Source organism: Achromobacter sp. GW823-FHT04E03 (assembly GCF_058796095.1).
The window spans coordinates 1,637,702-1,747,876 of the sequence record NZ_JBXAIJ010000002.1 but is presented as its reverse complement, the minus strand read 5'-3'; the positions used below and the strand labels follow the sequence as shown (position 1 = coordinate 1,747,876).

111 protein-coding genes (1 of these 111 running past the window's edge) are annotated in these 110,175 nt (G+C 67.8%); 76 read left to right on the top strand and 35 right to left on the bottom strand.

Annotation, left to right across the window (positions count from 1 at the left end):
• Positions 1-94: 94 nt before the first annotated feature.
• From AC1RHV_RS19330 to AC1RHV_RS19305, 6 genes are all read left to right on the top strand, one after another.
• Positions 95-406, top strand: a complete 312-nt coding sequence (locus AC1RHV_RS19330; RefSeq protein ID WP_119449242.1) for a PepSY domain-containing protein — start codon at positions 95-97, stop codon at positions 404-406.
• A gap of 73 nt (positions 407-479) precedes the next feature.
• Positions 480-1,823 carry a ferredoxin reductase family protein gene (locus AC1RHV_RS19325; protein WP_492301719.1) on the top strand — a complete coding sequence of 448 codons (1,344 nt, stop codon included), beginning with the start codon at positions 480-482 and terminating at the stop codon, positions 1,821-1,823.
• A 62-nt stretch (positions 1,824-1,885) separates the two neighbouring features.
• Entirely contained in the window at positions 1,886-3,220 is a 1,335-nt protein-coding gene (locus tag AC1RHV_RS19320) for a PQQ-dependent sugar dehydrogenase (RefSeq protein ID WP_492301717.1), read from the top strand.
• Between the two features lie 19 nt (positions 3,221-3,239).
• Entirely contained in the window at positions 3,240-3,944 is a 705-nt protein-coding gene (locus AC1RHV_RS19315; protein ID WP_119449239.1) for an SDR family oxidoreductase, read from the top strand.
• Between the two features lie 99 nt (positions 3,945-4,043).
• The gene (locus tag AC1RHV_RS19310; protein WP_175163728.1) at positions 4,044-5,609 is read left to right on the top strand and encodes a DUF1800 domain-containing protein; all 1,566 of its coding nucleotides are present in this window, start codon (positions 4,044-4,046) and stop codon (positions 5,607-5,609) included.
• On the top strand, positions 5,606-6,997 hold the full coding sequence (locus AC1RHV_RS19305) for a DUF1501 domain-containing protein (protein ID WP_192492446.1): 1,392 nt from the start codon (positions 5,606-5,608) through the stop codon (positions 6,995-6,997). Before AC1RHV_RS19310 ends, AC1RHV_RS19305 begins: the two co-directional genes overlap by 4 nt.
• A gap of 22 nt (positions 6,998-7,019) precedes the next feature.
• On the opposite strand, the gene AC1RHV_RS19300 is transcribed toward AC1RHV_RS19305, so the two are convergent.
• On the bottom strand, positions 7,020-8,657 hold the full coding sequence (locus AC1RHV_RS19300) for an acyl-CoA synthetase (protein ID WP_119449237.1): 1,638 nt from the start codon (positions 8,655-8,657) through the stop codon (positions 7,020-7,022).
• Between the two features lie 36 nt (positions 8,658-8,693).
• Positions 8,694-9,983 (bottom strand): hypothetical protein, encoded by a 1,290-nt coding sequence (locus tag AC1RHV_RS19295; RefSeq protein WP_192352655.1) that lies wholly within the window; start codon positions 9,981-9,983, stop codon positions 8,694-8,696.
• A gap of 101 nt (positions 9,984-10,084) precedes the next feature.
• Between AC1RHV_RS19295 and AC1RHV_RS19290 the strand changes: the two genes are divergently transcribed.
• The 17 genes from AC1RHV_RS19290 to AC1RHV_RS19210 all read left to right on the top strand — a co-directional run bounded on the left by AC1RHV_RS19290 (position 10,085) and on the right by AC1RHV_RS19210 (position 24,306).
• The gene (locus AC1RHV_RS19290; protein WP_054451601.1) at positions 10,085-10,930 is read left to right on the top strand and encodes a GntR family transcriptional regulator; all 846 of its coding nucleotides are present in this window, start codon (positions 10,085-10,087) and stop codon (positions 10,928-10,930) included.
• A 73-nt stretch (positions 10,931-11,003) separates the two neighbouring features.
• Positions 11,004-12,185 (top strand): ABC transporter substrate-binding protein, encoded by a 1,182-nt coding sequence (locus AC1RHV_RS19285; RefSeq protein ID WP_054451602.1) that lies wholly within the window; start codon positions 11,004-11,006, stop codon positions 12,183-12,185.
• 66 nt (positions 12,186-12,251) lie between these two features.
• Positions 12,252-13,181, top strand: a complete 930-nt coding sequence (locus tag AC1RHV_RS19280; protein WP_119449233.1) for a ferritin-like domain-containing protein — start codon at positions 12,252-12,254, stop codon at positions 13,179-13,181.
• 17 nt (positions 13,182-13,198) lie between these two features.
• Complete coding sequence (locus AC1RHV_RS19275) at positions 13,199-14,104, top strand: hypothetical protein (protein ID WP_054451604.1); 906 nt, start codon at positions 13,199-13,201, stop codon at positions 14,102-14,104.
• A gap of 26 nt (positions 14,105-14,130) precedes the next feature.
• Positions 14,131-15,009, top strand: coding sequence for a branched-chain amino acid ABC transporter permease (locus AC1RHV_RS19270; protein ID WP_225588902.1), 879 nt, complete (start codon positions 14,131-14,133; stop codon positions 15,007-15,009).
• An 11-nt stretch (positions 15,010-15,020) separates the two neighbouring features.
• Positions 15,021-16,037 (top strand): branched-chain amino acid ABC transporter permease, encoded by a 1,017-nt coding sequence (locus AC1RHV_RS19265; protein ID WP_054451606.1) that lies wholly within the window; start codon positions 15,021-15,023, stop codon positions 16,035-16,037.
• The gene (locus tag AC1RHV_RS19260) at positions 16,030-16,809 is read left to right on the top strand and encodes an ABC transporter ATP-binding protein (RefSeq protein WP_054451607.1); all 780 of its coding nucleotides are present in this window, start codon (positions 16,030-16,032) and stop codon (positions 16,807-16,809) included. The genes AC1RHV_RS19265 and AC1RHV_RS19260 overlap by 8 nt, the downstream gene beginning before the upstream one ends.
• Entirely contained in the window at positions 16,802-17,515 is a 714-nt protein-coding gene (locus tag AC1RHV_RS19255; protein WP_054451608.1) for an ABC transporter ATP-binding protein, read from the top strand. The genes AC1RHV_RS19260 and AC1RHV_RS19255 overlap by 8 nt, the downstream gene beginning before the upstream one ends.
• Before the next feature lie 18 nt (positions 17,516-17,533).
• Positions 17,534-18,406 (top strand): alpha/beta hydrolase, encoded by an 873-nt coding sequence (locus AC1RHV_RS19250; protein WP_492301711.1) that lies wholly within the window; start codon positions 17,534-17,536, stop codon positions 18,404-18,406.
• Between the two features lie 19 nt (positions 18,407-18,425).
• The gene (locus AC1RHV_RS19245) at positions 18,426-18,818 is read left to right on the top strand and encodes a RidA family protein (protein ID WP_119449231.1); all 393 of its coding nucleotides are present in this window, start codon (positions 18,426-18,428) and stop codon (positions 18,816-18,818) included.
• Positions 18,819-18,852: 34 nt separating this feature from the next.
• Positions 18,853-19,614 (top strand): SDR family NAD(P)-dependent oxidoreductase, encoded by a 762-nt coding sequence (locus tag AC1RHV_RS19240; RefSeq protein ID WP_054452248.1) that lies wholly within the window; start codon positions 18,853-18,855, stop codon positions 19,612-19,614.
• A gap of 14 nt (positions 19,615-19,628) precedes the next feature.
• Positions 19,629-20,852 (top strand): acyl-CoA dehydrogenase family protein, encoded by a 1,224-nt coding sequence (locus AC1RHV_RS19235; RefSeq protein WP_054451611.1) that lies wholly within the window; start codon positions 19,629-19,631, stop codon positions 20,850-20,852.
• Entirely contained in the window at positions 20,849-21,892 is a 1,044-nt protein-coding gene (locus AC1RHV_RS19230) for a phosphotransferase (protein ID WP_175212483.1), read from the top strand. Before AC1RHV_RS19235 ends, AC1RHV_RS19230 begins: the two co-directional genes overlap by 4 nt.
• 124 nt (positions 21,893-22,016) lie before the next feature.
• Positions 22,017-22,511 (top strand): GNAT family N-acetyltransferase, encoded by a 495-nt coding sequence (locus AC1RHV_RS19225; protein WP_492301707.1) that lies wholly within the window; start codon positions 22,017-22,019, stop codon positions 22,509-22,511.
• 66 nt (positions 22,512-22,577) lie between these two features.
• Complete coding sequence (locus AC1RHV_RS19220) at positions 22,578-22,946, top strand: COG4315 family predicted lipoprotein (RefSeq protein WP_054451613.1); 369 nt, start codon at positions 22,578-22,580, stop codon at positions 22,944-22,946.
• A 30-nt stretch (positions 22,947-22,976) separates the two neighbouring features.
• The gene (locus tag AC1RHV_RS19215; protein ID WP_054451614.1) at positions 22,977-23,489 is read left to right on the top strand and encodes an RNA polymerase sigma factor; all 513 of its coding nucleotides are present in this window, start codon (positions 22,977-22,979) and stop codon (positions 23,487-23,489) included.
• Between the two features lies 1 nt (position 23,490).
• Positions 23,491-24,306, top strand: a complete 816-nt coding sequence (locus AC1RHV_RS19210; RefSeq protein WP_346546806.1) for an anti-sigma factor family protein — start codon at positions 23,491-23,493, stop codon at positions 24,304-24,306.
• Here AC1RHV_RS19210 and AC1RHV_RS19205 read toward each other — a convergent pair.
• The 3 genes from AC1RHV_RS19205 to atzF are packed head-to-tail and all read right to left on the bottom strand — an operon-like array spanning position 24,303 to position 30,550.
• Positions 24,303-25,052, bottom strand: coding sequence for a GntR family transcriptional regulator (locus tag AC1RHV_RS19205; RefSeq protein ID WP_492301704.1), 750 nt, complete (start codon positions 25,050-25,052; stop codon positions 24,303-24,305). The two genes, AC1RHV_RS19210 and AC1RHV_RS19205, sit on opposite strands and share 4 nt — an antisense overlap.
• A gap of 2 nt (positions 25,053-25,054) precedes the next feature.
• Positions 25,055-28,687: an urea carboxylase gene (gene uca, locus AC1RHV_RS19200; protein WP_492301702.1), complete on the bottom strand. Its 3,633-nt coding sequence runs from the start codon at positions 28,685-28,687 to the stop codon at positions 25,055-25,057.
• Positions 28,688-28,729: 42 nt separating this feature from the next.
• Positions 28,730-30,550 (bottom strand): allophanate hydrolase, encoded by a 1,821-nt coding sequence (gene atzF / locus AC1RHV_RS19195; protein ID WP_492301700.1) that lies wholly within the window; start codon positions 30,548-30,550, stop codon positions 28,730-28,732.
• 368 nt (positions 30,551-30,918) lie between these two features.
• Here atzF and urtA point away from each other — a divergent pair, with 368 nt between their 5' ends.
• The 10 genes from urtA (at position 30,919) to AC1RHV_RS19145 (ending at position 42,104) form a co-directional block, all read left to right on the top strand.
• Positions 30,919-32,172, top strand: a complete 1,254-nt coding sequence (gene urtA, locus AC1RHV_RS19190) for an urea ABC transporter substrate-binding protein (RefSeq protein WP_054451619.1) — start codon at positions 30,919-30,921, stop codon at positions 32,170-32,172.
• 20 nt (positions 32,173-32,192) lie between these two features.
• A complete protein-coding gene (gene urtB, locus AC1RHV_RS19185) occupies positions 32,193-33,824 on the top strand; it encodes an urea ABC transporter permease subunit UrtB (protein ID WP_054451620.1) in 1,632 nt (543 codons plus the stop codon).
• A complete protein-coding gene (gene urtC, locus AC1RHV_RS19180) occupies positions 33,821-34,948 on the top strand; it encodes an urea ABC transporter permease subunit UrtC (protein ID WP_175164444.1) in 1,128 nt (375 codons plus the stop codon). Before urtB ends, urtC begins: the two co-directional genes overlap by 4 nt.
• Positions 34,945-35,784, top strand: coding sequence for an urea ABC transporter ATP-binding protein UrtD (gene urtD / locus AC1RHV_RS19175; protein ID WP_054451622.1), 840 nt, complete (start codon positions 34,945-34,947; stop codon positions 35,782-35,784). The genes urtC and urtD overlap by 4 nt, the downstream gene beginning before the upstream one ends.
• Position 35,785: 1 nt before the next feature.
• Positions 35,786-36,484, top strand: coding sequence for an urea ABC transporter ATP-binding subunit UrtE (gene urtE / locus AC1RHV_RS19170; RefSeq protein WP_175212488.1), 699 nt, complete (start codon positions 35,786-35,788; stop codon positions 36,482-36,484).
• A 75-nt stretch (positions 36,485-36,559) separates the two neighbouring features.
• Entirely contained in the window at positions 36,560-36,973 is a 414-nt protein-coding gene (locus AC1RHV_RS19165) for a DUF2946 domain-containing protein (protein WP_119449222.1), read from the top strand.
• Between the two features lie 185 nt (positions 36,974-37,158).
• Entirely contained in the window at positions 37,159-39,360 is a 2,202-nt protein-coding gene (locus tag AC1RHV_RS19160; protein ID WP_492301696.1) for a TonB-dependent receptor, read from the top strand.
• Between the two features lie 23 nt (positions 39,361-39,383).
• Positions 39,384-40,913 (top strand): PepSY domain-containing protein, encoded by a 1,530-nt coding sequence (locus AC1RHV_RS19155; RefSeq protein ID WP_492301694.1) that lies wholly within the window; start codon positions 39,384-39,386, stop codon positions 40,911-40,913.
• Positions 40,914-40,978: 65 nt separating this feature from the next.
• Complete coding sequence (gene arsC, locus AC1RHV_RS19150) at positions 40,979-41,407, top strand: arsenate reductase (glutaredoxin) (protein ID WP_054451627.1); 429 nt, start codon at positions 40,979-40,981, stop codon at positions 41,405-41,407.
• Between the two features lie 91 nt (positions 41,408-41,498).
• Entirely contained in the window at positions 41,499-42,104 is a 606-nt protein-coding gene (locus tag AC1RHV_RS19145; protein WP_492301692.1) for a phosphatase PAP2 family protein, read from the top strand.
• A gap of 13 nt (positions 42,105-42,117) precedes the next feature.
• Here the strand turns inward: AC1RHV_RS19145 and AC1RHV_RS19140 are convergent, their stop codons facing one another.
• The 4 genes from AC1RHV_RS19140 to ogt form a co-directional block, all read right to left on the bottom strand.
• A complete protein-coding gene (locus tag AC1RHV_RS19140) occupies positions 42,118-43,098 on the bottom strand; it encodes a Bug family tripartite tricarboxylate transporter substrate binding protein (protein WP_119451784.1) in 981 nt (326 codons plus the stop codon).
• Between the two features lie 97 nt (positions 43,099-43,195).
• A complete protein-coding gene (locus AC1RHV_RS19135) occupies positions 43,196-44,281 on the bottom strand; it encodes a tartrate dehydrogenase (RefSeq protein ID WP_054451630.1) in 1,086 nt (361 codons plus the stop codon).
• A gap of 201 nt (positions 44,282-44,482) precedes the next feature.
• Entirely contained in the window at positions 44,483-45,448 is a 966-nt protein-coding gene (locus AC1RHV_RS19130) for a DUF3829 domain-containing protein (protein WP_054451631.1), read from the bottom strand.
• Positions 45,449-45,521: 73 nt separating this feature from the next.
• Complete coding sequence (gene ogt / locus AC1RHV_RS19125) at positions 45,522-46,070, bottom strand: methylated-DNA--[protein]-cysteine S-methyltransferase (RefSeq protein ID WP_492301689.1); 549 nt, start codon at positions 46,068-46,070, stop codon at positions 45,522-45,524.
• A 146-nt stretch (positions 46,071-46,216) separates the two neighbouring features.
• On the opposite strand from ogt, the gene AC1RHV_RS19120 reads away from it, so the two are divergent.
• A complete protein-coding gene (locus AC1RHV_RS19120) occupies positions 46,217-47,662 on the top strand; it encodes an AlkA N-terminal domain-containing protein (RefSeq protein ID WP_492301687.1) in 1,446 nt (481 codons plus the stop codon).
• A 13-nt stretch (positions 47,663-47,675) separates the two neighbouring features.
• Here the strand turns inward: AC1RHV_RS19120 and AC1RHV_RS19115 are convergent, their stop codons facing one another.
• The 9 genes from AC1RHV_RS19115 to AC1RHV_RS19075 form a co-directional block, all read right to left on the bottom strand.
• Complete coding sequence (locus AC1RHV_RS19115) at positions 47,676-48,581, bottom strand: LysR family transcriptional regulator (RefSeq protein WP_054451633.1); 906 nt, start codon at positions 48,579-48,581, stop codon at positions 47,676-47,678.
• Positions 48,582-48,628: 47 nt separating this feature from the next.
• A complete protein-coding gene (locus tag AC1RHV_RS19110; RefSeq protein ID WP_054451634.1) occupies positions 48,629-49,111 on the bottom strand; it encodes a YajQ family cyclic di-GMP-binding protein in 483 nt (160 codons plus the stop codon).
• 79 nt (positions 49,112-49,190) lie between these two features.
• Positions 49,191-49,979 (bottom strand): heme ABC transporter ATP-binding protein, encoded by a 789-nt coding sequence (locus tag AC1RHV_RS19105; RefSeq protein WP_119451781.1) that lies wholly within the window; start codon positions 49,977-49,979, stop codon positions 49,191-49,193.
• Entirely contained in the window at positions 49,976-50,920 is a 945-nt protein-coding gene (locus tag AC1RHV_RS19100; RefSeq protein ID WP_492301783.1) for a FecCD family ABC transporter permease, read from the bottom strand. The genes AC1RHV_RS19105 and AC1RHV_RS19100 overlap by 4 nt, the downstream gene beginning before the upstream one ends.
• 37 nt (positions 50,921-50,957) lie before the next feature.
• Entirely contained in the window at positions 50,958-51,791 is an 834-nt protein-coding gene (locus tag AC1RHV_RS19095; RefSeq protein WP_119451780.1) for a heme/hemin ABC transporter substrate-binding protein, read from the bottom strand.
• 18 nt (positions 51,792-51,809) lie between these two features.
• Positions 51,810-52,856 carry a hemin-degrading factor gene (locus tag AC1RHV_RS19090; RefSeq protein ID WP_125471911.1) on the bottom strand — a complete coding sequence of 349 codons (1,047 nt, stop codon included), beginning with the start codon at positions 52,854-52,856 and terminating at the stop codon, positions 51,810-51,812.
• 79 nt (positions 52,857-52,935) lie between these two features.
• A complete protein-coding gene (locus AC1RHV_RS19085; protein WP_492301684.1) occupies positions 52,936-55,491 on the bottom strand; it encodes a TonB-dependent receptor in 2,556 nt (851 codons plus the stop codon).
• Between the two features lie 175 nt (positions 55,492-55,666).
• Positions 55,667-56,680: a FecR domain-containing protein gene (locus tag AC1RHV_RS19080; RefSeq protein ID WP_192353999.1), complete on the bottom strand. Its 1,014-nt coding sequence runs from the start codon at positions 56,678-56,680 to the stop codon at positions 55,667-55,669.
• Positions 56,659-57,168 carry a sigma-70 family RNA polymerase sigma factor gene (locus AC1RHV_RS19075; protein ID WP_054451641.1) on the bottom strand — a complete coding sequence of 170 codons (510 nt, stop codon included), beginning with the start codon at positions 57,166-57,168 and terminating at the stop codon, positions 56,659-56,661. The genes AC1RHV_RS19080 and AC1RHV_RS19075 overlap by 22 nt, the downstream gene beginning before the upstream one ends.
• 136 nt (positions 57,169-57,304) lie before the next feature.
• On the opposite strand from AC1RHV_RS19075, the gene AC1RHV_RS19070 reads away from it, so the two are divergent.
• Together AC1RHV_RS19070 and AC1RHV_RS19065 are read left to right on the top strand one after the other, a co-directional pair.
• On the top strand, positions 57,305-57,772 hold the full coding sequence (locus AC1RHV_RS19070; RefSeq protein ID WP_492301682.1) for a CopD family protein: 468 nt from the start codon (positions 57,305-57,307) through the stop codon (positions 57,770-57,772).
• A gap of 143 nt (positions 57,773-57,915) precedes the next feature.
• Positions 57,916-58,776 carry a hypothetical protein gene (locus AC1RHV_RS19065; protein WP_119451777.1) on the top strand — a complete coding sequence of 287 codons (861 nt, stop codon included), beginning with the start codon at positions 57,916-57,918 and terminating at the stop codon, positions 58,774-58,776.
• Here AC1RHV_RS19065 and AC1RHV_RS19060 read toward each other — a convergent pair.
• On the bottom strand, positions 58,773-59,729 hold the full coding sequence (locus AC1RHV_RS19060) for a LysR family transcriptional regulator (protein ID WP_492301679.1): 957 nt from the start codon (positions 59,727-59,729) through the stop codon (positions 58,773-58,775). The genes AC1RHV_RS19065 and AC1RHV_RS19060 overlap by 4 nt on opposite strands.
• A 162-nt stretch (positions 59,730-59,891) precedes the next feature.
• Here AC1RHV_RS19060 and AC1RHV_RS19055 point away from each other — a divergent pair, with 162 nt between their 5' ends.
• The 4 genes from AC1RHV_RS19055 to AC1RHV_RS19040 all read left to right on the top strand — a co-directional run bounded on the left by AC1RHV_RS19055 (position 59,892) and on the right by AC1RHV_RS19040 (position 63,134).
• A complete protein-coding gene (locus AC1RHV_RS19055) occupies positions 59,892-60,905 on the top strand; it encodes a tripartite tricarboxylate transporter substrate binding protein (RefSeq protein ID WP_119451776.1) in 1,014 nt (337 codons plus the stop codon).
• Complete coding sequence (locus AC1RHV_RS19050) at positions 60,902-61,873, top strand: alpha/beta hydrolase (protein WP_156337326.1); 972 nt, start codon at positions 60,902-60,904, stop codon at positions 61,871-61,873. The genes AC1RHV_RS19055 and AC1RHV_RS19050 overlap by 4 nt, the downstream gene beginning before the upstream one ends.
• A gap of 76 nt (positions 61,874-61,949) precedes the next feature.
• The gene (locus AC1RHV_RS19045) at positions 61,950-62,642 is read left to right on the top strand and encodes a helix-turn-helix transcriptional regulator (RefSeq protein ID WP_054451644.1); all 693 of its coding nucleotides are present in this window, start codon (positions 61,950-61,952) and stop codon (positions 62,640-62,642) included.
• A gap of 78 nt (positions 62,643-62,720) precedes the next feature.
• Entirely contained in the window at positions 62,721-63,134 is a 414-nt protein-coding gene (locus tag AC1RHV_RS19040; protein ID WP_054451645.1) for a VOC family protein, read from the top strand.
• A gap of 68 nt (positions 63,135-63,202) precedes the next feature.
• Here the strand turns inward: AC1RHV_RS19040 and AC1RHV_RS19035 are convergent, their stop codons facing one another.
• Both AC1RHV_RS19035 and kynU read right to left on the bottom strand, forming a co-directional pair.
• The gene (locus AC1RHV_RS19035; protein ID WP_492301676.1) at positions 63,203-64,609 is read right to left on the bottom strand and encodes an amino acid permease; all 1,407 of its coding nucleotides are present in this window, start codon (positions 64,607-64,609) and stop codon (positions 63,203-63,205) included.
• Between the two features lie 77 nt (positions 64,610-64,686).
• Complete coding sequence (gene kynU, locus AC1RHV_RS19030) at positions 64,687-65,937, bottom strand: kynureninase (protein ID WP_054451647.1); 1,251 nt, start codon at positions 65,935-65,937, stop codon at positions 64,687-64,689.
• A gap of 138 nt (positions 65,938-66,075) precedes the next feature.
• On the opposite strand from kynU, the gene AC1RHV_RS19025 reads away from it, so the two are divergent.
• Positions 66,076-66,549: an Lrp/AsnC family transcriptional regulator gene (locus AC1RHV_RS19025; RefSeq protein WP_054452258.1), complete on the top strand. Its 474-nt coding sequence runs from the start codon at positions 66,076-66,078 to the stop codon at positions 66,547-66,549.
• A gap of 19 nt (positions 66,550-66,568) precedes the next feature.
• On the opposite strand, the gene trhA is transcribed toward AC1RHV_RS19025, so the two are convergent.
• Complete coding sequence (gene trhA, locus AC1RHV_RS19020) at positions 66,569-67,198, bottom strand: PAQR family membrane homeostasis protein TrhA (RefSeq protein WP_054451648.1); 630 nt, start codon at positions 67,196-67,198, stop codon at positions 66,569-66,571.
• Between the two features lie 85 nt (positions 67,199-67,283).
• A complete protein-coding gene (locus tag AC1RHV_RS19015) occupies positions 67,284-68,369 on the bottom strand; it encodes a P1 family peptidase (RefSeq protein WP_217472147.1) in 1,086 nt (361 codons plus the stop codon).
• A 194-nt stretch (positions 68,370-68,563) separates the two neighbouring features.
• Here AC1RHV_RS19015 and AC1RHV_RS19010 point away from each other — a divergent pair, with 194 nt between their 5' ends.
• The 3 genes from AC1RHV_RS19010 (at position 68,564) to AC1RHV_RS19000 (ending at position 70,863) form a co-directional block, all read left to right on the top strand.
• On the top strand, positions 68,564-69,346 hold the full coding sequence (locus AC1RHV_RS19010; protein WP_013395870.1) for an amino acid ABC transporter substrate-binding protein: 783 nt from the start codon (positions 68,564-68,566) through the stop codon (positions 69,344-69,346).
• 84 nt (positions 69,347-69,430) lie between these two features.
• Positions 69,431-70,111, top strand: a complete 681-nt coding sequence (locus AC1RHV_RS19005) for an ABC transporter permease subunit (protein WP_346546823.1) — start codon at positions 69,431-69,433, stop codon at positions 70,109-70,111.
• The gene (locus AC1RHV_RS19000) at positions 70,108-70,863 is read left to right on the top strand and encodes an amino acid ABC transporter ATP-binding protein (RefSeq protein WP_054451650.1); all 756 of its coding nucleotides are present in this window, start codon (positions 70,108-70,110) and stop codon (positions 70,861-70,863) included. Before AC1RHV_RS19005 ends, AC1RHV_RS19000 begins: the two co-directional genes overlap by 4 nt.
• Before the next feature lie 6 nt (positions 70,864-70,869).
• On the opposite strand, the gene AC1RHV_RS18995 is transcribed toward AC1RHV_RS19000, so the two are convergent.
• Positions 70,870-71,553: a murein hydrolase activator EnvC family protein gene (locus tag AC1RHV_RS18995; protein WP_054451651.1), complete on the bottom strand. Its 684-nt coding sequence runs from the start codon at positions 71,551-71,553 to the stop codon at positions 70,870-70,872.
• 207 nt (positions 71,554-71,760) lie between these two features.
• On the opposite strand from AC1RHV_RS18995, the gene AC1RHV_RS18990 reads away from it, so the two are divergent.
• From AC1RHV_RS18990 to AC1RHV_RS18940, 11 genes are all read left to right on the top strand, one after another.
• Positions 71,761-72,186, top strand: a complete 426-nt coding sequence (locus AC1RHV_RS18990) for a DUF2946 family protein (RefSeq protein WP_192353997.1) — start codon at positions 71,761-71,763, stop codon at positions 72,184-72,186.
• 61 nt (positions 72,187-72,247) lie between these two features.
• On the top strand, positions 72,248-72,871 hold the full coding sequence (locus AC1RHV_RS18985; protein WP_192329186.1) for an SCO family protein: 624 nt from the start codon (positions 72,248-72,250) through the stop codon (positions 72,869-72,871).
• A gap of 30 nt (positions 72,872-72,901) precedes the next feature.
• Positions 72,902-73,396 carry a copper chaperone PCu(A)C gene (locus AC1RHV_RS18980; protein ID WP_054451654.1) on the top strand — a complete coding sequence of 165 codons (495 nt, stop codon included), beginning with the start codon at positions 72,902-72,904 and terminating at the stop codon, positions 73,394-73,396.
• 245 nt (positions 73,397-73,641) lie between these two features.
• Positions 73,642-74,001, top strand: coding sequence for a DUF4148 domain-containing protein (locus AC1RHV_RS18975; protein WP_054451655.1), 360 nt, complete (start codon positions 73,642-73,644; stop codon positions 73,999-74,001).
• Between the two features lie 237 nt (positions 74,002-74,238).
• Positions 74,239-75,441, top strand: a complete 1,203-nt coding sequence (locus tag AC1RHV_RS18970; RefSeq protein ID WP_054451656.1) for an ATP-binding protein — start codon at positions 74,239-74,241, stop codon at positions 75,439-75,441.
• A gap of 5 nt (positions 75,442-75,446) precedes the next feature.
• Positions 75,447-75,998, top strand: coding sequence for a response regulator transcription factor (locus tag AC1RHV_RS18965; RefSeq protein ID WP_042794894.1), 552 nt, complete (start codon positions 75,447-75,449; stop codon positions 75,996-75,998).
• Between the two features lie 258 nt (positions 75,999-76,256).
• Positions 76,257-77,165, top strand: a complete 909-nt coding sequence (cyoA, locus tag AC1RHV_RS18960) for a ubiquinol oxidase subunit II (RefSeq protein ID WP_054451657.1) — start codon at positions 76,257-76,259, stop codon at positions 77,163-77,165.
• A 2-nt stretch (positions 77,166-77,167) separates the two neighbouring features.
• The gene (gene cyoB / locus AC1RHV_RS18955) at positions 77,168-79,144 is read left to right on the top strand and encodes a cytochrome o ubiquinol oxidase subunit I (RefSeq protein ID WP_054451658.1); all 1,977 of its coding nucleotides are present in this window, start codon (positions 77,168-77,170) and stop codon (positions 79,142-79,144) included.
• A 3-nt stretch (positions 79,145-79,147) separates the two neighbouring features.
• On the top strand, positions 79,148-79,762 hold the full coding sequence (cyoC, locus tag AC1RHV_RS18950) for a cytochrome o ubiquinol oxidase subunit III (RefSeq protein ID WP_042794897.1): 615 nt from the start codon (positions 79,148-79,150) through the stop codon (positions 79,760-79,762).
• Positions 79,762-80,112, top strand: a complete 351-nt coding sequence (gene cyoD, locus AC1RHV_RS18945; RefSeq protein ID WP_054451659.1) for a cytochrome o ubiquinol oxidase subunit IV — start codon at positions 79,762-79,764, stop codon at positions 80,110-80,112. Before cyoC ends, cyoD begins: the two co-directional genes overlap by 1 nt.
• Before the next feature lie 169 nt (positions 80,113-80,281).
• Entirely contained in the window at positions 80,282-80,914 is a 633-nt protein-coding gene (locus AC1RHV_RS18940) for a nitrogen fixation protein NifQ (RefSeq protein ID WP_492301669.1), read from the top strand.
• 9 nt (positions 80,915-80,923) lie between these two features.
• Here the strand turns inward: AC1RHV_RS18940 and AC1RHV_RS18935 are convergent, their stop codons facing one another.
• Positions 80,924-83,008: a TonB-dependent receptor domain-containing protein gene (locus tag AC1RHV_RS18935; protein WP_492301781.1), complete on the bottom strand. Its 2,085-nt coding sequence runs from the start codon at positions 83,006-83,008 to the stop codon at positions 80,924-80,926.
• Positions 83,009-83,086: 78 nt separating this feature from the next.
• On the opposite strand from AC1RHV_RS18935, the gene AC1RHV_RS18930 reads away from it, so the two are divergent.
• The 3 genes from AC1RHV_RS18930 (at position 83,087) to AC1RHV_RS18920 (ending at position 84,574) form a co-directional block, all read left to right on the top strand.
• A complete protein-coding gene (locus AC1RHV_RS18930; protein ID WP_059377677.1) occupies positions 83,087-83,302 on the top strand; it encodes a SlyX family protein in 216 nt (71 codons plus the stop codon).
• Positions 83,303-83,599: 297 nt separating this feature from the next.
• Positions 83,600-83,956, top strand: coding sequence for a DUF4148 domain-containing protein (locus AC1RHV_RS18925; RefSeq protein WP_054451663.1), 357 nt, complete (start codon positions 83,600-83,602; stop codon positions 83,954-83,956).
• A 237-nt stretch (positions 83,957-84,193) separates the two neighbouring features.
• Positions 84,194-84,574 (top strand): hypothetical protein, encoded by a 381-nt coding sequence (locus tag AC1RHV_RS18920; protein WP_054451664.1) that lies wholly within the window; start codon positions 84,194-84,196, stop codon positions 84,572-84,574.
• Positions 84,575-84,686: 112 nt separating this feature from the next.
• Here AC1RHV_RS18920 and AC1RHV_RS18915 read toward each other — a convergent pair whose 3' ends face one another.
• Positions 84,687-86,987, bottom strand: coding sequence for an NADP-dependent malic enzyme (locus AC1RHV_RS18915; protein ID WP_492301667.1), 2,301 nt, complete (start codon positions 86,985-86,987; stop codon positions 84,687-84,689).
• 107 nt (positions 86,988-87,094) lie between these two features.
• Here AC1RHV_RS18915 and AC1RHV_RS18910 point away from each other — a divergent pair, with 107 nt between their 5' ends.
• The 5 genes from AC1RHV_RS18910 to AC1RHV_RS18890 all read left to right on the top strand — a co-directional run bounded on the left by AC1RHV_RS18910 (position 87,095) and on the right by AC1RHV_RS18890 (position 91,129).
• Positions 87,095-88,063 carry a LysR substrate-binding domain-containing protein gene (locus tag AC1RHV_RS18910; RefSeq protein ID WP_054451666.1) on the top strand — a complete coding sequence of 323 codons (969 nt, stop codon included), beginning with the start codon at positions 87,095-87,097 and terminating at the stop codon, positions 88,061-88,063.
• A gap of 104 nt (positions 88,064-88,167) precedes the next feature.
• Positions 88,168-88,716 (top strand): hypothetical protein, encoded by a 549-nt coding sequence (locus tag AC1RHV_RS18905; protein ID WP_054451667.1) that lies wholly within the window; start codon positions 88,168-88,170, stop codon positions 88,714-88,716.
• The gene (locus AC1RHV_RS18900; RefSeq protein ID WP_119451074.1) at positions 88,713-89,207 is read left to right on the top strand and encodes a hypothetical protein; all 495 of its coding nucleotides are present in this window, start codon (positions 88,713-88,715) and stop codon (positions 89,205-89,207) included. The genes AC1RHV_RS18905 and AC1RHV_RS18900 overlap by 4 nt, the downstream gene beginning before the upstream one ends.
• A gap of 83 nt (positions 89,208-89,290) precedes the next feature.
• Positions 89,291-90,097 carry an AraC family transcriptional regulator gene (locus AC1RHV_RS18895; RefSeq protein WP_192353994.1) on the top strand — a complete coding sequence of 269 codons (807 nt, stop codon included), beginning with the start codon at positions 89,291-89,293 and terminating at the stop codon, positions 90,095-90,097.
• Positions 90,098-90,178: 81 nt separating this feature from the next.
• Positions 90,179-91,129 (top strand): DMT family transporter, encoded by a 951-nt coding sequence (locus AC1RHV_RS18890; protein ID WP_175160167.1) that lies wholly within the window; start codon positions 90,179-90,181, stop codon positions 91,127-91,129.
• Here AC1RHV_RS18890 and AC1RHV_RS18885 read toward each other — a convergent pair.
• On the bottom strand, positions 91,116-91,598 hold the full coding sequence (locus AC1RHV_RS18885) for a MarR family winged helix-turn-helix transcriptional regulator (protein ID WP_054451670.1): 483 nt from the start codon (positions 91,596-91,598) through the stop codon (positions 91,116-91,118). The two genes, AC1RHV_RS18890 and AC1RHV_RS18885, sit on opposite strands and share 14 nt — an antisense overlap.
• A gap of 130 nt (positions 91,599-91,728) precedes the next feature.
• On the opposite strand from AC1RHV_RS18885, the gene AC1RHV_RS18880 reads away from it, so the two are divergent.
• Entirely contained in the window at positions 91,729-93,132 is a 1,404-nt protein-coding gene (locus AC1RHV_RS18880) for an MATE family efflux transporter (protein WP_125473813.1), read from the top strand.
• Here AC1RHV_RS18880 and AC1RHV_RS18875 read toward each other — a convergent pair.
• Entirely contained in the window at positions 93,129-94,028 is a 900-nt protein-coding gene (locus AC1RHV_RS18875) for a LysR family transcriptional regulator (protein ID WP_492301662.1), read from the bottom strand. The two genes, AC1RHV_RS18880 and AC1RHV_RS18875, sit on opposite strands and share 4 nt — an antisense overlap.
• A gap of 123 nt (positions 94,029-94,151) precedes the next feature.
• Here AC1RHV_RS18875 and AC1RHV_RS18870 point away from each other — a divergent pair, with 123 nt between their 5' ends.
• Positions 94,152-94,565: an SEL1-like repeat protein gene (locus AC1RHV_RS18870; RefSeq protein ID WP_054451673.1), complete on the top strand. Its 414-nt coding sequence runs from the start codon at positions 94,152-94,154 to the stop codon at positions 94,563-94,565.
• Positions 94,562-95,332, top strand: coding sequence for a sulfite exporter TauE/SafE family protein (locus AC1RHV_RS18865; RefSeq protein ID WP_492301660.1), 771 nt, complete (start codon positions 94,562-94,564; stop codon positions 95,330-95,332). Before AC1RHV_RS18870 ends, AC1RHV_RS18865 begins: the two co-directional genes overlap by 4 nt.
• A 21-nt stretch (positions 95,333-95,353) precedes the next feature.
• On the opposite strand, the gene AC1RHV_RS18860 is transcribed toward AC1RHV_RS18865, so the two are convergent.
• The gene (locus AC1RHV_RS18860; RefSeq protein ID WP_492301658.1) at positions 95,354-96,169 is read right to left on the bottom strand and encodes an SDR family NAD(P)-dependent oxidoreductase; all 816 of its coding nucleotides are present in this window, start codon (positions 96,167-96,169) and stop codon (positions 95,354-95,356) included.
• Positions 96,170-96,351: 182 nt separating this feature from the next.
• Complete coding sequence (locus AC1RHV_RS18855) at positions 96,352-96,501, bottom strand: hypothetical protein (RefSeq protein WP_165867857.1); 150 nt, start codon at positions 96,499-96,501, stop codon at positions 96,352-96,354.
• Positions 96,502-96,747: 246 nt separating this feature from the next.
• Between AC1RHV_RS18855 and AC1RHV_RS18850 the strand changes: the two genes are divergently transcribed.
• A complete protein-coding gene (locus AC1RHV_RS18850) occupies positions 96,748-97,080 on the top strand; it encodes a hypothetical protein (protein WP_054451676.1) in 333 nt (110 codons plus the stop codon).
• 35 nt (positions 97,081-97,115) lie between these two features.
• On the opposite strand, the gene AC1RHV_RS18845 is transcribed toward AC1RHV_RS18850, so the two are convergent.
• Positions 97,116-97,652 carry a GNAT family N-acetyltransferase gene (locus AC1RHV_RS18845; RefSeq protein ID WP_054451677.1) on the bottom strand — a complete coding sequence of 179 codons (537 nt, stop codon included), beginning with the start codon at positions 97,650-97,652 and terminating at the stop codon, positions 97,116-97,118.
• Positions 97,653-97,659: 7 nt separating this feature from the next.
• A complete protein-coding gene (locus AC1RHV_RS18840) occupies positions 97,660-98,232 on the bottom strand; it encodes a helix-turn-helix domain-containing protein (protein WP_054451678.1) in 573 nt (190 codons plus the stop codon).
• A gap of 99 nt (positions 98,233-98,331) precedes the next feature.
• Here AC1RHV_RS18840 and AC1RHV_RS18835 point away from each other — a divergent pair, with 99 nt between their 5' ends.
• From AC1RHV_RS18835 to AC1RHV_RS18810, 6 genes are all read left to right on the top strand, one after another.
• The gene (locus AC1RHV_RS18835) at positions 98,332-99,876 is read left to right on the top strand and encodes a phospholipase D family protein (RefSeq protein WP_119451081.1); all 1,545 of its coding nucleotides are present in this window, start codon (positions 98,332-98,334) and stop codon (positions 99,874-99,876) included.
• 6 nt (positions 99,877-99,882) lie between these two features.
• Positions 99,883-100,551 carry a DNA oxidative demethylase AlkB gene (alkB, locus tag AC1RHV_RS18830; RefSeq protein WP_054451679.1) on the top strand — a complete coding sequence of 223 codons (669 nt, stop codon included), beginning with the start codon at positions 99,883-99,885 and terminating at the stop codon, positions 100,549-100,551.
• Positions 100,552-100,639: 88 nt separating this feature from the next.
• Positions 100,640-101,632 carry a formylglycine-generating enzyme family protein gene (locus AC1RHV_RS18825; protein ID WP_175160178.1) on the top strand — a complete coding sequence of 331 codons (993 nt, stop codon included), beginning with the start codon at positions 100,640-100,642 and terminating at the stop codon, positions 101,630-101,632.
• On the top strand, positions 101,629-102,423 hold the full coding sequence (locus tag AC1RHV_RS18820) for an AraC family transcriptional regulator (RefSeq protein WP_119451084.1): 795 nt from the start codon (positions 101,629-101,631) through the stop codon (positions 102,421-102,423). Before AC1RHV_RS18825 ends, AC1RHV_RS18820 begins: the two co-directional genes overlap by 4 nt.
• 95 nt (positions 102,424-102,518) lie before the next feature.
• Entirely contained in the window at positions 102,519-102,887 is a 369-nt protein-coding gene (locus AC1RHV_RS18815; RefSeq protein ID WP_054451681.1) for a cupin domain-containing protein, read from the top strand.
• Positions 102,888-102,931: 44 nt separating this feature from the next.
• Positions 102,932-103,678 carry an SDR family oxidoreductase gene (locus AC1RHV_RS18810; RefSeq protein WP_175212508.1) on the top strand — a complete coding sequence of 249 codons (747 nt, stop codon included), beginning with the start codon at positions 102,932-102,934 and terminating at the stop codon, positions 103,676-103,678.
• Positions 103,679-103,684: 6 nt separating this feature from the next.
• Here the strand turns inward: AC1RHV_RS18810 and AC1RHV_RS18805 are convergent, their stop codons facing one another.
• Positions 103,685-104,206 (bottom strand): MgtC/SapB family protein, encoded by a 522-nt coding sequence (locus tag AC1RHV_RS18805; RefSeq protein WP_054451683.1) that lies wholly within the window; start codon positions 104,204-104,206, stop codon positions 103,685-103,687.
• 152 nt (positions 104,207-104,358) lie between these two features.
• Between AC1RHV_RS18805 and AC1RHV_RS18800 the strand changes: the two genes are divergently transcribed.
• A complete protein-coding gene (locus AC1RHV_RS18800) occupies positions 104,359-105,132 on the top strand; it encodes an SDR family oxidoreductase (RefSeq protein ID WP_054451684.1) in 774 nt (257 codons plus the stop codon).
• 22 nt (positions 105,133-105,154) lie between these two features.
• Here the strand turns inward: AC1RHV_RS18800 and AC1RHV_RS18795 are convergent, their stop codons facing one another.
• Entirely contained in the window at positions 105,155-105,844 is a 690-nt protein-coding gene (locus tag AC1RHV_RS18795; protein WP_175212509.1) for an HAD family hydrolase, read from the bottom strand.
• Between the two features lie 264 nt (positions 105,845-106,108).
• On the opposite strand from AC1RHV_RS18795, the gene acnA reads away from it, so the two are divergent.
• Positions 106,109-108,742: an aconitate hydratase AcnA gene (gene acnA, locus AC1RHV_RS18790; RefSeq protein ID WP_310534836.1), complete on the top strand. Its 2,634-nt coding sequence runs from the start codon at positions 106,109-106,111 to the stop codon at positions 108,740-108,742.
• On the top strand, positions 108,739-109,635 hold the full coding sequence (locus AC1RHV_RS18785) for a GntR family transcriptional regulator (protein WP_492301653.1): 897 nt from the start codon (positions 108,739-108,741) through the stop codon (positions 109,633-109,635). The genes acnA and AC1RHV_RS18785 overlap by 4 nt, the downstream gene beginning before the upstream one ends.
• Before the next feature lie 6 nt (positions 109,636-109,641).
• On the opposite strand, the gene AC1RHV_RS18780 is transcribed toward AC1RHV_RS18785, so the two are convergent.
• Positions 109,642-110,175: the final stretch of a TonB-dependent siderophore receptor gene (locus tag AC1RHV_RS18780; RefSeq protein WP_492301652.1), read on the bottom strand. The gene runs 1,932 nt beyond the window's last position; only the last 534 of its 2,466 coding nucleotides appear in the window; the start codon falls outside the window, past its right edge; the stop codon is at positions 109,642-109,644.

The following is a 110,175-nucleotide window of genomic DNA, read 5'->3' as shown; positions in this document are numbered from 1 at the left end:
TGAACGGCAGCTTCAGAATTGGTTCATCCGCACACCCGAATAATGCGGTCATGGTCGCCATTCCGGCAACCCGCAACAACCTAGGAGCCATTCCATGACCGCAATCCGCAACACCCTGGCCGCCCTGGCGCTTGGCGCCGCAACCCTGACCGGCGCCGCCGCCGTGCACGCCCAGACGACCGCCCCGGCGCCGGCCCAGCCCGCCGCCACTGCCCCCGCCAACGCGACGCTGACCGTGCGCCAGATCTACGACACGCTGACCGCCGCGGGCTATCGCAACATCACCGAGATCGAGCTCGAGCACGGCCGCTACGACGTCAAGGCCGACAACGCGCAAGGCCAGCGCGTGAAGCTGCGGGTCGACGCCCAGAGCGGCGCCGTCCTGCGCAGCCGCATCAAGGACTGAAGCGCCGGCGCCTACGCGCCTACCCCGCTCCGCCCGCATCCGGCGGGCCGAGCGTCCCGACATGGACACCATCATGAAACCGATAGGAACCGGCGCCGCCATAGGCGGCTTTTTGCTAGTCCTGACCCTGGCCTGGGGCCTGGACGCGTTCATCCTGCAGCCGCCGGCCACCGGCGCCTGGTACTGGGTGGCGCGCCAGCAAGGCCTCTACCTCACCGGCGTCTGGTCCATCGGACTGATGGCATTGATCATGCTGCTGGCGCTGCGGCCCTCGTGGCTGGAACGCCCGCTGGGCGGCATGGACAAGATATACCGGTTGCACAAATGGGCCGGAATCCTCGCAGTATCAGCCGGCGCCGCCCATTGGTTGCTGAAGCTGGCCAGCGGCCCCTTGAAGAGCCTGGCGGACGCGGGCAACCGCCCCGCCCGCGACGTCGTGCTGACGCTGTTCGAAAGCTCGCGCGGCCTGGCCAAGGACCTGGGCGAGTGGTCGATCTACCTGCTGCTGGCGATGCTCGCAATCACCTTGTGGCGGCGCTTTCCCTACCGGGGCTGGCGTCTCCTGCACCGCGCGATGCCTGTGCTGTTCCTGGCGCTGGCGTTCCACACGGCAGCGCTGGCTCCCGCGCGCTACTGGAGCGGTCCGGTCGGCCTGCTGCTGATTCCGCTGCTGGCCGCCGGTTCTTATGCCGCCCTGGTGGCGCTGCTGGGACGCGTGGGCAGCGGCCGCCGCGCGCAAGGCAGGATCGTGTCGCTGGCGCACCAGCCAGGCGATATCCTGGAGGTCAGCTGCGAACTCGACGCCAATTGGCGGGAGCATCAGGCGGGACAGTTCGCCTTCGTCACGTTCGACCGCAAGGAAGGCGCCCATCCCTACACCATCGCCAGCGCCCCCGTGGCGGGCGAACCTCGCGTCACGTTCCAGATCAAGGCGCTGGGCGACTACACCCGCGGCCTGGCGCGCACGCTGCGCATCGGCCAACCGGTCGCCGTCGAAGGCCCCTATGGGCGCTTTCAACTGGAGCCGGACGCTGCCGCAACATCGCAGGTCTGGGTGGCGGGCGGCATAGGCGTCACCCCTTTCCTCGCATGGCTGGAAGCCCTGCAGGAAGGACAAGCGCCAACGCCGCGCGTGTGGCTGCACTATTGCGTGCGCGATGCCTCGGCAGATCCTTTCGTGCCGCTGCTCAAGGAACGCTGCGCCGCGCTGGACGGCGTGACGCTCGCCATCCATAGCGCGCACGATGGCGATACGCTGACGGCTGGAGCACTGGCGCAGGGCGAGGTGGCCGCGGGCCGCGTCGCCGACGTCTGGTTCTGCGGCCCCGCCGGCCTGGCCGACGCGCTCAGGCGCGGCCTGCACAAGCTGGGCGCCAAGCCCGTGCGCTGGCATCAGGAGGCGTTCCAGATGCGTTGAGCGCGCCGGGGCTACGGAGGTCCAAGCGTATGATGGACCTCACCGCCCACGGAGCATGCGTCATGCCCACCCCCCGCATTCTGCTGGCCGCCGCGATGGCCGCCGCCACTCTCAACGCCTGCGGCGAAATGGCCACCTTGCCGGTCGAAGCCGGCATGGGCCCGTCGCCCCAACTGCCCGCCCCCAATCCCACCACCATACCCACCGTGAAGACGGCCAAGGCCGTGGGCTGGCCCGCGGGCGCACAGCCCGTCGCAGCCAACGGGCTGTCGGTAACGGCGTACGCCAGCGGCCTGGATCATCCGCGCTGGCTGTACGTGCTGCCCAACGGCGACGTGCTGGTGGCCGAGACCAACGCGCCGCCCAAGCCCGAGTCGGCTTCCGGCGGCTTCAAGGCCTGGGTCGCCGGCCTGGTGATGAAACGCGCCGGCGCCAGGACCCCCAGCGCAAACCGCATCACCCTGCTGCGCGATGCCGACCACGACGGCATCGCCGAAACGCGCAGCGTATTGCTCGACGGCCTGAACTCGCCCTTCGGCATGGCCTTGATCGGCAATCAGTTATACGTCGCCAACGCCGACGCCGTGCTGCGCTTTCCCTACGAAACCGGCCAGGAGCGGATCACCGCGCCCGGCGTGAAGGTCACCGACCTGCCTGCGGGCCTGAACCACCACTGGACCAAGAACCTGCTGGCCAGCCCCGACGGCAGCAAGCTGTACGCCTCTGTCGGCTCCAACAGCAATGTCGGCGAAAACGGCATGGACATCGAAGAGGGCCGCGCCGCCATCTGGGAAATCGACGTGGCCAGCGGCAACAAACGCCTGTACGCGACCGGCCTGCGCAACCCCGTGGGCATGGCCTGGGCGCCCGACGGCAAAACGCTGTGGACGGCCGTCAACGAGCGCGACGAACTGGGCAGCGACCTGGTGCCCGACTACATGACCTCGGTGCGGGATGGCGGTTTTTACGGCTGGCCCTACAGCTACTTCGGCCAGCACGTCGACAGCCGGGTCCAGCCGCCGCGTCCGGACCTGGTAGCGCGCGCCATCGTGCCCGACTACGCGCTGGGCCCGCACACCGCCTCGCTGGGGCTGGCCTGGTCGGGCGGGTCGCGCCTGCCCGCGCCCTACACGGACGGCATGTTCGTGGGCCAGCATGGTTCGTGGAACCGCGATCCGCGCAGCGGCTACAAGGTCATCTTCGTGCCGTTTCGCGACGGCAAGCCCGACGGGCCGGCGCGCGACGTGCTGACGGGCTTTCTGAACGAAAGCGGCGAAGCCCAGGGACGGCCGGTAGGGGTGGCGATAGACCGCCAGGGCGGCTTGCTGACGGCCGACGACGTCGGCAATGTGGTGTGGCGGGTCGCTCCCGCTTCTACAATGGCCGCTCCCAAATAATTCAAGACCAGGAGTGAGCATGAGCACGGAAAAAGTGGCAATCGTCACCGCCGGCGGCAGCGGCATGGGCGCGGCGGCGGCGCGCAAACTGGCGGCTGACGGCTGGCGCGTAGCCATCCTGTCCTCCTCCGGCAAGGGCGAGGCGCTGGCGCAGGAACTGGGCGGCCTGGGCGTCACGGGATCCAACCGCTCGCCCGAAGACCTGGCGAGGCTGGTGGACGCCACGCAGCAAAAATGGGGCAGGATAGATGCCGTGGTCAACAGCGCCGGCCACGGCCCCAAGGGCCCGCTGCTGGAGATCAGCGACGAGGACTGGCACCTGGGCATGGAGTTCTACCTGCTGAACGTGGTGCGCATCGCGCGCCTGGTCGCGCCGGTGATGAAGCAGCAGAAGTCCGGCGCCATCGTCAATATCTCGACCTACGCCACCTTCGAACCCGAAGCGCTGTTCCCGACCTCGGGCGTGTTCCGCGCCGGGCTGGCCGCCTTCACCAAGGTGTTCGCCGACGAGTACGCCGAACACAACGTACGGATGAACAACGTGCTGCCGGGCTTCATCGACAGCCTGCCTGAAAAGGAAGACCGCCGCACGCGCATTCCGATGGGCCGCTACGGCACCGCCGAAGAAGTCGCCGACCTGATCGCATTCCTCGCATCCGACGCTTCTTCCTACATCACCGGCCAGAACATCCGCATCGACGGCGGCATCACGCGTTCGGTCTGAAGCTCATGCTTTAGGACTAGTCTCTCGTCCGAATGACGGTATTGAAGCCTGCCCGGGGCTTCAGTACCGTAGGTTTTCGCATTCGACGAGGTGCCGCGCATGTCCGCTACGCCGTCAGCGGCTGCGCCGCAGTCCGCCGATACTTCCCACGCAAAACCGACCCCGGGCCAGGCCTCGCGTTTCCTGGCGCAGGCCACGTTCGGCCCCACGCCCGCCGAGATCGACGCCGTGGTGCGCGACGGCTACGCGGCCTGGCTGGACGCGCAGCTGGCCATGCCGCCGTCGCAGACCCATTTCGACTGGCTGCTGCAGCAGCGCAAGAACACCGAGGAGTTCAAGGGCAACGGCATCAACGCGCCCCTGGAATCCACACTGTGGCGCAAGTTCATCTCGGCCCCGGATCAGGTCCGCACGCGGGTCGCGTTTGCCCTGTCGGAGATCTTCGTGGTGGGCGTATCGTCCATCACCGCGTCCTGGCCATTGTTCGGCGCCGCGGGTTTCATGGACCTGCTGGCCGAGCATGCCCTGGGCAACTACCAGCAACTGCTGACGGCCGTCACGCGCAACCTGTCCATGGGCTGCATGCTGACCTATCGCGGCAACCGCAAGGAAGATCCCAAGACCGGCCGCCATCCCGACGAGAACTATGCCCGCGAAGTCATGCAATTGTTCAGCATCGGACTGTTGGAGCTGGAACCGGACGGCGCCAAAAGAATGGTCAACGGCGCGCCCGTGGAAACGTATACCAACGCGGACGTGCAGGGGCTGGCCAAGGTCTTCACCGGCTGGGACATCAACGGCCCCGAAACCGACGTCGAATTCCACCGCCGCCCCATGGCCTTGAACAATGCGCTGCACTCGCTGGCCGAGAAGCGCTTTCTGGGCGCGGTGGTGCCGGCAGGCACCGACGGTCATTTGTCGCTCAAGCGCGCCATGGAAGTGATCTGCGCCCATCCCAACGTGGGCCCCTTCATCGGCACGCAGCTGATCCAGCGGCTGGTCACCAGCAATCCCAGCCGCGCCTATGTCGCGCGCGTGTCGGCCGCCTTCAACGACGACGGCAGCGGCAAGCGCGGCAACCTGAAGGCCGTGGTGCGCGCCGTCCTGCTGGACCCGGAGGCGCGCAACCCCGACCTGGCCGCGCCCGGCTGGGGCAAGGTGCGCGAACCCATCGTGCGCTTCGCGGCCTGGGCGCGGGCTTTCGGGGCGACCTCCAACAACGGCGCCTGGGCCATGCCGGACACCACTGACAACACGATCCGGCTGGCCCAGAGCCCGATGCGATCCGCCAGCGTCTTCAATTTCTTCCGTCCGCGCTACGTGCCGCCGGTGACCGAGCTGGCGCGCAGGAACCTGGTGGCGCCGGAACTGCAGATCACCGATGAGACCAGCATTGCCGGCTACCTGAACTTCCTGGCCATCTATGTGGACCGGGGGTGGGAGGATCTGCAGACGCCCTACGCCGCCGAGATCGCGCTGGCGCAGGATCCGTCCGCGCTGGTGGCGCGGGTGGCGCTGCTGCTGGCGGGCGATGCCTATTCCGCCGAGACCGCCGGCAGCATCGCGCGCGCCGTGGCCACGATACCGGCGGGCCGGCCGCGCGACCGCGTGCGCGCCGCCATCATGCTGGTGGCCGCCAGCCCCGAATACCTGGTGCAGAAATGAAGAATTCCCGCCACGCCGCGCAAACCAGCCGCCGCGAATTCCTGCTGCGCGCCTGCGCGTTGGGCGCCACGGGCGCCGCCGCGCCACTGGCGCTGAACCTGGCGGCCCTGGGCGCGGCTGCGGCGCAATCAGCGCCAGCCTCCTCGTACAAGGCGCTGGTCTGCGTGTTCCTGTACGGCGGCAACGACCCCTACAACTCGCTGGTTCCCTACGACACGGCCGCCTACAAGGCCTATGCCCAGGCGCGCACCGACATCGCCCTGCCACGCAACGCCCTGCAGGCCACGGCGCTGCGCGGCAAGGAACCCGCCTCCGGCGGCGCCCAGTTTGCGCTGGCCCCATCGCTGGCTCCGCTCAAGCCCTTGTATGAAAGCGGCGACATGGCAGTGCTGCTGAACATCGGTCCGCTGGTTGCGCCCACCTCCAAGCAGGAATACATAGGCGCGCGCGTGCCACTGCCGCCCAAGCTGTTTTCCCACAACGACCAGCAGTCGTACTGGCAGGCGCTGGCGCCGGAAGGCGCGGCGTCGGGCTGGGCCGGGAGGCTGACGGACCTGTTCGCGGACGCCAACGCGCAGCGCACCTTCACGGGCATCACCGCGGGCGGCAGCAGCGTGCTGCTGGCCGGACGCAAGATCGCCGGATACCGCGTGGGCATCAACGGCTCCACGCAGATAGACCTGCTGGGCCGCGACATGTATGGCTCCAGCGCCTGCACGGCCTTGCTGCGCCAGCTCATCACGCAGCCGCGCGAGCACCTGATGGAACGCGAGATGTCGCGCATCGCCGCGCAGTCCATCGACGCCGACGGGCGCCTGCGTGCAGCCCTCGCGGACGTGGCCGTGCCGGGCGAGTTCTCGTCCCCCCTGGCGCAGCAGCTGAAAATCGTCGCCCGCATCATCGCGGCGCGCCAGGCGCTGGGCGCACGCCGCCAGGTTTTCTTCGTCTCGCAGAACGGCTATGACAACCACGCCGGACTGAACGACACCCACCCCGCGCTGCTCAAGGAACTGGGCCAGGCGCTGGCCGCGTTCCAGCAGGCGCTTTCCGCGATAGGCGTGGCGGACCAGGTGACCACGTTCACGGCATCCGAATTCGGCCGCACCCTGGGCTCCAACGGCAACGGCTCCGACCACGGCTGGGGCTCGCATCACTTTGTACTGGGCGGCGCGGTCAAGGGCGGCCGCTACTACGGCAGCCATCCGGAAATCGCCCTGGACGGCCCCGGCTTCGTCGACAACGGCCGCCTCTTGCCGACCCTGGCCGTGGATCAGTTGGGCGCGTCCCTGGGCGGCTGGTTCGGCGCCAACCGCGAGGATCTGGGGCTGGTGTTCCCCAATCTGCGGCGCTTTGATGCGCAGGCGCTGGACCTGCTGCCGCGCGCTTAAGGCCGCGCCGGCGGCGGCGAACTCACAGCTGCCGCGCCTGTTCGCGCAGCAGATACTTCTGGATCTTGCCCGTGGCGGTTTTGGGCAACGGGCCGAACACGAAAGTGCGCGGCACCTTGAAACCGGCCAGGCGGCCCCGGCAGAAGCTGGTCAGTTCTTCCGCCGTCGCGGCGCTGCCATCCTTCAGCGTGACGAAGGCGCAAGGCGTCTCGCCCCACTTGGCGTCCGGCCGCGCCACCACGGCGGCTTCCAATACGGCGGGATGCCCGTACAACGCATCCTCGACCTCGACGGTCGAGATGTTCTCTCCGCCTGATATCACGATGTCCTTGGCGCGGTCCTTGACCTGCAGATAGCCGTCGGGATGCACCACGGCCAGATCGCCGGTATGGAACCAGCCTCCGGCGAAGGCTTCCGCCGTGGCCTGCGGGTTCTTCAGATAGCCCTTCATGAGCGTGTTGCCGCGCATCATGATTTCGCCCACGGTGACGCCGTCCGGCGGCACGGGCGCCAGCGTGGCGGGATCCAGCACGCGGACCTGTTCCATCGTGTGCTTGCGCACGCCGATGCGGGCCTTCAGCGCAGCCTGCTCATCCAGCGGCAGATCGCTCCAGGCCTCGTGCCAGGCACAGCTGATCGACGGACCGTAGCTCTCCGTCAGGCCGTACAGATGCGTGACGTCTATGCCCAGTTCGTCCATCGCCGCGATGACGGCGGCCGGAGGCGGAGAGCCGCCGGTGAGCGCCTGCACCGGCCGGATCGCGCGCCGCTTGATTTCGGGCGGGCTGTTGATGAGCATGCCCAGCACCACCGGCGCGGCGCAGAAATAATCGACCCCATTCGCCTGGATGGCGTCGAAAATGGCGCCGGCCTCGACCCGCCGCAGGCAGACATTGGTTCCCGCCAGCAGCGCGATGGTCCAGGGAAAGCTCCAGCCATTGCAGTGGAACATCGGCAAGGTCCAGAGATACACCGCATGCTGGCGCATATCGCAGGCCAGGGCGTTGCCCATCGCATTCAGATAGGCGCCGCGATGGTGGTACAGCACGCCCTTGGGGCTGCCGGTGGTGCCGGAGGTGTAGTTCAGGCACAGCGACTGCCATTCGTCCGCCGGCCAGGGGAACCCGGCCGCCGCGTCGCCCGTCTCCAGCAGGGCTTCGTAGTTCATTTCCCCGAGCAGTTCGCCCGGTCCGCCGTATTCGGGATCGTCGATGTCCACCACGCGGATGCGCCTGCGGGTCTTGGCCAAGGCCTGCGCCATGACGGGCGCGTACTCCCGGTCCGTCAGCAGCACCACCGCGGCGCCATGATCCAGGATGAAGGACAGTGTTTCGGCGTCCAGCCGGGTGTTCAGGGCATTGAGCACCGCGCCCGCCATGGCGACCCCGAAATGGGCCTCGTACAGCGCCGGGATATTGGGCGCCATCACGGCCACCGTATCGCCGGGCCGCACCCCCAGGCGCGCCAGCCCGCTGGCCAGCCGGCGGCAGCGTGCATAGGTTTCGCGCCAGCTCTGGCGCAGTGCGCCATGGACGATGGCAGTGCGTTCCGGGTAGACCTTCGCCGCGCGCTCGATGAAGGTCAGCGGCGAAAGCGCCAGATGGTTGGCGCTGTTGCGTTCGATATCCAGGACTTGCAGGTCGGGGGTGTCGGCGGGCATCGGAGTCTCACAGTAGCGAAACGCTCACCACGCCCTTCAGGCGTCGGCTGGCGGGGTCAGGCCGCGCAGCGTCGCGCGCAGCAGGGAATCGCTCAGGTCCGCATCCGCCTGCATCAAACGCTGCAGCAGGCGGTCAGGGCTGTCGCCGGGAGTCTCCAGATGCCAGCCATACAGGTGCAGCCCGTTCAGCACATAGGCATCGTCCAGGCCTTCCAGCACGGCATGCTGGCGCGGCGCGCGCGCGGACGGCGGCAAGGCATTGTCGGCGCAGTCCGCGACGAGGATGGAAGTCGGCCTGGAAAAGTAATCCGCCACCCGCACGCGGGCCTCTTCCAGCCGGCGTAGCGCCGCGGCATCCAGAGGTTCATCCGCCAGCCGCACTTTGAGCAGCAGGTTGCGTTGATCGAGTTCAACGATGTGCAGGTCTTTCTCGACCCAGTCCGCATGCACTGGCGCGCTCTTGCGGCGGAAGACTTCCGCGGCCGCCAGCCCCGCTCCCAGGCCTTCGCCAGCTAGCAGCTGCTTGAAAAAGTCGCGCTCGGCCATGGCGCGGTCCAGTTCCTGCAATTCCAGGTCGAGCGCATGGCGCTCGCGCAGGCATTGCGCGCGACGGGCGTGCAATTGCTCGTCTGCCGGGCCGCGCTGCAGATCCAGCCACCCCGCCAGGCGCACGCCGCTGCGCTGGCCCAGGCGTTCGATGCAGCGGCGCAGCTCCTGCAGAAACAGCGCCGCGCCCGCTTCGTCCTGCGCCAGATCCGGCGCCAGCGCCGGAAGCAGCAGCAGGCGGCCCGGCGGCTCACTGGCGTAGCTTGCCAGCGTCATGCCCTGGCCGTCCTCGAGTATGCCCGCGCCCGGCGCCTCGGCCAGAGTCGCGCAGGGCTGGAAACAGCGCGCGGCTTCGGTGAAGAGCGTGCGGAAAGGCTCGCCCGCCTGGCGCGGCAGCGCAGCGCCGTCGATCGGCTGGCTGCGCACCCGCCGCGGCCAGAGCGGATCGGACCAGTCGTAAGGAAGAATGTCCTGCAAGGTATGCACGCCCACCGTGCGCGGCGCGGGCACCAACGCCACCAGGGTGCCGCCCGCGGCCAGCAGGCGCTTGAATTGTTCGCGCCAATGGCGGCTGGTGGCCAGCAGCCATTCCGACGCGCCCACCCCCAGCACCGGCGGATCGGCGCGTTCGCAGGCCGCCTCCAGCGCGGGGTACAGGCCGGCGGGATTCCATATGAGCACGTCCGCCCGGTCCAGCGAGGCGGGCTGATCAAAGGACAGAACGGCATCCAGGCTGTGGGGCGGGAGCGCCAGCGCAAGGTCGAGCGTAGAAATATTCATATCGCTAATCCGTACTTGACTTTCGAAATCAATATATCATAAAGTCTAGTTAACTAGACAAATATACAAATCCTATATACATATTCCGGAAACCAGCTGTCATGTCCACTCTTACGAACGTCCGCAGCGAGTCCCCCGTCTCCAGCAGCCCCGTGGCGCTGGACCGCGACTCCCCTCTGCCGCTCTATGTGCAGATCAAGCGGCGCGTGCTGATGATGATCCTGAACTGGCAGCAGGAAAGCGACCGCTTCCACACCGACCACGAGCTGAGCGAACAATTCAACGTCAGCCGCATGACGGTGCGCCAGGCCATCCAGGAACTGGTGGACGAAGGCTATCTGCGGCGGGTCCGCGGTTCCGGCACCTTCGTCTGCGCCCCCAAGATCGACGAACAGTTCAGCCCGGCCATGGACTTCATCGACCAGTGGTCCGCACACGGCCGTCCCCTCAGCCTGCGGGTGCTGCACTGCGCGCAGGAACCGGCCTCGGCCGTCGTGGCGCGCGAACTGGACGTGGCGCCCGGCACCCCGGTCTGGAGCATCCTGCGCCTGCGCACGGTCCAGCAGGTGCCGATCTCGATCGACTACCGCTATGTGCGCACCGACCGCATCCCGCACATCGACGCCCGCCAGGCCGAGGCGGGCTCCCTGCTGGAGCTGATCGGCCGCCAGGTCGAGCTGGCCTACGGCAACCTCAAGATCGAGGGCGGCGCGGTGCAGGCCGAACATGCCGATTACCTCAGCCTCCTGCCCGGCGATCCCGTCCTGACGCGGCACCTGGTGTATTTCGACAAGCAGGACCGGCCGGTCATGTCCGGCCTGTCGCATTACCGCGCGGACCAGGTCCGGTACTCGGTGCGCGTACCGCTGCAGAACGGCGCAGGCAAGACGGACCAGGTGTCGGACTCGCTCGAGTTCCGCAACCCACCCGGCGTGGCGGAGGCCTAGCCGACTACGTTTTCGCTGTTCGTGGAAGTTGCTGCACCCCCTTAAATCCCGCATCAGGCACAGGAGTAGCACCATGACTTGCTTAAAGACGTTTCTGGAGTTCTCGCGCCGCGCGGCCATCGCGCTGCCGGCCGCCGCGCTGATGCTGGGCATGCACGCCGCCAGCGCGCAGGATACGGTGCGGATAGGATCCATCCTGTCCGTGACCGGTCCCGCCGCCTTCCTCGGCGAAGACATGAAGGCCGGCATGGAAATGGCCATCGACGACATCAATGCCGCCGGCGGCATCGGCGGCAAGAAAGTCGAATGGGTGTTCTACGACGCCGAAAGCCAGACCGCCAAGGCCATCAACGCCACCAAGCGGCTGCTGTCCCAGGACAAGGTGGACATCATCGTCGGCGGCGGCAACATGAGCGGCATCGCCATGGCCATGGTGCCGATGGTAGACAAGGCCGCCACGCCCTTCATTTCCACCGAAGGTTCGATGCAGATCGTGATGCCGGTGGCCGAACGCAAGTACGTGTTCAAGAGCACCGTGGACGACGACCAGGTGATCGACCGGGTGCTGGACTACTTCGACAAGAAAGGCATCAAGCGCGCCGCCCTGCTGGCCGACAACAGCGGCTTCGGCCAGAGCGCCGTCGAACAGATGAAGCGGCTTGCCGCCAAGCGCGGCATCGACATCACGTATGAATCCTTCAACCCCGCCGACACCGACCTGACTCCGCAGCTCACGCGCATCAAGAATGCGTCGGTGCAGGCCATCATCTGCTGGACCGTCACCCCGGCTGGCGTGGTGTTCATCAAGCAGGCGCAGCAGCTGGGCCTGGACAAGCTCACCCTGGTGCACAGCTACGGTTTCGTCGACCAGCGCTACATGAAGCTGGCCGGCGACTCGGTCAAGGACCTGCTGCTGGTCAGCGTCAAGTTCCCGGTGGGCCAGGACCTGCCCGACGCCGACCCGATCAAGACGCGCATCGTGGACCTCAGCAAGCGCTTCGAGGCCCGCTACAAGCGCAAGCCCAACCAGTTCGTGGCCCAGACCTACGACGCCATCATGTTGGCACGCGCCGCCCTGGACAAGAGCGGCGGCGACAAGGAAAAGACCCGTGAACAGCTGACCGCCATCACCGGCTACCAGGGCGTGGGCGGGGTCTTCAATTTCTCGCCCCAGCGCCACTCGGGCCTGGATAAGGACGACATCGTCATGCTGGGCTACCGCGACGGGCAGTTCCGGCTGGCCGACTACAAGTAAAGCAGTTCCATCTCCGCAACCTCCACTCACGCGCGCCGCGGGCGCTGCAAACCAGGGAGTGCAGTCATGAACGTAGCAAGCGCCGAGCCGCGTACGATCCTGGACGATCCGGAAAGCATCTTTCCGCTGGACCTGGACACCCGGATCCCCAAGATCCGCGACCTCTACCACCTGGCAACGGTCAAGCAGTGGGACCCGCGCACCGACATCGACTGGCATCTGTTCGACGCCTCGCAGTACACGCCCGAGCAGCGCTACGCGGCCCGCCAGTACTGGAGCCGCCGGGCCTGGAGCGAATACGGCGCCATCTCGGAAAGCCCTGCCCTGCAGATCCGCTTCTGCCACGACAAGTGCGAACCCGACCTGCGGCTGTTCTTCACCATCCGCTCACAAGAGGAAAGCCGCCACGCCGAAGCCTGCTACCGCATGGCCGAAGCGCTGGGCGGCTACATGGAGCAGCCGGCCCAGGCCGCCTACCAGGGCTCCGTCGCCACCCATGGCGTGCGCAAGATGGCGTTGGATCCCGAGGTGTCGGTCGAGGCCATTCTCGCGGCGCTGGTCTGCGCCGCCGAGGAAATCGCATTCGACGTCTTCCGCCACCTGGTCGAAATCACCCGCGATCCCGTCGCCAAGCAGATCTGCGCCCGCATCATGCGCGACGAGGTGCGGCACTGCGCGTTCGGCTGGCGCTTTCTCGACCACCGCATTCCGCAGATGTCCGCCGCCGAAATCAAGGTGGTGGAAAACGCCGTGATCAACATGATGGAAAAGGTCGAGCTCAACGGCTATCACAGCGCATGGCTGGCGCCCGACAATCCGGCTTCTCGCGCCGAAATGGAAGTGGACCGGCTCACCTGGGAAGCCGGCCTGGGTTCCACGGTCGAAGAACTGGAGAAGCCCCTGTTCGTTGAAACCGTGCAGCGCGTGCGCCGCCAGATGGAGCCTTGGGGCGTGCATCTGCCCCTGCTGCACCACCCGAAGATCGGCGAATTCTGAACGCGAGGAAACCCGACATGAACGCAGCCACGACCAGAATTCCCGTTGAGCGCCGCTTCCCGCTGACGCTCAAGCAGTCCATCACCTCGATCCGCGAACTTTACGAAACCGGCAAGCAGCAGCGCTGGGCGCCGGAGACCGATATTCCCTGGGCCAGCCTGGATCCAGGCGCCCTCGACGCGCAAGTCCGCGATGCGGCGCGCCTGACCTGGAGCCGCCGCGCCTGGGTGGAATACGCCGGCTTGAGCGAAACGCCGGCGCTGCTGGTGCGCCTGTGCCTGGAGAGCGGCCGCGAGTCCGACCCCAAGTACTTTCTCACCGTGCGCAACACCGAGGAAGCCTGGCAGATCGAGTGCTTCCACCGCTACGCCACCTTGCTGGGCGGCTACCTGAACCGCCCGCCCAGCCCGCAGCAGGAAGCCATCTTCAACCAATGCCGGCACCGCCAGGTACTGGATGCCGCCTGCCATGCCGACGCCTTCTTCACCACGCACGCCGCGGTGGAAGACGGCCTGGAGCTGGAACTGTTCCGGGCCTACCTGGAGAACGCCCGGGAACCCGTTGCGCGCCGCATCCTGGAACAGTGCGTGCAGGCCAAGGAGCGTCACGCCACCTTCGGCTGGCTCTATGTGGCCGAACGCGCCGCGGCCTGGTCCGACGCCGACCGCGCCGCCGTGGCGCAGGCCGTGTCGGGCTATCTGAACGAGGTCGAACTGCGCGGCTACCACTGCCCCTGGCTGGCAGAGCCCGACGGCGCCGAAAGCCGTGCCAACGCGCTGACGGCCGAAGCGGGCCTGGGCGCTGCGTCCGCAGACCGGGAGTATGAGGTCCTGTGGTCGTACCTGGAGACGGTGACGCGGCGCCTGGCCGAGTTCGGCGTCGAACTGCCCGGCATCGCGCTCACCTCGCGCCGTCCCAACTGAGCCGGCGCCGGGGCTTCGCCATGGACATGTCCGCGCAAATCATCCAACTGCTGGTCGCCGGCATCACCACCGGCAGCATCTACGCCATCGTGGCGGTGGGATTCAACGTCATATTCAAGAGCACCGACGCCATCAACTTCGCCCAGGGCGAATGGGTCATGATGGGCGGCATGGTGGCGGCCGCCTGTTATGCGGTCGCCGAACTGCCGCTCTGGCTGTCCTGTCTGGCGGCGGTGGCCCTGGTGGCCTTGGCGGGCGGCCTGTCCGAACGCCTGGTGATCCATCCGCTGAAAAAGCCCGCGCCCCTGCTGGTGACGCTGCTCAGCATCGGCCTGGCCATCTGTACCAAAAGCCTGGTGATGCTGGGGCTGGGCAAAACGCCGATGGGCTATCCCGCATTCTCGGGCGACACGCCGGTGCCGCTGGCGGGCGCGCAGATTCCGCCGCAGAGCTTCTGGGTGATGGGGGTGGCGCTGCTCTTCATGCTGGGCACGCATTTCTTCTTCGAACGCACCCTGCTGGGCAAGACCCTGCGCGCGACCGCCATCGACCGAGACGCCGCCGCGTTGGTCGGCATCAACGTGCGGCGCTCGGTGACGGTGGCCTTCGTGCTCGCGGCTCTGGCCGGCGGCATCGCGGGCGTGATCATCGCGCCGCTGACCTTCACCTCCTATGACCACGGCACCATGCTCGGCTTCAAGGGCTTCAGCGCGGCCATGCTGGGCGGGCTGGGCAGCCTGCAGGGCGCCTTGCTTGGCGGCGTGCTGCTGGGCGTGATCGAGGCGCTGGGAGGCGGCCTGATTTCCTCGCAATACAAGGACGCGCTGTCCTTCATCGTGCTGTTGCTGGTGCTGTTCTACCGTCCCCAGGGCTTGCTGGGCAAAGCCGAAATCAACAAGGTCTGAAGGGGGTGACGATGAAATCCGAAATCCATCCGCCCGGGGACGGCGCGCGCCACGACCTGCGCATCCTGCTGGCGCTGTGGGGCCTGTTCCTCCTGTTTCCGCTGGTGGCGCCGAACAGCTATGCCGTAGGCCTGGCGGTGACGTTCAGCATCAACCTGATGCTGATCGCCAGTCTCAACCTTCTGATGGGCTACTGCGGGCAGATATCCATGTGCCAGGCCGGCTTCTTCGGCCTGGGCGCCTATGTCAGCGGCGCCTTGTCGGCCAAGTACGGCCTCCCCGCACTCGCCTCCATCCCGGCCGCGCTGGCGGTCGCAAGCACGGCGGCGCTATTGATCGCCCTGCCCGTGCTGCGGCTGCGCGGTCACTACCTGGCGATGGCAACGCTGGGATTCAACGCCATCCTGTCGGTGCTGTTCGTCGAACTGGTGGACTACACCGGCGGCCCCAACGGCCTGTCGGGAGTCGAGCCCATCACCATCGCGGGCTATGCCTTCGATACCGACCGGCGCTTCTTCTACCTGGCCTGGGCCGCGGGCCTCCTGCTGATGTGGGGCTTCCTCAACCTGACCCGCTCGCGCATCGGTCGCGCCATGATCAGCGTGGCCGGCAGCGAGGTCGGCGCGGCCAGCCTGGGCATCAACACCTATGCGCTCAAGGTGGCGGTGTTCGTGCTTTGCGCCGCGGTGGCGGCCCTGGCGGGTACGTTCTATGTCCATTTCAACCAGTTTGCATCGCCGGAAACCTTCAGCTTCTCCGCATCGGTGCTGCTGCTGGTCATGGTCGCGGTCGGAGGCTGGGGCAAGTACTGGGGGCCCTTGTTCGGCGCGCTGGTCTACACCGCCGCGCCCGAACTGCTGCGCGCCTTCCACGACGTGGAGCTGCTGCTGTTCGGGCTGGGCATGATCCTGGTCCTGATGTTCTTCCCGGGCGGGCTGGCGGGACTGGCGCAGCGGCTGTGCCGGCGTTCCGCAAGCCTGCCCGCATCCCCGGTGGCGGCAACGAAGGGAAAGGTGCGCCATGGCTGATCACGATTTCCTGTCGGTGCGGGACCTGGGCATCAATTTCGGCGGACTGGCCGCGCTTGCCGACCTGTCCTTCGATCTGAAGCAAGGGCAGATCAAGGGGCTCATCGGTCCCAATGGCGCGGGCAAGAGCACCTTGTTCAACATCGTCGCGGGGCTGCTGCAGCCCGGCAACGGCGACGTTTGCTTTCGCGGCCGCTCGGTGCGGGGCCTGCCGCCGCACCAGCGCGTCAGGCTGGGCATCGCCCGGACCTTCCAGAACCTGCAGATCTTCAAGGACCTGACGGTGCTGGAGAACGTCATGGTGGGCTGCCATGCGCGCTTCGGCTCCGGCCTGTGGGCCTGCATGCTGCGCACGCCCCGCCAGCGCCGCGACGAGCGGCAGATGCGCGACATCGCGATGCAACGGCTGGAGCAGCTGCATCTGGCCCGCCAGGCTGATGTGCTGGCTGCGGACCTGAGCTTCGGCCAGGCCAAGATCCTGGAAATCGCCCGCGCCCTGGCCGCCGATCCCACCTTGCTGCTGCTGGACGAACCCGTCGCGGGCGTGCCGCATGCCGAAGTGGCGCAGGTGGCCCAGGTCATACGCGAAGTGAACGCCAGCGGGGTAACCGTGCTGCTGGTCGAGCACAACATGAGCTTCGTCATGCAGCTGTGCGACGACATCCTGGTCCTGAACTACGGCCGCAAGATCGCCGAAGGCCAGGCCGACGCGGTGCGCGTCGATCCCCTGGTCCTGAAGGCCTATCTCGGGGAGGACATGCCCGATGCTTGAAATCACCAATCTGTGCGCCTCTTATGGGGCCGGCGACGTCCTGCGGGAAACCAGCCTGGAGATTCCCGCCGGGCAGATAGGCTGCCTGCTAGGCGCCAACGGCGCCGGCAAGACCACGGTCATGCGCAGCCTGAGCGGCCTGCTGCGCCCCCTGCGCGGCAGCGTGCGCTTCGAGGGCGAAGCGATAGAGGCGCTACCCGCCGACCGCATCGTCGACCGCGGCATCGTGCTGGTGCCCGAAGGCCGGCGCGTCTTCGCACCGCTGTCGGTCAGCGAAAACCTGGAAATGGGCGGCTACAAACTGCTCAAGCAACGCCGCCAATCCGAGTTCCGCCGCAACCTCGACTTCGTCCTGGACCTGTTCCCGCGGCTGTCCGAGCGCGCCCGCCAGGCTGCGGGAACGCTGTCCGGCGGCGAACAGCAGATGGTCGCGATCGGCCGGGCCCTGATGAGCAGCCCGCGCCTGCTGATGCTGGACGAACCGTCCATGGGCCTCGCGCCCCTGGTCGTGAAGGACATCTTCCTGTCGCTGCGGCGGCTCAAGCAGGAAGGACTGACGCTGTTCATCGCCGAACAGAACGCCAGGCTGACCTTGAGCGCCGCGGACTACGGCTACGTGCTGCAGGAAGGCCGGGTGGCGTATTCGGGCAGCGCCCAGGCGCTGCGCGACGATACACGGGTACAGGCCGCCTATCTGGGCGCCTGACAGGAGACAGGTGAAGCGATGACGTGTTCTTCCCAGGAGCAGGCGATCGATCCGGAGCAGGAAGCGCAGTACAACCTGCGCGCCCGGCACCCCGAACGCGAGGAAATCTACTTTACCTATGCGCGCCGCAGCGCCGACACGCGCAGCCGGCGCGAGGCGCGCCTGGACCTGCGCTTCGGCGAGCGGCCCTCGAGCGTGCTGGACCTGTTCGTTCCCGACCACGTGCCGGCGCCACCGCTGCTGGTCTTCATCCATGGCGGCTATTGGCGCGCCCTGGACAAGCACGGCTTTTCGTTCATCGCCGACGAGTACCTGGCGCGCGGCGTCGCGGTGGCGCTGCCCAACTACACGCTGGCGCCGCACGCGAGCGTCTCCGAGATCGTCGACGAAGCCTGTATGGCCGTCTCCTGGCTGACCGCGCAGGGAGAGCGCCACGGCTACGACGCCAGCCGCATCGTGCTGTCCGGCCATTCCGCCGGCGGGCACATGGCCGCCCGCGCGCTGTGCCGGGACCTCGTGCCCGCCCTGGCGGGCAGGATACGCGGCTACGTGGGCTTGAGCGGACTGTTCGATCTGGAGCCGCTGCTGCGCACTTCCATCAACCGCGATCTCCACATGAGCGCGGCCGAAGCCCGCAGCCTGGGGCTGTACCAACGCGTCGCGTTGTACGAAGTGCCCATGGTGTTCGCCGCCGGCGCGCTGGAAACCGAGGGCTTTCGCGGCCAGAGCCGGGATTTCTCGCAGCATTGCGCCAGCCATGGCCACGAGGTGGAGAACCTGGTGGTGCCGCAGCGCAACCATTTCGATCTGCTGACCGATTTCGCGGGCGGAAGCTATCCGCTGTTCAACAAGACGCTCGATCTGCTGCTGCCCGGCGCGGGCCGGGCCTGATCTTTCACGAGGAGTCCCTATGGCAGGCCAACCACTCAATCCCGCGGGCGTCTGCGCTCCGCTGGGCCCCTACAGCCAGGGCGTGCTGACCGAAGGCCCCGGACGCTGGCTGCACATTGCCGGCCAGGTGGGAGTATCGTCGGAGGGCGCGCTCGCCCAAGGCTTCGAAGCCCAGGCCCATGCCGCCTGGCGCAACATCCAGGCCATGCTGGAGGCTGCGGGGATGAATGCGGGCGATCTGGTCAAGGTCGTGACCTACATCACGGATGAAAGCCAGTTGCCGCTGCTCGGCCCCGTCAGGCTGGCCTATCTGGGCGAGGCCCGTCCCGCCGCGACGCTGGTCGTGGTGCGCGCCCTGGCGCGGCCCGAGTGGCTGATCGAAGTGGAAGCGTCGGCGTACAAGCCTGCATGACCCGCGCGGCGGCATCGCCGGAAGGAGGATGAGCATGTTCGAGGACCTACGCAACAAGCGGGCCCTGGTGACCGGCGCCTTTGGCGGACTGGGCGCGGAGTTCGCGCGCACCCTGTCCGCCGCGGGCGCGCACGTGGCGCTGGCCGGGCGCAGGCTGCAGGCCGGCGAGCAGCTGGCCGCGGAACTGGCCGCCGCCGACCGGCAGGCCTGCGCCATCGCGCTGGACGTGACCCAGCCCGACAGCGTCGCGGGTCTGTTCGATGCCGCATCCGAGCGCCTGGGCGGCGCCATCGACATCCTGGTCAACAACGCCGGCATTACCACCGCGCGCCCTGCGCTGGAACACAGCGAAGCCGACTGGATGGACGTGATCGACGTCAACCTCAACGGCACCTGGCGGGTGGCGCAGGCAGCCGGACGCCACATGCAGGCGCACGGCGGCGGCAGCATCATCAACATCGCTTCCATCCTGGGGCTGCGGGTGGCCCAGCAGGTTCCCGCCTACGCCGCCTCCAAGGCCGCGCTGATCCAGCTGACGCAGGCCCTGGCGCTGGAATGGGCGCGCCACGGCATCCGCGTCAATGCGCTGGCGCCAGGCTACATAGAAACCGACCTGAACCGCGAATTCTTCGCCAGCGACGCGGGGCAGGCGCTGATCCGGCGCGTGCCGCAGCGCCGGCTCGGGCAGGCGCGGGAGCTGTCGGCTCCCCTGCTGCTGCTGGCTTCCGACGCCTCTTCCTTCATGACCGGATCGGTCCTGGTGGTGGACGGCGGACACCTCATTTCCACGCTTTGACTCCGGGACGCAATATGGACTTCAGCCTCACGCCAGAAATCGAAAGCTACCGCCTGCGCATCAAGGACTTTGTCGAGACGCACATCCTGCCGGTGGAGGCGGATCCGTCCTCCTACGACGAACACGAGAACATCCGCGAGGAAGTCCTGCAGCCGCTGCGCCGCCGCGCGCGCGAAGCCGGTCTGTGGGCCCTGCAGATGCCGCGCGAGCGCGGCGGCCAGGGCCTGTCGCGCGTCGGCATGGCGGCCTGCTACGAGGAAATGAACGTGTCGATCTTCGGACCCGTGGTGTTCAACAGCGCGGCGCCCGACGACGGCAACATGATGGTGCTGGAAAAGGTCGCCACCGAGGCGCAGAAGGCGCGCTGGCTGCAACCCATCGTGGACGGCAAGGTGCGCTCCTCGTTCGCCATGACCGAACCGCATCCCGGCAGCGGCTCCGACCCTTCCATGATGCGCACCACCGCCACTCTGCAGGACGGCAAGTGGCGGGTGCATGGCAAGAAATGGTTCATCACCGGCGCCGGCGTGGCGCAGCACTTCATCCTGATGGCCAAGACCTCGGACGATCCGCGCAAGGGCCTGACGGCCTTTCTGTTCGACGCGGACCAGCCCGGCTGGCGCATCGAGCGGCGCATTCCCATCATGGGCCCGGAGGAACACGGCGGCCATTGCGAACTGGTATTCGACGGACTGGAGATTCCTGACGAAAACCGCCTGCTCGGCGTGGGCGACGGTCTGAAGGTCACGCAGATCCGCCTGGGGCCCGCGCGGCTGACGCATTGCATGCGCTGGCTGGGGCTGGCCCGCCGCTCGCTGGCGATCGCGCGCGAGTACGTGGCGACCCGGCAGAGCTTCGGCACCGCGCTGGCCGAACGCGAAGGCGTGCAATGGATGCTGGGCGAATGCGCCATGGCGATCGAAATCGGCCGCCTGCTGACGATGCGCGCCGCGGTCGCCCTGGACCAGGGCAGCTACGCGCGCAAGGAAGTCTCGATGGCGAAGATCGTCGTCTCCGAAACGCTGCACAAGGCGGTAGACACCGCCATCCAGCTGACCGGCGCGCGCGGCTATTCACGCGATACGGCGCTGGCCTGGATCTACCGCTACGCGCGTCAGGCCCGGCTGGTCGACGGTGCCTCGGAAGTGCACAAGATGGTGCTGGCTCGGTTCCTGATGGACGAAGGCGACGACTTCTGGCGTTGGCAGGCGCAGGACGCGGCCGGGGCGCAATCGTGACGGGCGCGGCGGCGGACGCCATCGACGGCCAGGACGCGCTGGCCGCCTACCTGGTGCGCGCAGGGTATGCGGGACGGGCGGAGGAAGTGGCGCTGCGCCGCCTGGCCGGCGGCCAATCGAATCCGACCTACGTCGTGACCACGGACAAAGGCCAGTACGTGCTGCGCAAGCAGCCCGCGGGCAAGCTGCTGCCCTCGGCGCACGCCATCGACCGGGAATTCCAGGTGATGCGGGCGCTGCAGCGCAGCGACGTGCCCGTGCCGCGCATGCTGGACTATTGCGCCGATGACAGCCTGCTCGGCACGCCCTTTTATCTGATGGACTACGTGCAGGGACGCAGCTTCGTCGACCCCGCCCTGCCGGGCCTCGCGCCGGCCGAGCGCGCCGCCATCTACGCGGAAACCAGCCGCGTGCTCGCGGCCCTGCATCAACTGGATTACGCGGCCCTGGGCCTGGAAAGCTATGGCCGTCCAGGCAACTACTACGCGCGCCAGATATCACGCTGGACGCGGCAATACCGCGAAAGCCGGCCGGCGGCCGACCTGCCCGCCATGGAAGCGCTGATCGACTGGCTGCCGCGCAACATTCCCGCCAGCGACGAAACGCGCCTGGTGCATGGCGATTTCAGGCTGGACAACCTGATCTTCCATCCCACCGAACCCCGCGCGCTGGCCCTGCTGGACTGGGAGCTTTCGACACTGGGCCACCCGCTGGCGGACCTGGCCTACTACAGCATGTGCTGGCGCGTATCGCCGCAGCTGTGGCGCGGCGTGGCCGGCTCCGACCTCGCCGCGCTGGGCATCCCCGGCGAGGACGAAGTCGTGGCCGCGTATTGCCGGGCGCGCGGGCTTGCGGGGGTGTCCGATTGGGGCTTTTATCTCGCCTACAGCTTCTTCCGCATGGCCGCCATCCTGCAAGGGGTTGCCGCGCGCGCCTCGGGCGGCAATGCCGCAGCCGACGACGCCCGGACCATGGGCGCCAAGGTGGAACCGCTGGCCGAGCTGGGATGGGAGTGCGCGCGCAACGGCAGCGCGGGTTGACGCAACGGCGTCAAGGAGCGGGCTGAAAGCGCCAGGCGGCGGACTGGCGTCCGCGGCGCAACCGCTCTATAACCTGATAATCGCGCCGGCGCGTCAGCCGGCCGCCCCCACTTCCCCCGCATCCATGACCCAGACCTGCTCCCTGGCGCTGCAACCCGCCACCGAAGACGACCTGCCCTTCCTGCTCACCCTGCGCAAGACCACCATGCAGGAACACCTGCAGCGCGCGGGCGCGCCCCTGGATGACGACCACCATCTGGCCCGCATCCGTTACCGTTTCGAGGACGCCCGCATCGTCTGGCTGGACGGCCGGCCCGCCGGCCTGTTCAAGCACGGCCGGGACCCGGCAGGCTGGCGCATCGTGCAGATCCAGATCGATCCCGCCTTCCAGGGCCGCGGGCTGGGCCGCCGCCTGCTGGAGGGCGTGCTGGACGAGGCCGACGCCGAGGGCGTCCCCGTCACCCTGAGCGTGCTCAAGGGCAACCCTGCCCGGCGCCTCTATGAAGCGCTGGGCTTCATCCCCGTGGAGGAAACCGACCTGGAATATGAAATGCGTCACGAACCCGGCGCGGTCCGGCCGGCTGACCCTTTGCAACTTCTTTCAGCCCGGCTGGAATAAAGCCGGGACCGGCAGCGTCTGTAGGGGGCAGTCTCCCACTTTCCCTATCTACGTACGAGGCACACCATGCGCAAACACATCGCCGCAGCCCTGGCCATCTCCGCCGCCGCCCTGTTTTCGGCCGGCGCCCAGGCCCAGGCCGTCAAGACCCAGGACGGCATGCTGGTCAACAGCGCCGGCATGACGCTTTACACCTTCGACAAGGATGCCGGCGGCAAGAGCGCCTGCAACGACCAGTGCGCCAAGATCTGGCCGCCCGTCATGGCCAGCGCCGACGCCAAGCCCATGGGCGACCTGACCGTCATCACCCGCGACGACGGCAGCAAGCAATGGGCCAGCAAGGGCAAGCCGCTGTACACCTATGCCAAGGACGCCAAGGCGGGCGACAAGACCGGCGACAACTTCAAGGAAGTCTGGCACGTTGCCAAGCCCTGATACGGTGTCCGCCATCACACGCAGCAACCCATGCGCGCCGAAGACGAAGCCCTGATCCTGGCCTGCATCCCCAGCCTGCGGCGCTATGCCCGCGGGCTGACGGGCGACCCCCACCGGGCCGACGACCTGGTCCAGGACACGCTGGAGCGCGCATGGAGCCGCTATTCGCGCTGGCAGCGGCGCGGCGAGCTGCGCGCCTGGATGTTCGGCATCATGCATAACCATTTCATCGACGGCGTGCGCGCCAGCAACCGGCGGGCCGAACAGACCGCCCCGGGCGAACTGCCCGACGCCCCGGTGCGCGCCACGCAGACAGACCACCTGGAGGTGCGCGACCTGGACCGCTGCCTGCAAGCCCTGCCCGCCGAACAGCGGGAAGTGCTGTTGCTGATATGCGTGGAAGACCTGTCCTATCAGGACACCGCCCGGATACTGGACGTGCCGATGGGCACGGTCATGTCGCGCCTGTCGCGCGCCCGCGAAAAACTGGGCGCGCTGATGCAGGCGCGCGACACCGTCAGCAAGCTCCATCGCGTGAAATGACATGAACGAGAAACGCCTCCATGCGGTGCCCGGCGCGGGCACCCCGATTACCGAAGCCGACCTGCATGCCTATGCGGACGGCCAGTTGCCGCCCACGCGCCGCGCCGAGGTCGAAGCATTCCTGGCCTCCCATCCGCAAGACCAGGCCCGCGTCGACGAATGGCGCGAGCAACGGCGCCTGCTGCACGCCATGCTGGACCCGGTGCTGGACGAGCCGCTGCCGCTGCGCCTGCCCCTGGCGCGGCCCTCGAACCCCTGGCCCTGGCGGGCCCTGGCCGCCGGCGTGGCGATCGCCGCCATCAGCGCCAGCGCCGCCTGGATCACGCGCGGCGCCATGGACGCCCGCCAGCTGCAGGCCGCGCTGGCGACCGCCGCGCCCGAACGCATTGCGGGCGGCTATGCCCAGCGCGCCGCCATCGCCCACGCGGTCTACGCGCCCGACATGGGCCGGCCTGTGGAGGTCGGCGCCGACAATGAAAAAGGCCTGGTGACCTGGCTGACCAAGCGCATGGGCGCGACCATGCGCCCGCCGTCGCTATCGCAGGCCGGCTACGAACTGGTGGGCGGCCGCCTGCTGCCGGGTGGTGCGGGGCCGGTCGCGCTGTTCATGTACGGCGCGGCCGACGGCCAGCGCCTGACGCTGTACGTCACCCGCGAAGCCGCGGGCGGGCAGACCGCGTTCCAATTCACCCAGGAAGGCCCGGTGCGGGTGTTCTACTGGGTCGAAGGACAGTTCGGCTACGCGCTGTCAGGCGCGGTCAGCCGCGAGGAACTGCTGCGCGTGTCGCAAGAGGTCTACCAGCAGCTGCAGGGCTAGTCCGGGGACGCGAGGCCCAGCCCGCCAGCATGCTCGCGCGCCTGGTGCAGCATGTGCAGCGTGATCTTGCGGACCTCCGCTCGGCTCATGCCGATATGCGAACGCAACATCCGCGCCGCCTCCTCGGCTCGCCGCGCCAGCACGGCCCGCAGGATGGCCGCGTGCTCGTCGTAGGTCGCATCCACGCGGAAGTCCTTGGTGAAATCCAGCCGCCGCACGATGCGTATCTTCTCGGTCACGTCGCGATGGATCTGCGCCAGCTCCGGGTTGCCCGCGGCTGCCACCAACGAACAATGAAAGGCCTCGTCCAGCTGCGCCACCAGCCGGCCGTCCAGGATGCGTTGCCGCGGCGGCGCCAGCCACACGTCCTTCAGCGCGCCCAGCATGCCTGCCTCGTCCATGTGCTCGCGCGCGCACAGCCGTTCCACCGCGGCCTGCTCCAGCACCACGCGCACGTCATACAGCGCCTCGAAGCGTTCGAAGTCGAAAGGCCGCACCTGCCAGCCGCTGCGCGGACGGGGCAGCACGTAGCCTTCGCGCTCCAGCCGCGCCAGTCCCAGCCGCACCGGCGTGCGGCTGACGCCCAGCCGCGCCGCCACCTCGGCCTCGGTGAAGCGCTCGCCCGGCAGCACACGGAAGTCGAACAGGTCGGCTTTCAGCCGCTGATAGACCTGGTCGGCCAGCGAACCGGCCAAGGCCGGCGTCTGGCGGATGGCGGGAGCGGCCAGCGCGGATTCCAGGCGCATGGTCAGGCCACGGGGCAGGTCGCGTCTTCGGCCAGAACGATGAGCGGGTCGCCCGCGTTCACCGGTTTGCCCGGCACGCAGCGGATCGCGACCACGGTCCCCGACGCCGGCGCGATGACGGACAGCTCCATCTTCATGGCCTCGACCACCACCAGCGTGTCCCCCGCCGATACGCTCTGACCCACCTGCACCGGGATCTTCCAGACGTTGCCGCACATGTCGGCGCTGACCAGGCTTTCGCCTTCGCGCAAGGCCGCTTCGGCTTCGGGCTCGGGTCCGGCCGCCGCTTGCTCCACCGCGGCATCTTCTGTTTTCCACAAGGCCACCTCGGCGTCGAAGGCGCTCTTCTGGCGTGTCTGGAACGCGGCGATGCTGTCGGCTTCTTCCTCCAGGAAGCGCTGGTGCGCCGCGAAATCGAACACCTCTTCCTCGATGCGGACCGTGGCCCGGCCTTCGCGGAAGTCTTCGCGCAACGCATCGAGTTCGGCTTCCGTCACCGGATAGAAGCGCACCTGGTCGAAAAAGCGCAGCAACCAAGGCTTGCCGTCCTGGAACACAGGGTTCTTCAGGAATTTGTTCCAGATGGGCAAGGTGCGTCCGACCAGCTGATAGCCGCCGGGCGAATCCATGCCGTAGATGCACATGTAGACCCCCCCTATGCCTACCGTGCCTTCGGCGGTGTAGGTGCGGGCCGGGTTGTACTTGGAAGTCAGCAGGCGGTGGCGCGGATCTATCGGCACCGCGCAGGGCGCGCCCAGGTACACGTCGCCCAGGCCCATGATCAGATAGCTGGCGTCGAACACGATATCGCGGACCTGCTTGCGGCTGGCCAGGCCGTTGATGCGCCGGATGAAGTCCACATTGTTCGGCAGCCACGGCGCACTGGCGCGCACGGTTTCCAGGTAGCGCTGCACTGCGCCCAGCGTGGCCGAATCCTCGAACGCCATGGGCAGGTAGACCACGCGGGTAGGCACCTTGAGCGTGGCCACGTCGGCCAGGCCGCTCTCGATCCGCAGCAGGCGCTCGATCAACGCGCCTTGCAGGATGACACGGCTGTCGTAGCGGATCTGCAGCGAACGCACGCCAGGCGACAACTCCATCACGCCGGCGACGGGCTCGGCATTGAGCGCCTCCATCAGCAGATGGATGCGCATGCGCAGCGCCAGGTCCAGCACGTTGTCGCCGTATTCCAGCAGCAGGTAGCCGTCGCCCGCCTGGCGGTAAGAAACCGCAGGCCGCGCGCCCTGCGCCGGCAGCGCCGCCACGATGGGTTCCGGCACGGCGGCGGGCGCCAAGGCTTGCGCGGGCTGCGCGGGCGCCGCCAGTTCGGCCACGCAACGGTCCTGCGCCGCCTCCAGCGCCACCGCCTGCTGATAGTCGATGCGCACGAAGCGGATCCGGTCGCCCGGTTTGACCTGCCCGACCTTCCACAGTTCGGCGCGGGCGATGGTGACGGGGCAGACGAAGCCGCCCAGGCTGGGGCCGTCGCGCGTCAGGATCACGGGGCTGTCGCCGGTGAAGTTGATGCTGCCGATGGCGTATTCGCAATCGTGGATATTGGACGGATGCAGGCCCGCCTCGCCGCCGTCCTCGCGCGCCCAAGTTGGCTTGGGGCCGATCAGGCGCACGCCCAGCCGGTTGGAGTTGTAGTGCACTTCCCAGTCCGCGGCGAAGAAGGCCTCGATGGCTTCGGGCCGGAAGAAATCCGGCGCGCCGTGCGGGCCGTAGAGCACGCCGATTTGCCAGGTATTGCCATAGGCCGGAACCAAGCCGGCGGGCGCGGCCTGCGGTTCGGACACAGGTGCGGTGGCACCGCAGTCCCGCTCAGGACGGATCCGCGGCAGCATGTCGCCCACGCGCAAGGTGCGGCCGGCATGCCCTCCAAACTGGCCCAACACGAAGGTGGAGCGGCTGCCCAGGTAGACCGGCACGTCCAGGCCGCCGCGCACCGCCAGATAGCTGCGGCAGCCCGACAGCGCGCGGCCGGTCGCCAGCACCTGGCCGGAACGCACGGCCACCGGCGTCCACATGGGCACGGGCTCGCCATCCAGGGTGGCGGCGCAGGCCGCTCCCGTCAGCGCCACGATGGCATCGCCGTGAAAGCGCAAGGTCGGGCCGACCAGCGTGGCCTCGATGCCCGCTGCGTCGGACGCGTTGCCGACGATGCGGTTGGCCATGCGGAAGGCATAGTCGTCCATCGGGCCCGAGGGCGGCACGCCGATGTCCCAGTAGCCCACCCGCCCAGGGTAGTCCTGTACGCTGGTGTAGGTGCCTGCCGCCAGCACCTCGATCGCCGCGGGCCGGTAGGCAAAGGTTTCAAGAAAGCGCGTGGACAGCTCGCCTGCGCGAAAACGCGCGTCATCCACGATCTGCCGCAGATAGTCCAGGTTGGTGGCGATGCCGTGCAGGCGCGTGCGGGCCAGCGCGTGCGCCAGCTTGTCCAGCGCGGCCTCGCGCGTGCCGGCATGCACGATCAGCTTGGCCAGCATGGGGTCGTAGAACGCCGGCACCTCGGTGCCGGTCGCGACCCAGCCGTCCACCCGCAGGCCTTCTGGAAAGAACACGTCGGTCAACACGCCAGGCGACGGCTGGAACTGGCGCAGCGGATCCTCGGCATACAGGCGCACCTCGATGGATGCGCCTTGCGGCGCGCGCGACATGGCGGCGTAATCCAGCGCTTCGCCCGCGGCCACGCGCAGCATGCATTCCACCAGGTCCAGCCCGGTGACGGCTTCCGTCACGGGATGCTCTACCTGCAAGCGGGTATTGACCTCCAGGAAATAGAAGCTGTCGCGCGCCGGGTCGTAGATGAATTCCACGGTGCCGGCGGAACGGTAGTTGACCGACTCGCCCAGCCGCACGGCGGCAGCGTGCAGCGCCTGGCGCGTGGCGGCGGGCAAAAGCGGCGCGGGCGTCTCTTCGATGACCTTCTGGTTGCGGCGCTGCACCGAGCAATCGCGCTCGCCCAGGGCCAGCACACGGCCGGCGCCGTCGCCGAAGATCTGCACCTCGACATGGCGCGCATTGTCGACGTAGCGCTCGATGAAGGCGCCGCCGTCGCTGAAGAAGTGCTCGCCCATGCGCTGTACGCTATCGAAGGCCGCAGTCAGCTCGGCCTCGTTGTCGCAGCGCGAAAGGCCGATGCCGCCGCCTCCCGCCGTGCTCTTTAGCATCACCGGATAGCCGATGCGCTCGGCCTGCGACAGCGCGGCGCCCAGACTGTCCAGCAGGCCCGTTCCCGGCGTCATCGGCACGCCGGCCTCCGCCGCCAGTTCGCGGGAACGGTGCTTCAGGCCGAACTCGCGGATCTGCAAGGGCGTAGGGCCGACGAACGCAATGCCCGCGTCTTCGCAGGCTTGCGCGAACTCGGCGCTTTCGGACAGGAAGCCGTAGCCGGGATAGATGGCTTGCGCGCCATGCTCGCGCGCGGCGGCCAGCAGCAGGTCCATGCGCAGGTAGCTGTCGGCGGCCTTTTCGCCGCCCAGAGCCACGGCCACGTCGGCCGCGCGCACGTGCGCGGCATTGCGGTCCGGGTCGGAGTAAACGGCCACGCTGCGGATGCCCAGCCGCTTGAGGGTGCGGATGGCGCGGACGGCGATCTCGCCGCGGTTGGCAATCAGAACGGTATCGAACACGGTGCGACTCCCTGGTGTCTTGCGGGTTATCGAAAGCGGAGATCAGGCCAGGCTGGCCAGGTAGGCGCGCCAGCCGCCGAACTCCGTGATGTCGCGCGCGCCCTCCAGGCCGCGCGGCTCGCAGATGAATCCCTTGACCTGGCGGCCGTCCGCCAGCTCCAGCGTGCCGATGCCCAGCGGCGCGGGGATCTCGGCCACGAAGGCGCCGAAGGCGGCCAGCGGTACGTCCCAGAGTTCGACCTCGATGGGCGCGCCGCTCGCGGACTTCACCAGTCCGGGCTTGGGCGGCGTGGTGTTGGCCAGGGCGTACAGGCGGTAATCGCCGGCCGTGCGCGCCGCTTCGACGAACACGGCGCGGCGCGAGGTCAGTTGGTGGTTCAGCGGCATGCCGCGCAGGTGCGCCCCCACGACCGACACGCGCACCGTGTCACGCGCGGGGAGGACCGCATGCTCGGCTGCGGGCAGCGGCGCACCGGTGGCGCCCAGCGGCAGCGCCAGACGCGCCTGCCACTGGCGTCCGAACTGCGCCAGCGCATGGTCCTGCCAAGCCATGCCGATCAGCGTGATGCCCGCGGGCAGGCCGTCGCCGCGCATGCCCGCCGGCAGCGCCAGCGCCGACAGGTCGGCCAGGTTCGTGAAGTTGGTGTAGATCCCCAATCTCGAGTTCAGCGTCACCGGATCGGCTTCGAGCTGGGCGATGGTGTAGATCGTGGGCGTAGTCGGCACCACCAGCGCATCAAAGCCCGCCAACGTCTGATGGATGTCGCCCGTCAGCTCGGCGCGCCGGTACTCGGCTTTGAACGCGTCCAGCGCGCTGTAGTTGGCGGCCTGTTCGACGATGCCGCGCACCACCGGATGGATGGCCTCGGGGTTCTGCTTCCACAACGCTTCCACGGCGGCAAAGCGCTCGGCCACCCAGGGCCCTTGGTACAGCAGCGCCGCCAGCTCGCTGAATGGCGTGAAGTCGATGGGTTCGACCGTTGCGCCGCTGGCCTTCAGGTCGCTCACGGCCTGATCGAACGCCGCCGCGGCCTGCGCATCGCCGAAAAATTCCAGCTGCGCGGGAATCGCCAGCCTGGGTTGCGCCGGCCAGGGATTTCCGCTCCCTACAGGCTGAGCGCGCGAATAGGGGTCGCGCGCGTCCCAACCCGCTGCAATGTCGGCTACCAGTTCGGCGTCGTCCACCGTCAGCGCGAACACCGACACGCAGTCCTGCGTGCGGCATGCCGGCACCACGCCTGCCGCGCTGAGCCGCCCCTTGGTGGGCTTGAGGCCCACGATGTTGTTGAACCCCGCCGGCACGCGGCCCGAGCCCGCAGTGTCGGTGCCCAACGAGAAAGCGGCCAGGCCGCGCGCCACCACGGAAGCCGAACCCGAACTGGAGCCGCCGCTGACGTAGTCCGGATTGAACGTATTGGGCACCGCGCCCAGCGGCGAACGCGTGCCCACCAGTCCGGTGGCGAACTGGTCCAGGTTGGTCTTGCCCACCAGGATGGCGCCGGCCGCGCGCAGGCGGGCGACCACGGTCGCATCTTCCTCGGGCGTGTATGCGAATTCCGGGCAGGCCGCCGAGGTGGGCCAGCCGGCGGCGTCGATATTGTCCTTGATGGCAAACGGCACGCCGTAAAGCGGCAGCCGCGTCAGGTCGCCGTTGGCCGCTTCCAGCAGCCCTTGCAGAGCGTCGAGCTGCCGCGCCAGCATGGCGCCGTCCACGCGCTTGATCCAGGCATTGTCTGGCGCGTTGCCGCGTTCGGCCCAGGCGGCCAACAAGGTCTCGGGCGTGGCGCCCTCATTGCGATAGGCGGCCTGCCACTGCGCGATCGTCCAGGCGACGGGGCCTTTGTGCGTTGCTACGGCGTTCATGCTGGAATCCTTTCTTGTATACAAGTACGGATTCCCAAGCAATCGGCGTGCCATGTCGGACGCCGCCCCGCGCCTGCCCCGATTCCCTGCGGCAAGGGGCCGCCTGCGGCACGAAGCCATCGCCGCGGCGCCACATGCGCGCACCGCCAGCGGGCGGCGCGCGCACCCATGTTGTGCACGCGGCACCAGATCGGCCCGTGCCGCCTGGCGCGCCGCCATCCGTGGCGCGCCCTTCGTCTACCCCCTTTCATATAGCGGACTGCAAGTGCCCGCGCGGTTGGCATGCCTTTTGCTTTTAGGTCCTCGTTGTCGTGTGTTTTCAGATCGTTCTCGCCGGCACGGCCGGCACATTCCAATCAGGAGTCACCATGAAACGCAGACTAGCCCTTAAGCAACTGACCGCCGTGAGCCTGTTGGCCATGTCCGGATGGATGCCGCAGGTACTCGCCGCCGAGGACACCATCAAGGTCGGCATCCTGCATTCGCTGTCGGGCACGATGGCGATCTCGGAAACGTCGCTCAAGGACGTGGCCCTGATGACCATCGACGAGATCAACGCCAATGGCGGCGTGATGGGCAAGAAGCTCGAAGCCGTGGTGGTGGACCCGGCGTCGAACTGGCCGCTGTTTGCCGAGAAGTCGCGCCAGCTGCTGTCCCAGGACAAGGTGGCGGTTGTCTTCGGCTGCTGGACCTCGGTGTCGCGCAAGTCCGTGCTGCCGGTGTTCAAGGAGCTCAACGGCCTGCTCTTCTACCCCGTGCAATACGAGGGCGAGGAGCTCGAGAAGAACGTGTTCTACACCGGCGCAGCGCCCAACCAGCAGGCCATACCCGCCGTCGAATACCTGATGAGCGAAGACGGCGGCGGCGCCAAGCGCTTCGTGCTGCTGGGCACCGACTACGTCTACCCGCGCACCACCAACAAGATCCTGCGCGCCTTCCTGCATTCCAAGGGCGTCAAGGACAGCGACATCGACGAGGTCTACACGCCTTTCGGCCATTCCGACTACCAGACCATCGTCGCCAACATCAAGAAGTTCGCCACGGGCGGCAAGACAGCCGTCATCTCCACCATCAATGGCGACTCCAACGTGCCCTTCTACAAGGAGCTGGGCAATGCCGGCCTGAAGGCCACCGACGTGCCGGTGGTGGCGTTCTCGGTGGGCGAAGAGGAATTGCGCGGCGTGGATACCAAGCCGCTGGTGGGCCACCTGGCCGCGTGGAACTACTTCCAGTCGGTCAAGAACCCGGTGAACGACGCCTTCATCCAGAAATGGAAGGCCTATGCCAAGGCCAAGAACCTGCCCAACGCGAATACGGTGGTGACCAACGACCCGATGGAAGCCACCTACATCGGCATCCATATGTGGAAGCAGGCGGTGGAGCAGGCCAAGACCACTGACGTGGACAAGGTGATCGCAGCCATGGGCGGCCAGAAATTCAACGCGCCCGACGGCTACACCATCGAGATGGACAAGACCAACCACCACCTGCACAAGCCGGTCTACATCGGCGAAATCAAGGCGGATGGCCAGTTCAGCGTGGTGTGGAAGAGCAAGGGTCCGATCCGCGCCCAGCCCTGGAGCCCGTACATCCCGGGCAACGAAGGCAAGCAAGGTCTCTAACGCACCGGGAACAAGCAGCCATGCGCATCGCGGCAATCGCACTCTACTTGCGTCGTTTCCTGCTGGCATGGCTGGTGTCCCTGCCGCTCGCGGCCGCCCCGGCGGCGGCAAGCGGCGTGGACCCGGCCTTGCTTGCGCCGCTGGCCGGCGACGACACGGACGCCCGGCTCCAGGCGATTGCCGCGCTGGGCCAGCTCCCCGAACCCGAGGCGGCAGCGGTGCTGCAGGCGCTGGGCGAGGACCGGCTCTACGCCGCCGATGACGGCCGCGTGCTGATCGGCAACGGCGGTGCGCGCGCCATCGATGCGGCGACGGGCGCCGCCGCCGAGCTGCCCCCAGGCGCAGGCGCCATCGGTATCAATAACCGCCTGCGGCGCGCCATCGAGGCGGCGCTGGCGGGTTCGCGCCTGTACTCCGAGCAGCCCGCCGAGCGCCTGGCTGCGGCGCGCCGTCTGCAGCAGACCGGAGACCCGGCGCGCCTGCCCATGCTGGAAAAGGCATTGGCGTCCGAAAAGAACGAAGCCGTGCGCGACGCGCTGCTGATCGCGCAGGCCAACCTGGAATTGAAAAGCGGCGATCCCGTCAAGCGGCGCCATGCGGTCGAGGTGCTGGGCGCCACCCGCAACGCCGCATTCCGTCCCACCCTGGCCGCGCTGGCCGAGGAGCGCGACGGCGCCTATGCGGAACCCGACGCCGGCGTGCGTGAGGCCGCGGGCCACGCGCTCAAGCAGATCGACCGCCACCTGGCCACCATCGAATGGGCCGGCAACCTGTTCTACGGCATCAGCCTGGGCAGCGTGCTGCTGCTGGCGGCGCTGGGCCTGGCCATCACCTTCGGCCTGATGGGCGTCATCAACATGGCGCATGGCGAACTGCTGATGATAGGCGCCTATGTGACCTACGTAGTGCAGACGGCGTTCCGCGCCTGGCTGCCGGGCTGGCTGGACTGGTATGTGCTGGCCGCGTTGCCGCTGGCCTTCGCCGTGACGGCGCTGGTCGGCATGGCGCTGGAACGCACCGTCATACGCTGGCTCTATGGCCGGCCGCTGGAAACGCTGCTGGCCACCTGGGGCATCAGCCTGATCCTGATGCAGGGCGTGCGCACGCTGTTCGGCGCGCAGAACGTGGAGGTGAGCAATCCCGGCTGGATGTCTGGCGGCGTCACGGTACTGGGCGGACTGGTGCTGAGCTACAACCGCCTGGTCATCATCGGCTTCGCCTTCTTCGTGGTGTTCCTGGTCTGGGCGCTGCTGAACCATACCCGCCTGGGCCTGTTCGTGCGCGCCATCACGCAGAACCGCCGCATGGCCGACTGCGTGGGCGTGCCCACCGGCCGCGTCGACATGCTGGCCTTCGGCCTGGGCTCCGGCATCGCCGGGCTGGCTGGGGTGGCGCTGTCGCAGCTGGGCAACGTGGGGCCGGACCTGGGCCGCGGCTACATCGTCGATTCGTTCATGGTGGTGGTGCTGGGCGGCGTGGGCCAGCTCGCCGGCACCGTCATCGCCGCGCTGGGCCTGGGCGGCGTCAACAAATTCCTGGAGCCCTATGCCGGAGCCGTCATGGCCAAGATCACCATCCTGGCGCTCATCGTGCTGTTCGTCCAAAAGCGGCCGCAAGGCCTGTTCGCCCCTCGCGGCCGGAGCGTCGAATGAAACAGAACGCGCTGACTGACCTGAATCTGCTGACCCGCCGCCCGCTGTACTCGGGGCGGGTGTGGGCGGCCCTGGCCGCGGCAGTGGCGCTCCTGGCGCTGCTTCCCTTGCTGAATCTCGCTTTCCCTCCCGGCCATGCGCTGCATGTGTCGGCCTATGCCGTGGCGCTGCTGGGCAAGTTCATGTGCTACGCCATGGCGGCGCTGGCGCTGGACCTGGTGTGGGGCTATGCCGGCATCCTGTCCTTGGGCCATGGCCTGTTCTTCGCGCTGGGCGGCTATGCGCACGGCATGTACCTGATGCGCGCCATCGGCCGCGACGGCGTCTACCAGAGCGACCTGCCCGACTTCATGGTGTTCCTGGACTGGAAGAGCTACCCCTGGTACTGGTCCTTTACCGAGCACTTCTGGTACGCCATGCTGCTGGTCGTGCTGGTGCCGGGCGTGCTGGCCTTCGTGTTCGGCTACTTCGCCTTCCGCTCGCGCATCAAGGGCGTGTACTTTTCCATCATCACGCAGGCGCTGACCTTCGCCGCGATGCTGCTCTTTTTCCGCAACGACACGGGCTTCGGCGGCAACAACGGTTTCACCGACTTCAAGCGCATCCTGGGTTTCGACATCACCGCGCCCGGCACGCGCGCCGCGCTGTACTGGATCACGCTGGCCGCGCTGGCAGGCGCGCTGGTCCTTGCGCGCGCGGTCACGCAGAGCAAACTGGGCCGCGTGCTCACCGCCGTGCGCGATGCCGAGAGCCGCCTGCGCTTCATCGGCTACGACCCGCTGGGCTTCAAGCTCTTCGTCTGGACCCTGTCCGCGGTGCTCTGCGGCATCGCTGGCGCGCTCTACGTGCCGCAGGTCGGCATCATCAACCCCAGCGAGATGTCCACAGAGACCTCGATTGAAATGGTGATCTGGGTCGCCACCGGCGGACGCGGCACGCTGGTCGGCCCCATCATCGGCGCGGGCGCCGTCAACGGCCTGAAGACCTGGTTCACCAGCGTGCTGCCGGAATTCTGGCTGTACGCGCTGGGCTTGATCTTCGTGCTGGTGACGCTGTTCCTGCCCACCGGCATCGTCGGCCTGGCGCGCCGCATCTGCGCCCGCATCCAGGGGAACAAGGCATGAGCAGCACGCACATCGAATCCGCCGCGCTCGACGGCGGCCCCAGCGGCGATGCCGGCTACGGCCGCGTCAGCCCCAAGGGCCTGGACACCAGCCACGGCGCCATCCTTTACCTGGAAGGCATCACGGTCAGCTTCGACGGCTTCAAGGCCTTGAACGACCTGACGCTGGACATAGGCGTGGGCGAACTGCGCTGCATCATCGGCCCCAACGGCGCTGGCAAGACCACCATGATGGACGTCATCACCGGCAAGACCCGGCCCACTTCGGGCACGGCCTACTTCGGCCAGAGCATAGACCTCACCACGCTGAACGAAGCGCAGATCGCGCATGCCGGCATCGGCCGCAAGTTCCAGCGGCCCACGGTGTTCGAGCAGCACAGCGTGTTCGAAAACCTGGAGCTGGCGATGAAGACCGACAAGCGCGTGCGGCCCACGCTGTTCGCGCGATTGAGCGGCGAACAGGCCGACAAGATCGGCGAGACGCTGGACCTGATCCGGTTGCGGCCCGAAGCGGCGTTGCCCGCGGGGCTGCTGTCGCACGGCCAGAAGCAGTGGCTGGAGATCGGCATGCTGCTGATGCAGGAGCCGCAATTGTTGCTGCTGGACGAGCCGGTGGCGGGCATGACCGATGCCGAGACCGAACGCACCGGCGAGCTGCTCAACGAATTGCGCGGACGCCATTCGCTGATGGTGGTGGAGCACGACATGGATTTCGTCAATCAGATCGCGGGCGACGGCAAGGTCACGGTGCTGCACGAAGGCTCGGTGCTGGCCGAAGGGCCGATGAGCAAGGTGCAGGCCGATCCGCGGGTCATCGAAGTCTATCTGGGGCGCTGAGATGCTGGACGTGAACACGATCGACCAATACTACGGCGGCAGCCATACGCTGCGCGGCGTGTCGCTGTCCGTGCGCCAGGGCGAATGCCTGGCGCTCTTGGGACGCAATGGCGTGGGCAAGACCACATTGCTCAAATGCGTGATGGGCGTGCTGCCGGTGACGCGCGGCGACATCGCCTTCGACGGCGCGGACGTCACGCGCCTGGCGCCGCACCAGCGCGCGGCGCGCGGCATGGCCTATGTACCCCAGGGCCGTGACATCTTCGCCCGCTTGACGGTGGAAGAGAACATCCTGATGGGCATGGCGACCAAGCCGGCGGCGCGCGCGCGCCGCATCAAGGAAGAGGTGTACGAGCTGTTCCCCGTGCTGCGGACCATGCTGTCGCGCCGCGGCGGCGACCTGTCCGGCGGACAGCAGCAACAGCTGGCCATCGCCCGCGCTCTGGTGGCCGAGCCCAAGCTCATCATCCTGGACGAGCCCACCGAAGGCATACAGCCGTCCATCATCAAGGACATCGCCCGAGTCATCCACATGCTGCGCCAGCGCGGCGACATCGCCATCCTGCTGTGCGAACAGTACTTCGACTTCGCTCGCGAACTGGCGGATCAGTTCGTGGTGCTGTCGCGCGGCGTCGTGGTGGCGCGCGGCGACCGCGACGCCATCGACGGCGAGGATGTGCGGCGGCATCTGTCGGTTTAGGGTCTGCGCCGGACCTCGATTATTCCTGGCAAACGCTGGACGGCAGCCCCATCTGCTCCGATATAATCGGGCGCCATGTGCTCCGCTGCCTACCTGACCCGCCCCGCCGTGTGGATCGCGCTCGTCGCGATCCTGTGGGCGTCGTTGGCGCCGTCGCTGGCGCATGCACTGAGCCTGTCTCCGGCCAGCCACAACGCCCATCGCATCAGCGTCGACTTCTGCACCAGCGAAGGCGCGGGGCAAGCATCCCTGACCCTGGAGGTGCCGGGCGGCAGCAATGACGGCACCCAGGCGGACGATCACGGCGACAGCCATCATTGCCCGCTTTGCCGCAACCCCAACGCTGACGTGGGCATTCTGCCCGCGCCCGTTCCCGTCGTGCCAGCCCCTCTCGGCCGCGCCATCACGTATCCGCCGCTGTTCTTTCTCGCGGCCCATCCTCTTCATGCCTGGAGCGCGGCCCAGCCGCGCGCACCGCCCGCGGTCTGAGCCGGCGCGCCCCGCCGCCTGACGGCGGCCGGTTTGCGTCCACCGCTGTTATCCCGCCGCCACGTTCCGTCCGCGCCTCCCTGCGCGCCCGGATGCGTGCCGTCATTCAGGCTCATGCGTCCCGGCCAGCCCCGCCCGCTTTGCGAGGGCCGCCGAGCGCGCGGGCCGGACCACCGGTTCCAGACATGAAGAAGACCACGACCTACACCCTGCTGCTGGGCGCGCTCGCCAGCGGCTCCGCCCAGGCCCTGACCACGGAACCCGCCGTGCCCACCCTGGCGCCCACCACCGTGCACGGCGCCGCCTCCGAAGAGCCCGCGCCCAACGGCCCCATCGACCTGAACGTGCGCGACAGCACGGGCAGCCGCCTGGGCCTGACCCTGCGTGAAACGCCAGCCAGCGTCACCGTGATCTCGCGCGAACAGATCGAGGCGCGCGGATCCTTGAATACGCAGGAGATCGCCCGCGGCATCCCCGGCGTGGACAACGCCTCGCCCCCAGGCAACGCGGGCGCGGTCAGCTACCGCGGATTCTCCGGCGGCCAGGTCTCGCAACTGTTTAACGGCATTTCCGTGCAGTACGACTCGATCGCGGCGCGGCCGGTGGATAGCTGGATCTACGACCGGGTCGAAGCGATCGGCGGTCCCTCCACCTTCCTGTTCGGCGCGGGCGCGGTCGGCGGCGCCATCAACTACGTCACCAAGCTGCCCGAACGCGACACCTTCTACGACGGCCAGCTGCGCGTGGGTTCGTTCGACAGCCGCCAACTGTCAGCTGGGCTGAACCAGCAACTGGCGGGCGAGCCCGGCGGCCGCGGCCACTATCTGCGCATCGATGCCAACACCGGCTCCAGCCACGGCTGGGTCGACGGCAACCATTCCCGCGCCAGCCAGGTGGCCGCCTCGCTACTGTCCGACCTGGGCGCCGACGTGACCCAGACCTTTGCCTTTGAGTACCAGCGCGAACAGGTGGACCGGCCCTACTGGGGCACGCCGCTGAAAACCGACGCCAACGGCGTGGTGCAAGGCACGGGCCGCATCCTGGATGGCACGCGCTTCAAGAACTACAACGTCAACGACGGCCTGTACGAGCAGTCGGTGCTGTGGGCGCGGTCCCTGACCGAATGGCGCGCCGGCTCCAATCTGACCTTCAAGAACACGCTCTACTACTATCGCGCCGAGCGCGATTACCGCAACCTGGAGAACTACCGCCTGAACGCGGGCAACAGCCTGGTGCTGCGTTCCGGAGCGCTGTTGCAACGGCACGAACAAAGCTTGATAGGCAACCGCGTCGAGGGCCTGTACCGCTCCACCCTGGCCGGCCTGCCCAGCGACTGGTCCTTCGGCGTGGACGTCAGCCAGAACAAGATCACGCGCTATCCGACCAGCCTGCCCGGCCAGGTCGACGCAGTGGATCCCTACGACTTTTCGGCCGGCGATTTCTACGACATCCCCGGCATGAAGCGCGGCCACGTCGCCGACCGCGACAACCGCATCCGCACGCTGGCGCTGACGATGGAGAACCGCACCACGGTGCTGCCGGGCGTGGCCATCGTGTCGGCATTGCGCAAGGACTTCATCGACATGGACCTGACCAATCGCCGCGCCGTCACCGCCGCCTCGCCCGCCAGCGCGCAGCGCAGCTACTCGCCGCTGACCGGACGGCTGGGCGTGAACTGGGAGCTGAGTCCGGAGGCCTCGCTGTACGCGCAGTACGCCACCGCGGCCGATCCTCCCTCGGGCATCCTGGCCACCGCCTCGTTCGCCGACGTGCTGAACAATGACAAGCTCACCACCGGCAGGCAGGCCGAGGTGGGCGGCAAGTTCAACTTCTGGGACGGCCGCGGTTCAGCCACCGTGGCGCTCTATGAGATCAAGCGCAAGAACATGGCGACCTCGGACCCCAACAATCCCGGCGTCAGCGTGCCCGTGGGCGCGCAATCGGCGCGCGGCATCGAGCTTGCCGGCGGCCTGCAGCTGACCTCCCAGCTATCCCTGCAGGGCAATGTCGCCTTCGTCGATCCCAAGTACGACGACTTCTCGCAGTCCGTGGGCGGCGTGGCGGTCTCGCGCAACGGCAACGTGCCCACCAACACTCCGCGCCGCCTGGCCAACGTCTGGCTGGACTATGCCTTCCTGCCCGACTGGACCGCCAGCATGGCCGCGCGCTACGTGGGCCGCATGTACGCGGACGCCGCCAACAGCGTCTGGACGCCGTCCTACACCGTGTTCGACGCGGCGCTGTCGCACCGGATCAACCGCAACCTCAGCGTGACGGCGCGCGTGCGCAACCTGACCGACAAGGTCTATGCCGCGAACGCAACGCCGACCATGTACTACCTGGGCGCGCCCCGCTCGTTCGAGCTCACCTTGCAGGCCCGCTTCTGAGCGGCGCGCCAGGACAGACCGCCATGAACACGACGCTACCCTCCTCCGCCCGCCATCGCGCCGGGCCGCCGCTGCCGGCGCGCGCCAAGCGCTGGCTGTACCTGATCCATCGCTGGGCGGGCATCGTGCTGTGCCTGTTCTTCGCCATGTGGTTCATCTCCGGCGTGGTGATGATGTACGTGGGCTATCCCAAGCTCACGCCGCAGGAACGCCTGACGCACTTGCCCGCGCTGGATTCCGGGGCGATCAGTGTCACACCCGCGCAGGCGCTGGCGGCGGCGGGAGCCAAGGACGCCGCCGGCATGGCGCTGGCCGCCGCCCGCGGCGGCGCGCCGGTCTACGTGATTCCCGGCGAGGCGCGCCGCGCGCCAAGGATGGTGGACGCCGCCAGCGGCGCTCTGTTGCCCCCGGCCGATGCCGCGACCGCGCTGGCCACGGCCCGTGCCTGGTCGGCAGGCCAGTATGCCGCCCGCTACCTGGGTACCGTGGACGAAGACGCCTACACCCATTCACGCGCGCTCGGCCCCGACCGGCCGCTGCACCGGGTGGACCTGGACGATCCCGCGCATACGCGGCTCTACATCTCGTCCGCCACGGGCATGGTGGTGCTGGACGCCACCCGCGCCGAACGCGTCTGGAACTACGCGGGCGCCTGGATCCACTGGCTGTATCCGTTCCGCGGCAATGCGTTGGACGGTTGGTGGCACGACATCGTGGTGTGGCTGTCGGTCGCAGGCGTGCTGCTGGCCGTGACGGGCACGGTGGTCGGCATCCTGCGCTGGCGCTTTTCGCGGCCCTATGCCAGCGGCAGCCGTTCGCCCTACCGCGAAAACATGATGCGCTGGCACCACCTGAGCGGCCTGCTGTTCGCGGCCATCACCATCACCTGGATCTTCAGCGGACTGATGTCGATGAATCCGTGGAAGCTGTTCAGCAGCGGAGCGCCGCCCTTGGCCCAGGGAGCCTATGCCGGCGCGCCGGGGAACACGCTGGCCACGCCCCGGGAACTGATCGCAGCCCTGCCCGCCGCCCCGCGCGAATTGCGCTGGGCCCGCGCCGACGGCCAGGACGTGGTGCTGGCGCGCAGCGCCGCAGGCGCCCCGCTGGTGCTGTCGGCCGGCAACGCGCAGCCCTACACGTTCGACCCGGCGGCCCTGCGCGCCGCCGCCGCCCGGCTGGTCCCCGGCGCCCGGCTCGCCAGCGCCGAAACGCTGCAGGCCTATGACTTCTATTACTACGCCCGCGACGAGCACGCGATGCTTGGCCATGTCGAGAAGCCGCTACCCATATGGCGGCTGACCTATGACGATCCGCAGGCGACCTGGGTCTATCTGGACCCGCGCACGGGACAGATCGTGAGCCGGCAGGACAGCGGTTCGCGCACCAGCCGCTGGCTGTTTGCCTTTCTGCATAGCTGGGACTGGACCGGCCTCTTGTCGCGCCGTCCGCTATGGGACGCCCTCCTGGTGTTCCTGAGCCTGGGCGGCGCGGCGCTCAGCCTGACCGGCGCGGTGATAGGCTGGCGGCGGCTGGGCAAGAAGCTGCGGGCCTGAAGCGCCGGCGCGGATGCACTATGCTCACAGCCTTGCATGACGATCTACCGGAAAGAGGAGCTTCCATGTCCGACGTAACCATCTATCACAACCCCAAGTGCGGCACCTCGCGCAACACCCTGGCCATGATCCGCAACGCCGGCATCGAACCGGAGGTCGTGCTGTACCTGGAAACGCCGCCCTCGCGCGCCACCTTGAAGGCACTCTTCAAGAAGGCCGGCGTCAGCGTGCGCGAGGCCCTGCGCGAGAAAGGCACGCCTTACCTGGAACTGGGCCTGGACGACGCTTCCCTCTCGGACGACGCGCTGCTGGACGCGATCGAGCAGCACCCCATCCTGCTGAACCGCCCCTTTGTCGCTACGCCGCTGGGCGCGCGCCTGTGCCGCCCGTCGGAACTGGTGCTGGACATCCTGCCCGCCCCGCAGCAAGGCGCCTTCGCCAAGGAAGACGGCGAAGCCGTGATCGACGCGCAGGGCAAACGCATCCAGAAGTAAAAGGACGCAGTCCGCGGCCTTTTGTAAGCGGACTGACGGCTGGGATCATTACCATCGCGGCAATCGTTTCATTACGCCGCGATGACAAGTCATGAATCCCCTTGAAAGCCTCAATCAGTCCCTTTTTCTCTCGATCAACGCCGACCCGGCCACTCCGGTTTGGCAGATCCACGCCGCCATGCTGGTGGCGAACCGGCTGATCCTGCTGGTGCCGGTCGTGTTGGCCGCCCTGTGGCTGTGGGGCGGCCGGCCGCAGCGCGAGGTCGCGCTGAAGGCGCTGGCCAGCATCGCCGTGGCGCTGTTCGCAAGCTACCTGTGCGGCGCGCTGTGGCCGCATGCGCGGCCCTTCGTCATCGGCCTGGGACACGCCTTCTTCCCGCACAAGGCGACGTCGTCGTTTCCCAGCAACCACACCATCATCATCGCCACGCTGGCGTTCGCGCTGATCTATGACCGGCGCTGGGCCGGCTGGGGCTGGCTGGCGCTGGCCGCGGCCGTGCTGGTGGGCGCTTCCCGCGTCTACCTGGGCGTGCATTTCCCCCTGGACATCCTGGGCGGACTCCTGCTGGCGCCGGTGGCCGCCGCGCTGACCGCAATGGCGTGGCGCCGCTGCGGCGAACCGCTAACGGGCCTGACGCAGGGGCTGTACCGCAAGGTCCTGGCCCTGCCGATCGCACGCGGCTGGATCCGCGCCTGAACGAACGCCGCGCTCAGTTGATCGCGACCTTGGCGTCCTTGACCAGCTTGGCGTAGTTCTCGGTATCCGTGCCGATGCGCGCCTTCATCTCGGCTGGCGTATCGCCGATAGGCACAGCGCCGATCTCGGCCATCCGCCGCGAGAAGTCGGGCGAACGGATGATCTTGACCATCTCGGCATTCAGGCGCCCGACCACGTCCGCAGGCGTGGCCGCCGGCGCCAGCACGCCAAACCAGGTCCCCATGTTGAAGGGCTTCAGACCGGCCTCCTCCATGGTCGGCACATCGGGCAACGCGGCCGAACGCTGATTGGTGGTGACAGCCAGCGCGCGCAGCTTGCCGCTCTGGATGTGTGCCAGCACCGGCGTCACCGTGTCGAAGGACATGTCGATCTGGCCGCCCAGCAGGTCAGTGGTGAGCGGCCCGCTGCCCTTGTAGGGCACGTGCAGCAACTGCACATGCCCTTCCTTTTCGAACTGCGCGCCAATCAGGTGTTGCCCCGTGCCCATGCCGTTCGAGCCATAGGTCAGCTTGCCCGGCTGGCCTTGCGCCAGTTTCAGCAAGGACTTCACGTCCTGCGCCGGCAGCTTGGGATTGACCACCAGCACGTTGGGCACCAAGGCCACCGTGGTCACCGGCGCGAAATCCTTCTGGAAGTCGTAATGCAGGCTCTTGTAGACGCTGGTCGCAATGGTGTGGTGCACGGCGCCCATCAGCAGCGTGTAGCCGTCGGGCGCGGCCTTGGCCACGTAGTCCGCGCCCAGGGTCGAGCCCGCGCCTGGCTTGTTCTCCACCACCACCGGCTGGCCCAGGCTCTTGGCCAGCTCCTGGCCCAGCGCGCGCGCCAGCACGTCGGTGGTGCCGCCGGCCGGAAACGGCACGACCAGGTTCACGGGCCGGGCCGGATAGCCCTGCGCCTGCGCGCCGCCGGCGAAGGACAGGCCCGCCAGGCAGGCCAGCGCCAGGATGCGCGCAGGGTTCGTTCTCTTGTGCATGCTTGTCTCCTCGGTACGAATGGAATTCGCTTGTTCTCGTGGATCCCGCAGCGGGCCTGGGGTCTTGCGCCCCGATCCCGCTTCGGGTTTGCTTCGCCTATGCGGCCTTGGCCCTGTCCGCAGCCGCCAGCTTCGCGCACACGGCCGCCGTGACTTGCTCCGTGGTGGCGGTTCCGCCCAGGTCGCCCGTGTGCAGAGAAGGATCGGCAGTCACGCTTTCGATCGCCTGCATCAGCCGCGCGGCGGCCTGCGTTTCGCCCAGGTGCTCCAGCAGCATGACCACGGACCAGAAGGTGCCGACCGGGTTCGCCAGGCCCTTGCCCATGATGTCGAAAGCCGATCCGTGGATGGGTTCGAACATGGAGGGATAGCGGCGTTCCGGGTCGATGTTGCCGGTGGGCGCGATACCCAGGCTGCCGGCCAGCGCCGCCGCCAGGTCGCTCAGGATGTCGGCGTGCAGGTTGGTGGCGACGATGGTGTCCAGCGAGGCGGGGCGGTTCACCATGCGGGCGGTGGCCGCGTCGACCAGTTCCTTGTCCCAGGTCACGTCCGGAAACTCGCGGCTCACCTCCATGGCGATCTCATCCCACATGACCATGGCGTGGCGCTGCGCATTGGACTTGGTGACTACCGTCAGCAACTTGCGCGGACGGGATTGCGCCAGCTTGAAGGCGAAGCGCAGAATGCGTTCGACGCCCGCGCGGGTCATGATGGACACGTCGGTCGCGGCTTCCAGCGGATGGCCCTGGTGGACCCGGCCGCCCACGCCGGAGTATTCGCCTTCGGAGTTCTCGCGCACGATGACCCAATCCAGCTGTCCCGGCGCACAGCGCTTGAGCGGCGCGTCGATGCCGGGCAGGATGCGCGTCGGACGCACGTTGGCGTACTGGTCGAAGCCCTGGCAGATCTTCAGCCGCAAGCCCCACAGGGTGATGTGGTCGGGAATGTGCGGATCACCGGCAGAACCGAACAGGATGGCGTCCTTGCCGCGCAGCGCATCCAGGCCGTCGGCCGGCATCATCACGCCGTGCTTGCGGTAGTAGTCGCCGCCCCAGTCGAAATCCTCGAACTCGAAACTCAGGCCGCCGTCCCGGGCCAGTTCCTGCATGATGCGCTGTCCGGCGGGTATTACTTCCTTGCCGATGCCGTCGCCGGGGATGGTTGCGATGCGATAGGTCTTCATGTGCCGACTGGGCTCCTTGCTGGTGAGATGCTGTCGGCACTGTACTGAGGCCCGCGGCCTGCGGGCGCCGTGGAATTCACAACATCTTTTACCTGGAGTTGAAGGTGGCAGACGGAGAAAGCGGACGCACATGAAAAAACAGCGCCCGCATGGGGCGCTGTGTCAGGTTGCGGCCATGAACCAGCCGCGGGCGCGCTGCGATCAGCAGCGGCCGATGTTCAGGTCGGAGATCAGGTTGTTGAAGTTCTGGCGCAGGCTGTTGGCGTCGTCTTCGATGGTGGGACGCATCATCTTGAACGCGCCGGTGCGCGCGGCGTCTTCCTTGTAGCGGCCATTGTTGGTGTGTTCCAGGATCTTGCGGCCGGAGGCCAGGAAGCCGTTGACGTTCATCATCATGCCGGAGCAGCCCTTGGCGTCGGCTTCACGCGTCTTCTTGTCGAAGCCCAGCGCCATTTCGTTCATCTTGTCCAGCTCCTGCTTGAACGCGTCCTGGTCGGCGCCCAGGCCCTTGCCCTCAAATACGCCCGAGGCCTTGTCCATCGTGGCCTTGCCGTAATAGACCATGCCGGCGCGGTAGTAGGCGACCGTGTCCTTCTTGGCTTTCTCGAAGGCTTCCTTGGTGTTGGCCGTGTCCTTGATGGAGATGCCGCGGTAGAAGCCGTTCTCCGCCTTCACGACTTCGGTCAGCGCCGCGACATAGGCCGGACTCTTCTCGCGCGCCAGCGCGCCGTTGTCGGACAGGAAGGTCTTGGCTGCGGCATAGTTCTGCAGTTCGTGGCTCAGCGGCGCCAGCTTGCCCAACGCATCCGAGAATTCCTTGGCCGGCCCGTCGATCTCGGCGATGGGCGTCGTCATCGCCAGCGCGCGGTCGAGCTTCTCCTTGGTGCGCTGGATCGTCGAATCATTGCTGATGACAAAATCCTTGAGCGGCTTGCCTTCCTTCAGCGCCGGGACGGCATAGGCCTCGTAGCGTTCCAGCGCCTGCTCGAAAGTCGTGGAAATGCTGTTGGCGGTGTCGACGTACTGGTTGTACTTGGTGATCTCGGCCTGGGCGGTGGCCGCCTCGGGCGCTTTCGCTTCCTTCTTGGCGCTATCGTCGCCGCACGCGGCGAGCGCCAGCGTGACGGCCAGAACTGCGGACATGCGCAAGGGGCGCGGCATAAACATCTTTGTTTCCTGTTGCGGGTTGCTCTGAAGGGGACGCATGATATGCCCATCAGATGCTTAACAAGCTACAAATCTATTCAACGCTGTCACAAGAATTTTCAAGCCATCTCTGCTCGTGATCCAGCAGCCAGCGCTTGCGGTGCAGTCCGCCGCCGTAACCGGTCAGGGCGGCGTCAGCGCCCACGATGCGGTGGCAAGGCACGACGATGCCTATGGGATTCGCCCCATTGGCCGCGCCCACCGCTCGCACGGCTGCGGGACGCGCAATGCGATGCGCCAGCGCGCCATAGCTGATCGACTGGCCGCCCGACACTTCGCGCAACGCCCGCCACACTTCCCGCTGGAAGTCCGTGCCGCCCGTGGCCACATCCAGCGCGTCGATGGCGCGCACGTCGCCGTCGAAGTAATCCAGCAGCGCGCGCCGCGCGGGCGAGGCCTGGGCCGCATCGCGCAGCGCCACGTTCTGATGGCGGTACTGCCTGCGCAGCAACAGATGCATGCGCGCTTCGTAGTCTTCCCAGTCGACCGCCCGCAGGCGCCGCTGCTCGTCGCTCAGGACCAGCATCAGGCCGATGGGCGTGGGTACGCGTTCAAGCAGAAATGTCTGGGTACGGGCTGGCATGGAATGGCCTCCTGCGATGATCGACGCAAACAATATAGGCGGGGGAGCGAGCCATGCGCTGGCGGTTTTCGGACAGGAATGCCGCATCCACAACACTGTCCGAAAACCGCTAGATCCGACGCCCGCCGCGGCGTTAGCATGATTCCATGGACCTGAACCACGACGCCTGCTACAGCGCCATCCAAGTGCGCGACTCCCGTTACGACGGCCGCTTCTTCACGGCAGTGAAGACCACGCGCATCTATTGCCGCCCGGTCTGCCCCGCGCGCACGCCATTGTCGAAGAACGTCACGTTCTACGCCACCGCGGCGGCGGCGCAGGAAGCCGGCTATCACCCCTGCCTGCGCTGCCGACCGGAGACCACGCCGGAAGTCGGACCCGGGCATGAACTGCCCGACAGCGTGGCGCGCGCGCTGCAACTGATCGAACTGGGCGCGCTGGACGAGGACGGGGTGGACGCGCTGGCGCAGCGCCTGGGCGTGGGCGAACGCCAGTTGCGGCGCCAGTTCCGCCAGCACCTGGGCGCCTCGCCCGTGGCCGTGGCCCAGACGCGGCGCGTGCTGCTGGCCAAGCAGCTGATCCACGAAACCCGGCTGCCGATGGCGGAGATCGCTTTCGCGTCGGGCTTTGGCAGCATCCGCCGCTTCAACGAGATCTTCCATGACCTGTTCGCGCGCGCCCCGGGCGAGCTGCGGCGCTCCGGCAAGCCGGAAGTTTCCGCGGCGCAGGAAGGCGAGATCAAGTTACTACTGCGCTACCGTCCGCCCTATGACTGGGACGCCATGCTGGCTTTCCTGCGGCTGCGCGCGATTCCCGGCATCGAACACGTCACGGACGACAGCTATGCGCGCACTGTCCTGCTGGACGGCTGCCAGGGCACGGTGACGGTGCGCCCGGGCCGCGGCGATGCGCTCGAGGCCACGGTGCGCTTTCCCCGGCTGCAAGCGCTGCCGGCCATCATCGCGCGCCTGCGCCGCGTCTTCGATCTGGCCAGCGATCCGGTCGCCATCGCCGCGCAGTTCGCCAGCGATCCCGTCATGACCGAACTGATCCGCGCGCGGCCCGGCCTGCGCGTGCCTGGCGCCTGGGACGGCTTCGAGCTGGCCATGCGCGCCGTGCTCGGGCAGCAGATCACGGTGGCTGCGGCCATACGCCTGGCCGGCAAGCTGGTGGCCGCGCACGGCGCCGCCATGACCCGTCCCGAAGGCGCGCTGACGCATGTGTTCCCCTTGCCTGAAGCCGTGGCGCCGGCCGAGCTTGCGTCGCTGGGCATGCCGCGCAGCCGCGCGGCCACCTTGTCGGCGGTCGCCGCGGCGGCAGTGGCGGACAAGCATCTGTTCGATGCCGCCGGCGGCCTGGAAGACGCAGTGCGCCGGCTGCGCACGATACGCGGCGTGGGCGAATGGACGGCGCAATACATCGCGCTGCGCCAGTTGCGCGAGCCGGACGCGTTTCCGTCCGCCGACATCGGCCTGATCCGCGGACTCGAAAGACTGGAAGCACGGACCTATACCCCGGCTCAATTGCTGGCCCGCGCCGAAACCTGGCGGCCTTGGCGCGCATACGCGGCGCAGCACCTGTGGACGGCCTGAGCGCGGCCCGGGTTCACCACTGGTCTTCCGCGCCCTTGCGGAAATACGCCACCAGGAAGTCCACGAACACGCGCACCTTGGCCGACAGGTGGTGCCGTTCCGGAAAGACAGCGTAGATGTCGGCTTGCGGCAAGGCGTAGTCTTCCAGCACCTGCACCAGCCTGCCGCTGCGCAGATAGCGCGCCAGATCCCATTCGGCGCGCTGCAGGATGCCCAGGCCGGCCAAGCCCCAGGTCAGCGTCACTTCCCCGTCATTGCTGCTGAGGTTGCCGCGCACCTTCACGGTCTCGCTGCGGCGTCCCTTGGTGAAACGCCACAGGCCGTACGCAGCTTCATTCTGCCGCAGCACGATGCACTGGTGCCGCGCCAGGTCGTGCGGCGTGGCAGGCACTCCGTGGGCCTTCAGGTAGCCCGGCGACGCGCAGACCAGGCGCCGGTTAGGCGCGATCTTGCGGGCGATGAGGCGGGTGTCGGGCAGGTCGCCGAAGCGCACGGCCACATCGACGGCGTCCTGCACGAAGTCGGCCGGGCTGTCGGTCAGCTGCAATTGCAGCGACACCTCGGGATATTTCCGAGCGAACTCCGCAATCGCGGGCGCGATGTAGCTGCGGCCGAAACCCAGCGGCGCGTTGATCTTGAGCAGGCCGCGCGGACTGTCCTGGCGGCTGGCGATCAACTGGTCCAGGTCTTCGATCTCGCCCAGGATGCGGCGGGCGTTCTCCAGGTAGACCTCGCCTTCCGCGGTCAGGCTCAGGCGTCGCGTGCTGCGATTGACCAGCCGCACGCCCAGCCGCGCCTCGATCTGGGCCAGCCGCTTGCTGACCGCGGCCGGCGTGACGCCCAGCTCGCGGGCGGCGGCGGACATGCCGCCGGCGCGCACCAGTTCGACGACCAGCTGCAACTCGTTGGAATGTCCCATGGCCCCTCCAGGTCCGCAGGGTGCGCGGCACCCTGGCGCGGGGCGGATCAGTCGCGGAAGTTTTCGAACTGCAGCGGCAGGTCGACGTCGGTCTTCTTCAGCAGCGCGATGGCGGTCTGCAGGTCGTCGCGCTTCTTGCCGCTGATGCGCAGCTTGTCGCCGTTGATCTGCGATTCCACCTTGAGCTTGGCGTTCTTGATGGCGGCGATGAGCTTCTTGGCCACCGGCTGCTCGATGCCTTGCTTGATGGTGACCTTCTGGCGGGCGCCACCCAGGTTTTCAAGGGGATCGGCCACGTCCAGGCAGCGCACATCGATGCCGCGGGCCGACAGGCGGCCGCGCAGGATGTCCAGCATCTGCTTGAGCTGGAAGGCGCTGGAAGCGACCTGGGTCACGACAAATTCGTCGAGCTCGAACTTGGCGTCGGTGCCCTTGAAATCGAAGCGGGTGGCCAGTTCGCGGTTGGCTTGATCGACAGCGTTGGAGAGTTCGTGTTTGTCGACTTCGGAGACGACGTCAAAAGTAGGCATGACACGGGGTCCTGTTGGGTAAATGTTGAAAAAGGCGAATACCAGCGTAACGCCTATTTTACCGGCCCCACAGCCCGAGTCACGCCATCAGCACCAGCAGGCGGCCGGCCTGCAGGGGATGCGCGATCACCTGCGCGTCGATACCGTAGGCCAGATACAGATTGGCCGGCGTCAGGACCTCTGCCGGCGTCCCCTGGGCGATGCCGCGTCCGCCGCTGAGCAGCAGCAGGCGGTCGCACCAGCGGGCGGCCAGATTCATGTCGTGCAGGATCACCAGTACACCCGTATTGCCGGCATGGGCCAGCTCCCAGGAGCGCCGCAGCAGGTCGCCCTGGTGCTTGGGATCCAGGCTGGCGGTGGGTTCGTCCAGCAAGAGGTAGCGCGGCTCGTCGCGTTCGCGCGCGGCATGGCATTGAACCAGTACGCGGGCGAACTGGACGCGCTGCTGTTCGCCGCCGGACAGCTCGGGATAGCGCCGCCCGGCAAGATGCGCGGCGTCGGCCTCGCCCAGCGTTTGCGTCACCAGCGCGTCCACCACGGATGGCGCCAACTCCGGGAACGGATAGGCGCCCATGGCGACCACCTCGCGCACGCTCAGGTCGAAGGTCAGCCCCGGCTTTTGCGGCAGCACGGCGCGGCGGCGCGCCTGCTGCCGGTGCGGCATGGCGGCAAGCGAGGTTTCGCCCAGACTCAGCTGGCCCGCATCGGCAGGCAATTCCGCTGACAACACGCCCAGCAAGGTGGATTTGCCGGCGCCGTTGGCCCCCAGCAGGCCCACGACTTCTCCCGGACGAATGTCCAGCGATACATCGGTGAGAATGCGCGCTGCGCCGCGATTCACCGTCACGTTTTGCGCGGTTAGCGTCATCCTATCCTCCGTCCGCGCGCCAGCAGCCACAGAAAGAACGGCCCGCCCACCAGGCCCGTCACCAGGCCGATAGGCAGCTCCGCCGGCACCACCACGGTACGCGCCAGCCAATCCGCGAGGATCAGCGCCAGGCCGCCGGCCAGGATGGTCGCAGGCAGCAGCCAGCGGTGATTGGCGCCCAGTGTCATGCGCACCAGGTGCGGCACCACCAGGCCGACGAAGACAATGGTGCCCGTGGCGGCGACCAGGGGCCCGACGACGAGCGCGCTGGCCAGCACCAGCCTGGCCCGCACGCGCTTGAGCGTGTAGCCCAGATGCTGGGCCTCGCGCTCGCCCAGCAGCAGCGCGTTCATGACGCGCCACTGGCTCATCAGCCACAGGCTTACCAGCAGCACCCAGGGTCCCAGGAAGGCCAGCACCTTCCAGTTCGCGCCGCCCAGGCTGCCCATGTTCCAGAACGTCAGGTCGCGCAGCTGCGCGTCGGTGGCGACGAAGGTGAACAGGCCGATCAGGCTGAACGCCATGGCCGTGATGGCCACGCCTGCCAGCAACAGGCCCGCCACGCCCGGCACGCGCCGGCCCACCGCGTAGGCGCAAAGCGTGGCCAGCAGGCTGCCGGCGAAGGCGGCAGGCGCGGTGATCCAGAAGCCGCCGGACGTCAGCACGATGGCGGCCACCGCCCCCAGCGCGCCGCCCGCCGAGATGCCGATCAGGCCGGGTTCGGCCAGCGGATTGCGGAACAGCGCCTGCATGGCCGCGCCAGACACCGCCAGGCCCGCGCCCGCCACCAGCGCGAACAGCACGCGCGGCAAGCGGATGTCGATCAGCACATTGCGCCACAGGGCAGTCTCCGGCGTGGGCGCGCCCCACAGCAGGGTCGGCAGCTCGCGCAAGGGGATCGCCACCGCGCCGTTGGCGGTGGCGGCCACCACGGCCAGCATCAGGGCCGCTGCCAGCAGGCCCAACGCCAGCGGCGCGCTAACGCGCCATGACATGCGCAACCTCCTGCTTGAGCTGGGTCAGCGCCAGCGGCAGGCGCGGTCCCATGCCCAGGATGAGCAGGTCGTCCATCACGACGACGCGCCGCTTCGCGGCCGCCTGGGTGGATGCGATGCCAGGCATGCGCAGGAAGGCGTCCATGCCGCCGCCGGCGTCCAGCGATGCCTGCGTCACGATGATCAGGTCGGGCGCCAGCGCCCCCATGGCCTCGGCCGACAAGGGCTTGTAGCCATGCTGGTCTTGCAGCACGTTCACCAGCCCCGCCAGGTGCATGACTTCGTTGGCGGCGGTGTCGCGGCCGGCGCCTTGCGGCGAGCCTGTGCGATTGATCAGCAGCAGCGCCCGCGCGCGCGTCGCGGGTACCGCCTCGGCGCGCGCGAGCTCGCGCGTGACGTCTTCCACCATGCGTTCGCCCGCCGGCGCCACGCCCAGCGCATCGGCAATGCCGCGGATGCGCGACTTGAGCGAATCCACCGACGGCGCGTCCGACACGGTGACGACGCGCACGCCGACGTCCGCCAGGCGCTTGAGCGCGTCCGGCGGTCCGGCCTGCTCGGAAGCCAGCACCAGATCGGGCTTGAGCGACAAGACGCCTTCCACCGGTACCGAACGGTAGTAGCCGACGCGCGGCAGCTTGGTCGCGGCCTCGGGATAGAGGCTGGAGAGATCGTCTCCCACCAGCTTGTCGCCCTGCCCCAGCTGATACACGATCTCGGTCACGGTGCCGCCCAGGGTCACCACCCGGGCGGGCGGCGCCGCGTACGCGCCGAGCGCGATTGCCCAGCCCGCCGCCATTGCCAACCATTTTTTCATCGCTACGTCCTTATGGGCTCAGGCGGCCAGCGGCACGCTGCACAGGCTGATCATCAGTTCGCGCCATTGCGCCAGCTCCGGCTTGCCGGGCTTGCGCTCGCCGAAGAACTGCGCGATCAGGTCGCCGGTGGCGGAATACAGCTCCAGCGAGGTGACCCAGCCGTCCGTGGTCGGCTTGTTCACCACCCAGGCGGACGCGATGGCGGTGGTGTCCAGGTGCAGGTTGAACTTGGGGTCCAGCACGTTGTACCAGGGGCCGGTGCGGCGCAATTGCTGCACCGGGCCGGTATGGATCTGGATCATGCCGCGGTTGCCCACGAAGCACATGATGGACAGCCCGGACTGCGCCGCGGATTCCAGCATGCGTTCGACGGCATCGGCCGGCACCTGCTGCGCCAGGTCCTCGCCCGCGGCCGCCAGGGCGGCCAGGCGCGACACCTTGAACTTACGCAGCAGGGGGAAGAATTCGTGCGTGTCCTGCATGCCCAGCCAGGCCTCGCGCCACTGCGCGCCGTCCTCGACCCGGTCGGCGTCGGCGGCGGGCGCATAGGGCTGGGTCTCGGGCCATTGCGCCTCGCCCGCGAACTTGGCGACCAGGGCATCGTAGGCGGAGGCATCGGTGGCGTCGGTGCGGTAGACCTTGTGCACCGCCACGCCCGCGCCGTCGAAGAACTGCAGGCTGTGGCGGCCGTCCTGCTCGACCGCCCAGGCCGACTTCCAGGCCGTGAAGAAAACGCGCAGGTCGATGTCCGGCCCCAGCACCAGGCCTACCGGACCGTCGGCCTGGATGTCCTCATACACGCCGTGACGCTCGTGCACACACCAGTCGTTGCGCGTCAGCGCCATGACCGGGCCCAGCGTGCCCAGTTCGCGGAAGATCTCCTGGGGCGTGCCGTGCAGGGCGGTGGCCTTCAGGCCGCTGCATTCGGCCGCGACCCACTCGGCTTCGGACACTCCCAGCGATTGCGCCAGGTTGCGGGCGCGCAGCTTGGGTTGCGAGGCGGCCAGGGCCTCGTTGCGAGCGCGCAGTTCCTGGGCGCGGGACATGAAATCGGTGTTGCTCATCGTGGGCCCTCCGGCCGTTGCTAAGGTTTGCGTAGACCGCCGCCGTCCCGGCATTGCCCGGACCGGCGGCGGGTCAGGATCAATACTGGTATGTCAGTGAGACGCGCAGGCTGCGTCCCGGTTCCGTGTACCAATCGACCGGCCGCGGAATGGCGATGGCGCCGGCGGTCGGCACGTTGATGGCCTCCCAATACTTCTTGTCGAACAGATTGAAAACGCCTGCCTGCACCTGCAGCCCCTTCACCGCGGCCGGACGCCAATAGCCCATCAGGTCCACCACGCCGTAGCCGGGCGCCTGGAAATCGGGATTGCGCGCCGTGGCCGTGGCCTCGGGATACTCGACCTTGTCCCGCTTCAGGGCGGTAGTCAGCATGGCGTCCACGCCCCACACGTCGCGGCCGTAGCCCAGGCCCAGCACCGCCTTCAGCGGCGCCACCGAGTTCAGGTACTGCCCCGTGCTCTCGTCCTTGCCCACGGCCCACGCCAGCGAGCCCCAGGTGCGCCAGCCTGGCGAAAACTTCCAGTGCGCGCTGGCTTCGGCGCCATAGATGCGCACCTTGGCGCGATTGACGTTGCCGGTCACGCCCAAGGGATACTGTCCGGCCCAGCCCGGCTGCCACTGGGGCGAGGACGCGTTCAGCGGCACGTCGCCATCGATGAAGTTCTGGTAGCGGTTGTCGAACAACGATACCGCGCCGCCCAGGGAATCGGAACCGATCTTGGCGCCCAGCTCCCAGCCCTTGCTGGTTTCGGGCTTCAGATAGGGATTGCCCACGCGCAGGTAGGTGCCGGGGCCGCCGTAGTTGGTGTAGAGCTGGGTCGGGCTGGGCGCCTTGAAACCGTAGGCGTATTGCGCGTAGAGGCTCAGCTCATCCGCGGCCTTCCAGGTGGCCAGCAGCTTGGGCGAGAAACGGCTGCCGCTGTTGGACGGCGGCAGCGCGCCTGCGTTCGGGTTGCTTTCGTAGCTGGCCGTGGACTGCGGCTTCTGTTCGTAGTGGTCGTAGCGCAGCGCCGGCATGATGGTGTAGCGGCCGTCGGCGAAGCTGAATTCGTCCTGCACCCACAGGGCCCATTGATTGCCCTTGGATTGCGGCACATCGGCCTGGTTGGTGTGCAGCATGTCGCACAGGCGCGGGCCGAAAATCGGCCGCGGTGCGCCGGGAGGGATCACGGGACAATTGTCGTAGCCCCCGGAATACTGCTCGGTCTTGTTGCCATACCACTCCCCGCCTACGGTCCACAACTGCGACACCGAGGCGCCCGCCAGGCGCTTGGTGACTTCGGCATTGGCGCCGAACATGGTCTGCCGGATGGAGTTGCTGCGGCCATAAGGCCCGCTGGGATAGCCGTAACGGAACGGATCGCCCGGTATGGCGTAGGCCCGGGAATCGACGCTGCGCACGCCGCTCAGCGAGCTGTCCAGCTGCAGGCGCTGCCAGTAGACGACCGCGGTGGCCGTGTCGATCAGGCTGTCCGCACCGGGCGCCTTGTACGAGTAATCGAGCGACACCCGTTGGCGCTCGGTTTCCTTGCGGGTGCTGTTCTCGCCGTACAGATAGCTGGTGCCCGCGCCCTGCTCGAACATATTGTCGATGTCGGCGTTGCGCTTGAAGTATTCGCCGGTCAGGCCGAAGCGGTGGCCGCCTTCGACGCGCTGCTGCAGCTTCAGCAGGAAGCTGCGCTGGTCGTAGTCTTCCGGGCTGGGTTCGCTGCGCTTGGGTCCGTAGCCGCCCACGTCGCCGCGGTTGTCCAGGGCATGGCCGTTGCGTACGCCCGCCTGCACCAGCCAGAACGTATTGCTGTGGATCTGGCCCGCCAGGGCGGCGTTGGCGCCCCAGCTGCTGTCGGCCGTGTCGTAGTCGGTCTTGGCCAGCGCGCCGAAGGTCTTGCCGTCTGTCAGCAGGTCCGACGGTTGCAGCGTGTACAGGTCGGCAGTGCCGGAAATCGCGCCGGAACCGCCGCCGCTGGCGTCGGCGCCGCGCACGATGTCCAGCCGCGACAGGCTGTTGAAATCCACCGCTTCCAGCCCGCCCTTCAGGCCGCGCGCGCCGTCGTCCAGCCACGGCAGGCGGATGCCGTCCACGCGCGTCAGCACGCGATCCTGATCCAGGCCGCGGATGTTGATGCTGTTGGTCGTGCGGTTGAAGCTCACGCCGGGCTCGGCGCGCTTGCCGAAATCGCTCCAGTTCTTGACTTGAAGTTCGTCCAGGCGCTTGCGGTCGGTGCTGGTTTCCCAGGCCGGCGCGACCGGCGCGCCCTCGCCTTCCACCTGGACGGGCGCCAACTGCGTCACATCCGCGGGCAATGCCTGCAACACGTAGACGCGGGCGCCGCGCTCCTGCACGCCCAGGCCGCTGCCCGCCAGCAAGCGCGCAAAGCCCTCATTCACGGAATAGACCCCATCGAGCCCCGCCGTGCGGCGCTGGCCCACCAGCGCCGCGTCGAACAGCACCGTCACGCCCGCGCTGTCGGCAAAGCGCGGCAACGCCTCGGCCAGCGTGCCCGCGGGAATGCGATAGCCGCGCGCCTGCGTCTGCTGCGCGGATTGCGCCCACGCGGCGCTTGCGGGCAGCAAGGCGGCGGACAGCGCGGCCAGCGCCAGGGCGGCCTGCACGGCGGCGGCTAGATGCGTCATGCGGCATTGCAGGCCTCGGGCTGGTCGGGAGCCGCTTGCGCGGCCGGCGGGGAGATAAGCCATGGTCGTCCTTTCGATCCAAAAGGTGTCGGCATTCGTTTGCCTCTACAGACCATGACCCTCGTGAAATCCGAATCGGACAGCTGGCCCTCCACTTTTTTGTAACAGCGCGGGTTCAGGCCTCGGCTGCCGCGCGCAAGGTGATCGTCACCCAGTACGGCGTGCGATAGCGCACCTGCACCGGCAAGGTCGCGGGCAGTGCCGCCAGGACCGCATCGGTGTCGCGCACCTGGAACGCGCCCGAGATGCGCAAATGCGCCGCCTCGGGATCGCAACGCAGGATGCCGGAACGGTAGCGGCCCAGTTCGGCGGCAAAGGCGTCCAACCGCATGCGGTTGGCGTACAGCACGCCGCGCTGCCAGTCGCTGGCATGCGGGTCCGCGGGGGATGGCGGCGATGCGCCCTCGTCCGTCAGGCTGCTCTGTTGGCCAGCTTCCAGGCTGATCAGGCTGCGCGGATGCGCGGCGCTGCCGACGCGGACCCGCCCTTCCTGCACGCTGACGCGGCACAGGCCGCCTTCCTGGCGCACGCAGAAACGCGAGGACTGCGCCTCGATGTCTCCCTGGCTCGTGCGCACCACGAAGGGCCGCGGCGCAGGCGCCGTGTCGGCCACGGCATGCACCGCGATCTCGCCGGCGCGCAGGCGCACCAGGCGAGCCGTGGAGCTGTACATCACGTCGACGGCGCTGGCTGTGTTCAGCAGCAGCGTGGATCCATCCGCCAGCGCCACTTCGCGCCGCTCGCCCGGCGCGCTGCGGTAGTCCGCGGTCCAGTCGAGCGGATCGGCGCGCCAGGCGGCCCAGCCGACAGGACCGGCCACCACCAGCGCAATCAGTGTCTTGAGCGCAGCGCGGCGGCTTCTGAGCTCGGGCCGGTTCAAGGTCGCCATGCCCAGCGCCGCCGGGATCAGGCCGAAGCGTTCGTTCACGCGCTGCGCGCGCTGCCAGGCGTGCTCATGCTCGGCCTTGCTGGCGCGCCACAGTTCACAGGCCCGCTGGTCGGCGTCGGTGGCGCGGCCCGAACTCAGCCGCAGCAGCCAGCGCGCGGCCTCGCGCGCCACGCTGCGTTCGACGGCGGGCAGTTCGGACGCCGCCTCGGCCTGGGCGCTCAGATCGACGCCATGATGCATTGTTCGAATCCCTTGGCGATGTAACGGTGCACGGTGCGCAGCGACACGTTGAGGCGGGCGGCTATTTCGCCATGGCTCAGTCCTTCCAGCTGCGCCATCAGGAAGGCCTGGCGGGCCGGCAGGGACAGGCCAGCCAGCATCTCGTCGATTTCCTGCAGCGTTTCCAGGATGATCAGGCGCTGTTCGGCCGAGGGCGCCAGCGCCTCTGGCATCAGGGCCAGGGCTTCCAGATAGGCCTGCTCCACCGAGCGCCGCCGGTGGTGATTCAGCAGCAGGCGCTTGGCGATGGTGGTGAGATAGGCGCGCGGTTCGCGCAGGGCGTCCAGTTCATGGCGGTGGCGCAGCACCCGCACGAAGGTGTCCTGCGCCAGATCGGCCGCGTCGAAGCTGTTGCCCAGCTTGGCGCGCAGCCAGCCATGCAGCCATCCGTGATGAGCGCGGTACAGCAGTTGGACGTTGTCGCTGGCGGCGACCGCGGGATTCGGCACGGGTGGCTCCCTGAACTTTCAATCACAAATAGAAATCAATCTCATTCTAAATGCAAAACCATGATTCCGGTCAAGTCCGCGCGCCGCGCTTGACGGCGATATGATGGGGACGGATTCCTCCCTACAGGCCTGCCCCATGCTCTATGCCGCGCTCAAATTCATCCACCTGATGGCCGTGATCCTCTGGGTCGGGGGCATGCTGTTCGCGCACTGTTTCCTGCGGCCGGCGGCCGCGCAACTGGAACCGCCGGTCCGGCTGCGGTTGATGGCGTCGGTGCTGGGGCCATTCCTGAATGCCGTGCTGGCGGCCATCGTGCTGATCCTGTTTTCCGGCGCGCTCATGATCGGCCAGGAAGCCAGCCAGGCCGCGCAGACGGGCGGCTCCTTCTTCATGCCGCGCAGCTGGACCCTCATGGCCTCGGGCGGCCTGGTCATGACGGCCATCTACGCCTACATCCGTTTCGTGCTCTACCCGCAGTTGCGGGCGGCGGTCGCCGCATCCGACTGGCCCCAGGGCGGCCAGGCCATGGGCGGCATACGCCGCTGGGTCGGCATCAACCTGCTGCTGGGCATCGCCATCGTGGCCATCGTCTTTCTTGCGTAGGCGGATATCAGCCGGCGCCCGCCAGCTATCGGGCATGCGCAGGCTGGTATCGGAATTCTTTTGCTTGGTGCAATACGCATTACATCCGCGCTGGCCACACTGCGGATGACTCTCGCGGGCCTACACAAACAAAAGGAATCTCCATGATCAAGCGTGTCTTCCAGCTGGCCGCCCTCGGCCTGTTCGTATCCGCCTCGGGCGCGCATGCCGCCGCCCCCATCGACAACAGCGCCCTGGACCAGACCGGGTTCCGAGAACACAAGGCGACCTATGGCGTGGTCTACCGTCTGCCACAGGACGTCAACGCCATCCTGGACGCCAAGATCAATGGCACGCTGAAAGCCGACCTGCTCAAGCTGGGCCTTAAGACCGAGGCCGAAACGCCCAACATGCCGCACGTGACGGTGGTGCACATCCACAGCGCCGACCCGCAAACGCCCGCCCGCATGCTCAAGGCCCTGCCCAAGCCGCCGGCCCCGCTGCAGGTCACGCTGAAGAACTTCTATCCCACCGAAGCCGCCAAGGGCGCGGGCCATCCGTGGTGGCTGGACCTGGGCGTGGTCAAGAGCGGCCAGGGCTTCGAGGACATGATGCGCTACAACACCGTCGCCACCGCCGCCCTGGCGCCGCTGCGCGACGGCCCCTTGCCGCGCGTCACCGGCCCGGTCTACGCCAAGATGGGCGACGCCGGGAAAGACCTGGTCAAGACCATGGGCGTGAGCGGCGTGAACATCATGCAGGACGGCAAGGAAGTGCGCGCGCACAATCCGCACACCACCCTGGTCTACAGCATGGCGATGTACGACACGCGCCTGCAGGACGCCATGAAGCAGGAGTCCGACAAGTTCAACGCCGTGCTGCCGGACGGCATCAACACCACCTTCAAGGACGTGTCCATCGTCGAGATCGGCTTCGCCGGCAACGTGGTGCGCGAGATCTACCGCGTCAGCCTGGAAGACGGCTCGGCCATCGACGTGGCGACTGGCAAGAAGGTCGGTTCCTAAGCCGCACTGGCTGCGGGAGCGTCCGCGCGTTCCCGCAGCACCTCGCGGATCTGGCCGCGCAGCCAGGCCTGCAACGGCGACGTATGCAGGCGCCGCGGCCACACCATCACCAGTTCGATCTTGCGCAGGCTGGCAGGCAGTTCCAGCGTCGCCAGCGGGAAATGCCGGCCATGCACCTGCGCCACGCTGGCCGGCATGGTGGTGGCGTAATCAGTGTCCAGCAGCACATAGGGCGTGATGCCGAAGCCGGACAGGTAGGCCGAAAATTCCAGCCGGCTGGCATCCGGCTTAAGCGCGCGGTCGAAGTTGGTTTCCCGGCCATACATGTGCGCGAAGGCGAACCACTTGATGGACGGCAGATCCGCCAGCGCCAGCGCGCGCTTGCCTGCCCAGGGATGCCGCGCCGACACCACGCACACGCGCCGGTCCTTCAGCAGCGTATCGCGATGAAAACGCGCCGGCACCTTGCCGAACAGGCCGATGGCCATGTCCAACCGCTCCGCGTCCAGATCGTCCGGCACGAAGTCTCCGTGCACCGACTGGAAGCGCAGTGTGATGCCTGGCGCGGCGCGGTGCAGACGCTCGATCAGCGGCGCTGCCAGCAGGATCTCGCTATGCGCGCCGGTGCCGATATTGACCACGCCGCTGGCCTTGGCCGGGTCGAAAGCCTCGGCCGGACGCAGCGCCGCTTCGATCTGCGCCAGCGCGTCATGCACCGCCGAATGCAGTTCGAGCGCCCGTTCCGTCGGAATGAATCGGCCCTTCACCACCACCAGCAAGGGATCTTCCAGCCGGCGGCGCAGGCGCGCCAGGTCACGGCTGATGGCGGGCTGCGTCTTATGCAGCAGGGCTGAACTGGCGGTGGCGCTGCGAGTGCGCATCAGGACGTCGAACGTCAGCAGCAGGTTCATGTCCAGCCGGCGCAGATAGGGCAGGGATTGGGCGTCGCTCATGCCGCCCATACTATGCCTGAAATGCATGCATTGAAAATTCCATACCGTTTTCGACATATACAGCTTGCGCAGCCAGCATTGGGCAAGGCGGTCAGCCTTGGCTACAGTCCGCGGCAGATCGGGGCCTTCCGCACCCGACCCGACTTTCCGGAGACTGCCGCAATGATCCCCCTGGGCCTGACCGCCGCGCGCTGGCGCGCTTCCCCCCGCCGCTGGATGGCGGCCGCGCTCACCGGAGCTGCGCTGCTCCTGGGCGCCGCACAGCCGGCCGCTGCGGCGGGCTTTCCCGAACGTCCCGTGACGCTGGTGGTGCCCTTCCCCGCCGGCGGCACGCCCGACATCCTGGCCCGCATCCTCAGCGACAGCCTGGCCAAGCGTCTGGGCCAGCCTCTGATCGTGGAAAACCGCGCCGGCGCCGGCGGCAATATCGGCGCGCAGGCGGTGGCGCGCGCCGCGCCCGACGGCTACACATTGCTGATGTGCGCCTTCGGCTGCACGGTCGCGCCCTCGCTCTACCAGCCCGCTCCCTACGACATCGTCAAGGACTTCGCGCCCGTCGCCATGGTCGGGACGGTGCCCAGCGTGCTGGTCGTCAATCCCAAGGTGCCAGCGCAGACCGTGGCCGAGCTGCTGGCCTACGCCCGCGCCCATCCGGGCAAGCTGAACTCGGCCTCGTCGGGCGTGGGCGGCTCGGCCCACCTGGCCACCGAATTGCTGAAGCTGCGCACCGGCATCGATGTGGCGCACATTCCCTACAAGGGCGCCGGGCAGGTCGCGGCCGACCTGCTGGGCGGCCAGGTCGACATGTATTTCGACAACCTGCCGGCTTCGCTGGCGAACATCCGCGCGGGCAAGCTGCGGGCGCTGGCCGTGGCCAGCGCCAAGCGCGCGCCGGCCATTCCAGACGTGCCGACCTTCGCCGAAGCCGGCGTGGCCGATTTCCTGATCACGCCCTGGTTCGGCATCATGGCGCCGGCCGGCACGCCGGACGCCACGCTGGCCGCGCTGCACCAAGCCTTCAACGACGCCTTGCAGGCGCCGGAGGTCGCCGCCAAGATGCGCGAATTGGGCGTGGAGACTGCCGCCGGGCCGCGCCAGGCGCTGGGCGACTTTGTGGTGGCCGAGACCGCGCGCTGGAAAGACGTGATCCAGGCCAACCGCATCCGGGCCGAATGATGACGGACGAACCCGGCCGCGACGCATCGGACGCGCTCGCGCCGATCCGGCTGCGCGACATGGGCGCCTTCCACGTGGGCGGACGCGAGGTCAGCCTGTCGGGCCTGCCACGGCGCGAGGTGGTGATGGCCGAAGGCGGCCAGCCCGTCGCGCTGGACCCCAACGGCACCTACCGCGTCGAGCAGATGTATGCGCAGTACTTCCTGGCCGAGCCGGCCAGTGGCCGCCCGCCGCTGGCCTTCTGGCATGGCGGCGGCATGACCGGCGCGGCGTGGGAGACCACGCCCGATGGCCGCCAGGGCTGGCTCCATGCCTTCCTGCGCCGCGGCTGGGACGCCTATCTGTGCGATGCCGTGGAACGCGGCCGCTCAGGCTACGCGCCGGTTCCCGAGATCTGGCCGGAAGGCCCCATCGTGCAGGCGCAGGAAGACTGCTACACGCGCTTTCGCATCGGCCGCCCGGGCACGCGCCCCGGCCCCGGCAGCGCCTATGGCAACACGCAGTTCCCGGTGCAAGCCTTCGGCGAGCTGGCCGCGCAGATGGTGCCGCGCTGGGTGCATACCGACGCCGCCGTCCTGCGCGGCTATCTGGCCTTGCTGGAGCGGGTCGGCCGCATGATCGTCATCTGCCATTCGCAGGCGGGCGTATTCGGCATCCGCGCGGCCGCCGCCCGGCCCGATCTGGTGCGCGCCGTGGTGGCGCTGGAGCCGGCCAGCATCCCGCAACTGGACGCCGGCTACCGCACGCCCACGCTGGTCCTCATGGGCGACAACATGGACACGGACCCGCGCTGGCCGCGCATGCGCGAGCGGGTGCGCGATTTCGCGCGGCGGCATCCCTGCGTCACCTTGCTGTCGCTGCCCGAGCTGGGCATCGCCGGCAATTCGCACATGCTGATGATGGACCGCAACAGCCTGGACCTGGCCGCGCGCGTGCACGAGTGGCTGATGGCCCTGCCGCCGGCCTGAAATCCCGCTGCGGACGGAGCCCCGCCTGCTGCCATTTCGTGGCAGCATTATGGATCCTCCATCCCCGCCCGCCCCCATGTCCCGCACCGAACGCCTCCTGGGCCTGATGCAGACCTTGCGCTGCCATCGCCGCCCCGTCAGCGGCCGCCAACTGGCCGCCGACCTGGGCGTCAGCATACGCACGCTCTACCGCGACATCGCCACCCTGCAATCGCAGGGCGCCGAGATCGAGGGCGAACCGGGCGTGGGCTACGTGCTGCGGCCCGGTTTCATGCTGCCGCCGCTGATGTTCAGCACCGAGGAGATCGAGGCACTGGTGCTGGGCACGCGCTGGGTCGCGGACCGGGCCGACCCGCGCCTGGCGCAGGCGGCGAGCAACGCGCTGGCCAAGATCGGCGCGGTGCTGCCGGCGGAAATGCGCGACGGGCTGGATGCGATACCGCTGCTGGTCGGGCCCAGCGCGATGCAGGTGGTGGACCGCGTGGACCTGTCGCTGATCCGCCACGCCATACGCTGCGAACAGAAGATCGACATCACGTACCGCGACGACAAGGGCGCCGATTCCGCGCGGGTGATCTGGCCGTTCGCGCTGGGGTTTTTCGACAGCGTGCGCATCGTCATGGCCTGGTGCGAACTGCGCCAGGACTTCCGCCATTTCCGCACCGATCGCATCGCCACGCTGACGCCCGGTGAGCGTTATCCCAAGCGCCGCCATGCGCTGCTGAAGGAGTGGCGCGCGATCGACCGATCGCCCAAGCAATGCGGATGAAAATGCAGATAAAAGCTACTGCCAAAAACTGACAGCACCCCTGTCTAAGATGAGCGCGTCTACCACCCGGAGCGCATCATGTCAGACACCAATTTCGTGATTTTCTACGTCGAAAAGCCCGCCGCCAGCGCCGCGTTCTACAGCGCCCTGCTGCAGCGTCCGCCCCTCGAAAGCTCCCCCACCTTCGCACTGTTCAGGCTGGATTCCGGCCTGATGCTGGGCCTGTGGTCGCGCTATACCGTGGAGCCGGCCGCTGCCGGCCGCGGCGGCGCGACCGAACTCGCCTTTACCGTTTCGGACGCGCAGGCGCTGGACCGCCGCCACCTGGACTGGAGCCTGCGCGGCCTGCCCATCCTGCAAGCGCCCACCGATATGGATTTCGGTCGCACCTTCGTGGCGCTGGATCCCGACGGCCACCGGCTGCGCGTGTTCGCGCCGGCGCCGCAGGAACAGGCTGCGCAGCAGCCTGCGCCCGCCTTGGCCAGCGCCTGAAGCCCGGCCATGGAATACGGGCCTGAGGCTTGCGCCTCAGGCCCGCGTCTGAACCGGGCGCAGCTATGTCAGGAACGCTGGCCGCGCGGGGTCAGCGCAACGGCTTCGCCGCGCCGACGGAACAGCAGCTGATAAAGCACGGCCAGCACCAGCAGGAAAGGCACACCGAACACCAGCGTCATCTTGAAGACGCTGGTGAAGTAGGTGGTGGCCAGGATCGCCAGCATCGCGCCCGCGCCCAGCAGGGTCAGCACCGGAAAGCCCGGCATGCGGAACGACAGCTTGCCGCCCCCTTCGCGCGCCCAGCGGCGGCGGAAGCAGTAGTGGGTGACGAAGATCATCATCCACGTAAACAGCGCGCCGAACATCGAAATCGCCATCATCAGCGTGAACGAGGTCTCGGGGTACAGCACGTTCAGCACCGCGGCGATGGCAATGCCGCTGGTCGACAGCAGCAGCGCGTTCAGCGGCGTGCCGCTGCGCGTCAGCTTGCCGAACGCGGACGGCGCATGGCCGGCGCGCGACAGGCTGAACATCATGCGCGTGGTGATGTAAAGCTGGCTGTTCATGGCCGACAGCGCCGCCACCAGCACGATGAAGTTGATGACGCCCGCCGCCCCCGGAATCTCCAGCGCCTGCATCACCTTGACGAAGGGACTGCCGCCCTTGCCGGCCTCGTCCCAGGGCACGATGGCCAGGATCAGCGCCAGCGTCAGCAGGTAGAACACCACCAGCCGGACGATGGTGGCGCGGAACGCCTGCTTGACCGCGCGTTCGGGGTCTTCGGCCTCGCCCGCGGCCACCGCAATCATCTCCACGCTGAGGTAGCTGAAGATCGAAATGACCACGGCGATCCACATGCCCCAGACGCCGTTCGGGAAGAACCCGCCGTGCGAGGTGTACAGGGCGGTGCCGTACTGCGGATTGCCCCAGACCACGTAGGCGCCCAGGATGATGAAGGCGACGATGGCGGTGATCTTGATCGTGGAGAACCAGTATTCGACCGTGCCGAAAGTCTTGACGCTCATGGCGTTGATGAAGATCAGCACGGCCGAGAACAGGCAGACCCACTGCCAGCCGGGCACGTCCGGAAACCAGAACTTCATGTACTCGGCCACGGCGGTAACTTCGGTGCCTACCGCCAGCACCACGCAGGACCAGTACGCGTAGCGCACCAGAAACCCCGCCAGCGGGCCGACGTAGTGCTCGGCATAGGCGCCGAAGGAACCCGAGGTGGAATGCGCCACCGTCATTTCCGCCAGGCAGCCCATCAGCAGCAGCGTGATCAGGCCGCCGATGGCGTAGCTGATGATCACGCTGGGTCCGGCAAAGCCGATGGCGAACTTGCTGCCCAGGAACAGGCCCGTGCCGATGGCGCCGCCGATGGCGATCATGCTCATCTGCCCCGACGTCAGCCGCCGCTTCAGGCCCTGCTCGCGTTCGGCGATCTCGCCGAATCCTTTTTGTTGTTGCATTGTCTCCTCCAGGTCCTGCGCTCTCTTTGTGGATGTAGGGCCGGTTTGGCCCGCGCAATGGGGTTGTGTTGCGGCGCTCAGGTCACGGCGGCGCGGTGCTTGAATTCCGGCTTGTCCCAGGAACGCGTGTCCAGCACGTCCTTCAGGATGTCGACGGCGTCCCACACGTCGGCGTAGCCGAAGTACAGCGGCGTCAGGCCGAAGCGCAGCACCTCGGGTTCGCGGTAGTCGCCGATCACGCCGCGCGCGATCAGCGCTTGCATCACCTCGAAGCCGTTGGGATGGCGGAAGCTGACATGGCTGCCGCGGTCGGCGTGCTTGCGCGGCGTCACCAGCGTGAGCGGATGGCCGGCGCAACGCTCTTCGACCAGCGCGATGAACAGGTCGCCCAGCGCCAGGGATTTCTTGCGCACCTCGGCCATGTCGGCGGCGTGCGCCACGTCCAGGCCGCATTCCACCAGCGACAGCGACACGATGGGCTGGGTGCCGCACAGGTAGCGGCGCACGCCGCCGGCCGGCTCGTAGGCCACGGTCATATCGAATGGCCGCGTGTGGCCCCACCAGCCGGATAGCGGCTGCCAGAAGTCCTTGGTGTGGCGCGGCGCCACCCAGATGAAGGCGGGCGAACCGGGGCCGCCGTTCAGGTACTTATAGGTGCAGCCCACGGCGAAGTCGGCGTCGGCGCCGTTCAGGTCCACCGGCACCGCGCCCGCGGCGTGCGCCAGGTCCCAGATCGCCAGCGCGCCGCGCTCGTGCGCCAGCGCGGTCACGGCGGCCATGTCGTGCATCTGGCCGCTGCGGTAATTCACGTGCGACAGCAGCATCACCGCCACGGACTCGTCCAGCGCCTTTTCCAGCGGCAGTTCATCGTCGATCAGGCGCATTTCATAGCCCTGCTGCAGCAGGTCGATCATGCCCTGGATCATGTAGAGATCGGTGGGGAAGTTGTCGCGTTCGGACAGGATGACGCGGCGCTTGGGGTGCTGGTGCTGCTGGATGCGCAGGGCGGCGGCCAGCGCCTTGAAGATGTTCAGCGAGGTCGTGTCGGTCACGACCAGTTCGCCTTCGCGCGCGCCCAGCAGGCGGCCCAGCTTGTCGCCCAGGCGGGTGGGCAGTTCGAACCAGCCCGCGGTATTCCAGCTGCGGATCAGGCCCGCGCCCCATTCCTGGCCGATCACGGCGGCAGCACGGCCGGCGGCCTCCTTGGGCAGCACGCCCAGGGAGTTGCCGTCCATGTAGAGGACGCCGGGCGGCAGGTCGAAACGGTCCTTCAGGGGCGCCAGGGGGTCCTGGCGGTCGGCATTTACGCAGGCTTCACGGGTGTTCATTTTGTGCTCCGGGGGGCTATATTCTGGATACATACTATCAGCGCGATCAGGCTGATAAATTGCAAATTCAGGCGCGGATTACCCTAGGTTTCCGCATTGAATTGCACATAATCAACTTTTTTGGAATTTGATTGCACCATGCAGATCGACGCCATAGACCAGCGCATTCTTTACCGGCTGCAAGAGAACGGCCACCTCAGCAACCAGGACCTGGCCGAGCAGGTGGCGCTGTCGCCCTCGGCCTGCCTGCGGCGGGTGCGCGCGCTGGAAGAAAGCGGACTGATCCGCAACTATCGCGCCGTGCTGGACGCCGAAAAACTGGGTTTCGAGCTGGAGGCCATCGTCCACGTGTCGCTGGACCAGTCGCGTCCGGGCTGGCATGAAGAATTCCTGGCCGGCATCGCCCTGCATGACGAGATCACCGAGGCCAGCATCGTGACTGGCGCCTCCAACTACATCCTGACGGTGTGCACGCGCAACCTGAAGGCGTTCTCGCAGTTCGTCGAAGACAAGCTCAGCAAGATCCCGGGCGTGCGGAACCTGTCCTCGCATATCGTCATGCGCAAAGTGAAGAACCGCGGCGGCATGCTGCCGCTGGCAAGCTGGCGCTAGCGGCCCGCTGAAGCCCCGCTCAGGCCGGGCTCAGCCGCAGGAAGCCGAACACCGTCACGAAGTGGCAGGCGGTGCCGCCCATGACGAACAGGTGCCAGATGCCATGGGCATGCGGCCAGCGCTGGTCGTTGGCGTAGAACAGCGTGCCGGCGGTGTAGACCGCCGCGCCCGCCAGCAGCCAGGCCAGTCCGGCCGCGGACAAGGCGCCCGCGATCGGCGCGGCGAACATCACGCCCAGCCAGCCCATCGCCAGATACAACGGCAGGGCCGGCGCCGCGCCGCGCGCCCACCACAGCTCGCGGCTGATGCCCACCGCCGCCAACAGCCAGATCGCCACGCCCATGGCCGCGCCCCAGCCGTGCTCCACCGGCCCGTAGGCCAGCGGCGTGTAGGTGCCGGCGATAAGCAGGTAGATCGCGCAATGGTCGGCCTTGGCCCACCAGGCCTTGCGGCGGCCGCGCGAGCAATGGAACAGCACCGACGAGGCATAGACGGCGATCATCGAAGCGGCGAACACGGCGCAGGCGATGACCTGCCGCGTATCCACCTTGAGTTCCGCGGCGCGGGCGATCAGGGCGCCCGATGCGGCCACCGCCAGCGCCAGGCCGGCCAGGTGCGTCGCGCCGTTGAATCGTTCGCCCTTGTACATGCACGCCCTCCGCCAGCCGGCCACGCGCCGGCGCCATCCATGATGGCGCCCTTGTGTGACAGGCCGAGGTCAGGACACGCGGCCATCAGGAAACGAAGTCCACCGCCGCCGGATAGCCCTCCAGCGCGCGCGCCGACAGGATGGCGCGCTGCACCGCGATCGCCATCGCCTCGGCCGCCATCACGCCCAGCAGCATGACGTTGCCTGGCTTGCCGGACGTGCCCGTGCCCAGCGCAAAGATGGTGTCGCCATCCAGCATGGTGTGGATGGGATTGATGGTGCGTGCCAGGCCATCGTGCGCCATGCCGGCGATCTTCTGCGCCTGCGCCTTGGTGAGCTTGGCGTCGGTGGCGACCAGTCCTATGGTGGTGGCGGTGCCCGGGCGCATGGACTTGGGCAGGTCGCCCGCCAGGATCGCCGCGCGGGTATCCAGCAACATCTTGCCGTCGGCGGTGCGCGCGCCAGCCAGGACGCGCCCGGTGGCCGGGTCCACCACGTCGCCCACCGCATTGACCGCGACGATGGCGCCCACCGTCACGCCCGCCACGGTCAGCGAGGCGCTGCCGATGCCGCCCTTCATGGCGCGCTTGGGACCGTACAGCTTGCCCACCGTCGCGCCCGCCCCCGCGCCCACGTTGCCTTCCTGCGGCGCGGCGTCCGTGGCCGACTTGCAGGCCTGGTAGCCCGCGGCCGCGTCAGGCCGGATCGAGGCGTCGCCCACGCCCAGGTCGAACAGGATGGCCGAAGGCACGATGGGCACGTGCGCCACGCCCACGTCGAAGCCGATCTTCTTTTCCTCCAGATAGCGCATGACGCCCGAGGCCGCATCCAGGCCGAAGGCGCTGCCGCCGGACAGCACCACGGCATGCACTTTCTCCACCATGTTGACGGGATTGAGCAGGTCGGTCTCGCGCGTGCCCGGCGCCGCGCCGCGCACGTCGACCCCGGCGGTCGCGCCGGCCTCGGCGATGATGACCGTACAGCCCGTGGGCCGGCGCGTATCGGTGTAGTGCCCCACCCGCAAGCCCGCCACCTGCGTGATGCTGCCGCTGCCCGGCATCAGCCGCGTACCGTCCGCGGCCTGGGCAGGCATTGCACTTGCTGCTGCCGCGCCGGCGGCCGCCATCATGAAAGCCCGCCTGTTCCATTGCTGTTCCACACCGATCTCCACTGAAGTCCTGCCTGGATGGACCCCGGCGGCACGCGCCGGAGCAAGGGTATCGCCATATGACTTGCCGCTATATTTTTACTATTCCTTATGCTTTGTGGAAAAATAGACGCGTTGTTAGAGTGCGGCTACGCCGGAGGGCATTGCAGGCACGGATGCTCTCCACCCGAGATATCTGCCATCCGTGGAGCACCGCCATGAAACTCTTCCGTACGCTGTTCGTCGCCGGCCTCGTCCAGGTCGCCGCGTTGTCCGCGGCCCATGCCCAATCCGGACTGGACCAGATCAAATCCGCCGGCGTGTTCAAGATCGGCACCGAAGGCACCTACGCCCCCTTCACTTTCCATGACGCATCCGGCCAGCTTACCGGGTTTGACGTGGACATCGGCCGCGCCATCGCCGAACGCCTGGGCGTCAAGGCGCAATTCGTCGAAGGCAAATGGGACGGCCTGATCGCCGGCCTGGACGCCAAGCGCTACGACGCGGTGATCAACCAGGTCGGCATCACCGACGCGCGCCGCGCCAAGTACGACTTCTCGGATCCCTACATCTCGTCGGCCGCCGTGCTGATCGTGCGCGACGACAACACCAGCATCAAATCCTTCGACGACCTGAAGGGCAAGAAGTCCGCCAACACGCTGACCAGCAACTTCGGCAAGCTGGCGCAACAGCATGGCGCGGAAGTGATTGCTGTGCAGGGCTTCAACGAAGCCATCGACCTGCTGACCTCGGGCCGCGTCGAAGCCACGGTGAACGACAACCTGTCGTTCCTGGACTTCAAGAAGCAGAAGCCCAATGCCAAGGTAAAGATTGCCGCCACCGACAAGACCGCCGAGTTCAGCAATTCGGGCGTGCTGATCCGCAAGGGCAACCCCGAACTGCAGGCCGCCATCAACAAGGCGCTGGCCGACATCAAGGCGGACGGCACCTACAAGACCATCTCGGTCAAGTATTTCGGCACGGACCTGTCGGCGCAATAAGCGAGCGGAGCGCACATGACGCTACCCCCCTGGCTGCAATCCGTCCTGCCCGACTGGCTGCTGGCGCAACTCGGCAACTGGGCGGTGCCGGCCTGGGTGCAGTTGATGCTGGACTCGTTCTGGCCGCTGCTGCACGCGGGGCTGGTGTTCACGGTGCCGCTGACGCTGATGTCGTTCGCGCTGGGCCTGGCGCTGGCCTTCGTGGTGGCGCTGATCCGGCTGTTCGGCCCGGCGCCGCTGGTGGCCGTGGTGCGCTTCTACGTCTGGCTAATCCGCGGCACGCCGCTGCTGGTGCAGCTGTTCGTGATCTTCTACGGCCTGCCCAGCGTCGGCATCGTGCTGGATCCGCTGCCGGCCGCGCTGATCGGCTTCACCCTCAACGTGGGCGCGTACAACTCGGAAGTGATCCGCGGCGCCATCGAGTCCATCACCAAGGGCCAGTGGGAAGCGGCCTACTCGCTGAGCATGACGCGGGCGCAGGCGCTGCGCCGGACCATCCTGCCGCAAGCGGCGCGGGTAGCCGTGCCGCCCCTGTCCAACTCCTTCATCGCGCTGGTCAAGGACACCTCACTGGCGGCGGTGCTGACGGTGCCCGAGATCTTCCAGGCGGCGCAACGCATTGCCGCCGTCACCTATGAACCGCTGATCCTGTACACCGAGGCGGCGCTGATCTACCTGGTGTTCAGTTCCGTCCTGTCCGCCGCGCAGGTGCGCCTGGAACGGCGTTTCGGCCAGCACGCGGTCTTTACCGAGAAAACCCGATGATCCGCCTGGAAAAGATAGAAAAGGCGTTCGGCGGCAATCCCGTGCTCAAGCAGGTGGACGTGAGCATCGCCGAAGGCAGCGTCACCGCCCTGATCGGCCCGTCCGGCAGCGGCAAGAGCACCTTGCTGCGCTGCGTGAACCTGCTGGAAGTGCCGGACCGCGGCACACTGGAGATCGGCCCGGAAACAGTGCATTTCGAACCCGGCCACAAGCTCTCGCGCGATCAGGTCCAGCGCGTGCGCAAGCAGACCGGCATGGTATTCCAGAACTTCCAGCTGTTCCCGCATCAGACCGTGATCGGCAATGTCATGGAAGGCCTGCTGACCGTGCAGAAGTGGCCGCAGGACCGCGCGCGCGCCCGCGCCGAGGAACTGCTGCGCAAGGTCGGCATGCTGGAAAAGCGCGACGCCTGGCCCGCCAACCTGTCGGGCGGACAGCAGCAGCGCGTGGCCATCGCCCGCGCGCTGGCGCCCGCGCCGCGCGTGCTGCTGTGCGACGAACCGACCTCGGCGCTGGATCCGGGCCTGGCCGCCGAAGTGGTGGACGTGCTGCGCCAGCTCGCCGCCGAAGGCATGACCATGCTGATGGCCACCCACGACCTGCGGCTGGCGGCCAGCGTGTCGCGCGAGGTGGTATTCCTGCTGGACGGCACAGTGGTCGAATCCGGCGATTCGCGCACGCTGTTCAGCCAGCCGGCCGACCCGCGCACGGCGGCGTTCATCTCGACGTTGACGCAGGAAGCCGCGCTGTAGATCAGGCTACTTCGGCGGCAGAGACCCCGCCGGATCGACCGCCTGGCCGTCATAGCGCAGCTCGAAATACAGCCCGACCTGCTTGCTGTCGCTATTGCCCATTTCAGCGATCTTCTGCCCCTGGCTGACGCGCTGTCCTTCCTTGACCAGCAGCTTGCTGTTGTGGGCGTAGATGCTCAGGAAGCTGGCGTTGTGCTTGACGATGACCAGGTGGCCATAGCCGCGCAGGCCGCTGCCGGAATAGGCCACCGTGCCCGGTGCCGCGGCCACCACCGGCGTGCCGGAGGAATTGCTGATGACGATGCCGTTGGAACCCGATCCGTCGTAGCCGCGCGTGACCTTGCCCTGGGCGGGCCAGACCAGCGAGATTGCGCCCGGCGGCGCGGTGCGGCGCTTGGCGGTCGAGGTCGACGACTTGGGCGAAGGCGCAGGCTTGCCGCGCGCCTTGCTGGGCGCGGTGGACGTGCTGGCCTGCCCGGCCGGCGGCTCGACCCGCAGCAATTGTCCGACTTCGATGGAATTGGAATTCGACAGCTTGTTCCAGCGCACCAGATTGCTCACGCTGGTGCCCTGCTTGCGCGCGATCTGGGTCAGCGTGTCGCCCGATTGCACGCGGTAGTAGCCGGGCTGGACCTTGGTGGTGCCGCAGGCGGACAGCAGGGCCAGCAGCGCCACGGCCAGCACGCACATCCACAGGCGGAAGGACGGCCTGCCCTGGCGGACGACGGCGGGCAACGTGGGAAGAGGCAGGGTCTGGGCGGACGAGGAAAGCACTGAAACCTGGGGCACTGAGTGGGATGTCGGGGATTTGAGTGCGTTCAAGGGTACCAAGATTTTGGCGCGCCATGGGCGCTGGCGTCAGATGCTTGCGCCCGTCGCGCGGGATAGAATGCCGCCATGACCCGCCTGATCCGCCTCCAGCACCTCGGCAGCGCCGCACGCGCGCGGGGCGTGCTGTGGCTGGCGCTTCTGGCCCTGGCGCTGCGCGCGCTGGTGCCGTCGGGCTACATGCCCGACGCCCGGGCGCTGCACGACGGCCGGCTTGAAGTCACGTTCTGCTCGGCCGCCGGCGATGTCTCGACGCTGGCGCTGGCGTTGTCGCCCGAAGACAAGGGCAAGGCCGGCCACGACACCGCCGATGCCGGTGCGCTCTGCCCCTTCGGCCTGCTGGCGCACGTGGCGCCCGCACCCGCCCCCGCGCTCACTCCCCTGCTGCTGGCCGCTGGCCGGCACGCACTGCCCGCGCCCGCCAGCGCCACCCCGCCCGCGCCCGCCGCCGCGGGTCCGCCGCTGGGTTCGCGCGCCCCGCCACGCCTCGTCTGACTCCGCCACAACGCGCGGCTCCGCCGCGCCCCTGGACGAACCGTCAAGCGACGAGGTTTTCATGCATTCCCCCCTTCTGCGCGCGCCCGCCGGCGCGGCGCGCTCCCATGCGCCCGATCCGCGGCGCCGCCTGCTGCTGTCCTCTTTCGCCCTGCTGGCCCTGGCAGGCTGCGGCCCCGATGCGCCCAAGCTGCACGGCATGGATCTTTCCGGCATGCCGTCCGGCGACTTCCAGCTGCAGGACACCGAAGGCCGCGAACGCAAGCTGGCCGACTACGCCGGCCAGCCGATCATGCTGTTCTTCGGCTTCACGCAATGCCCGGACATCTGCCCCACGGCGCTCACCCGCGCCGTCGAGATCAAGAGCCTGCTGGGCGCGGACGCCAAGAAGCTGCGCGTCCTTTTCATCACCGTCGATCCTGAGCGAGACACGCGGGAAATCCTGCGCGCCTATACCCAGGCCTTCGACCCGGACTTCGTCGGCCTGCGCGGCGATGCCGAACAGACGCGCGCCGCCGCACAGTCATTCAAGGTCTTCTACCAGAAGGTCGCCACCGGTTCGTCCTACACCATGGACCACACCGCGCTGACCTACGTCATCGACGCCAGCGGCAAGCTGCGCATCGCCCTGCGCCATCAGCAAAGCGCGCAGGAATGCGTGGACGACCTGCGCACCGTGCTCTGACCTGAATCCATATATAGAGAGGCAACCCTCATGAAAAACACCGCGATCAAATCCCTGGCGGCCGCCGCCTTGGCCTTCTGCGCCCTGGCCGGCGCCAGCCCCGCCGCATTGGCCCAGGACGCCGCCCTGAAGGTGGACGACGCCTGGGTGCGCTCCACCGTGCCCAGCCAGCACGCCACCGGCGTCTTCATGCGCCTGACCTCCGTCTCCGGCGGCCGCCTGGTCGGCGTGGAATCGCAGGCGGCCAAACACGTGGAAATCCATGAAATGGCGATGCAGGACAACGTCATGAAGATGCGCCAGGTACCGGGCATCGCCCTGCCCGCGGGCCAGGCCGTGGAGCTCAAGCCCGGTGGCTATCACGTGATGCTGATCGACCTGGCCGGCCAGATCTCGCCCGGCGAGCACGTCGCCCTGACGCTCATCGTCGAGGATGCCGACAAACGCCAGCGGCGCGTGCCGGTGGACGCGGTGGCGCGTCCGCTGAACGCGGCAGCCGCCCCGGCCGCCGGCCACGGCCACTGAGCCCGCGGCGTCCCCATGAAAGTGGCTTGACAGCTGTGCTGCACGCCTGAAACAGCTTCCTTGCAACAAGGCCGTCCTGCGTGCAACACCGCGCCGCGCGCCGGGTCGAATTGGAAAAGGCCCGGCGCGCGCCATCGCGGCGCGCCGGGCCAGGCTTTCCCGCATCCAGGAATCGCCCGCGGACAGCATCGCGGGCGTAGGCGCGGCCCGCAATGGCCGCAAGCTTTGATTGCCAGGAGCGTTTCATGAAGACCCTCAGCAAGACCTTATTGCTATGCGCCGGCATTGCAGCCGCCGGGGCCGTCCAGGCCCAGACCACGCAGTACACCCACGACCTCTATGGCGACTGGCGCGTCACCTATGCCGCCCCCGCCGCCAAGACGGCGGACCAGGTCAGCGCCGAACTGGCCCAGGCCAAGGCCAACGGCCAGTACACGTTCGGCGACGAGGACTATCCACCCCCCGTCATGTCGCACCAGTCTGAAACCCGCGCCCAGGTTGAACAGGAGTTGCAGCAGGCGCAGATCCAGGGGCAGATGGCATCCGACCAGGAAGACTACCCTCCTCCCGCGATGGCCCACAGCGGCACCTCTGACATCCATTAATACAGAGGCTGCAACCGCGGCGGATCCGGGCGTCGCGCCCAAATATCAGGGACACACCAATTCCCCGCCGACCGGCGGCGGCGCCTGATTCGCCATACAATGCCTGCACATCCACCGCCGGCCAGCCTGAAGGCGCGGCGGGGCAGCCGGCCTCCCAGCGCCGCGCCCCGGATGCCAGCGTTCCGCGCAGCCGGGCGCGTACCCGCCGGCAGCCTGCCGGCACCTCTGTGTCTGGATATGCCCGGTAGTTCCGCCTTTTCATTCCTGCGTACCCTCTGCAGCCTGCGCTGGCTCGCCATCGCGGGCCAGGCCGCCACCATCCTGCTGGCCAGCAGCGTCCTGGGCCTGGCCCTGCCGCTGGAGCCGCTGTGGATCGGCGTAGGCGCCCTGATCGGCTTCAACGTCTACGCCAGCCTGCGCCTGCGCCACCGCCGCGACCTGTCCCACGCCACCGCCTTCGGCCACCTGTTCGTGGACATGGCGGTGCTGGCCTGGATGGTGGGCTGGAGCGGCGGCATCAGCAATCCTTTCGGCATGATGTTCCTGATCCTGACCGCGCTGGCGGCCCTGGCGCTGCCGCGCAACTGGGCGCTGGCCGCGGCCGTGGCAGGCATCTCGGGCTACGTGGCGGCCGCGATCTTCGGCCAGCCCCTGCGCGGCGACGTCGATACCCATACCCTGCTGCTGTGGGGCATGGGCGCCAACTTCCTGATTTCGGTGGTGGTGGTGCTGGTGTTTTCGACCCGCCTGGCCTCGGACCTGCGCGACCGCGAGCGCGAATTGGCACGGTTGCGCGAACGCTTCACCCGCAACGAAGGCATCGTCGCCCTGGCCACCCACGCGGCGGCCATGGCGCATGAACTGAACACCCCGCTGGCGACCATGACCCTGCTGGCCGACGAGATCGCCGCCGAGGTCAAGGACGAAGACCTGCGCGCCGACGTTTCCACGCTCAGCCAACTGTTGGCCCTGTGCCGGGAACGTATCCGCAATCTGGCGGTCCCAACCGCGGTGGACCTGGTCCGCGTGGTGGGGCAATGGCGTCTGATCCGGCCGACCATCGATCTGCAGCGCTCGGGCACCCTGCCCGGCAGCCTGCGGGTCGATCCGGCCATCGCCCACTTGCTGCAGGCCCTGCTGAACAACGCGGCGGACGCCGGCGAAGCCGCCGATGTCCCGCGCGTGGACCTGCATCTGGAATACGGTTATGGCGCCCTGCGCGGCGAAGTCAGGGACTACGGACGGGGTTTCGATCCCGACCAGACCCTGCTGCCGGCGACCAGCCTGTTCAACAGCGGCAAGCCGGGAGGGCTGGGCGTGGGCCTGGCGCTGTCGCACGCCACGGTGGAACAGATGGGCGGCGAAATGACCATGACCGCCGCCGAAGACGGCGGCACGCGTATCCGCTTTTACCTCCCGCTGGGGAGTACCGGGACTTGAGTGCAATGAACCCAACCGATCTTGGCCTGCTGATCGACGACGACGAGCTGTATGTGCGCACCTTGCAGCGCAGCCTGTCGCGTCGCGGCCTGGAAACCCGAACCGCCACCGGCATCGCCGAGGCGCTGCGCGTGGCCGAGGAAATCCGCCCCGCCTTCGCCCTGGTGGACCTGCGCCTGGGCGAAGACTCCGGCCTGACCCTGATCCGCCCGCTGCGCGCCCTGCGCGCCGACATGCGGATCCTGCTGGTCACCGGCTACGCCAGCGTGGCCACCGCGGTCGAGGCCATCAAGCGCGGCGCGGACGACTACCTGCCCAAGCCCGCCACCGCGCCAATGATCCTGCGCACCCTCGGCCTGGTGAAGCCGGAAAACGTTACGATCGAAACCACCATGACGCCGTTGCACCGCCTGGAATGGGAGCACATCCACCAGGCCCTGCACGAAACCGGCGGCAACGTTTCGGCGGCGGCGCGCCTGTTGGGCATGCACCGGCGCTCCCTGCAGCGTAAACTGGCCAAAAAACCGGGGCCGGAACGCGAAGTCCTCATCGACTGATTTGTGCAGATGCGACAAATCGTCGCATACCCTGCATGTGCGGGTGCGACATATCGTCGCACCCTGGAACCTTGCAGCAAGCCCCTGCCCCCCTAGGAAAACCCTGTATCTGCTCCCCTTGGGGCGGAATCCTCCCAGGCAATGCGACCATTCGTCGCATGCTTGACCCATATCAAGCCGATAGGATGGACGTTGCTGCCTAGCAGCATTCCAGTCTGCTGCTATGCAGCATTTTCCACCTTCCATCCAAGGCTGTACGTGAAACACCCCCTCCTTGCGACCCTTACGCGCATTCTCAGCGTCGGCGCGGTCATGCTGCTTGGCGGCTGCAACATGGAAATCCTCTCCCCCAAGGGAGATATTGGCATCCAGGAAAGGACTTTGCTGTTCACGACGACCGGGCTCATGCTCATCGTCGTGATTCCGGTCATCGTCATGATCCTGGTTTTTGCCTGGAAATACCGCGCATCCAACACCAAAGCTGACTACCAGCCCAAGTGGGCCCACTCCACGGCGATCGAAATCGTGGTCTGGACCGTCCCTTGTATCATCGTGGCCATCCTGGCCGTGATCACCTGGCGCTCGACGCACGCGCTGGATCCCTACAAGCCGCTCGTGTCCGAACACAAGCCGGTGACCATCGAGGTGGTTTCGCTGGATTGGAAGTGGCTGTTCATCTACCCCGAGTACGACATCGCCACGGTCAACGAGATCGCCTTCCCGGTCGATGTTCCGGTCAATTTCCGGATCACCTCGGCCACGGTCATGAACTCGTTCTTCATCCCCCAGCTGGGCAGCCAGATCTACTCGATGGCCGGCATGGAGACCAAGCTGCACCTGAACGCGCGCGAAGCCGGCACCTACGCCGGCATCTCGGCCAACTACAGCGGCGCCGGCTTCTCCGGCATGCGCTTCAAGGCCATCGCGATGTCCCAGGACGGGTTCGACAACTGGGTCAAGGAAGCCAAGGCTGCCCCGACCGCGCTGACCCCCGAGGTCTATGCAGAGCTGACCAAGCGCAGCGAGCACAACCCGGTCGTCAAGTACTCCTCGGCGCCCCCCGCCATGTTTGATTTCATTCTTGGCAGCACCATGACCAAGATGGCCGGCGTGGACTCCGCCACGTGCACCCCCACGTCGAACAATCTGATCGCAGGAATTAACTAACAATGCTCGGGAAACTCACCCTCGAGGCCATTCCGTACCATGAACCCATCGTCATGGTTACGCTGGCCGCCGTGTGCCTGGGAGGCCTAGCGGTCTTCGGCGCCATCACCTACTTCCAGAAGTGGAAGTACCTCTGGACGGAATGGCTGACCACCGTCGACCACAAGCGCATTGGCGTGATGTACATCATCGTCGCCCTGATCATGCTGCTGCGCGGCTTCGCCGACGCCATCATGATGCGTACCCAGCTGGCGGTCGCATCCGCCGACTCGGCCGGCTTCCTGCCGCCGCACCACTACGACCAGATCTTCACCGCCCACGGCGTCATCATGATTTTCTTCATGGCGATGCCCTTCATCACCGGGCTGATGAACCTCGTGGTGCCGCTGCAGATCGGCGCCCGCGACGTGGCGTACCCGTTCCTGAACTCGCTGAGCTTCTGGCTGTTCGGCGCCGGCGTCGCGCTGATGATGATCTCGCTGTTCGTGGGTGAATTCGCCGCGACCGGCTGGCTCGCCTATCCGCCGCTCTCCGGACTGGACTACAGCCCGAGCGTGGGGGTGGACTACTACATCTGGGCACTGCAGATATCCGGGCTGGGCACCACGCTTAGCGGCATCAACTTCATCGTGACCATCCTGCGCATGCGCGCGCCGGGCATGAGCCTGATGAAGATGCCGATCTTCACCTGGACCTCGCTGGTCACCAACGTCCTGATCGTCGCCGCCTTCCCCGTGCTGGCTGCAACGCTCGCGCTGCTGACGATGGACCGCTACCTGGGCACGCACTTCTTCACGAACGACATGGGCGGCAACGTCATGATGTACGTGAACCTGATCTGGATCTGGGGCCACCCCGAGGTCTACATCCTGGTGCTGCCGGCGTTTGGCGTGTATTCGGAAATCGTCGCCACCTTCGCCCGCAAGACCCTGTTCGGCTACAAGTCCATGGTCTACGCCACGGCCGCCATCGGCGTGCTGTCGTTCCTGGTCTGGCTGCACCACTTCTTCACCATGGGCGCGGGAGCCAACGTCAATGCCTTCTTCGGCATAGCGACAATGATCATCTCGATCCCGACGGGCGCGAAGATCTTCAACTGGCTGTTCACCATCTACCGCGGCCGCCTGCGCATCACCACGCCGGTGCTGTGGACGCTGGGCTTCATGATCGTGTTCGTCATCGGCGGCATGACCGGCGTGATGCTGGCCATCCCCGGCGTGTCCTTCGTGCTGCACAACAGCCTGTTCCTGATCGCCCACTTCCACAACACCATCATCGGTGGCGTGGTGTTCGGCTGCATTGCCGGCATGACCTACTGGTTCCCCAAGGCTTTCGGCTTCAAGCTGAATGAGCGCCTGGGCCGCTACTCGTTCTACTGCTGGTTCGTCGGCTTCTTCCTGGCCTTCATGCCCCTGTACATCCTGGGCTTCAAGGGCATGACGCGTCGCCTGAACCACTACGACAACCCCGAATGGCAGCCGTACCTGCTGGTCGCCCTGGCTGGCGCCGCGCTGATCATGCTGGGCATCTGGTTCCTGCTGCAGCAAGTGTTCGTCTCGATCCGCCAGCGCAAGCAGAACCAGGACATCACGGGCGACCCCTGGGATGGCCGCACGCTGGAATGGGCCATCTCTTCGCCCGCTCCTTTCTACAACTTCGCCCACGTGCCGCACGTTGACTCGCTGGACCAGTTCTGGGAAGACAAGCAGAACGGCAAGGCCTACAAGCGCCCGGCCAAGTACGAAGACATCCACATGCCGAAGAACACCGCCGCCGGCGTATTCATCGGCGCCTTTGGCCTGGTCATGTGCTTCGCGCTGATCTGGCACATCTGGTGGCTGTCCATCGTCGGTTTCGTCGGCATGATCGGTTCGTTCATCGTCCGCGCCTATGACCGCGACGTCGACTACTGGGTCCCGGCCGCGGAAGTCGAACGCATCGAAAACGCTCACTTTGACAAAATGCAGAAGGCCGCCTGAGCCATGATTCAAGCCGTAGCCACTCACCCCCACGCGGGTCACGACGATCACGCGCATCATGACGATGGATCCAAGACCGTATTCGGTTTCTGGGTCTATCTGATGAGCGACTTGCTGATCTTCTCGGTGCTGTTCGCCACGTTCGCGGTGTTGTTCAACGCCACCGCGGGCGGCCCGACGGGCAAGGAACTGTTCGATCTGAAGTTCGTGCTGGTCGAAACGCTGTTGCTGCTGTTCTCCAGCTTCACTTTCGGCATGGCCAACCTGAACGTGCACGCCAACAACAAGAGCCGCGCAATGGGCTGGTTGATGGTGACGTTCCTGTTCGGCGCGGGCTTCATCGCGATGGAAGTCTATGAATTCCATCACCTGATCTCGATCGGCGCCGGCCCGGGCCGCAGCGCGTACCTGTCGGCATTCTTCACGCTGATCGGCACGCACGGCCTGCACGTCACCTTCGGCCTGATCTGGATCATCGTCCTGCTGGACATGATCCGCCGCCATGGCCTGGACTCGATCAACAAGCGTCGTCTGGCGTGCCTGAGCCTGTTCTGGCACTTCCTGGACATCGTCTGGATCTGCGTCTTCACCTTCGTCTATCTCATGGGAGCCATCTGATGTCGCACTCCGCTGCGGCCGCACACGGCCACGACGATCACGCCGCCGACCACGGCAGCCTGAAGTCCTACATCATCGGTTTCGTGCTTTCGCTGCTTCTCACCTTCGGCTCCTTCGGCCTGGTGATGAACGGCGGACTGTCCCACGCCATCACCATCGCCGGCGTGGTTGCGCTGTGCGTGCTCCAGTTGCTGGTGCAACTGGTGTACTTCCTGCACATGGGCGCATCGAAGTCGGCCCGCGACAACCTGGCCACGTTTGTCTTTACCGTAATGATCATCGCCATCATCGTCGGCGGTTCGGCATGGGTGCTGTACAACATGAACGTCAACATGGGCCACGCCATGTAATGACGGCTTGCCGTTGAAGCAAAGACAGGCGCCTGCGGGCGCCTGTTTTTTTGTGCGCCGGCCTGTGGGGCCAGCCTTGCGGCCAGGCAAGGATTGCGGAGGCATTTCGTTATATATTCAACACCATAACGATTTAATTAACAGTTTAATTACTGCTCCTGGCCCAACCATGCACGTCGTTTCCATCGCCTCCGCAGCCCCCCCGGCCGACAGCGCCGGTCCCACCTTGCGGTTCGCCGGCGCGCTGCTGCGCCATGCGCCGCCCGGTCATCCCGACGCGGGATTCTTCGCCACGGTCATCGGCAAGAGCCTGGCCTGCGGGGACCTGGGACGCTGCGGCCTGTCATCCCGGGAACTGGAAGGCCTGATCGCGCGCCTCTTTCCCGGCGCGCTGACGGGCCATGACCCCGCGCTCGCCGCCTTGCGCGAGCAAGCCGCCATCTACCCGGCCCGCGGCATGGATGCGGCTCAAACCGAATTCACGCGCCTGCTGCGCGCGCTGCTGGACACCTGGGCCGCCCCCGGCGCGGGGACCACGCCCTGGGTCAGCAGCGTGCTGACCCACGCCTGTCTGCGGCCCGACCATCTGTGGCGGGACCTGGGTTTGTCCGGCCGCGAGGACGTGACTTTCCTGCTGGCGCGCCACTATCCGGGACTGGTGGTGCGCAATGTGCGCAACCTGCGCTGGAAGCAGTTCCTGGCCTATTCCGCCTGTGAACAGGCGGGCCTGCCGCCGGCCGCCGCACCGGGCTGTCCGGCCTGCGAGGACCATGGCATCTGCTATCCGGAAATGCCCGACTGAAGTCCGGCTTCAGAACCGGTACGTCGCGCCCAGGCCCGCTCCCAGGCTGCGCCCTGCCGCCGGTTCGTAGTAGCGCCCATTGGTCTCGTTGACGATCACGGAGCCGGCGTAGCGGCGGTCGAACAGGTTGTCCACGCGCCCATAGGCGTTCAGTTCCCAGGGCCCCGCCTTGAACACATAGCCCGCGCTCAATGCGGCCACGAAGTAGGCGGGCGCATCGCCGTCGTTGGCGTCGTTCACGTAGATCTTGCTGAGGAAACGCCCTTCCACCGTGGCCTGCCAGCCCTCGGGCGGCGCCCAGGCCAGCGAGGCGAAGGCGGCCTGGGCTGCGATGCCGGGGATCTTGTTGCCGGCGCGGATGTCGCCGGGTCCGTCATCGGCGTAACGCGCATTCAGCCATGTATAGGCGAACTGCGCACGGCCGTGACGGGCGAATTCGCCGGACCAGCCCAGTTCCACGCCGTCGCGCCGCGTGCGGCCGGCGTTCTGGTACGTGGTTCTTCCGCCCGAGCTGCCCGCGGACACGATTTCATCGTCGGTGCCGGTATGGAACACCGCGGCCGTCAGCAGGCCGCCAGCCAGGTTGGCCTTTACGCCCGCTTCCAGGTTGGTGCTGAGCGCGGGCGCCAGCCCGAAATTCAGGCCGGGCTGGCCGCCGGGCCGATACGAGATCTCGTTGAGCGTCGGCGTCTCGAAGCCCCGGCCATATGAAGCGTAGAAGCTCAGGTCGGCGTTCGGCGCATAGCGGATGGCCGCCACCGGCAATGCCTTGCGATAGCGCGCGTCGCCGCTGTCGTCGGCATTGCCCGGCGCGATGTAGTGGTCGCTGGAATCGAAGCTGACGGTGCTATAGCGCAGGCCCGCATCCAGCGTCCAGCGTTGCGACACCTGCCAGGAAGCCTGCAGATAAGGATCGGCGTTGTAGACGGTATTGGTTTCGTCGCGCCGCAGCGCCCCCTGCACGCCCAGTTGGCGGCTGGCGCCCGTGCCGGTGTAGTTCTGGTAGCCCTTGCGGTCTTCGCGCATGGAATCGTAGGCAAAGCCGCCGATCAGGGTCAGCGGCCGGCCTGCCATCGCCAGCTCGGAGGTCCAGCGCAGGTCCGCGCCGCCGTACTGGCGCTTCAGGTCGATGACCCCGCCGGCCTGGGTGGGCGCCATCTGCGCGGCAGGGGGAATCGCCTGGTGCTGCGTGGTATCGCGCTGGCCGTAATAGACCATCACCCGCAAGCTATTGCGGCTATCGACCTGGCGCTCGTAGATCGCGCCGCCCTGGGTCTGCCTGACCGTCTTGCGGGTGTCGTACTGCTCGGCCAGCGGCGCCGCGCGCGGGTCGTCCTGGAACTGTTGATAGGTCAGGCCCAGCGGATCCTGCGCCTTGAGGTCCACGCTGTTGGCCACGAGGGTCAGCCGGCTGGCGTCGTCCAGCTGCAGGCCAAGCTTGGCGTTGCCCAGGTTCTTGCGGGCGGCGCTGTGGTCGCGGTAGCCGTCGGTGGTGAAGCGGGTCAGGTCCAGCACGTAGTCCAGTCCGCCGCTGGCGCCATTGGCGCGGGCGCCGTAGCGCCAGGTGCCATAGCTGGCGCCCCAGCCGCTGGCCGTGAGCGACGGCGGCGCCACGCCATCCTCAGTCGACACCTGGATCACGCCGCCCGAGGAATTGCCGTACAGCGCTGAAAACGGCCCCCGCAGCACTTCGACGCTGCCGATGGAGCCTATGTCGATGTTCGAGGTCTGTCCCTGGCCGTCCGGCATGGTGGCCGGGATGCCGTCCACGTACAGCCGCACGCCGCGCACGCCGAAGGTGGAACGCGCGCCAAAGCCGCGGCTGGAGATCTGCAAATCCTGCGCGTAGTTCTGGCGGTTCTGGATCTGCAGGCCGGGCACGCCGGCCAGGCCCTCCGACAGGTTGATGCCCGGCTGCTGCAGGCGCATGGCCGCGCCCTCCACCACATTGACCGAAGCGGGCGTGTCCAGCACCGCGGTGCCCAGGCGCGTGCCGGTCACCACTACCGCAGGCAAGAGCGGCTCAGCCTCCTGGGCCCAGGCAGTTCCGGCCGGAAACGACGCCAGCAGGCCATGCACGGCCCAATGCCCCACGCCCGTACGCCACCATCGCCGCTGCGTCAAACACGCCTCCTGTAGGGGCCGCGGCGGGAATCGGTTCTAATACCCGCCATGGATAACTTGCAAGACATCGAACGCCGCCTGCTGGAGCTGGAGGTCAAGGCCAGCTTCTCGGACGACATGCTGGAACAGCTCAACCAGATCATCGTGCGCCAGCAACAGCAGATAGACCGGCTGATGCGCGAAGTGGCCGACCTGCGACAGCAGGCGCCCGAGGGCGGCGCGCCCTTCCGCAGCCTGCGCGACGAAATACCGCCGCACTACTGACGCTGCGCCTGCGGTACTGGCGGCGCATCCACGCTGCCCTTCTCTCCAAGCCCCCAAACCGCATGGAATCGCCGGATTCCAGGCTTGCGCACGCCTGATAGTCCGTCCCCAGTTCCATCAATGGAAAATATATCCTAAGAAATTGGCTATCTTTCCACTGATGGGAATATCTTTTACCAATATACGGGTTTATCCCTAGTCCGATTCAGCGCACTATTGAGCCATCGGGAAACAGCAACGAACCAGACGGATAGGCCGCCGATTCGCTCCCAAAGCTCTTGAAATCGGAGATTTACCATGAAGACCCTCGCTACCGCTTTGATGATGTCCCTGGCCGCGCTAAGCGCCGGCGCCTACGCCGCCTCGCCCAACATCGAACCCAACAACGTCCCGTTCCAAGGCGTCTACGGCACCCCTTATGAAGGCCCGACCCGCGCCCAGGTGCAGGCTGAACTGGCCGCCGCCAAGGCTGCCGGCCAGATGGCTGAAGTGGAACCGAACAACGTGCCTTTCCAAGGCGTCTACGGCACGCCCCACACCGGCAAGACCCGCGCTGAAGTGCGCGCCGAACTGGCCGCCGCCCGCGCCGCCGGCCAGATGGCCGATGTGGAACCGAACAACGTGCCCTTCCAAGGCGTCTACCACGGCAACTAAGCGCACGCAGATTTACCCCTCCCCTTGTTGTACCTTGGCCGCCAGTGTCTGGCGGCTTTTTTTCGCCTGTGCGGAAAGCGCCGGCCGCGCTTCATATGGCGGGACGCTCCGGGCTCAAGTGTGGCCTCAGGGTAAAAACCGCGAGTTTCAACGCCCCCCGCAAAGCACTGTTCCATCCGTTCGCGTACTATCGCCCCAAGATCAGGCATAACACTACGACTCAACAGGGAGCCCATCTTGAAACACACCCGCGTTCTCGCCTCTTTGCTGGTGGCTTGCGGCATCGCCGCGCCGGCCTTTGCCGCGCCTCCGGTGATGCTGAACAATGCCATCATCACGCAGATCCCCAAGGCCGATCAGCCCTCCTTCCATGAAGCCGTGGCACAGTCGCTGAACAGCTCGGCCGACGGCCAGCGCACCCAGTGGAGCAGCACGCACCAGCCGCGCAAGGCGCCGCCCATCACGGTGCAGCTGACCCCCACGCAAACCAGCAAGGTCAAGGACGACCGCGTCTGCCGCTTCCTGGTTGGCGATTTCGCCCGCGGCGCCACCACGGAAAAATGGCAGTTCTGGTTCTGCAAGCAGCCGGACGGCACCTGGAAGGCCAGCAGCAACTAAGCGCGCCGGATTCCAGCGCCCGAGCGCATAAAAAACGCGCCGCTCCATCCCGGGATGGAGCGGCGCGTTTTTTCTCGCCTTGTCTGCGCGCCGCAACGGCGCGCAAGCAGGATCAGGCCGAGGCTTCGACGCGGTTGGCGTCCAGCACGGTCATCGCGGTCATGTTGATGATGCGGCGCACGGTGGAGCTGGAGGTCAGGATGTGCACCGGCGCGTTGGCGCCCAGCAGGAACGGACCCACTGCAACGTTGCCGCCAGCGGCGGTCTTCAACAGGTTGTAGGCGATGTTGCCCGAGTCCACGTTCGGGCACACCAACAGGTTGGCCTCGCCCTTGAGCGAAGACGAAGGCAGGATGCGCATGCGCAGCGCTTCGTCCAGCGCGCAGTCGCCGTGCATTTCACCGTCGATCTCGAGTTCCGGCGCGGCCTGGCGCACCAGTTCCAGCGCGCGGCGCATCTTCGCGCCCGAGGCCGAACTGCCCGAACCGAAATTCGAGCGCGACAGCAGCGCGATCTTGGGCGCCAGGTTCATGCGGGCCATTTCCTGCGCCGCCATCACCGTGAACTCGGCGATCTGCTCGGCCGAAGGTTCATCGTTGACGTGCGTGTCCACCAGCACCACCGTGCGCTCGTTGAGCAGCAGGATGTTCATGGCGGCATACACATTGTGGCCGGGACGGCGGCCGATGACCTCGTCCACGAAGCGCAGGTGGTCGTGGTACGCGCCCACCGTGCCGCAGACCATGCCGTCGGCGTCGCCCAGGTGCACCATCATCGCGCCGATCAGGGTCAGGCGGCGGCGCATTTCCACGCGCGCCATTTCCTTGGTGATGCCGCGACGGCACATCAGTTCCCAGTACGTGGTCCAGTACTGGTGGAAGCGTTCGTCATATTCCGGGTTGGTGACTTCGACGTCCTCGCCCAGGCGCAGGCGCAGGCCGAACTTCTCGATGCGCGACAGCAGGACCGCGGGACGGCCCACCAGGATGGGACGGGCCAGGCCTTCATCGACGATCACCTGCACCGCGCGCAGCACGCGCTCGTCTTCGCCTTCCGTGAACACGATGCGAGACTTGCCGCCTTCGCGCACGATGCGCTTGGCCGCCGAGAACAGCGGCTTCATGAAGGCGCCCGAGTGGTACACGAACTGCTGCAGCTGCTCTTCGTAGGCTTCCAGGTCCGCCAGCGGACGCGTCGCCACGCCGCCTTCCATCGCGGCCTTGGCCACCGCCGGGGCGATGCGCACGATCAGGCGCGGATCGAAGGGCTTGGGGATCAGGTATTCAGGGCCGAACGAAATGTCGTAGGTGCCATAGGCCGCCGCCACGACTTCGTTCTGCTCTTCTTCCGCCAGCTCGGCGATGGCGTACACCGCCGCCTTTTCCATTTCACGGGTGATGGTGGTGGCGCCCACATCCAGCGCGCCGCGGAAAATGTACGGGAAGCACAGCACGTTGTTGACCTGGTTCGGATAGTCCGAACGGCCGGTCGCCATGACCACGTCGTCGCGCACCGACTGCGCCACTTCCGGCAGGATCTCGGGCGTGGGGTTGGCCAGCGCCAAAATCAGCGGGCGCGGACCCATCGCCGCGACCATTTCGGGCTTGAGCACGCCGCCCGCCGACAGGCCCAGGAACACGTCGGCACCCTGGATCACTTCGGCCAGCTTGCGGGCGTCGGTCTTTTGCGCGAAGCGCGCCTTGTCCGGATCCATCAGCACCGTGCGGCCTTCGTAGACCACGCCTTCGATGTCGGTGACCCAGACGTTTTCCAGCGGCAGGCCCAGGTCCACCATCAGGTCCAGGCAGGCCAGCGCGGCCGCGCCTGCGCCCGAGGTCACCACCTTGACCTGCTTGATGTCCTTGCCCACGACCTTCAGGCCGTTGATGAAGGCGGCCGAAACGGTGATGGCCGTGCCGTGCTGGTCGTCATGGAAGACGGGGATCTTCATGCGCTCGCGCAGCTTGCGCTCGACGGTAAAGCACTCCGGCGCCTTGATGTCTTCGAGGTTGATGCCGCCGAAGGTGGCTTCCAGGCCCGCGATGATCTCGACCAGCTTGTCCGGGTCGGTCTCGTTGATTTCGATGTCGTACACGTCCAGGCCGGCGAACTTCTTGAACAGCACCGCCTTGCCTTCCATCACCGGCTTGGAGGCCAGCGCGCCGATGTTGCCCAGGCCCAGCACCGCGGTGCCGTTGGTGATCACGCCCACCAGGTTGCCGCGGCCGGTGTACCGGTACACATTGGCCGGATCGGCCACGATTTCTTCACAGGCCGCCGCCACGCCAGGCGAGTACGCCAGGGCCAGGTCGCGCTGGTTGACCAGCGGCTTGGACGCCACGACGGAGATCTTCCCCGGGGTGGGGAACTCGTGATAGTCCAGTGCTGCCTGGCGATCCGATTGCGTATTCATGGGGCTGAGCCTCCTAGTCTTGATATAGGAAAAATTCTAGGCTCCAATACATAAGCAGATCATTCAACTTTAATATCGTCCCATAATCTTTACCTTATGCATCGCCTATGACAGCATTTGATCCGGACCTGGTTATCCGGAAACTGACCTCGCGGCTGAAGATGCGCCACCTGGTGCTGCTGCTGCAGATCGAGCAGCACGGCTCGCTGACCCGGGTGGCCGAGCACATGGCCACCAGCCAGCCAGCCGTGACCAATGCCCTGGCCGAACTGGAAAGCATGTTCGACGTGCCCCTGTTCGAACGCTCGGTGCGCGGCATGACGCCCACTCCGCTGGGCGCGGTGGTGCTGGCCCGCGCCCGCGCCCTGGTCCACGACCTGGGGCATCTGGTCCAGGAAATGGAGGCCGTGGCGGCCGGCCACGCCGCCCATCTGCACATCGGCGTCATCCCCTTCGTGTCCGGCCAGATGCTGTCGTCCGCCATCAGCCGCACCCTGCCCCAAGGCCGCCGCATCACCGCCACCATCCACGAAGGCCAGGGGCCGGCGCTGCTGCGCCAGCTGCGCGACCATACGCTGGATATGGTGGTGGGCTGGGCCACTCCCTCGGTGGACATGGACAACCTGGGCTTCGAGGTGCTGTACCACCAGCAGCCGCGCCTGATCGCCAGCCGCAGATTGGCGGCCCGCCTGGGCCGCTCGCGGCTGGAATGGAACCGGCTGGCCGACCTGGACTGGATCCTGGGCACACCGGACAGCCCGATCCGCGAACAGGTGTCCGAGATCTTCCTGCGCGCCGGGCTGGCGCCCCCGACGCCGTCGGTGCAAAGCGATTCGTCCAAGCTGATCGGCGAAATGATCGTGGCCAGCGACCGCGCCGTCGCCATCCTCCCCGCAGACATCGCCGACGAGCTGGTGCGCATCGCCGGCGCCGCCATCGTGCCGTATTCCTTCGACTGGACCCTGCCGCCGATCGCGCTGTTCACGCGCGCCGAGGGCCTGCGCCGCAACGTCGACGCGCTGTTCGCCGCCGCGCTGCGCGAGGCCTACACCAAGGGCGCGCGCCTGCCCGCCTGATCCGCGCGGCAGGAAAATTGCCAACAAATGCAAATACGCTCGCGCCGCGGCGGCGCGCCCTCCTATACTTCCCGCGCCAAGCAACAAGCAGGAGGGCACGCAGTTTGTTCACACTTCCGCCTATCAACCCGGGCCGCGGCGCAATCGCCCTCCTCACCATCGCCGCGCTTGCCGGATTGTCCGGCTGCAATTCGCTGCTGAACGAAGGCACGGGCGCCGCGGCCGGTATCGCCGGCACCGCCATCGCCAACAAGGTCACTGACAACGCCACCGTCGCCACCGGCATCGGCCTGGGCGTGCAGGCCGGCGCCAAGGCCGCGCTGGCCTACGCCCAGCGCAAGACGCGCGGCGAAGAACAGGACGCCATCGCCATGGCCGCCGGCCCGCTGGCGGTGGGCAAGGTGGCCAACTGGCAGGTCAAGCACCAGTTGCCCATCGAAAGCGACGCGCAGGGCCAGGTCACGGTCAGCCGGCTGATCGGCGGCGTGAACCTGGAATGCAAGGAAGTGGTCTTCTCCATAGACACGCCGGCCGACAAGGCTGGCGCCGATCCGCAACGCGAGTTCTACGTCACCACCGTGTGCCGCGACGGCGAGCACTGGCGCTGGGCCAGCGCCGAGCCCGCCACAGCCCGCTGGGGCTCGCTGCAGTGAGGCGCGCCGCAAGCCTGCTGGCGCTGGCCGCCTGCCTGGGCCTGGCCGGCTGCCAGAGCTCCTCGATCGGCGGCGCGGCGGGCGCCGTGGTCGGCACCGTCAGCGGCGCAGCCACCGCCAATCCGGTGGCGGGCTACGCCATTGGCGTCACGGTCCAGGCGGCGGTGGATGCCACGGTGAAATACGTGCTGCGCGAGTGGAAGAACGACCAGCAGAACGTCATGGCCAACGCGGCGGGCGCCCTGCCCATCGGCCAGGTGCGCCAGTGGGAAATCCGCCAACCGCTGTCCATAGGCAACGAGCGCGGCGGCATCCAGGTGGTGCGCGACATCGCCACGCCGCTGACCCATTGCCGCGAGGTGCTGTTCACGGTGGAGCAGAAGGACGCACCCGCGCCCGCCTACTCCAGCATGATCTGCCAGCAGCCTGGCGGCCAGTGGAAGTGGGCCGCGGCCGAGCCCGCGGTGGCACGCTGGAACGGGCTGCAATAGCCTGAGCGCCGGGCCGCTGGCCTCTTGATCGCGCCGGGGCGGGCGGGTGATACTGCCTGCAAGCCCCTTGCCCCAGACTCCCCATGAACTCAGGCCAGTTCGTCATGCAGCGCAGCGCCCTCGCCGGCGTGCAGGCCGTGGCCGCGCACAGCCGGCATGCGTTCGCGCGCCACACGCACGAGCAGTTCGGCATCGGCGTCATGCGCCAGGGCGCCCAGGTCTCGCATAGCGGCCGCGGCCAGGTCGAGGCCGGCCCCGGCCACGTCATCACGGTGAACCCCGGCGAAGTGCATGACGGCGCCCCCATCGGCAATGGCGAACGCGCCTGGCAGATGCTGTATCTGGACCCCGATGTGGTGGCACAGGCCGCAGCCGAACTGGACGCAAGCGGCCTCGGCTACGAATTCGAGCACCCAGCACAGGACCGCCCCGCGCTGGCGCGCGACGTGCTGGCGCTGTATGCCCAGGCCACTGCCGGCGCGGCGCCGCTGGCCTGCGATGCGCTGCTGCTGCGCATCCTGGCGCAGGCGCGCGACCGCGATGCCGAGCGTCTGGCCCGGCCCGCGCGCGCCGCCCCAGACGCCATCCGCCATGCCCGCGCGCTGATCGACGACGACCCGGCGGCCTCGCTGTCGCTGGCCGACCTGGCCGCGGCCAGTGGCCTGAGCCGCTACCAGGTGCTGCGGGCGTTCGCCCGCGACACCGGCCTCACGCCCCACGCCTACCAGGTGCAGCGACGCCTGCTGCTGGCGCGCAGCCTGATCCGGCAAGGCTCGGCCCTGGCCGATGCCGCGGCCGCGGTCGGCTTTGCCGACCAGAGCCACATGACCCGGCTGTTCGTGCGCGCCTACGGCGTATCGCCGCGCCGCTACGCGCTGGCCGCGGGCTGAGCCCTGCAATTTCGTTCAAGACCCGGCCGCGCCCGGCCGCTTAGCCTGGGCGCCTCTCTCTGAACAGGCGTGGGTCGGGTAATGAACAATCGGATGCAGGGCTATTGCTATCTGGCGGCCGCCATGGCGCTGGTGGGCAGCACGGTAGCCGCCAGCAAGATCATCGGCACGGGCTTGCCGCCCTTCACCGCGACGGCCTTGCGCTTCGCCATCGCACTGCCCTGCTTCGCCCTGCTGATGGCGTTGACCGGCGCGCGCCTGCCGCGGCTGGCGCCGCGCGACTGGCTGCTGCTGGCCGTCCAGGCCATCGCCGGCAGCGTCGGCTACACCGCGCTGCTGATCGCCGGGCTGCAACGTGCGTCGGCGGTGGACGGCGGCATCATCCTGGGCACCTTGCCGCTGGTCTCGGCTGCCATCGCCATCCTGCTGCTGGGCGAACGCCCGGGCAAGGCCACGCTGGCCGCCATCGTCGCCGCGGCCTTCGGCGTCTGGCTGATGATGCGCCATTCGGCCGGTCAAGGCGGCGCGCGCTCGCTGGCGGGCAACGCGCTGATCCTGGGCGCGGTGCTGTGCGAAGGATTATTCATCCTGTTGAACAAGCGGCTGCGCCAGCCGGTGGCGCCGCTGGCGCTATCGACGCTCATGACGGGCTTTGGCCTGGCATTCTCGGCCGTGGCATGCGTGGCGGAAGCGCCGTGGGATCTGAACTTGCCCGCTTCGGCGGTGGCCGCGGTGGCCTACTACGCGCTGGTGCCCACCGTGGGCGGCTTCCTGCTCTGGTATGCGGGCGCGGCCCGCGTCAACGGCGCCGAAGCCGCCTTGTTCACCGCGCTGGCGCCGGTATCGGCGGTAGCGCTGGCCGCCGGACTGCTGGGCGAATCCTTGGCTCCCGCGCAGCTGGCCGGCATGGCTTGCGTGCTGGGCGCGGTGCTGGCGCTGGGCGGGTCCGGGCTGCGCTCGCGCGGCCAGCGGCTACCCGCCGGACCCGCAGCCGCTGCCGACGACGCCCCCAGCGGCCCTAGCCGCGGCTGAAGGCCAGCGCAAACTCGTCGGAAAAAATATCGGCCAGCGAGCGCCGCAACGCGGCGGCGCGTTCGGCCCCGTAGGCCGCCTCGAAGCGGCGCTGCGCGTCTTTCCACAGACGCTTGGACTCCGCCAGCTTGGCGCGTCCCGCGTCAGTCAACGCCACGCGGCGGCTGCGCCCGTCCAGCGGGTCGCGCGACATCTGCACGTAGCCGTCGCGCTCCAGCGGCTTGAGATTGTGCGCCAGCGCCGAGCGGTCCAGCACCATGTTGCGCGCCAGGTCGGTCATCGACGGCGTGCCCGCGCGCGCGATATGCACCAGGATGGAATGCTGCGACACCTTCAGGCCGCAGGGAGCCAGCACCGTGTCGTACAGCTGCGAAACGCGCCGGGTCGCCTTGCGCAGCGCCGCGCCGTTGCAGATGAGCGGATCGGGTGCAACGGAAGCGGCGGAAACGGAAGGCTGTTCGTCGGGCATGGCAGGCGCAAGAAGTGGAGGACGGCAAGGACTCAACGCTACCGCCGGCGTGGAATCGAGTCTAGCGCAATCTTGACTTTTATTGGCATATGCACGTAAATATTCGAACGCCACCCAAGGGTTCCTTCCCATGTCCGCGCCACCGCCGCCCCGTCCCGCCAATGCGCGCCTGCAGGCCATGCTGCATGCGCCCATCGCCCCCACGCTGGTGCGCCTGGCGTGGCCGAACATCCTGATGATGCTGGCGCAGTCCTCCACCGGATTGATCGAGACCTGGTTCCTGGCGCGCTTGGGCACGCCGGTGCTGGCGGGCGTGGCATTGGTGGTGCCGGTGCTGATGCTGATGCAGAACATGTCGCAAGGCGCGATGGGCGGCGGCATCTCGGCCGCGGTCGCAAGATCGCTGGGCGGCGGCCGGCAGCGCGAGGCGGACCAGTTGGTGCTGCACGCCGTGGTGCTCAACGGCCTGCTGGGCCTGGCGTTTTGCGCACTGCTGCTGCTTGGCGGCCCGTGGCTTTACCGCGCGCTGGGCGCCGAGGGAGAGGCGCTAGAGGCCGCCCTGGCCTATTCCGACGTCATCTTCGGCGGCATCGTCCTGATGTGGCTGATGAACGCGTTCGCCAGCGCCATCCGCGGCACGGGCAACATGCTGGTGCCTGGCGCCGTGATCTGCGGCGGCGCCCTGCTGCTGATCCCGCTGTCTCCGTGCCTGATCTTCGGCTGGGGGCCTTTTCCCGCGCTGGGCGTGGCCGGCGGCGGCTGGGCGCTGGTGATCTACTACGCCCTGGGCGCGCTGATCCTGGGGCTGTACTGCGCCAGCGGACGCAACGCGGCGCGGCTGGTGCCCAGCCGCCTCTATCCGGGCCTGATGCGCAATATCCTCAGCGTGGGCGCCCTGGCCACCATCAATCCCCTCCTGACCAATGCCCTGGTGGCGCTGACGGCGGCCCTGGTCGGCGCCTATGCCGGCACCGCAGCGGTCGCCGGCTATGGCATCGCCGTGCGCCTGGAGTACCTGCTGATGCCCATCGCCTTCGGCTTGGGCGCGCCCATGGTGGCAATGGTGGGGTCCAACATCGGCGCGGGCCAGCCCGAACGCGCGCTGCGCATCGCCCTGACCGGCGGCGCGATGGCCTTTGTGCTGGCGGAGGCCATCGGACTGGCGGCGGCGTTCTTCCCCGAGGCCTGGCTGCGCCTGTTCGGCGCGCAGGACCATATGCTGGAAGCCGGCGCCAGCTATCTGCGCACCGTCGGCCCGGTCTACGGCTTCTTCGCCCTGGGTTTCTCGATGTACTTCGCTTCGCAGGGCGCCGGCCGCCTGAAATGGCCGCTGATCGCGGGATTCCTGCGTCTGCTGCTCGGCATCGGCGCCGGCGCCATTGTCTTGCGCCTGACGGGATCGCTGAGCCTGTTCTTCGCCATCGCGGCGCTGGCGATGTGCGTCTATGGCCTGGTCATCCTGGGCGCCGTCGCGTCGGGCTCCTGGTTCGACCGCCCGGTCCAGGGCTGGCGCCGGCTGTTCGCGCGCTCCTAGCGGTCCGGGCGCGCAGGCGCGTCGCGCAGCGCGTATTCCACCAGCGCTGCCGCGTAGGCCGGCAGCGTGTCGCGCACGCATAGCACCAGGTCGCGCGCGGCCCAATCGTCGGCCAACGCCACGCGCCGCACGCCCGCGGCCCGGCCATAACGCGCCGCCGCCACGCGCGGCACGATGGCAATGCCCACGCCCTGCCCCACCATCCGGCACACGGCATCGAAACTGCGCAGCCGCACGCGGTACGACAAGGCCTTGCCGCCACGCCGCGCGTGATGGGCGATGTGTTCCTGCAAGGCGCTGCCCTCGACCAGCCCGACGAATTCCTGGTCGGCCACGTCGGCCAGCAGCACCGACTGGCGGCCGGCCAGCGCGTGGTCCGGCGGCACGATCAGCGTCAGGGGATCATGCCGGAAGGTCTGCGTATGCAGGCCGTGCAGATCGGCCGAATCGGCCAGCACGCCGATGTCGCAGGCGCCTGCCCGCAACGCGTCGGCGATCTCGTGGCTCAAGCGTTCTTCCAGGTCCACCGAGACGCGGGGATGGTCCCTGAGAAATGCGCCCAGCACCGGCGGCAGGTATTCGCTCAGGGCCGTGGTGTTGCACAGCACGCGCACCAACCCTTTCAGCCCCAGGCCGTAATGGTCCAGCTCGCCGCGCATGCGATCCATCTGCGCCAGCACCACGCGCGCATGGTGCGCCAGCGTGCGGCCCGCCGGCGTGGGCTCGACCCCGCGCGGCTCGCGCAGCAGCAGCGGCACGCCCAGCGTGTCCTCCATGCCGCGGATGCGTTCGCTGGCCGATGCCAACGTCATGTGGGAGCGCTTGGCCCCCGCGGTGATGGAGCCGGTTTCCTGTACGTTGAGGAACAGCCGCAGATCGGTGAGGTCGAATCGCATGCAAAAAGCGTAGCACGGCAAGCCTCAGGCTGTGCCATAGGACAACTACGCGAGATCCCGATACAAGATCCAAGGCGCTGCGGATGACAATGAACTCCCGCCCTTCCAATCCAGGGAAATCCCATGAAAACCATCATATCGCGGCGCCCCCGGGTCCATTGGCCCGCTCTTGCCCTGCTGGCCCTGAGCCTGCAAGGCTCAGGTTTGGCCGTAGCCGCCAGCCTGGACCCTCACACCACGCCAGCGCAGAAATACGCGCTGGCGCTGGAAGCCCAGACCCAGGGCGACTATGCCGCCATGACGCAGTGGCTGCGCGCGGCCGCCAGCGACGGCCACGCGCCCGCGCAGCGCATGCTGGGCATCGCCCTGCTGGGCGGCCCGACGCTCTACGGTGAGTCCCTGCGGGCCGACCTGTGCGAGGGACGGCGGTGGCTGCTGCGCGCCGCCCGCCAGGACGGCAAGGGCGCGGACGACGTCGCCTACGCCCTGTTCGGCCGTCCGCGCGACGGCCTCACCGTCCGCTGCGAGCCCGCATGAACCTCCTGGACCTGTTTCCCGGCGGCACGCCCGTGCTGCTTGCCGTCACCGTATCGGTGTTCATCCTGGCCGGCGTGGTCAAGGGCGTCGTGGGGCTGGGACTGCCCACCATCTCCATGGCCATGCTGGCGCTGGTCATGGCTCCCGCCCAGGCCGCGGCATTGCTGATCGTGCCGTCCCTCATCACCAACCTCTGGCAGGCCCGGCCTTGGGTCACGCTGCCCCAGGTGCTGCGCCGCATCGGCGCGATGCAGGCCGGCGTCTGCGCGGGCACGATAGGCGGCGCGTTGTGGCTGGGTCCGCCTTCGGGACACTGGGCCAGCGTGTGCCTGGGGCTGGCCCTGGTGGCCTATGCCGCCTGGGGCCTGTTCGGCTCGCCGCCCAGGGCGCCGCAGCGCCATCAAGGGCTGGTGGGCGTATCGGTCGGCGCCATTACCGGGGTCATCACCGCGGCGACCGGCGTGTTCGTCATCCCCGCGGTGCCTTATCTGCAAGCCCTGAACCTGGGCAAGGACGGCCTGATCCAGGCCATGGGCATCTCGTTCACGGTGTCCACCGTGGCGTTGGCGATCGGCCTGGGCGTCACCGGCGGCTACACGCCCGAAGCCGCCGGCGCGTCCCTGCTGATGTTGCTGCCGGCGCTGGCCGGCATGGCGCTGGGCGCATGGCTGCGCGGCAGGATGTCGGCGCAGGCCTTCAAGCGCTGCTTCATGGTGAGCCTGGCGCTGTTGGGCGCCTACCAGGCGGTGCGGGGCTGGACGGCCTGAGCCCGGCTCTCAGCCGGAGCGTCAGGCGGCCATCCGCCTTTCGTCCACGAAGCCGATGGACACGGACATCTCGCGCCAGCGCGCCAGTTCCTGCTGCACCGACTGGATCTTGGCGCGCGCCTGGTCGAAGGCGTCGCGCCCCAGGAACAGGTGCAGGGGCGCATATTGCGCCTGCGCCGCATTGATCAGCGTGCGCGCCATCTTGGCCGGATCGCCGTCCGCGTCGCGCGCCTGCGCCTTGCGCGCCGCGAGTTCGGGCGCTTGCTCGCCGTCCGCCGTGCGCAACGCGCCCGGGTAGACCAGCGACACCCGGATGCCGAATGGCGCGGCCTCGGCGGCCAGGGCTTCGGTCAGGCCGCTGACGGCGAACTTGGCGGCGCTATAGGCGCCCCAATCGGCCCTGCCGCCATCGAAGCCCAGGATCGACGAGATGTTGAAGACGTGCCCGCTGCGCTGCGCGCGCATGCGCGGCAGGACCGCGCGGATCACGTTCAGCGTGGCAAACACATTGATGTCGAAGGTGCCTCTCAGGTCCTCGTCCGGCAGGCTATCCAGCGCGCCGCGCAGGCCATGGCCCGCGTTGTTCACCACCACGTCCAGGCCGCCGAAGGCGGCCACCGTGGCATCCACCGCGCGCTGCACCTTGCGCTCGTCGGCCAGGTCCACCGTCAGGGGCAGGAACTGCCCCTCCAGCTTGGCGCCCACCGCGTCCAGCAGCGCATCGCCGTCCTGCGAGGTCGCCGCGACCTTGTGGCCCAAGTCCAGCAGCATCTTCACCAGGACCAGGCCCAGCCCCGCGGATGCGTCCGTCACCAACCAGATTTTTTCGGTATTCATGCGATTCCCTTCCCTTGCGTGCGCTGCCGGCAATGCGCCCGGCAGCGTGGCAGAGCCAGCGCATCCGCAATGGACACGCCGTCTCGACCCTGGAAGAGATGGTAAGAATCGCGAGCCTGCGCGTACAGGCTCGTTCTTGCGTGAATCCTGCCTATTCCTGCAACGGTGTGTTCCGCTGGCGCTCAGCCCAGCGCGCTGCGGTAGTGCTCGCTGTCGAATGCGGGCGCGCTTGCCGCCTGCGGCGCTGCTGACGGTTCCTGCGCCGCGCCAGGCGTCTCGACGCCGAAGAGAGAGAGTTCCGCGTTGACCAATGCCAGTATGAAATTTGCCATGATGACTCCTAGGATTTCGCGTCCGGACCGGCGCGGGCCGCGCAGGTCTTATAGAGGACATGGATGCCATGGTGCGGGCCTGGCCGCGCGCCGTCCATTTGCTTTGTTCAATGGCGCCGATTGACGGCATGCAAGCCTGGAAGCGCCCGCAGCTGGAATGACGGATAATTCGGGTGTTTCCCGCGGCGCCGCGGGGAACGGCACTGTTTTTCCGGGCCACGTGCCCGCCCGCATTCGGAGTCAGTCATGCATCGCGGTATCGAGGCGATCGAAAAATTCATGGAATCCGTCGGCCTGGCCTGGCGCCCCGGCTCGACCGAGCGCGCCGAACTCAAAGTCAGCTACCGCATCGGCAATACCCGCCCGCTGGGCATAGACCGCACGCTGGTCGAGTTCCACTGCGATCCCAAGCGCGCCAAGGTCTGGGTGCCGGAATTCTCGCGCACCAGCTTTCACCAGTGGTTCGAGGTTCCGTACCAGGAATTCGAATTCACCCCCGGCGGCTCGATGCTGAAGATCAAGGCCCCGGCGCGCGGCAATGCCCCGCCTTACAGCGTGGGCATCAAGCCCCTGGGCTAAAGCCCTGCCGCTGCCGCCCGCGGCGGCAGCGTCCGCTACAGCTGCTTGTACATGATGGTGGTGCCGTCGAGCTTGGCGGCATCATGCGGATCGCGGCTGAATCCCGGTATCACTCCCACGGTCTGATAGCCCTGCGACGCGTACAGCGGCTCGGCGCTATCGCCCGTGCGCGTGTCCAGCGTGATCAGGCTGCGTCCCTGGCGCCGCGCCATGGCTTCCGCTTCGGCCAGCAAGGCGCGGGCCAGGCCGCGGCGGCGGAAGTCCGGATGCACCAGCAGCTTGCGCACCTCGGCGCGGTGCGGCTGATTGGGCGGCGTGTCCCAATCCAGCTGCACCGATCCCGCGACGCGTCCGTCCTGCCGCGCCACCCACAGCGCCGACTTGCCGCCGGCGACCGCCGGCAACACCTTGGCTCGCCAGAACGCCTGCGCGTCGTCCGACGAATACGGCAGCACGAAGCTGACGCTGGCGCCGCCCTGCACGCAGGCGCGCAGCAGTTCGCCCAGCTCGGGCACGAGAGCGTCGGCGGCATCCGCTGACAGCAGGATCAATTCAGGATTCGGATGGGACATGGCAGGCTCAGACGATGAAGAGCAGATAACGGGCGCCGCAATGCGGCGGGGTTGAAAATTCGCTCGCGCCGAATAGCTGGTAGCGCAGGCAGTCGCCCTGGGAAAGGCGGTGCGCCTGCCCATCGACGGTGATGGCCAGCTCGCCGTCCAGCATCAGCAGGTGGTGTTCAAGCCCTGGCCGGGGCGACCGCTCGTAGGCGATGCGCGTACCAGGCTCCAGTTCGCACGCCAGCACCTCGCCCGCCAATTGCTGCGCGGGCGGGGACACCGAGCGGCGGCGGAATCCCGCGCTGCCGTCCACCCACACGGCCTGCGCCTGCTGCGGCACCAGCGGCACGAAGTCATCCTCGACCATCAGCATCAGGCGCGACATGGTCAGGCCATAGGCCGCGCACAACTTGCCCAGCGCGCTGGCGGTCGGGCTGACTTCGGCGTTTTCCAGGCGGGACAGGGTGGCGCGACTGAGACCGGCGCGGGCGGCCAGCTCGTCCAGCGACCAGTTGCGCTCCTGGCGCAACGCCTTGAGCCGGGCGGCGATGCGGCCGTCCAGATCGGCCTCGGCGGTGATGTTGTTTTCCATATAAGAGAATTTCTCTCAAATACGGAAAATCGTCAAGCTTCCCAGAGAAAGGTGGCTGCCGGAACCGGCCCGCGCCGCGATTTCGGCACAATACGGGTCATGTACCTGGCCAAACCCTTGATGATGACTGCCCTTTGCCTGAGCCTGCTGAGCGGCTGCGGCTTGCCGCCGCTGGATAACCGCAGCGAATCCCATGCGCTGACGCCGGAGGCATCGCAGGACACCCCGCTGGGCCGGGCCATCGCGCCGCTTGCTGCCCAGCACCCGGGCAAGTCCGGCATCCACCCGTTGCCCGACGCCTATGACGCCTTCGCCGCCCGCATGCTGCTGGCGCGCGCCGCCGAACGCAGCCTGGATGTGCAGTACTACATCTGGCACAAGGACATGACGGGCACCATGCTGCTGGAGGCCCTGCACGAAGCCGCCGACCGCGGCGTGCGGGTGCGGCTGCTGCTGGACGACAACGGCACCTCGGGGTTGGACGAGGAGCTGTCCGCCCTGGACGCGCATCCCAACATCGAAGTGCGGCTGTACAACCCCTTCGTGCTGCGCTGGCCCAAGCCCCTGGGCTACGTGACGGACTTCAGCCGCCTGAACCGCCGCATGCACAACAAGTCCTTCACCGCCGACAACCAGGCCACCATCATCGGCGGGCGCAACGTCGGCGACGAGTACTTCGGCGCGGCCAGCGGCGTGCTCTTCACCGACCTGGACGTGCTGGCCATCGGCGCCGCGGTCAATGACGTGTCGACGGATTTCGACCGCTACTGGGCCAGCGACTCGGCCTACCCGGTCGACCGGCTGCTTAAGAAAACCGACCCCGGCGAACTGGACGAACTGGAACAGGCCGCCGCCCGGGTCGAGCGCTCTCCCGAAGCCGCCGCCTATGCCGACGCCATGCGCAAGCTGCCCTTCATCCAGCAACTGCTGCGCGGCGAGCTGACGCTGGAATGGGCCGACACGCGCATGGTCAGCGACGATCCGCGCAAGACGCTGGGCACCGCGCCGCCCGAGGCGATGCTGCCGCATCAGCTGCATGAAATCATCGGCACCCCCACCACCGATCTCGAACTGGTGTCGCCCTATTTCGTGCCTACCGCCGTCGGCACCGAGTCCTTCGGACAGATGGCGCGCAGCGGCGTCAAGGTCAAGGTCCTCACCAATGCGCTCGAAGCCACGGACGTCGCCGTGGTGCATTCCGGCTACGCCAAGCGCCGCAAGGATCTGCTGGCCAGCGGCGTGGAACTCTACGAAATGAAGCGCATGGGCGCCGAAGTCGAGCGCAACAAGAGCATGGGCCCCTTCGGCAGCTCGGGCTCGAGCCTGCACGCCAAGACCTTCGCCGTCGACGGCAGGCGCATCTTCGTCGGCTCCTTCAACTTCGACCCGCGCTCGGCCAAGCTCAACACCGAGCTGGGCTTCGTCATAGACAGCCCCACGCTGGCGCGCCACATCGCCGACGCCTTCGACAAGGACATCCCCAAAGCCGCCTACCGCGTCTGCCTGGACGACAAGGGCCAGCTCTATTGGCTGGAACAGCGCAACGGCGACACCATCCGCCACGACACGGAGCCCGGCACGACCGTGTGGCAACGCCTGTCGGTCTGGTTCGTGTCGCTGCTGCCGCTGGAACCGCTGCTGTAGGCCGGCATGGCTACCAACCTGGACCTGTTTGGGGAGGACGGCGACGACGGCGCCGCGCAAGGCGGACGCGTCGCGCTCGGCCCGCAATCCGTGGTGCTGCGCGGTTTTGCCCTGCCGTTGGTGGACGCGCTCCTCGCGGGAGTCGATGCCGTGACCGCGCAGGCGCCCTTCCGGCACATGGAAACCCCCGGCGGCTACACCATGTCGGTGGCGCTGACCAATTGCGGACAGCTGGGCTGGACCAGCGATGCGCGCGGCTACCGCTATGCGCGCATCGATCCGCTCTCCGGCCAGCCCTGGCCCGCCATGCCCCAGGCCTTCATGCAGCTGGCGCAGGCCGCCGCGGCCGAAGCCGGTTTTCCTGGCTTCGAGCCAGACGCCTGCCTGGTCAACCGCTACGAGCCGGGCTCGCGGCTGTCGCTGCACCAGGACAGGAACGAACGCGACTACGGCGCGCCCATCGTCTCCGTATCGCTGGGCATGCCCGCCATGTTCCTCTTCGGCGGCGACCAGCGCGCGGACAAGGCCAGCCGCACGCCGCTGTTCCATGGCGACGTGGTCGTGTGGGGCGGGGTCGACCGGCTGCGCTACCACGGCATCATGCCCATCAAGGACCTGCCGCATCCGCGGCTGGGCAGCCAGCGCATCAACTTCACCATCCGCCGCGCCGGCTGAGCGCCGCATGAGGGTTCCCCGCGTCTGGCCGGGCGCAAGCGGCGGCTCTACTATTGCGCACCCCTCATGCTCCGCCTACCGGATTCCCATGCGCACACGCACCGCCCTGGCTTTGCTCTGCACCCTCGTATCGGCGCCTTCCTGGTCGGGTGAAGCGCCCGCCCTGATCGAAAATTCGCTGGGCATGACCTTTGTCCGCGTGCCGGCCGGCAGCTTCCAGATGGGCAGCGACGAGACGCCCGAGGCGCTGGCGCGCGACTATCCGCTTTACCCGCCGGACCGCTACGCCCAGCTGTTCGATGAAGCGCCGGTGCATACGGTGCGCATCACCCGTCCGTTCTACCTGGAACGCACGGAAGTCACCGTGGGCCAGTTCCGCCGCTTCATCGAGGCGTCCGGCTACGTGCCGGAGTCGGAGGCCGACGGCACCGGCGGCTATGGCTACAACCCGCAGTACGACCCCGACAAATCCGAGCGCGGCGACGCCTTCGAAGGCCGCGACCGCCGCTATTCCTGGCGCAATCCAGGCTTCGCGCAAGGCGATGACCATCCCGTGGTCAATATCAGCTGGAACGACGCCACGGCGCTGGCCCGCTGGCTGACCCAGACCGAAGGCAAGGTCTACCGCCTGCCCACCGAAGCCGAATGGGAATACGCCTGCCGCGCCGGCGCGCGCACCCGCTACCAGAACGGCGACGATCCCGCCGCCATGCCCGACGTCGGCAACGGCTTCGACGCCGACGCCGCGCCGCTCTGGCCCAAATGGCAGGCGCATGCCTCCGCCCGCGCCGACGGCAACGCCTTCACCGCCCCGGTCGCCAGCTATGCGCCCAATGCCTTCGGCCTGTACGACATGCACGGCAACGCCTGGGAATGGGTCTCGGACTGGTATGGCGAGGACTACTACGCGCATTCACCCGTGGACGACCCGCAAGGCCCCGCCAGCGGCAACGTGCGCGTACGGCGCGGCGGCTCCTGGCATACCTGGGCGTTGTACACGCGCGCCTCCTACCGCAACTGGAACACGCAGGAAACGCGCTATCCTCTGGTGGGATTGAGGCTGCTGCGGGAGGCGGATTGAAACAAGACTGGATATTGCGAGCCGCGCCCTCGGGCCAGCTGGAGCGCATCGAAGCCTATTTCGGCGGTCCAGGCTACGGCATGCACCGCCACGACACCTACGCCATCGGCCGCACGCTGTCAGGCGTGCAGAGCTTCCACTACCGCCGCGGGCTGCGGCACAGCCTGCCCGGCGGCACCATCGTGCTGCATCCCGACGAAGTCCACGACGGCCAGGCCGGCACCGAAGCCGGTTTCCACTACCGCATGATCTACGTCGAGCCGGCGCTCATCCAGCAGATCCTGGGCGGACGGCCGCTGCCATTCATCCCGGGCGGCATCTCGGCCGATCCACGCCTGTACGCCGCCAGCGCCAGCCTGCTGCAGGACACGCATGATCCGATCGACCCGCTGCAGGAAGACGACGCGCTGTACGAGCTGAGCCATGCCCTGTGCGCCGCGGCTGGCGGCAAGCCCGGCCGCCGCAGCGCCGACTACGCCGCGGCCGAGCGCGCCCGCCAATACATCCACGCCTCGCTCGAACGGTCCATCACCCTGGAACAGCTGTCAGCGGCCGCAGGCACGGACCGCTGGAGCCTGTCGCGCGACTTCCGCGCGCTGTTCGGCACCAGCCCCTACCGCTACGTAATGCTGCGCCGCCTGGACCAGGCCCGGCGCCTGATCGCCGCGGGCATGCCGCTGGCGCAAGCGGCCGCCGCGTCGGGCTTCACCGACCAGAGCCACCTGACGCGCCGCCACGTCCAGACCTACGGCATGGCGCCCGACCGCTGGCGGCGCATGCTGCGCCGCTGAACGCGGATTCGCGCAAAGCTGCTCGATCGTACAAGACGGCGTCGGCGCAGCCTTCTATGCTGGGGTTTGCTCAACCCTATGCGACAGTCCTCCCCATGCCCGAAATCCGCACCATCAACTTCGCCGACAAACTGGCGCTGATCTCCGAACACTGGATGCCCAAAGTCGTCGCCGAGATGAACGACTACCAGTTCAAGCTGGTGAAAATACAGGGCGAATTCGTGTGGCACAGCCATGCCGACACCGACGAGACCTTCATCGTCATCGAGGGCCGTCTGCGCATCCAGCTGCGCGACGGCCACATCGACCTGGGCCCTGGCGAAATGGCCGTGGTCCCCAAGGGCGTGGAGCACAAGCCCTGTGCGCCCGAGGAAGTCAAAATGCTGCTGATCGAGCCGCGCGGCGTGCGCAACACCGGCGACCAGGGCGGCGAGCGCAGCGCTCCCAACGACGTCTGGATCTGAGCCCGCCGCCATCTGCTAAGGTGTAATCCCATCAGGAGCAAGCCATGTCAAAGATCATGCTCGTCACCGGCGGCGGCCGCGGCATCGGCGCCGCCGTCGCCAGGCTGGCTGCCCGCCGCGGCTACGCGGTAGGCGTCAACTACCATTCCAACGCCGACGCCGCGCGCGCGGTGGTCGAGGAAATCGTGCGGGGCGGCGGCCGCGCCGTCGCGCTGCAGGCCGACGTCTCGCAAGAGGACCAGGTGCTGCGCATGTACGGCGAACTGGACCAGCAGCTGGGCCGCATCGACGCGCTGGTCAACAACGCCGGCATCCTGGAGCAGCAGATGCGCGTGGACCAGATGAGCGCCGACCGCCTGCTGCGCGTGCTGTCCACCAATGTGGTCGGCGCCTTCCTGTGCGCCCGCGAGGCAGTGCGCCGCATGTCGACGCGCCATGGCGGCCAGGGCGGCGCCATCGTCAACGTCTCGTCCGTGGCCGCCCGGCTGGGCTCGCCCAACGAGTATGTGGACTACGCCGCCTCCAAGGGCGCCATGGACACGATGACCATCGGCCTGTCCAAGGAAGTCGCGCCTGAAGGCATCCGCGTCAACGGCGTACGTCCCGGCACCATCTACACCGACATGCACGCCAGCGGCGGCGAACCCGGCCGCGTCGACCGCCTGAAGGGCGCGATTCCGCTGCGTCGCGGCGGCACGGCCGAAGAAGTCGCAGGCGCCGTGATGTGGCTGTTCTCGGATGAGGCCGGCTACACCAGCGGTTCGTTCATCGAGGTGTCCGGCGGCAATTGAAACGCCCTACGGCTTGGCGTCGGAAGCAATGACCTTGTGTTCGTGCCTGGCGGCGATGCGCGCCTCGACGCGCCGCAGCACTGCCAGCACGAACAGCGCCATCACGGTGCTGACCACGGCGGTGGCTTCGCGTCCCATGCCCGCCGCCACCCCGATCGCCGCCGTCATCCAGATGCCTGCCGACGTGGTCAGCCCGCGGATCTCGCGCTCGTCGCTCAGCTTGATGATGGCGCCCGCCCCCAGGAAGCCGATGCCGGCGATCACGCCCTGCAGCACGCGGCTCAGGTCGCCGACTTCCATGCCGCCTTGCAGCGGCACCAGCACGAAGATCGCCGCCCCCAGCGCCACCAGCATATGGGTGCGCAAGCCGGCGTCCTTGCCGCTGCGCTCCCGCTCATAACCCAACAGGCCGCCCAGCAGCATGGCCATGCCCAGGCGCAACACGATGCGGGTCGCCTCGCCCACATCGGGGATGTCGGCGAATTCGCTGCGCACGGTGGACCAGATTTCCAGCCAGATTTCCGTCATCGCCGTCCCCTCATGGGAAATGGTCGGACCAGCATAGCAGGCGCCGCGCGACGGCTGCCATGCTGCGCACGCACTGGCACATGTGGGCACAACTGGTTTACAACCGACCTGGCGTCGCGCGGCATCGCGGACGGAAACGACCGGAGGGTTACATGGATTTGCAGCTAGACGGTAAACGCGTGCTCATCACGGGCGCATCCAAGGGCATAGGCCTGGCCTGCGCGCTGGCCTTCGCCCGCGAAGGCGCCGAACCGATACTGGTGGCGCGCGACGACGCGGCGCTGCGCACGGCGGCCGAGACCATACGCGATGCGACCGGGAAGCAGGCGCGGGCCGTCACGCTGGACCTGGCCCAATCCGGCGCGGCGCAACGCCTGAGCCAGGAAGCGGGCGATATCGACATCCTGGTGAACAACGCCGGCGCGGTGCCGGGCGGCGCGCTGGACCAGGTGCAGGACGAGCGCTGGCGCGCGGGCTGGGAACTGAAAGTCCACGGCTACATCGACCTGGCCCGCCACTACTACCCGCGCATGCGCGACGCCGGCGCGGGCGTCATCGCCAACATCATCGGCATGGCGGGCTCCGCGCCGCGCGCCGACTACATCTGCGGCGCGGCAGGCAATGCCTCGCTCATCGCCTTCACTCGCGCCCTGGGCGGGGATGCGCCGCGCCACGGCGTGCGCGTCTTCGGCGTGAATCCTTCGCGCACCCGCACCGACCGCGTGCTGACGCTGGCCAAGCAGCGCGCCCAGGCGCGCTGGGGCGACGAAAACCGCTGGCAGGAGACGCTGTCGGACCTGCCTTTCGGACGCCTGATGGAACCCGGTGAGGTGGCCGACATGATCGTCTTCGGCGCCTCGCCGCGCGCGGGCTACCTGAGCGGCACGGTGATAGACCTGGACGGCGGCGAGCAGTACGCGCGTTGAAGCCCGTCCCGCATGTCTGGCCCTAGGCGGCCTGGCGCCAGCCCGCCAGCAGACCGGGCAAGGCGGCCATGTCGGTGAACACGTGGGCCACGCCCACGCCGCGCAAGGCTTCGGCGCCGCTATGCCCATTGGCATCGGGGCTGTAGCCGAACACAGTAGCGCCGGCGGCCACCCCAGCCGTGGCGCCGGTCACCGTGTCTTCCACGATGGCGCAACGCCGAGGGTCCACGCCCAGCGCCTGCGCAGCGGCCAGGTACACGTCCGGATAGGGCTTGCTGCGCGGCATTTCGTGGCCGCTGAAGACCCGCTCGCGAAAGCATTCGGCAATGCCGACCTTGGCCAGCTGCAGCTCCACCTTGCGGCGGTCCGCGCCCGAGGCCACGGCGATGCGGCCGTCCAAGGCCACGTGCAAGGCCCGCACCGCGTCCGGCGCGCCGGGGATCTCGACCAGGTCGCGGTCCAGCGCGGCATTGCGGCGCTGGCGGAACTGATCGAACCAATCCGGCGTGATCGTGGCGCCCGTGCGCGATTCGATCAGCGGCAGTTCGTCCCTGACGGCCTTGCCCGTGAAGATCTGCATGGTTTCCGCATGCGTGATGCCCCAGCCCAACTCATTGAGCATGTCGGTCAGCACGCGGCTGGTGATGGGTTCGGAATCGACCAGGACGCCGTCGCAGTCGAACAGCACGGCATCGAAGGGAAAATCAGTCATTGCAGCAACGTCGGGAATGTCCATGAAGCCGGTAAGCATACTGCAGGCCTCCTGCGCGACGCAGGAGGCTCGCCTGGCATCAAATTCCGACAGACCTGATCCGCAACGGCGGGCCATGACCCCGCCGGCGCCGAGCGCACTGGACGCCGTCATGCGCTGAGCCCGCGACGGACGGGCTCCAGGCGACTTCGGCGCGGACCTCGATTCATCCGTCCCAGTTTTCTATAATTGCATTTTGACAATTCAATATGCAAAATGACGGTCATGCATATCCCTGCCGTCACGCCCCGCCACGCCGCCTTCACCCTCAATGGCGTCCTCCATACCTGCCTGGACCTGCCCGGCATGTACGGCGCCCAGTACTTCCGCCTGCCCGTAGTGCTGCGGCTGCTGCTGGAAAACGCGCTGCGCAACATGCACGACGCGGAGCGCGACGCGGCCGCCGCGGCGCTGTTTGGCTGGCTGGAGCACGGCACCAGCGAAGCCGAGATCGCCTTCCAGCCCGGGCGCGTGCTGATGCACGACACCACCAGCACCCCGGCCCTGGTCGACATCGCCGCGATGCGCGACGCGCTGGCCGAGGGCGGCGTGGATCCTTCCGCGCTGAATCCCGTGCTGCCCGTGGACGTGTCGGTAGACCATTCGCTGGCGGTGCAGTCCTATGCGCGCGCCGACGCCGCGGAATTGAATCTGGACCTGGAGCTGCGCCGCAACGCCGAGCGCTACCGCTTCCTGCGCTGGGCCTCCAAAGCCCTGTCGAATGTGCGCATCCATCCGCCAGGCACCGGCATCATGCACACCATCAACCTGGAACAGCTGGCGACCGTGGTTTGCGGGCAGGAAGACGCCGACGGCATCGCGCTGCATCCGGACATGATGATAGGTACCGACAGCCACACGCCCATGGTCAACGGCATCGGCGTGCTGGGCTGGGGCGTGGGCGGCCTGGAGGCGCAGACGGTGATGTTCGGCATGCCCACGCTGCTGCGCATTCCGGACGTGATCGGCGTGCGGCTGACCGGCGCGCTGAGCGCGGGAGTCAGCGCGACCGACCTGGCGCTGACCGTGACGCAGCGCCTGCGCGAGATCCAGGTGTCCGGCGAATTCGTGGAGTTCTTCGGACCCGGCGTGGCCACGCTGCCGGCCGGCAGCCGCTGCGTGGTGGCCAACATGGCGCCCGAGTACGGCGCCACCACGGGCTACTTTCCCATCGACAGGCAGACGCTGGCCTATCTGCGCCAGACGGGCCGGCCCGAGACGCTGATCGCGCAGGTACAGGCCTACGCCGAGCGCGCCGGCATCGCCTATGACCCCGCTGCCGAGCCGCGCTACACCCGCGTCGTCGACATCGCGCTGGACCGCGTGCAGATGCATGTGGCCGGTCCGCGTCGGCCGCAGGACCTGCATCCCTACGGACACACCAAGGCCATCCTGGCCGGCTTGGCGGACGCGCCGGCAGTCCCTGCGCGCGGCCTGCCCCGCTACGCCGTGGCGATCGCAGCCATCACCAGCTGCACCAATACCTCGGATCCACGGCTGCTGTCCGCAGCTGGCCTGCTGGCCCGCAAGGCGCGCCAGGCCGGCCTGCGCGTGCCCGCCTGGGTGAAAACCTCATTGGCTCCCGGCTCGCCCGCGGCGGCGGCGTATCTCGCGCGCGCCGGGCTGCTGGAAGATCTGGCCGCCGTGGGCTTCGACATCGTGGGCTACGGCTGCACCACCTGCATCGGCAATTCCGGCCCCCTCCCCGAACCCGTGCGCGCGGCCATGGCGGCGGGCGCGGTCCATCCCGTGGCGGTGCTGTCCGGCAACCGCAATTTCGCTGGCCGCATCCATCCGGACCTGGACCTGGGCTTTCTCATGTCGCCGGCGCTGGTCATCGCCTACGCGTTGGCGGGCGACGCCGAACGCGACCTGAGCTGCGAACCCGTGCAGACCGCCCCCGACGGCCGCGCCATCCATCTGCGCGAGCTCTGGCCTGACGACGCGGAGATAGACGCCGCGCTGGCCGCCGGCCAGCAGCCCGCCGATTACCGCCAGGCCTTCCGGATCGCCAGCGCCAACCCGGCATGGCATGCGCTGCAATCGCCGGACTCGGCGCGCTTTCCCTGGGACCCCGCCTCCACCGCGCTGCGCCGCCCGCCGTTCGCCAGCACCGAAGCGGCCGGCCAGTTGGGCCGCTACACCGCGCATCCCCTGCTGGTGCTGGGCGACGACGTGACCACCGATCACCTGTCGCCCGCCAGCGCCATTCCGCCGGACAGCCTGATCGCCGACTTCCTGGTCGAACGCGGCGACGACCGCAACGACCTGAACGTCTTCGCATCGCGCCGCGGCAACTGGCAGGTCATGCTGCGCGCCGCGTTCTACAGCAAGAGCCTCGTCAATCTGCTCATACCCGAAGCGCCGGTTGGCCACACCCTGCATGCGCCCAGCGGCCGGGTGGAGCCGATCTGGGAGGCCGCCGGCCGTTACGCCCGGGCCGGCCAGCCCGTGGTCCTGGTGGCAGGCGAACGCTATGGCACGGGTTCCTCGCGCGACTGGGCCGCCAAAGGACAGCGCCTGCTGGGCATCCGCTGCGTGCTGGCGGTCAGCTTCGAACGCATCCACCGCTCCAACCTGATCGGCATGGGCATCCTGCCCTTGCGCCTGCCCGCCGGCGTCACGCCGGCAACACTGCGCATCCGGCCCGGCGACCGGATCGAGATCGATGCCCCGGCCGCCGCGCTGACGCCGCGCATGCCCGTGGCCGTGCGCCTCTTGCGCGCCGGCGGCGCCGCCGAGACGCTACAGGCGACGGCGGCGGTCGAGACCCGGCTGGAAGTCAGGCTGCTGCGCATGGGCGGCGTCATTCCCGCTATCCTCTCGGACACCATCCATTCCGCCGTCCGCAACGCATGAGCGCCCAATCCAATACCGCCGCGAAAATCCTGGCGCTGATCCAGGCAGACCGCCTGCCCGCGGGCGCGCACCTGACCGCGCAGAAGATCGCCGACCGGCTGCGCCTGTCGCGCTCGCCGGTCAACGACGCGCTGGGCATCCTGGAGCAACGCGGCATCGTCTCGCGCAAGCCCAACCGCGGCTACTTCCTGGAACGGGATCACGCCGCGCTGGCGGACTTGCACGGGGACCTGGCGCCGCCCTTCGTCGACGACATCGTCACGCACAGCTACTTCAAGCTGGCCGATGAACTGCTGCGCGGCGAACTGCCCATGCAATGCAGCGAAGCGCTGCTGCGCGCCCGCTATGGCCTGACGGCGGCGCAGACCCAAGCCCTGCTGGGCCGCATCGCGCAGGAAGGCTGGGCAGAGCGGCGGCCCGGCTATGGCTGGGAATTTTCATCCATGATGACCACCCCTGACAGCCTGCTGCAGTCCTACCGCCTGCGGCTGGCGCTGGAACCGGCCGCGCTGCTCGAACCGGGATTTCACATCGACAAACAGGTGCTGGCGCGTTGCCGCGCGGCCGAAAAGCACCTGCTGGACGGCGGCATCGCCACCGACACCGCCGACCAGCTGCACGAGCGCGGCGTACGCTTCCATGAATCTCTGGTGGAGGCCTCGGGCAATCCCTTCTTCATCGACGCGATCAAGCGGGTGAACCGCGTGCGCCGGCTGCTTTCGTACCGATCCATGCAAGACCGCAGCCGCTACAAGCAGCATTGCGAACAGCACCTGGCCATCCTGGACCTGCTGGAAGACGAACGCAACGAAGAGGCCGCGGCGCAGCTGGCGGAGCACCTGCGCAGCACGCTGGACAACCTGGCCCGCATCAGCGGGCTGCTGGCGTCCTAGCGCCGGTCAGAAGTCCATCGACGCGGATAGCATCAACGTGCGCGGCACCCCTTGGGAGATCGTGCCATACGAGGCCACTCCCGACCAGTAAGCCTTGTTGAACACGTTCACCACGTTGGCCCGCAGCGTGAGGTCCTTGCCATAGACCTTGGTGGCATAGCGTGCGCCCAGATCGAAGGTGGTCCACGATGGCACCGACTGGGTATTGGCCTGATTGATGTATTCGCTGCCGGTGTGCATCACGCTGCCGGTCAGGGTCAGGCCCGCGACCCAAGGCGTATCCCATTCCGCGCCCAGGTTCACCGACACCTTGGGCACGCCCACCGGCCGGTTGCCGACCAAAGCACTATTGCCGGCGCGCGTCAGCTCCGCGTCCAGCCAGGTCACGCCGCCCAGCAGGCGCAGGCCGCGCCACGGTTCGCCGGCCAGGTTCAGTTCCAGGCCCCGATTGCGCTGCTCGCTGTCCGCGCCGTACACGCCGTTGGTCAACTGGCCGCTGGGCTTGGTGATCTCGAACGCGCTCAGGGTCAGCATGGCGCT

What these genes read in the sequence shown, in the direction of transcription:
- alkB (WP_054451679.1), top strand. Translation starts at nt 99,883, where the DNA reads ATGGCTACCAACCTGGACCTGTTTGGGGAGGACGGCGACGACGGCGCC.
- AC1RHV_RS18850 (WP_054451676.1), top strand. Translation starts at nt 96,748, where the DNA reads ATGCATCGCGGTATCGAGGCGATCGAAAAATTCATGGAATCCGTCGGC.
- AC1RHV_RS19050 (WP_156337326.1), top strand. Translation starts at nt 60,902, where the DNA reads ATGATGACGGACGAACCCGGCCGCGACGCATCGGACGCGCTCGCGCCG.
- AC1RHV_RS19055 (WP_119451776.1), top strand. Translation starts at nt 59,892, where the DNA reads ATGATCCCCCTGGGCCTGACCGCCGCGCGCTGGCGCGCTTCCCCCCGC.
- AC1RHV_RS18825 (WP_175160178.1), top strand. Translation starts at nt 100,640, where the DNA reads ATGCGCACACGCACCGCCCTGGCTTTGCTCTGCACCCTCGTATCGGCG.
- AC1RHV_RS19110 (WP_054451634.1), bottom strand. Translation starts at nt 49,111, where the DNA reads ATGCCTACTTTTGACGTCGTCTCCGAAGTCGACAAACACGAACTCTCC.
- AC1RHV_RS18870 (WP_054451673.1), top strand. Translation starts at nt 94,152, where the DNA reads ATGAAAACCATCATATCGCGGCGCCCCCGGGTCCATTGGCCCGCTCTT.
- AC1RHV_RS18890 (WP_175160167.1), top strand. Translation starts at nt 90,179, where the DNA reads ATGAACAATCGGATGCAGGGCTATTGCTATCTGGCGGCCGCCATGGCG.
- AC1RHV_RS19130 (WP_054451631.1), bottom strand. Translation starts at nt 45,448, where the DNA reads ATGTTTATGCCGCGCCCCTTGCGCATGTCCGCAGTTCTGGCCGTCACG.
- AC1RHV_RS18805 (WP_054451683.1), bottom strand. Translation starts at nt 104,206, where the DNA reads ATGACGGAAATCTGGCTGGAAATCTGGTCCACCGTGCGCAGCGAATTC.
- AC1RHV_RS19255 (WP_054451608.1), top strand. Translation starts at nt 16,802, where the DNA reads ATGCTTGAAATCACCAATCTGTGCGCCTCTTATGGGGCCGGCGACGTC.
- urtE (WP_175212488.1), top strand. Translation starts at nt 35,786, where the DNA reads ATGCTGGACGTGAACACGATCGACCAATACTACGGCGGCAGCCATACG.
- AC1RHV_RS19070 (WP_492301682.1), top strand. Translation starts at nt 57,305, where the DNA reads ATGCTCTATGCCGCGCTCAAATTCATCCACCTGATGGCCGTGATCCTC.
- AC1RHV_RS18985 (WP_192329186.1), top strand. Translation starts at nt 72,248, where the DNA reads ATGCATTCCCCCCTTCTGCGCGCGCCCGCCGGCGCGGCGCGCTCCCAT.
- kynU (WP_054451647.1), bottom strand. Translation starts at nt 65,937, where the DNA reads ATGAACACCCGTGAAGCCTGCGTAAATGCCGACCGCCAGGACCCCCTG.
- AC1RHV_RS19225 (WP_492301707.1), top strand. Translation starts at nt 22,017, where the DNA reads ATGACCCAGACCTGCTCCCTGGCGCTGCAACCCGCCACCGAAGACGAC.
- AC1RHV_RS19280 (WP_119449233.1), top strand. Translation starts at nt 12,252, where the DNA reads ATGAACGTAGCAAGCGCCGAGCCGCGTACGATCCTGGACGATCCGGAA.
- AC1RHV_RS19320 (WP_492301717.1), top strand. Translation starts at nt 1,886, where the DNA reads ATGCCCACCCCCCGCATTCTGCTGGCCGCCGCGATGGCCGCCGCCACT.
- AC1RHV_RS19105 (WP_119451781.1), bottom strand. Translation starts at nt 49,979, where the DNA reads ATGACGCTAACCGCGCAAAACGTGACGGTGAATCGCGGCGCAGCGCGC.
- AC1RHV_RS18840 (WP_054451678.1), bottom strand. Translation starts at nt 98,232, where the DNA reads ATGGAAAACAACATCACCGCCGAGGCCGATCTGGACGGCCGCATCGCC.
- AC1RHV_RS19160 (WP_492301696.1), top strand. Translation starts at nt 37,159, where the DNA reads ATGAAGAAGACCACGACCTACACCCTGCTGCTGGGCGCGCTCGCCAGC.
- AC1RHV_RS19300 (WP_119449237.1), bottom strand. Translation starts at nt 8,657, where the DNA reads ATGCCCGCCGACACCCCCGACCTGCAAGTCCTGGATATCGAACGCAAC.
- AC1RHV_RS18990 (WP_192353997.1), top strand. Translation starts at nt 71,761, where the DNA reads ATGACCCGCCTGATCCGCCTCCAGCACCTCGGCAGCGCCGCACGCGCG.
- AC1RHV_RS19115 (WP_054451633.1), bottom strand. Translation starts at nt 48,581, where the DNA reads ATGGGACATTCCAACGAGTTGCAGCTGGTCGTCGAACTGGTGCGCGCC.
- AC1RHV_RS19085 (WP_492301684.1), bottom strand. Translation starts at nt 55,491, where the DNA reads ATGACGCATCTAGCCGCCGCCGTGCAGGCCGCCCTGGCGCTGGCCGCG.
- AC1RHV_RS19145 (WP_492301692.1), top strand. Translation starts at nt 41,499, where the DNA reads ATGAATCCCCTTGAAAGCCTCAATCAGTCCCTTTTTCTCTCGATCAAC.
- AC1RHV_RS18785 (WP_492301653.1), top strand. Translation starts at nt 108,739, where the DNA reads ATGAGCGCCCAATCCAATACCGCCGCGAAAATCCTGGCGCTGATCCAG.
- AC1RHV_RS19100 (WP_492301783.1), bottom strand. Translation starts at nt 50,920, where the DNA reads ATGCTGGCCGTGGTGGCCGCCACCGCCAACGGCGCGGTGGCGATCCCC.
- AC1RHV_RS18865 (WP_492301660.1), top strand. Translation starts at nt 94,562, where the DNA reads ATGAACCTCCTGGACCTGTTTCCCGGCGGCACGCCCGTGCTGCTTGCC.
- AC1RHV_RS18965 (WP_042794894.1), top strand. Translation starts at nt 75,447, where the DNA reads ATGAACCCAACCGATCTTGGCCTGCTGATCGACGACGACGAGCTGTAT.
- AC1RHV_RS19240 (WP_054452248.1), top strand. Translation starts at nt 18,853, where the DNA reads ATGTTCGAGGACCTACGCAACAAGCGGGCCCTGGTGACCGGCGCCTTT.
- AC1RHV_RS18875 (WP_492301662.1), bottom strand. Translation starts at nt 94,028, where the DNA reads ATGCGATTCGACCTCACCGATCTGCGGCTGTTCCTCAACGTACAGGAA.
- AC1RHV_RS18980 (WP_054451654.1), top strand. Translation starts at nt 72,902, where the DNA reads ATGAAAAACACCGCGATCAAATCCCTGGCGGCCGCCGCCTTGGCCTTC.
- AC1RHV_RS19270 (WP_225588902.1), top strand. Translation starts at nt 14,131, where the DNA reads ATGTCCGCGCAAATCATCCAACTGCTGGTCGCCGGCATCACCACCGGC.
- cyoD (WP_054451659.1), top strand. Translation starts at nt 79,762, where the DNA reads ATGTCGCACTCCGCTGCGGCCGCACACGGCCACGACGATCACGCCGCC.
- AC1RHV_RS18835 (WP_119451081.1), top strand. Translation starts at nt 98,332, where the DNA reads ATGTACCTGGCCAAACCCTTGATGATGACTGCCCTTTGCCTGAGCCTG.
- AC1RHV_RS19095 (WP_119451780.1), bottom strand. Translation starts at nt 51,791, where the DNA reads ATGAAAAAATGGTTGGCAATGGCGGCGGGCTGGGCAATCGCGCTCGGC.
- AC1RHV_RS18910 (WP_054451666.1), top strand. Translation starts at nt 87,095, where the DNA reads ATGACAGCATTTGATCCGGACCTGGTTATCCGGAAACTGACCTCGCGG.
- AC1RHV_RS19235 (WP_054451611.1), top strand. Translation starts at nt 19,629, where the DNA reads ATGGACTTCAGCCTCACGCCAGAAATCGAAAGCTACCGCCTGCGCATC.
- cyoB (WP_054451658.1), top strand. Translation starts at nt 77,168, where the DNA reads ATGCTCGGGAAACTCACCCTCGAGGCCATTCCGTACCATGAACCCATC.
- ogt (WP_492301689.1), bottom strand. Translation starts at nt 46,070, where the DNA reads ATGCCAGCCCGTACCCAGACATTTCTGCTTGAACGCGTACCCACGCCC.
- AC1RHV_RS19305 (WP_192492446.1), top strand. Translation starts at nt 5,606, where the DNA reads ATGAAGAATTCCCGCCACGCCGCGCAAACCAGCCGCCGCGAATTCCTG.
- AC1RHV_RS18895 (WP_192353994.1), top strand. Translation starts at nt 89,291, where the DNA reads ATGAACTCAGGCCAGTTCGTCATGCAGCGCAGCGCCCTCGCCGGCGTG.
- AC1RHV_RS18995 (WP_054451651.1), bottom strand. Translation starts at nt 71,553, where the DNA reads ATGTGCGTGCTGGCCGTGGCGCTGCTGGCCCTGCTGTCCGCCTGCGGC.
- AC1RHV_RS19165 (WP_119449222.1), top strand. Translation starts at nt 36,560, where the DNA reads ATGTGCTCCGCTGCCTACCTGACCCGCCCCGCCGTGTGGATCGCGCTC.
- AC1RHV_RS19080 (WP_192353999.1), bottom strand. Translation starts at nt 56,680, where the DNA reads ATGCATCATGGCGTCGATCTGAGCGCCCAGGCCGAGGCGGCGTCCGAA.
- AC1RHV_RS18815 (WP_054451681.1), top strand. Translation starts at nt 102,519, where the DNA reads ATGCCCGAAATCCGCACCATCAACTTCGCCGACAAACTGGCGCTGATC.
- AC1RHV_RS19295 (WP_192352655.1), bottom strand. Translation starts at nt 9,983, where the DNA reads ATGAATATTTCTACGCTCGACCTTGCGCTGGCGCTCCCGCCCCACAGC.
- AC1RHV_RS19090 (WP_125471911.1), bottom strand. Translation starts at nt 52,856, where the DNA reads ATGAGCAACACCGATTTCATGTCCCGCGCCCAGGAACTGCGCGCTCGC.
- AC1RHV_RS19010 (WP_013395870.1), top strand. Translation starts at nt 68,564, where the DNA reads ATGAAACTCTTCCGTACGCTGTTCGTCGCCGGCCTCGTCCAGGTCGCC.
- AC1RHV_RS19250 (WP_492301711.1), top strand. Translation starts at nt 17,534, where the DNA reads ATGACGTGTTCTTCCCAGGAGCAGGCGATCGATCCGGAGCAGGAAGCG.
- AC1RHV_RS19275 (WP_054451604.1), top strand. Translation starts at nt 13,199, where the DNA reads ATGAACGCAGCCACGACCAGAATTCCCGTTGAGCGCCGCTTCCCGCTG.
- AC1RHV_RS18855 (WP_165867857.1), bottom strand. Translation starts at nt 96,501, where the DNA reads ATGGCAAATTTCATACTGGCATTGGTCAACGCGGAACTCTCTCTCTTC.
- arsC (WP_054451627.1), top strand. Translation starts at nt 40,979, where the DNA reads ATGTCCGACGTAACCATCTATCACAACCCCAAGTGCGGCACCTCGCGC.
- AC1RHV_RS19025 (WP_054452258.1), top strand. Translation starts at nt 66,076, where the DNA reads ATGCAGATCGACGCCATAGACCAGCGCATTCTTTACCGGCTGCAAGAG.
- AC1RHV_RS18885 (WP_054451670.1), bottom strand. Translation starts at nt 91,598, where the DNA reads ATGCCCGACGAACAGCCTTCCGTTTCCGCCGCTTCCGTTGCACCCGAT.
- AC1RHV_RS19215 (WP_054451614.1), top strand. Translation starts at nt 22,977, where the DNA reads ATGCGCGCCGAAGACGAAGCCCTGATCCTGGCCTGCATCCCCAGCCTG.
- AC1RHV_RS18810 (WP_175212508.1), top strand. Translation starts at nt 102,932, where the DNA reads ATGTCAAAGATCATGCTCGTCACCGGCGGCGGCCGCGGCATCGGCGCC.
- cyoC (WP_042794897.1), top strand. Translation starts at nt 79,148, where the DNA reads ATGATTCAAGCCGTAGCCACTCACCCCCACGCGGGTCACGACGATCAC.
- AC1RHV_RS18800 (WP_054451684.1), top strand. Translation starts at nt 104,359, where the DNA reads ATGGATTTGCAGCTAGACGGTAAACGCGTGCTCATCACGGGCGCATCC.
- AC1RHV_RS18940 (WP_492301669.1), top strand. Translation starts at nt 80,282, where the DNA reads ATGCACGTCGTTTCCATCGCCTCCGCAGCCCCCCCGGCCGACAGCGCC.
- AC1RHV_RS19325 (WP_492301719.1), top strand. Translation starts at nt 480, where the DNA reads ATGAAACCGATAGGAACCGGCGCCGCCATAGGCGGCTTTTTGCTAGTC.
- AC1RHV_RS18970 (WP_054451656.1), top strand. Translation starts at nt 74,239, where the DNA reads ATGCCCGGTAGTTCCGCCTTTTCATTCCTGCGTACCCTCTGCAGCCTG.
- AC1RHV_RS19120 (WP_492301687.1), top strand. Translation starts at nt 46,217, where the DNA reads ATGGACCTGAACCACGACGCCTGCTACAGCGCCATCCAAGTGCGCGAC.
- urtA (WP_054451619.1), top strand. Translation starts at nt 30,919, where the DNA reads ATGAAACGCAGACTAGCCCTTAAGCAACTGACCGCCGTGAGCCTGTTG.
- AC1RHV_RS19060 (WP_492301679.1), bottom strand. Translation starts at nt 59,729, where the DNA reads ATGAGCGACGCCCAATCCCTGCCCTATCTGCGCCGGCTGGACATGAAC.
- AC1RHV_RS19045 (WP_054451644.1), top strand. Translation starts at nt 61,950, where the DNA reads ATGTCCCGCACCGAACGCCTCCTGGGCCTGATGCAGACCTTGCGCTGC.
- AC1RHV_RS19155 (WP_492301694.1), top strand. Translation starts at nt 39,384, where the DNA reads ATGAACACGACGCTACCCTCCTCCGCCCGCCATCGCGCCGGGCCGCCG.
- AC1RHV_RS19035 (WP_492301676.1), bottom strand. Translation starts at nt 64,609, where the DNA reads ATGCAACAACAAAAAGGATTCGGCGAGATCGCCGAACGCGAGCAGGGC.
- AC1RHV_RS19330 (WP_119449242.1), top strand. Translation starts at nt 95, where the DNA reads ATGACCGCAATCCGCAACACCCTGGCCGCCCTGGCGCTTGGCGCCGCA.
- AC1RHV_RS19135 (WP_054451630.1), bottom strand. Translation starts at nt 44,281, where the DNA reads ATGAAGACCTATCGCATCGCAACCATCCCCGGCGACGGCATCGGCAAG.
- AC1RHV_RS19290 (WP_054451601.1), top strand. Translation starts at nt 10,085, where the DNA reads ATGTCCACTCTTACGAACGTCCGCAGCGAGTCCCCCGTCTCCAGCAGC.
- AC1RHV_RS19065 (WP_119451777.1), top strand. Translation starts at nt 57,916, where the DNA reads ATGATCAAGCGTGTCTTCCAGCTGGCCGCCCTCGGCCTGTTCGTATCC.
- AC1RHV_RS18925 (WP_054451663.1), top strand. Translation starts at nt 83,600, where the DNA reads ATGAAGACCCTCGCTACCGCTTTGATGATGTCCCTGGCCGCGCTAAGC.
- AC1RHV_RS18860 (WP_492301658.1), bottom strand. Translation starts at nt 96,169, where the DNA reads ATGAATACCGAAAAAATCTGGTTGGTGACGGACGCATCCGCGGGGCTG.
- acnA (WP_310534836.1), top strand. Translation starts at nt 106,109, where the DNA reads ATGCATATCCCTGCCGTCACGCCCCGCCACGCCGCCTTCACCCTCAAT.
- AC1RHV_RS19310 (WP_175163728.1), top strand. Translation starts at nt 4,044, where the DNA reads ATGTCCGCTACGCCGTCAGCGGCTGCGCCGCAGTCCGCCGATACTTCC.
- urtC (WP_175164444.1), top strand. Translation starts at nt 33,821, where the DNA reads ATGAAACAGAACGCGCTGACTGACCTGAATCTGCTGACCCGCCGCCCG.
- AC1RHV_RS19140 (WP_119451784.1), bottom strand. Translation starts at nt 43,098, where the DNA reads ATGCACAAGAGAACGAACCCTGCGCGCATCCTGGCGCTGGCCTGCCTG.
- AC1RHV_RS19315 (WP_119449239.1), top strand. Translation starts at nt 3,240, where the DNA reads ATGAGCACGGAAAAAGTGGCAATCGTCACCGCCGGCGGCAGCGGCATG.
- AC1RHV_RS19260 (WP_054451607.1), top strand. Translation starts at nt 16,030, where the DNA reads ATGGCTGATCACGATTTCCTGTCGGTGCGGGACCTGGGCATCAATTTC.
- AC1RHV_RS19285 (WP_054451602.1), top strand. Translation starts at nt 11,004, where the DNA reads ATGACTTGCTTAAAGACGTTTCTGGAGTTCTCGCGCCGCGCGGCCATC.
- AC1RHV_RS18795 (WP_175212509.1), bottom strand. Translation starts at nt 105,844, where the DNA reads ATGACTGATTTTCCCTTCGATGCCGTGCTGTTCGACTGCGACGGCGTC.
- trhA (WP_054451648.1), bottom strand. Translation starts at nt 67,198, where the DNA reads ATGTACAAGGGCGAACGATTCAACGGCGCGACGCACCTGGCCGGCCTG.
- AC1RHV_RS18880 (WP_125473813.1), top strand. Translation starts at nt 91,729, where the DNA reads ATGTCCGCGCCACCGCCGCCCCGTCCCGCCAATGCGCGCCTGCAGGCC.
- AC1RHV_RS19000 (WP_054451650.1), top strand. Translation starts at nt 70,108, where the DNA reads ATGATCCGCCTGGAAAAGATAGAAAAGGCGTTCGGCGGCAATCCCGTG.
- AC1RHV_RS18915 (WP_492301667.1), bottom strand. Translation starts at nt 86,987, where the DNA reads ATGAATACGCAATCGGATCGCCAGGCAGCACTGGACTATCACGAGTTC.
- urtD (WP_054451622.1), top strand. Translation starts at nt 34,945, where the DNA reads ATGAGCAGCACGCACATCGAATCCGCCGCGCTCGACGGCGGCCCCAGC.
- AC1RHV_RS19040 (WP_054451645.1), top strand. Translation starts at nt 62,721, where the DNA reads ATGTCAGACACCAATTTCGTGATTTTCTACGTCGAAAAGCCCGCCGCC.
- AC1RHV_RS19220 (WP_054451613.1), top strand. Translation starts at nt 22,578, where the DNA reads ATGCGCAAACACATCGCCGCAGCCCTGGCCATCTCCGCCGCCGCCCTG.
- atzF (WP_492301700.1), bottom strand. Translation starts at nt 30,550, where the DNA reads ATGAACGCCGTAGCAACGCACAAAGGCCCCGTCGCCTGGACGATCGCG.
- AC1RHV_RS18930 (WP_059377677.1), top strand. Translation starts at nt 83,087, where the DNA reads ATGGATAACTTGCAAGACATCGAACGCCGCCTGCTGGAGCTGGAGGTC.
- AC1RHV_RS19265 (WP_054451606.1), top strand. Translation starts at nt 15,021, where the DNA reads ATGAAATCCGAAATCCATCCGCCCGGGGACGGCGCGCGCCACGACCTG.
- AC1RHV_RS19205 (WP_492301704.1), bottom strand. Translation starts at nt 25,052, where the DNA reads ATGCGCCTGGAATCCGCGCTGGCCGCTCCCGCCATCCGCCAGACGCCG.
- urtB (WP_054451620.1), top strand. Translation starts at nt 32,193, where the DNA reads ATGCGCATCGCGGCAATCGCACTCTACTTGCGTCGTTTCCTGCTGGCA.
- AC1RHV_RS18975 (WP_054451655.1), top strand. Translation starts at nt 73,642, where the DNA reads ATGAAGACCCTCAGCAAGACCTTATTGCTATGCGCCGGCATTGCAGCC.
- AC1RHV_RS19245 (WP_119449231.1), top strand. Translation starts at nt 18,426, where the DNA reads ATGGCAGGCCAACCACTCAATCCCGCGGGCGTCTGCGCTCCGCTGGGC.
- AC1RHV_RS18845 (WP_054451677.1), bottom strand. Translation starts at nt 97,652, where the DNA reads ATGTCCCATCCGAATCCTGAATTGATCCTGCTGTCAGCGGATGCCGCC.
- AC1RHV_RS19210 (WP_346546806.1), top strand. Translation starts at nt 23,491, where the DNA reads ATGAACGAGAAACGCCTCCATGCGGTGCCCGGCGCGGGCACCCCGATT.